The organism is Rhodoluna sp., from assembly GCF_024639375.1.
GTDB lineage: Bacteria > Actinomycetota > Actinomycetes > Actinomycetales > Microbacteriaceae > Rhodoluna.
The window spans coordinates 1-98,285 of record NZ_JAHEIM010000003.1; the positions used below are offsets into that span (position 1 = coordinate 1).

General features: G+C 52.5%; 98 protein-coding genes and 4 tRNA genes. 77 read left to right on the forward strand and 25 right to left on the reverse strand.

Features of this window, described 5'->3' with window-relative positions; all coding sequences use genetic code 11:
* From Q0L28_RS01525 to ilvC, 4 genes are all read left to right on the forward strand, one after another.
* Positions 1–163 (forward strand): dihydroxy-acid dehydratase (locus Q0L28_RS01525; protein WP_296630887.1); only part of this gene is annotated, 163 nt, incomplete at its 5' end.
* A 58-nt stretch (positions 164–221) separates the two neighbouring features.
* Positions 222–1,976 (forward strand): acetolactate synthase large subunit, encoded by a 1,755-nt coding sequence (locus Q0L28_RS01530; protein ID WP_296630600.1) that lies wholly within the window; start codon positions 222–224, stop codon positions 1,974–1,976.
* A gap of 2 nt (positions 1,977–1,978) precedes the next feature.
* Positions 1,979–2,485: an acetolactate synthase small subunit gene (gene ilvN, locus Q0L28_RS01535; RefSeq protein ID WP_296630603.1), complete on the forward strand. Its 507-nt coding sequence runs from the start codon at positions 1,979–1,981 to the stop codon at positions 2,483–2,485.
* Positions 2,486–2,548: 63 nt separating this feature from the next.
* The gene (ilvC, locus tag Q0L28_RS01540) at positions 2,549–3,574 is read left to right on the forward strand and encodes a ketol-acid reductoisomerase (protein WP_296630606.1); all 1,026 of its coding nucleotides are present in this window, start codon (positions 2,549–2,551) and stop codon (positions 3,572–3,574) included.
* A gap of 83 nt (positions 3,575–3,657) precedes the next feature.
* Here the strand turns inward: ilvC and Q0L28_RS01545 are convergent, their stop codons facing one another.
* Positions 3,658–4,239, reverse strand: coding sequence for a hypothetical protein (locus tag Q0L28_RS01545; protein WP_296630610.1), 582 nt, complete (start codon positions 4,237–4,239; stop codon positions 3,658–3,660).
* A gap of 115 nt (positions 4,240–4,354) precedes the next feature.
* Here Q0L28_RS01545 and serA point away from each other — a divergent pair, with 115 nt between their 5' ends.
* Positions 4,355–5,944: a phosphoglycerate dehydrogenase gene (gene serA, locus Q0L28_RS01550; protein WP_296630653.1), complete on the forward strand. Its 1,590-nt coding sequence runs from the start codon at positions 4,355–4,357 to the stop codon at positions 5,942–5,944.
* Positions 5,945–6,002: 58 nt separating this feature from the next.
* Here serA and Q0L28_RS01555 read toward each other — a convergent pair whose 3' ends face one another.
* A complete protein-coding gene (locus Q0L28_RS01555; protein WP_296630658.1) occupies positions 6,003–6,320 on the reverse strand; it encodes a rhodanese-like domain-containing protein in 318 nt (105 codons plus the stop codon).
* A 32-nt stretch (positions 6,321–6,352) separates the two neighbouring features.
* On the opposite strand from Q0L28_RS01555, the gene Q0L28_RS01560 reads away from it, so the two are divergent.
* The 8 genes from Q0L28_RS01560 (at position 6,353) to Q0L28_RS01595 (ending at position 12,434) form a co-directional block, all read left to right on the forward strand.
* On the forward strand, positions 6,353–6,976 hold the full coding sequence (locus Q0L28_RS01560; RefSeq protein WP_296630660.1) for a bifunctional 2-polyprenyl-6-hydroxyphenol methylase/3-demethylubiquinol 3-O-methyltransferase UbiG: 624 nt from the start codon (positions 6,353–6,355) through the stop codon (positions 6,974–6,976).
* A 61-nt stretch (positions 6,977–7,037) separates the two neighbouring features.
* Positions 7,038–8,075, forward strand: coding sequence for a 3-isopropylmalate dehydrogenase (locus Q0L28_RS01565; protein WP_296630889.1), 1,038 nt, complete (start codon positions 7,038–7,040; stop codon positions 8,073–8,075).
* 23 nt (positions 8,076–8,098) lie between these two features.
* Complete coding sequence (locus Q0L28_RS01570) at positions 8,099–9,193, forward strand: branched-chain amino acid aminotransferase (protein WP_296630663.1); 1,095 nt, start codon at positions 8,099–8,101, stop codon at positions 9,191–9,193.
* A gap of 14 nt (positions 9,194–9,207) precedes the next feature.
* Positions 9,208–9,978, forward strand: coding sequence for a fumarylacetoacetate hydrolase family protein (locus tag Q0L28_RS01575; protein WP_296630666.1), 771 nt, complete (start codon positions 9,208–9,210; stop codon positions 9,976–9,978).
* Positions 9,979–10,004: 26 nt separating this feature from the next.
* Entirely contained in the window at positions 10,005–11,519 is a 1,515-nt protein-coding gene (gene gltX, locus Q0L28_RS01580) for a glutamate--tRNA ligase (RefSeq protein WP_296630668.1), read from the forward strand.
* 45 nt (positions 11,520–11,564) lie between these two features.
* Positions 11,565–11,636 (forward strand) — tRNA-Gln (locus tag Q0L28_RS01585).
* Between the two features lie 52 nt (positions 11,637–11,688).
* Positions 11,689–12,057 carry an iron chaperone gene (locus tag Q0L28_RS01590; protein WP_296630671.1) on the forward strand — a complete coding sequence of 123 codons (369 nt, stop codon included), beginning with the start codon at positions 11,689–11,691 and terminating at the stop codon, positions 12,055–12,057.
* A 35-nt stretch (positions 12,058–12,092) separates the two neighbouring features.
* Complete coding sequence (locus Q0L28_RS01595) at positions 12,093–12,434, forward strand: hypothetical protein (protein ID WP_296630674.1); 342 nt, start codon at positions 12,093–12,095, stop codon at positions 12,432–12,434.
* A 12-nt stretch (positions 12,435–12,446) separates the two neighbouring features.
* Here Q0L28_RS01595 and Q0L28_RS01600 read toward each other — a convergent pair whose 3' ends face one another.
* Positions 12,447–13,082, reverse strand: coding sequence for an MBL fold metallo-hydrolase (locus tag Q0L28_RS01600; protein WP_296630676.1), 636 nt, complete (start codon positions 13,080–13,082; stop codon positions 12,447–12,449).
* A gap of 69 nt (positions 13,083–13,151) precedes the next feature.
* On the opposite strand from Q0L28_RS01600, the gene Q0L28_RS01605 reads away from it, so the two are divergent.
* From Q0L28_RS01605 to Q0L28_RS01615, 3 genes are all read left to right on the forward strand, one after another.
* Positions 13,152–15,293 (forward strand): heavy metal translocating P-type ATPase, encoded by a 2,142-nt coding sequence (locus tag Q0L28_RS01605; RefSeq protein WP_296630679.1) that lies wholly within the window; start codon positions 13,152–13,154, stop codon positions 15,291–15,293.
* A gap of 2 nt (positions 15,294–15,295) precedes the next feature.
* Positions 15,296–16,207, forward strand: coding sequence for a YegS/Rv2252/BmrU family lipid kinase (locus Q0L28_RS01610; protein WP_296630684.1), 912 nt, complete (start codon positions 15,296–15,298; stop codon positions 16,205–16,207).
* A gap of 18 nt (positions 16,208–16,225) precedes the next feature.
* Positions 16,226–16,298: transfer RNA gene (locus Q0L28_RS01615), tRNA-Glu, on the forward strand.
* A gap of 40 nt (positions 16,299–16,338) precedes the next feature.
* Here the strand turns inward: Q0L28_RS01615 and Q0L28_RS01620 are convergent.
* The gene (locus tag Q0L28_RS01620) at positions 16,339–17,583 is read right to left on the reverse strand and encodes an MFS transporter (RefSeq protein WP_296630687.1); all 1,245 of its coding nucleotides are present in this window, start codon (positions 17,581–17,583) and stop codon (positions 16,339–16,341) included.
* A 64-nt stretch (positions 17,584–17,647) separates the two neighbouring features.
* On the opposite strand from Q0L28_RS01620, the gene leuC reads away from it, so the two are divergent.
* Genes leuC through Q0L28_RS01650 form a run of 6 tightly spaced genes read left to right on the forward strand, consistent with a single transcriptional unit; the run spans position 17,648 to position 23,864 of the window.
* Positions 17,648–19,069 carry a 3-isopropylmalate dehydratase large subunit gene (gene leuC, locus Q0L28_RS01625; RefSeq protein ID WP_296630690.1) on the forward strand — a complete coding sequence of 474 codons (1,422 nt, stop codon included), beginning with the start codon at positions 17,648–17,650 and terminating at the stop codon, positions 19,067–19,069.
* Positions 19,069–19,677 carry a 3-isopropylmalate dehydratase small subunit gene (leuD, locus tag Q0L28_RS01630; protein ID WP_296630693.1) on the forward strand — a complete coding sequence of 203 codons (609 nt, stop codon included), beginning with the start codon at positions 19,069–19,071 and terminating at the stop codon, positions 19,675–19,677. The genes leuC and leuD overlap by 1 nt, the downstream gene beginning before the upstream one ends.
* Positions 19,677–20,990 (forward strand): UDP-N-acetylglucosamine 1-carboxyvinyltransferase, encoded by a 1,314-nt coding sequence (murA, locus tag Q0L28_RS01635; protein ID WP_296630695.1) that lies wholly within the window; start codon positions 19,677–19,679, stop codon positions 20,988–20,990. The genes leuD and murA overlap by 1 nt, the downstream gene beginning before the upstream one ends.
* A 2-nt stretch (positions 20,991–20,992) precedes the next feature.
* The gene (locus Q0L28_RS01640) at positions 20,993–21,775 is read left to right on the forward strand and encodes a lysophospholipid acyltransferase family protein (RefSeq protein WP_296630698.1); all 783 of its coding nucleotides are present in this window, start codon (positions 20,993–20,995) and stop codon (positions 21,773–21,775) included.
* Positions 21,776–21,795: 20 nt separating this feature from the next.
* Positions 21,796–22,782, forward strand: a complete 987-nt coding sequence (locus Q0L28_RS01645) for an NAD(P)H-dependent glycerol-3-phosphate dehydrogenase (RefSeq protein ID WP_296630892.1) — start codon at positions 21,796–21,798, stop codon at positions 22,780–22,782.
* Positions 22,782–23,864 (forward strand): D-alanine--D-alanine ligase family protein, encoded by a 1,083-nt coding sequence (locus Q0L28_RS01650; RefSeq protein WP_296630702.1) that lies wholly within the window; start codon positions 22,782–22,784, stop codon positions 23,862–23,864. The genes Q0L28_RS01645 and Q0L28_RS01650 overlap by 1 nt, the downstream gene beginning before the upstream one ends.
* Here the strand turns inward: Q0L28_RS01650 and Q0L28_RS01655 are convergent.
* Positions 23,861–24,307, reverse strand: a complete 447-nt coding sequence (locus Q0L28_RS01655) for a DUF3515 family protein (RefSeq protein WP_296630705.1) — start codon at positions 24,305–24,307, stop codon at positions 23,861–23,863. The genes Q0L28_RS01650 and Q0L28_RS01655 overlap by 4 nt on opposite strands.
* A 23-nt stretch (positions 24,308–24,330) precedes the next feature.
* On the opposite strand from Q0L28_RS01655, the gene Q0L28_RS01660 reads away from it, so the two are divergent.
* Complete coding sequence (locus Q0L28_RS01660; RefSeq protein ID WP_296630707.1) at positions 24,331–25,308, forward strand: thiamine-phosphate kinase; 978 nt, start codon at positions 24,331–24,333, stop codon at positions 25,306–25,308.
* Between the two features lie 15 nt (positions 25,309–25,323).
* Here Q0L28_RS01660 and dapD read toward each other — a convergent pair whose 3' ends face one another.
* Positions 25,324–26,268: a 2,3,4,5-tetrahydropyridine-2,6-dicarboxylate N-succinyltransferase gene (gene dapD, locus Q0L28_RS01665; RefSeq protein ID WP_296630709.1), complete on the reverse strand. Its 945-nt coding sequence runs from the start codon at positions 26,266–26,268 to the stop codon at positions 25,324–25,326.
* A gap of 30 nt (positions 26,269–26,298) precedes the next feature.
* Between dapD and dapE the strand changes: the two genes are divergently transcribed.
* The gene (gene dapE / locus Q0L28_RS01670) at positions 26,299–27,378 is read left to right on the forward strand and encodes a succinyl-diaminopimelate desuccinylase (protein ID WP_296630713.1); all 1,080 of its coding nucleotides are present in this window, start codon (positions 26,299–26,301) and stop codon (positions 27,376–27,378) included.
* A gap of 98 nt (positions 27,379–27,476) precedes the next feature.
* Positions 27,477–27,650, forward strand: coding sequence for a DUF3117 domain-containing protein (locus Q0L28_RS01675; RefSeq protein WP_084321429.1), 174 nt, complete (start codon positions 27,477–27,479; stop codon positions 27,648–27,650).
* A gap of 25 nt (positions 27,651–27,675) precedes the next feature.
* Here Q0L28_RS01675 and Q0L28_RS01680 read toward each other — a convergent pair whose 3' ends face one another.
* Positions 27,676–28,311 carry an O-methyltransferase gene (locus Q0L28_RS01680; protein ID WP_296630724.1) on the reverse strand — a complete coding sequence of 212 codons (636 nt, stop codon included), beginning with the start codon at positions 28,309–28,311 and terminating at the stop codon, positions 27,676–27,678.
* Between the two features lie 70 nt (positions 28,312–28,381).
* Here Q0L28_RS01680 and Q0L28_RS01685 point away from each other — a divergent pair, with 70 nt between their 5' ends.
* Entirely contained in the window at positions 28,382–28,729 is a 348-nt protein-coding gene (locus Q0L28_RS01685) for a sec-independent translocase (protein WP_296630898.1), read from the forward strand.
* On the opposite strand, the gene Q0L28_RS01690 is transcribed toward Q0L28_RS01685, so the two are convergent.
* From Q0L28_RS01690 to Q0L28_RS01705, 4 genes are read right to left on the reverse strand one after another with little or no spacing between them, the layout of a single operon-like run.
* Positions 28,726–30,246, reverse strand: a complete 1,521-nt coding sequence (locus Q0L28_RS01690; RefSeq protein WP_296630728.1) for a succinic semialdehyde dehydrogenase — start codon at positions 30,244–30,246, stop codon at positions 28,726–28,728. The two genes, Q0L28_RS01685 and Q0L28_RS01690, sit on opposite strands and share 4 nt — an antisense overlap.
* Positions 30,243–31,325, reverse strand: a complete 1,083-nt coding sequence (locus Q0L28_RS01695; protein WP_296630731.1) for a P-loop NTPase — start codon at positions 31,323–31,325, stop codon at positions 30,243–30,245. The genes Q0L28_RS01690 and Q0L28_RS01695 overlap by 4 nt, the downstream gene beginning before the upstream one ends.
* Entirely contained in the window at positions 31,306–31,800 is a 495-nt protein-coding gene (locus tag Q0L28_RS01700; protein ID WP_296630733.1) for a DUF1003 domain-containing protein, read from the reverse strand. Before Q0L28_RS01700 ends, Q0L28_RS01695 begins: the two co-directional genes overlap by 20 nt.
* The gene (locus Q0L28_RS01705; RefSeq protein WP_296630735.1) at positions 31,800–33,041 is read right to left on the reverse strand and encodes a CBS domain-containing protein; all 1,242 of its coding nucleotides are present in this window, start codon (positions 33,039–33,041) and stop codon (positions 31,800–31,802) included. The genes Q0L28_RS01700 and Q0L28_RS01705 overlap by 1 nt, the downstream gene beginning before the upstream one ends.
* Before the next feature lie 45 nt (positions 33,042–33,086).
* Here Q0L28_RS01705 and Q0L28_RS01710 point away from each other — a divergent pair, with 45 nt between their 5' ends.
* On the forward strand, positions 33,087–33,587 hold the full coding sequence (locus Q0L28_RS01710) for a general stress protein (RefSeq protein ID WP_296630737.1): 501 nt from the start codon (positions 33,087–33,089) through the stop codon (positions 33,585–33,587).
* Positions 33,588–33,603: 16 nt separating this feature from the next.
* On the opposite strand, the gene Q0L28_RS01715 is transcribed toward Q0L28_RS01710, so the two are convergent.
* A complete protein-coding gene (locus Q0L28_RS01715; RefSeq protein WP_296630739.1) occupies positions 33,604–34,962 on the reverse strand; it encodes an aminopeptidase P family protein in 1,359 nt (452 codons plus the stop codon).
* Positions 34,963–34,979: 17 nt separating this feature from the next.
* On the opposite strand from Q0L28_RS01715, the gene Q0L28_RS01720 reads away from it, so the two are divergent.
* Positions 34,980–35,864, forward strand: a complete 885-nt coding sequence (locus Q0L28_RS01720) for a PHP domain-containing protein (protein ID WP_296630742.1) — start codon at positions 34,980–34,982, stop codon at positions 35,862–35,864.
* Here Q0L28_RS01720 and Q0L28_RS01725 read toward each other — a convergent pair.
* Entirely contained in the window at positions 35,861–37,333 is a 1,473-nt protein-coding gene (locus Q0L28_RS01725; RefSeq protein ID WP_296630744.1) for a DEAD/DEAH box helicase, read from the reverse strand. The two genes, Q0L28_RS01720 and Q0L28_RS01725, sit on opposite strands and share 4 nt — an antisense overlap.
* Positions 37,334–37,371: 38 nt before the next feature.
* Here Q0L28_RS01725 and Q0L28_RS01730 point away from each other — a divergent pair, with 38 nt between their 5' ends.
* The gene (locus Q0L28_RS01730; RefSeq protein ID WP_296630746.1) at positions 37,372–38,181 is read left to right on the forward strand and encodes a ferritin-like fold-containing protein; all 810 of its coding nucleotides are present in this window, start codon (positions 37,372–37,374) and stop codon (positions 38,179–38,181) included.
* 10 nt (positions 38,182–38,191) lie between these two features.
* Here the strand turns inward: Q0L28_RS01730 and Q0L28_RS01735 are convergent, their stop codons facing one another.
* The 3 genes from Q0L28_RS01735 to Q0L28_RS01745 are packed head-to-tail and all read right to left on the reverse strand — an operon-like array spanning position 38,192 to position 39,845.
* Positions 38,192–38,461 (reverse strand): hypothetical protein, encoded by a 270-nt coding sequence (locus tag Q0L28_RS01735; protein WP_296630748.1) that lies wholly within the window; start codon positions 38,459–38,461, stop codon positions 38,192–38,194.
* Positions 38,461–38,685, reverse strand: coding sequence for a DUF3107 domain-containing protein (locus tag Q0L28_RS01740; RefSeq protein WP_296630751.1), 225 nt, complete (start codon positions 38,683–38,685; stop codon positions 38,461–38,463). The genes Q0L28_RS01735 and Q0L28_RS01740 overlap by 1 nt, the downstream gene beginning before the upstream one ends.
* A gap of 44 nt (positions 38,686–38,729) precedes the next feature.
* The gene (locus Q0L28_RS01745; RefSeq protein ID WP_296630755.1) at positions 38,730–39,845 is read right to left on the reverse strand and encodes a phosphotransferase; all 1,116 of its coding nucleotides are present in this window, start codon (positions 39,843–39,845) and stop codon (positions 38,730–38,732) included.
* Between the two features lie 69 nt (positions 39,846–39,914).
* On the opposite strand from Q0L28_RS01745, the gene nudC reads away from it, so the two are divergent.
* Both nudC and Q0L28_RS01755 read left to right on the forward strand, forming a co-directional pair.
* The gene (gene nudC, locus Q0L28_RS01750) at positions 39,915–40,877 is read left to right on the forward strand and encodes an NAD(+) diphosphatase (RefSeq protein WP_296630757.1); all 963 of its coding nucleotides are present in this window, start codon (positions 39,915–39,917) and stop codon (positions 40,875–40,877) included.
* Positions 40,878–42,557, forward strand: a complete 1,680-nt coding sequence (locus Q0L28_RS01755; protein WP_296630759.1) for an ATP-dependent helicase — start codon at positions 40,878–40,880, stop codon at positions 42,555–42,557.
* A gap of 13 nt (positions 42,558–42,570) precedes the next feature.
* On the opposite strand, the gene Q0L28_RS01760 is transcribed toward Q0L28_RS01755, so the two are convergent.
* Positions 42,571–43,605, reverse strand: a complete 1,035-nt coding sequence (locus tag Q0L28_RS01760) for a hypothetical protein (RefSeq protein WP_296630761.1) — start codon at positions 43,603–43,605, stop codon at positions 42,571–42,573.
* Positions 43,606–43,657: 52 nt separating this feature from the next.
* Complete coding sequence (locus Q0L28_RS01765) at positions 43,658–44,899, reverse strand: zinc-dependent metalloprotease (protein WP_296630764.1); 1,242 nt, start codon at positions 44,897–44,899, stop codon at positions 43,658–43,660.
* A 72-nt stretch (positions 44,900–44,971) separates the two neighbouring features.
* On the opposite strand from Q0L28_RS01765, the gene Q0L28_RS01770 reads away from it, so the two are divergent.
* The 9 genes from Q0L28_RS01770 (at position 44,972) to rdgB (ending at position 53,973) form a co-directional block, all read left to right on the forward strand.
* Positions 44,972–46,069 (forward strand): S16 family serine protease, encoded by a 1,098-nt coding sequence (locus Q0L28_RS01770; protein ID WP_296630766.1) that lies wholly within the window; start codon positions 44,972–44,974, stop codon positions 46,067–46,069.
* A gap of 14 nt (positions 46,070–46,083) precedes the next feature.
* Positions 46,084–48,951: a UPF0182 family protein gene (locus tag Q0L28_RS01775; protein WP_296630769.1), complete on the forward strand. Its 2,868-nt coding sequence runs from the start codon at positions 46,084–46,086 to the stop codon at positions 48,949–48,951.
* Between the two features lie 44 nt (positions 48,952–48,995).
* Positions 48,996–49,072: transfer RNA gene (locus tag Q0L28_RS01780), tRNA-Met, on the forward strand.
* Positions 49,073–49,192: 120 nt separating this feature from the next.
* Entirely contained in the window at positions 49,193–50,209 is a 1,017-nt protein-coding gene (locus Q0L28_RS01785) for a PKD domain-containing protein (protein WP_296630772.1), read from the forward strand.
* Between the two features lie 88 nt (positions 50,210–50,297).
* Entirely contained in the window at positions 50,298–51,515 is a 1,218-nt protein-coding gene (locus tag Q0L28_RS01790; protein ID WP_296630775.1) for a trypsin-like peptidase domain-containing protein, read from the forward strand.
* 13 nt (positions 51,516–51,528) lie between these two features.
* Positions 51,529–51,804 carry a DUF3039 domain-containing protein gene (locus Q0L28_RS01795; protein WP_296630777.1) on the forward strand — a complete coding sequence of 92 codons (276 nt, stop codon included), beginning with the start codon at positions 51,529–51,531 and terminating at the stop codon, positions 51,802–51,804.
* A gap of 59 nt (positions 51,805–51,863) precedes the next feature.
* Entirely contained in the window at positions 51,864–52,667 is an 804-nt protein-coding gene (gene murI, locus Q0L28_RS01800; RefSeq protein ID WP_296630779.1) for a glutamate racemase, read from the forward strand.
* Positions 52,664–53,398: a ribonuclease PH gene (rph, locus tag Q0L28_RS01805; protein WP_296630780.1), complete on the forward strand. Its 735-nt coding sequence runs from the start codon at positions 52,664–52,666 to the stop codon at positions 53,396–53,398. The genes murI and rph overlap by 4 nt, the downstream gene beginning before the upstream one ends.
* A complete protein-coding gene (gene rdgB / locus Q0L28_RS01810) occupies positions 53,395–53,973 on the forward strand; it encodes an RdgB/HAM1 family non-canonical purine NTP pyrophosphatase (protein WP_296630900.1) in 579 nt (192 codons plus the stop codon). The genes rph and rdgB overlap by 4 nt, the downstream gene beginning before the upstream one ends.
* Here the strand turns inward: rdgB and Q0L28_RS01815 are convergent.
* Positions 53,970–54,608, reverse strand: coding sequence for a VTT domain-containing protein (locus Q0L28_RS01815; protein ID WP_296630784.1), 639 nt, complete (start codon positions 54,606–54,608; stop codon positions 53,970–53,972). The genes rdgB and Q0L28_RS01815 overlap by 4 nt on opposite strands.
* Position 54,609: 1 nt before the next feature.
* Positions 54,610–54,681 (reverse strand) — tRNA-Arg (locus Q0L28_RS01820).
* A gap of 77 nt (positions 54,682–54,758) precedes the next feature.
* Here Q0L28_RS01820 and Q0L28_RS01825 point away from each other — a divergent pair.
* The 23 genes from Q0L28_RS01825 to Q0L28_RS01935 all read left to right on the forward strand — a co-directional run bounded on the left by Q0L28_RS01825 (position 54,759) and on the right by Q0L28_RS01935 (position 78,733).
* On the forward strand, positions 54,759–55,715 hold the full coding sequence (locus tag Q0L28_RS01825; protein WP_296630787.1) for a glycosyl hydrolase family 32: 957 nt from the start codon (positions 54,759–54,761) through the stop codon (positions 55,713–55,715).
* Positions 55,716–55,855: 140 nt separating this feature from the next.
* On the forward strand, positions 55,856–57,139 hold the full coding sequence (locus Q0L28_RS01830) for an ABC transporter substrate-binding protein (protein ID WP_296630790.1): 1,284 nt from the start codon (positions 55,856–55,858) through the stop codon (positions 57,137–57,139).
* Between the two features lie 128 nt (positions 57,140–57,267).
* Complete coding sequence (locus tag Q0L28_RS01835; RefSeq protein ID WP_296630793.1) at positions 57,268–58,248, forward strand: sugar ABC transporter permease; 981 nt, start codon at positions 57,268–57,270, stop codon at positions 58,246–58,248.
* Entirely contained in the window at positions 58,245–59,111 is an 867-nt protein-coding gene (locus tag Q0L28_RS01840; protein ID WP_296630795.1) for a carbohydrate ABC transporter permease, read from the forward strand. Before Q0L28_RS01835 ends, Q0L28_RS01840 begins: the two co-directional genes overlap by 4 nt.
* A gap of 132 nt (positions 59,112–59,243) precedes the next feature.
* Positions 59,244–60,902 (forward strand): arginine--tRNA ligase, encoded by a 1,659-nt coding sequence (gene argS / locus Q0L28_RS01845; protein WP_296630797.1) that lies wholly within the window; start codon positions 59,244–59,246, stop codon positions 60,900–60,902.
* The gene (lysA, locus tag Q0L28_RS01850) at positions 60,902–62,320 is read left to right on the forward strand and encodes a diaminopimelate decarboxylase (protein WP_296630903.1); all 1,419 of its coding nucleotides are present in this window, start codon (positions 60,902–60,904) and stop codon (positions 62,318–62,320) included. The genes argS and lysA overlap by 1 nt, the downstream gene beginning before the upstream one ends.
* Before the next feature lie 3 nt (positions 62,321–62,323).
* On the forward strand, positions 62,324–63,643 hold the full coding sequence (locus tag Q0L28_RS01855; protein ID WP_296630800.1) for a homoserine dehydrogenase: 1,320 nt from the start codon (positions 62,324–62,326) through the stop codon (positions 63,641–63,643).
* Positions 63,643–64,725 carry a threonine synthase gene (gene thrC, locus Q0L28_RS01860; protein WP_296630803.1) on the forward strand — a complete coding sequence of 361 codons (1,083 nt, stop codon included), beginning with the start codon at positions 63,643–63,645 and terminating at the stop codon, positions 64,723–64,725. Before Q0L28_RS01855 ends, thrC begins: the two co-directional genes overlap by 1 nt.
* On the forward strand, positions 64,725–65,645 hold the full coding sequence (gene thrB, locus Q0L28_RS01865; protein ID WP_296630806.1) for a homoserine kinase: 921 nt from the start codon (positions 64,725–64,727) through the stop codon (positions 65,643–65,645). Before thrC ends, thrB begins: the two co-directional genes overlap by 1 nt.
* A gap of 147 nt (positions 65,646–65,792) precedes the next feature.
* A complete protein-coding gene (gene rho / locus Q0L28_RS01870; RefSeq protein WP_296630809.1) occupies positions 65,793–67,496 on the forward strand; it encodes a transcription termination factor Rho in 1,704 nt (567 codons plus the stop codon).
* Positions 67,497–67,499: 3 nt separating this feature from the next.
* Positions 67,500–68,582, forward strand: coding sequence for a peptide chain release factor 1 (prfA, locus tag Q0L28_RS01875; protein WP_296630812.1), 1,083 nt, complete (start codon positions 67,500–67,502; stop codon positions 68,580–68,582).
* 3 nt (positions 68,583–68,585) lie between these two features.
* Positions 68,586–69,440, forward strand: a complete 855-nt coding sequence (gene prmC / locus Q0L28_RS01880) for a peptide chain release factor N(5)-glutamine methyltransferase (protein ID WP_296630814.1) — start codon at positions 68,586–68,588, stop codon at positions 69,438–69,440.
* Between the two features lie 25 nt (positions 69,441–69,465).
* Positions 69,466–70,158 carry an L-threonylcarbamoyladenylate synthase gene (locus Q0L28_RS01885; protein WP_296630816.1) on the forward strand — a complete coding sequence of 231 codons (693 nt, stop codon included), beginning with the start codon at positions 69,466–69,468 and terminating at the stop codon, positions 70,156–70,158.
* Between the two features lies 1 nt (position 70,159).
* Positions 70,160–71,266, forward strand: a complete 1,107-nt coding sequence (locus Q0L28_RS01890) for an MraY family glycosyltransferase (protein ID WP_296630820.1) — start codon at positions 70,160–70,162, stop codon at positions 71,264–71,266.
* Entirely contained in the window at positions 71,250–71,654 is a 405-nt protein-coding gene (locus tag Q0L28_RS01895; protein WP_296630823.1) for a hypothetical protein, read from the forward strand. Before Q0L28_RS01890 ends, Q0L28_RS01895 begins: the two co-directional genes overlap by 17 nt.
* 243 nt (positions 71,655–71,897) lie before the next feature.
* Positions 71,898–72,659 (forward strand): F0F1 ATP synthase subunit A, encoded by a 762-nt coding sequence (gene atpB / locus Q0L28_RS01900; protein ID WP_366843392.1) that lies wholly within the window; start codon positions 71,898–71,900, stop codon positions 72,657–72,659.
* A 45-nt stretch (positions 72,660–72,704) separates the two neighbouring features.
* The gene (gene atpE / locus Q0L28_RS01905) at positions 72,705–72,935 is read left to right on the forward strand and encodes an ATP synthase F0 subunit C (RefSeq protein ID WP_296630825.1); all 231 of its coding nucleotides are present in this window, start codon (positions 72,705–72,707) and stop codon (positions 72,933–72,935) included.
* An 18-nt stretch (positions 72,936–72,953) separates the two neighbouring features.
* Positions 72,954–73,514 (forward strand): F0F1 ATP synthase subunit B, encoded by a 561-nt coding sequence (locus Q0L28_RS01910; RefSeq protein ID WP_296630827.1) that lies wholly within the window; start codon positions 72,954–72,956, stop codon positions 73,512–73,514.
* Positions 73,514–74,317: a F0F1 ATP synthase subunit delta gene (locus Q0L28_RS01915; protein WP_296630829.1), complete on the forward strand. Its 804-nt coding sequence runs from the start codon at positions 73,514–73,516 to the stop codon at positions 74,315–74,317. The genes Q0L28_RS01910 and Q0L28_RS01915 overlap by 1 nt, the downstream gene beginning before the upstream one ends.
* Positions 74,318–74,363: 46 nt before the next feature.
* Entirely contained in the window at positions 74,364–76,031 is a 1,668-nt protein-coding gene (gene atpA / locus Q0L28_RS01920) for a F0F1 ATP synthase subunit alpha (protein ID WP_296630832.1), read from the forward strand.
* A 54-nt stretch (positions 76,032–76,085) separates the two neighbouring features.
* A complete protein-coding gene (locus tag Q0L28_RS01925) occupies positions 76,086–76,994 on the forward strand; it encodes a F0F1 ATP synthase subunit gamma (protein ID WP_296630834.1) in 909 nt (302 codons plus the stop codon).
* 15 nt (positions 76,995–77,009) lie between these two features.
* Positions 77,010–78,464 carry a F0F1 ATP synthase subunit beta gene (gene atpD / locus Q0L28_RS01930; protein WP_296630836.1) on the forward strand — a complete coding sequence of 485 codons (1,455 nt, stop codon included), beginning with the start codon at positions 77,010–77,012 and terminating at the stop codon, positions 78,462–78,464.
* Positions 78,465–78,466: 2 nt separating this feature from the next.
* Positions 78,467–78,733, forward strand: a complete 267-nt coding sequence (locus Q0L28_RS01935) for a F0F1 ATP synthase subunit epsilon (protein ID WP_296630839.1) — start codon at positions 78,467–78,469, stop codon at positions 78,731–78,733.
* Positions 78,734–78,795: 62 nt separating this feature from the next.
* Here the strand turns inward: Q0L28_RS01935 and Q0L28_RS01940 are convergent, their stop codons facing one another.
* Positions 78,796–79,440, reverse strand: coding sequence for a cob(I)yrinic acid a,c-diamide adenosyltransferase (locus tag Q0L28_RS01940; RefSeq protein ID WP_296630842.1), 645 nt, complete (start codon positions 79,438–79,440; stop codon positions 78,796–78,798).
* 37 nt (positions 79,441–79,477) lie between these two features.
* On the opposite strand from Q0L28_RS01940, the gene yaaA reads away from it, so the two are divergent.
* Positions 79,478–80,188 carry a peroxide stress protein YaaA gene (gene yaaA, locus Q0L28_RS01945; RefSeq protein ID WP_296630844.1) on the forward strand — a complete coding sequence of 237 codons (711 nt, stop codon included), beginning with the start codon at positions 79,478–79,480 and terminating at the stop codon, positions 80,186–80,188.
* A 4-nt stretch (positions 80,189–80,192) separates the two neighbouring features.
* Here the strand turns inward: yaaA and Q0L28_RS01950 are convergent, their stop codons facing one another.
* The 3 genes from Q0L28_RS01950 to Q0L28_RS01960 are packed head-to-tail and all read right to left on the reverse strand — an operon-like array spanning position 80,193 to position 82,617.
* Complete coding sequence (locus Q0L28_RS01950; protein ID WP_296630847.1) at positions 80,193–80,774, reverse strand: DNA-3-methyladenine glycosylase I; 582 nt, start codon at positions 80,772–80,774, stop codon at positions 80,193–80,195.
* Entirely contained in the window at positions 80,749–81,252 is a 504-nt protein-coding gene (locus Q0L28_RS01955) for a methylated-DNA--[protein]-cysteine S-methyltransferase (protein ID WP_296630850.1), read from the reverse strand. The genes Q0L28_RS01950 and Q0L28_RS01955 overlap by 26 nt, the downstream gene beginning before the upstream one ends.
* 33 nt (positions 81,253–81,285) lie before the next feature.
* Entirely contained in the window at positions 81,286–82,617 is a 1,332-nt protein-coding gene (locus tag Q0L28_RS01960; RefSeq protein ID WP_296630909.1) for an aspartate aminotransferase family protein, read from the reverse strand.
* A gap of 205 nt (positions 82,618–82,822) precedes the next feature.
* Here Q0L28_RS01960 and Q0L28_RS01965 point away from each other — a divergent pair, with 205 nt between their 5' ends.
* The 6 genes from Q0L28_RS01965 to Q0L28_RS01990 all read left to right on the forward strand — a co-directional run bounded on the left by Q0L28_RS01965 (position 82,823) and on the right by Q0L28_RS01990 (position 89,622).
* Positions 82,823–84,259, forward strand: a complete 1,437-nt coding sequence (locus tag Q0L28_RS01965) for a gamma-aminobutyraldehyde dehydrogenase (RefSeq protein WP_296630854.1) — start codon at positions 82,823–82,825, stop codon at positions 84,257–84,259.
* Between the two features lie 133 nt (positions 84,260–84,392).
* Positions 84,393–85,442 carry an FtsK/SpoIIIE domain-containing protein gene (locus tag Q0L28_RS01970; RefSeq protein WP_296630857.1) on the forward strand — a complete coding sequence of 350 codons (1,050 nt, stop codon included), beginning with the start codon at positions 84,393–84,395 and terminating at the stop codon, positions 85,440–85,442.
* 100 nt (positions 85,443–85,542) lie between these two features.
* Positions 85,543–86,757, forward strand: a complete 1,215-nt coding sequence (locus Q0L28_RS01975) for an extracellular solute-binding protein (protein ID WP_296630860.1) — start codon at positions 85,543–85,545, stop codon at positions 86,755–86,757.
* Between the two features lie 11 nt (positions 86,758–86,768).
* Positions 86,769–87,893 (forward strand): ABC transporter ATP-binding protein, encoded by a 1,125-nt coding sequence (locus tag Q0L28_RS01980; protein ID WP_296630863.1) that lies wholly within the window; start codon positions 86,769–86,771, stop codon positions 87,891–87,893.
* Between the two features lie 2 nt (positions 87,894–87,895).
* Complete coding sequence (locus tag Q0L28_RS01985; RefSeq protein WP_296630866.1) at positions 87,896–88,819, forward strand: ABC transporter permease; 924 nt, start codon at positions 87,896–87,898, stop codon at positions 88,817–88,819.
* On the forward strand, positions 88,816–89,622 hold the full coding sequence (locus Q0L28_RS01990; protein ID WP_296630869.1) for an ABC transporter permease: 807 nt from the start codon (positions 88,816–88,818) through the stop codon (positions 89,620–89,622). Before Q0L28_RS01985 ends, Q0L28_RS01990 begins: the two co-directional genes overlap by 4 nt.
* Positions 89,623–89,668: 46 nt before the next feature.
* Here Q0L28_RS01990 and gabT read toward each other — a convergent pair whose 3' ends face one another.
* Entirely contained in the window at positions 89,669–91,003 is a 1,335-nt protein-coding gene (gene gabT, locus Q0L28_RS01995; protein ID WP_296630871.1) for a 4-aminobutyrate--2-oxoglutarate transaminase, read from the reverse strand.
* A 76-nt stretch (positions 91,004–91,079) separates the two neighbouring features.
* On the opposite strand from gabT, the gene dxr reads away from it, so the two are divergent.
* The 7 genes from dxr to Q0L28_RS02025 all read left to right on the forward strand — a co-directional run.
* Complete coding sequence (gene dxr / locus Q0L28_RS02000) at positions 91,080–92,165, forward strand: 1-deoxy-D-xylulose-5-phosphate reductoisomerase (RefSeq protein WP_296630874.1); 1,086 nt, start codon at positions 91,080–91,082, stop codon at positions 92,163–92,165.
* Positions 92,166–92,220: 55 nt separating this feature from the next.
* Positions 92,221–93,534: a site-2 protease family protein gene (locus tag Q0L28_RS02005; RefSeq protein ID WP_296630878.1), complete on the forward strand. Its 1,314-nt coding sequence runs from the start codon at positions 92,221–92,223 to the stop codon at positions 93,532–93,534.
* 36 nt (positions 93,535–93,570) lie between these two features.
* Positions 93,571–94,731 carry a flavodoxin-dependent (E)-4-hydroxy-3-methylbut-2-enyl-diphosphate synthase gene (ispG, locus tag Q0L28_RS02010; RefSeq protein WP_296630912.1) on the forward strand — a complete coding sequence of 387 codons (1,161 nt, stop codon included), beginning with the start codon at positions 93,571–93,573 and terminating at the stop codon, positions 94,729–94,731.
* Between the two features lie 26 nt (positions 94,732–94,757).
* A complete protein-coding gene (locus Q0L28_RS02015) occupies positions 94,758–96,521 on the forward strand; it encodes a proline--tRNA ligase (RefSeq protein ID WP_296630880.1) in 1,764 nt (587 codons plus the stop codon).
* A gap of 17 nt (positions 96,522–96,538) precedes the next feature.
* Positions 96,539–97,513 carry a transcription termination factor NusA gene (gene nusA, locus Q0L28_RS02020; RefSeq protein WP_296630882.1) on the forward strand — a complete coding sequence of 325 codons (975 nt, stop codon included), beginning with the start codon at positions 96,539–96,541 and terminating at the stop codon, positions 97,511–97,513.
* Positions 97,514–97,537: 24 nt separating this feature from the next.
* Positions 97,538–97,801 carry a YlxR family protein gene (locus Q0L28_RS06610; RefSeq protein WP_366843397.1) on the forward strand — a complete coding sequence of 88 codons (264 nt, stop codon included), beginning with the start codon at positions 97,538–97,540 and terminating at the stop codon, positions 97,799–97,801.
* Positions 97,802–97,876: 75 nt separating this feature from the next.
* A partial coding sequence (locus tag Q0L28_RS02025) for a translation initiation factor IF-2 N-terminal domain-containing protein (RefSeq protein WP_296630884.1) occupies positions 97,877–98,285 on the forward strand: 409 nt, incomplete at its 3' end.

Genomic DNA, 98,285 nt, shown 5'->3' on the forward strand with positions numbered 1-98,285 from the left:
AGTCAACATCGCTGCTCGTTCGCTCGAACTACTCGTTGAGCCAGAAGAGCTGGCTGCCCGCAAGCAAACTTGGCAGCCTCTTCCGCCGCGCTACACCCGCGGTGTTCTCGCGAAATATTCAAAGCTCGTGCACTCTGCTGCAGAAGGCGCGTATTGCGGTTAATTTCGCTCAACAACAACTAATCAGTTGTTTTGCAACAGCTAACGAGGATTGATTTCAAATGGCTAATGAAGTTCTAACCGGTGCCGAGGCGATTGTTCGCAGCCTCGAGCTACTTGGTATTGAGCACATCTTTGGTCTGCCGGGCGGCGCAATTTTGCCAACCTACGACCCATTGATGGACTCCAAAAAAATTCGTCACATCTTGGTGCGCCACGAACAGGGTGCCGGCCACGCTGCCGAAGGTTATGCATCGGCGTCGGGCAAGCTTGGTGTTTGCATCGCAACCTCAGGCCCGGGTGCTACCAATCTAGTAACTGCAATTGCCGACGCCTACATGGATTCGGTTCCACTTTTGGCGATCACTGGTCAGGTTGGCTCGAAGCTAATCGGTACCGATGCATTCCAAGAAGCCGACATCGTTGGCATCACAATGCCAATCACTAAGCACTCATTCTTGGTAACCAAGGCTGCAGATGTTCCAGCAACTATTGCTGCCGCTGTGATGATTGCAACCACTGGTCGACCTGGCCCAGTTTTGGTTGACATCACTAAGGATGCGCAGCAGGGCAAAGCCGAGTTTGTTTGGCCTCCAGTTATCGATCTTCCTGGCTACAAGCCAGTCACCAAGCCGCACGGCAAGCAGATTCAAGCAGCAGCATCGCTGATCGCAGAATCAAAGCGCCCAGTACTTTATGTTGGTGGCGGTGTGGTTCGCGCCGGTGCACACAAAGAGCTTTTGAAGTTGGCCGAACTAATCGGTGCGCCGGTAGTTACCACTTTGATGGCGCGAGGTGCATTCCCAGATTCACACAAGCAGAACCTAGGTATGCCTGGCATGCACGGCACTGTGCCTGCGGTTACCGCATTGCAAAAGAGCGACTTGCTAATTACTTTGGGTGCGCGTTTTGACGACCGAGTTACCGGTGACGTTAAGGGCTTTGCAACTGGCGCCAAAGTTATTCACGTTGACATTGACCCAGCAGAAATTGGCAAGATTCGTTTTGCCGATGTGCCAATTGTTGGCGATGCCAAAGAAGTAATCACCGAACTTAACCAAGAGCTATCAGCACTACTCAAGAAGGGTCAACCAGACCTAGGCGAGTGGTGGACATTCTTGGACGGGTTGGTTGAGCGCTACCCACTTGGCTATACCCACGTTGAAGACGGCAAGCTTTCACCACAGCACGTAATCACTCGCATCGGCGAGCTAAGTGGCCCTGAGGCTATTTATGCAGCTGGCGTTGGTCAGCACCAAATGTGGTCTGCACAGTTCATCAAGTACGAGCGTCCAAATTCTTGGTTGAACTCGGGAGGTGCTGGAACCATGGGTTACTCGGTGCCTGCAGCTATGGGTGCCAAGGTTGGCCAGCCAGATCGTTTGGTTTGGGCAATCGATGGCGACGGATGTTTCCAGATGACCAACCAAGAGTTGGCTACCTGTGCAATCAACAACATTCCCATCAAGGTTGCGATCATCAACAACTCTTCGTTGGGCATGGTTCGTCAGTGGCAAACACTCTTCTACAACGAGCGTTACTCAAACACCGATTTGAACACCGGCACCGACACCATCATGATTCCTGACTTCGTGAAGTTGGCAGAAGCCTACGGATGTCTTGCTATCCGAGTTGAAAAAGAAGAAGACATCGACAAGGCAATTAAGTTGGCAATTGAAACCAACGACCGCCCTGTAGTTATTGACTTCATCGTTAGCCGCGACGCCATGGTTTGGCCAATGGTTGCTGCCGGTCTTACCAACGACGAAGTTCAATATGCACGCGATGCCGCACCGGTATGGGATGGGATTGAGTAAAGATGTCTAAACACGTTCTATCTCTTCTAGTTGAAGACAAACCTGGTCTTCTAACCCGTGTAGCCGGCCTGTTCTCGCGCCGCGGCTTCAACATTGAATCTTTGGCAGTGGGCACCAGCGAAATCGAGGGTCTTTCTCGCATCACCGTTGTGGTGGGTGTTGAAGGGGCTCCGCTAGAGCAGGTTACCAAGCAGCTAAACAAGCTGATCAACGTGATCAAGATTGTTGAATTGGATGCCGAAACCGCTGTTCAGCGTGACCACATGCTGATCAAGGTCAAGACCGATGCATCAACTCGTTCGGCGGTGCTCGAGGCAGTAACCTTGTTCCGTGCCCGCGTTATCGACGTTGTTAGCGACGCACTGATCATCGAAGTAACTGGCGATACTGCAAAGTGCGCGGCCTTCATCAAAGTTCTCGAACCTTTCGGCATCAAAGAATTGGTGCAGTCAGGTGTGTTGGCAATGGGCCGTGGCTCTAAGTCGATCACTGAGAAAGTGCTGAAGTAAAAAGCTTTTAACCGTTTATAAATCGTTCAACTTTAAAAAAGAAAACAAACAAGGAGATACACAGTGGCTGAAATCTTTTATGACAAGGACGCAGACCTATCGATCATCCAGGGTCGCAAGGTTGCAGTTCTTGGCTATGGTTCACAGGGGCACGCGCACTCACTAAACCTGAAGGACTCAGGCGTAGATGTAGTCGTTGGTCTTCCTGCAACATCAAAGTCAAAGGCAAAGGCTGAAGAAGCCGGTCTTAAGGTGCTTACCCCAGCTGAAGCTTCAGCATGGGCAGACGTTATCGTCGTTCTTGCACCAGACCCACGCCAGCGCGACCTTTACAACCAGGACATTGCCCCGAACCTAACTGCAGGCAAGGCACTTGTTTTCGGTCACGGTTTTGCAATTCGTTTTGGCTACATCACTGCTCCTGAGGGCGTAGACGTATTCCTTGTTGCACCAAAGGGCCCAGGCCACTTGGTTCGTCGCGAGTACGAAGGTGGCCGCGGTGTTCCAAACCTTATTGCTGTTCACCAGAACGCAACCGGCAACGCTTTCGAGCTTGGCCTTTCATACTCAAAGGCAATCGGTGGAACCCGTGCGGGCACCATCAAGACCACATTCGCAGAAGAGACTGAGACCGACTTGTTCGGTGAGCAGGCTGTTCTTTGTGGTGGCGCTTCTCAGCTAATTCAGTATGGTTTCGAGACCCTAACCGAAGCTGGTTACCAGCCTGAGGTTGCTTACTTTGAAGTTCTACACGAGCTAAAGCTAATCGTTGACCTTATGTACGAGGGTGGCATTGCAAAGCAGCGTTGGTCAGTTTCTGACACTGCAGAATACGGTGACTACATCTCTGGCCCACGCGTAATTGGCCCAGACGTGAAAGACCGCATGCGCGAAGTTCTAACCGACATCCAAGACGGAACCTTCGCTCGTCGCTTTGTTGCAGACCAGGATGCTGGCGCACCAGAGTTCCTAGCGCTACGCGCTAAGGGCGAGGCTCACCCAATCGAGGCAGTTGGCCGCAACCTGCGCAAGCTGTTCTCATGGATCAAGAACTCAGACGACTACCAGGAAGGTAACGCAGCTCGTTAATTCGAGATCGTTGCTAACTGCATCGTTGAAACCCCGCATCGAAAGGTGCGGGGTTTTTCTTTTCCGGTTCCTCTGAAGGCAGACTATGGAATCAATTGAAGTTCAACCAGGGGATTGGCTTTAACCTCACGCACGAAATCTGATTCGGCTCGTTGCCATTCGAGTGAGGTTGCAAATTGCACATTCACCTCGCGACCCAAAATTTCTTCGGCCTTTGCTGCGGCACGCGAAGCTTCGATTCGACTCACGTTGCCAATCAACAGCAGGTCTACTTCTTTAGGGGTTGCTGCGGTTTGACGCGACAGGCGAGCAGCCCAAACACCAAATAGGTACGCCTGATCAATGCCATCTAGCCCAAGTAGCAACGGTGGCAAAACAGCGGCAGGGCCATAACTAAACGCCACAATCTGGCTCACTGCATCAAACAGCAAGTGCAATTTATTGGCTTGGATAAAGCGGGCGCGACCCACAGTCTTTTGAATCACCAATTGACCATCAAGCAAGCGGTCAACTTCGCGCATAGCAGTGGGCAGGCTGGTGCCCGCGAAGTCGGCAAGGTGGCTAATTGAGAACAGCTCATCCGGGGTCATGAATAGCTCGGCCAAAATCAGCCCCTGCACATCGCTGCGCAACAGCGGAGATAGCTTGGCGGAACTAACTTTCATAGAAATTACTCTAACTTACAGTTATTGAAACTAAGCCTGCAGATTTTGGGGTTTTCAACATTTACACTAGAACCACATTGCCGGTTTACGGCACACATTCAAGAGGATGCCCACATTGACTAAGCCAGTTGTACTAATCGCAGAAGAGCTATCACCAGCAACCGTTGAGGCGCTTGGCCCAGATTTTGACGTTGTCAATGTTGACGGCACCGACCGCCCGGCATTGCTAGCTGCACTGGCAAAGGCAGACGCCATCCTGGTGCGATCTGCAACTCAGGTTGACGCCGAGGCAATCGCGGCAGCGCCAAAGCTTAAGGTTGTTGCGCGTGCTGGTGTTGGCCTCGACAACGTAGACATCAAGTCGGCAACTGCCGCTGGTGTGATGGTGGTTAACGCCCCAACTTCAAACGTAGTTTCAGCCGCCGAGTTGGCAATTGCACAGATGCTTGGTTTGGCACGTCACATTCCAGATGCCAACCACTCACTTAAGTCGGGAGAGTGGAAGCGTTCGCAGTTCACTGGCGCCGAGCTTTATGAAAAGACCGTGGGCATCGTTGGCCTTGGTCGCATTGGTGGTTTGGTTGCTGCTCGTCTTGCCGGCTTCGGTGTTGAGCTGATTGGTTATGACCCTTACATCACACCAACCCGTGCAGAGCAAATGGGTGTGAAGCTAGCAACTTTGGATGAAGTTATGAAGCAATCAGACTTCATCACCATTCACATTCCAAAGACTCCAGAAACAACTGGAATGATCAGCACAGCTCAGTTTGCAATTGCAAAACCAAACCTGCGCATTGTCAACTGCTCACGCGGTGGCATCATCGATGAAGCTGCGCTATTTGACGCACTAAGCACCAACAAAATTGCCGGCGCAGGTCTTGACGTTTTCGTGCAAGAGCCGCCAAAAGACAGCCCATTGCTTGGCTTGAAGAACATTCTTGTGACACCTCACCTTGGTGCCTCTACCGATGAAGCTCAAGAGAAAGCCGGCATCTCAGTTGCCAAGTCAGTTCGCCTTGCACTTGCCGGCGACTTGGTGCCAGATGCAGTGAACGTTGCCGGCGGCAACATCGATGCTTCGGTTAAGCCGGGCATCTCACTGATGGAAAAACTTGGTCAGGTTTTGTTTGGTCTTGCCGAGGGTTCAGTTACCGCAATCGAAGTTGAGGTGCGCGGTGAAATTGCAGCGCACGATGTTTCAGTGCTCAAGCTTGCGGGTCTAAAGGGTTTCTTCCAGAACGCAGTTACCGAGCAGGTCTCATATGTGAACGCGCCTCTAATGGCCGAAGCTCGCGGCATCGATGTGAAGCTGACCGTTGACACTAACTCAGAGGAATACCGCAACGTCACCACCATCAAGGCGACCCTTGCCGATGGCAACATCGTTTCAGTTTCTGGAACCGTGACCGGCCCGAAGCTGCACCAGAAGATCGTGAACATCAACGGATACGACGTGGAACTTGGCTTGGCTGAGCACCTAGTGCTGATGGTTTACGCCGACCGCCCAGGCATAGTTGCCGTCTATGGCAAGGCATTCGCCGATGCAAACATCAACATCGCGGCGATGCAAATTGCTCGTCAGCAAAAGGGTGGCAAGGCGCTTTCGGTTATCACCGTTGACTCGCCAGTTGCTGCGGATGTGCTCGAGGGCGTTCGTGTCGCAATCGCTGCAGACGTAATGCGCGCAATCGACATCCAGAGTTAATCGTTTAATAAAAAACCCCGGTCAACGCGACCGGGGTTTTTTGTTGCAAAAATTCGATTTACAAACTTTCGGCGAATGACACTTCGTGCCCGCCAGCAATCCAGCCCATGGTGCCACCAGCAACCGAAACTGCGTCGTAGCCCTTGCTTAGCAAGAAGTCAGCCGCGCTCATTGAGCGACCGCCAGCTGCACAGATTACAAAAATCTTTTCATCCTGAGGAATCTTGTGGATGTTGTCTGGCACCTGTGCCAGCGGAATGTGGTGAGCGGTAGGCACGTGGCCGTCGATCCACTCATCTGGCTCGCGAACGTCTAGCACCCAAGCGCCGGTCTGAATTTCTAGGTTTAGGTCTGATACAGAAATCTCGTGTGCCATTTTGTGCCTTTCGATGGTGGTTCAATTGAACCATGGATGCCGAGTACTGGAATCAAAAATATGCCGTCGACGAACTGATTTACACCGACGAGGTGAATCGATTTGTTAAGGCCCTGAGTGAGCCACTCATTGCAGCGGCCAAGAAGCCAGGAAAGATGATTGACCTTGCCGGCGGCGAAGGTCGCAACTCGGTTTGGTTTGCCCAGCAGGGTTGGCAGGCCGAGAACATCGACTTCTCAAAGGTCGCGCTGAGCAAGGCTTTGAAACTTGCAGAAGAGCGCAAAGTTGCCGACCTCTATTTTGCTCACGTGGCCGACGCCACCGGTTTTGAATCGGTGCTTACCCCGGTTGATATTGGCGTAATCGGTTATTTGCAGATTGAACAACCAGGACTCAATGAAGCCATCGACTGCCTGGTAGACAACATCAAGCGCGGTGGGCACCTAATTGGCGTTTGGCACGCTCGTGAAAATCTGGACGGTGGCTTCGGTGGCCCGCAAAACCCAGCCGTGCTGCCTACCGCTAGTGAAATGCGTGAATTTCTAAGTGAATTGCCGCTTGAAATTGAAATTCTCGAAAACCGTGAGGGCCAGGTCAAAACCAAGGATGGCTTGAAGCCTTCGACCACTTTGGTGCTGTTGGCCAAGAAGCTCTAGCGACTGAGAGGTAGCCCCAAGCGGGTAAACTCTTGGGTAACAACGTCTTGGGAGCTTGAAATTGTCGCGTGAATACAAAATTGCCGTAATCGGTGGAGATGGCATCGGCCCAGAGGTCACCAATGTGGCACTCGAAGCACTTCAGCGCGCAACCATTGGTTCGGGCATCACCTTCAAGACCACAGAATTTGATTTGGGAGCCCGTCGCTATCTAGCCACCGGTGAAACCCTCACCGATGCCGATCTAGAAGAGCTAAAAAAGAACGACGCAATTCTGTTGGGTGCCATCGGTGACCCAAAGGTTCCGTCAGGTGTTCTTGAGCGTCAACTTTTGTTGAAGTTGCGTTTCTCATTTGACCACTACGTGAACCTTCGCCCAACCAAAATCTATCCCGGGGTTGTTTCACCACTTGCCGACCCAGGCAAAGTTGATTTTGTCGTAGTTCGTGAAGGCACCGAAGGCCCTTATGTTGGCAACGGTGGCGCGATTCGCGTTGGTACTCCAAACGAAGTGGCAAACGAGGTTTCAGTTAATACAGCTTTCGGTGTTGAGCGTTTGGTTCGTTATGCATTTGAACTTGCTTCAAGTCGCGACCGCAAAAAAGTTACCTTGGTTCATAAGCACAACGTTTTGGTTCACGCCGGTTGGTTGTGGCAGCGCACCGTAAACAAGGTTGCTCAAGAATTTCCTGCGGTCACCCACGATTACTTGCACATCGATGCGGCAACAATTTTCATGGTTACCGACCCTGAGCGTTTTGACGTAATTGTCACCGACAACCTGTTTGGCGACATCATCACAGATTTGGCAGCTGCAATCGGCGGCGGCATCGGGCTAGGCGCATCGGGCAACATCAATCCCGACGGCGACTTCCCAAGCATGTTCGAACCAGTACACGGTTCGGCACCAGACATCGCAGGAAAGAACTTGGCAGATCCAACAGCCGCGATTTTGTCTGCCGCAATGTTGCTAAACCACCTAGGTAATCCGGTTGCTGCCGCGCGCATCGAAAACGCAGTTTCAGCCGACCTGGCTACCCGTGGTTCAGCGAAGCGTTCAACAACCGAGGTTGCAGCAAGCATTTTTGCTCAGCTGTAAAAAAATCCGAAGGAAGCAGATCAATGGCCGATCTAAAGTTTGAAGTAACTCGTTCAGCTAACCCAACGCCCGATGCCGAGCGCGAGGCGATTCTCGAAGCACCGGTTTTTGGTGCGAACCTAACCGACCACCAGGTTGTTGTCGTGTGGGAAAAAGACAAGGGCTGGCACTCGGCTGAGGTCATTCCTTATGGCCCAATATTGATGGACCCATCCGCAGCGGTTTTGCACTACGGACAAGAAATCTTTGAAGGCATCAAGGCTTACCGTCACGCCGATGGTTCAATCTGGACTTTCCGCCCAGAGGCAAATGCAAAGCGATTGCAAAAGTCGGCGCACCGCCTGGCATTGCCAGAGCTACCGGTTGAAATTTTTGTTGAGTCACTGCGTCAATTAATTGCTGTGGATGGCGCTTGGGTTCCGCAGCCAGTCAACGAGAAAACGCTTTACATTCGTCCGTTTGAAATTGCTGCCGAAAACTTCTTGGGTGTTCGTGCCGCTCACCGTGCCGAATACCGAGTGATTGCATCGCCGGTAGGCCCATACTTCACCGGCGGCTTGAAGCCAGTTTCAATTTGGATTGCTTTGGATTCGGCTCGTGCGGGTAAGCACGGAACCGGTGAAGCAAAGACCGGTGGAAACTACGCGGCTTCGCTGTTGGCTCAAAACGAGGGCTACGAGAACGGTTGTTCTCAGGTGCTGTTCCTCGACGCTGAATCTTCGACCTACATTGAAGAGCTAGGCGGCATGAACCTTTTCTTCGTTTACAAAGATGGTCACATTGTGACACCTGGCCTTGACGGAACAATTTTGCACGGCATTACTCGCGACTCAGTAATCACATTGCTGAAAGACCGAGGTCACAAGGTTGAAGAGCGTCAGGTGACTTTGACTGAAGTTCGTGACGGCATCAACGGCGGAGACATTGTTGAAGTGTTTGCCTGTGGCACCGCCGCAGTAATCACACCGATTGGTCAATTTAAGTCACGTGAAGAAACCATTGGTTCTGCAACTGCAGAGCCGGGCGAACTTACCGCGAGCCTGCGCGCCGAGCTAACCGGCATTCAGTATGGAACAGTTGCCGACCGTCACGGTTGGATGCTGAAGCTCGCCGACTAAAGAAAGTTGTCGCAATGCGCGTTGCGCGTTTTAGTTTGAATGGCAACCCTGCCTTTGGCATTGTTGACGGGCCAGAACTCGTAGTTCTCAAAGGCCACCCTTTGGTGCACGGTTATGAAACCACCGGTGATCGAGTGCCTCTCAAAGAAGTAAAGCTTCTGGCGCCGACTATCCCATCCAAAGTTGTTTGCATTGGCATTAACTATCAAGATCACATCACCGAGATGGGTCACGAAAATACGCCGGCGGAGCCAACCCTGTTTTTAAAACCGTCTAGCTCAATAATTGGGCCTGGCGATGCAATTGTTCTGCCCAAGCAAAGTCAACAGGTCGAGCTCGAGGCAGAGCTAACCGTTGTGATTGGTCAAATCGCAAAGAATGTTTCTGAAGCCAAGGCAATGGAATATGTTTGGGGATTCACCGTTGCCAATGACGTGACTGCTCGTGACTTGCAGCGCAGCGATGTGCAGTGGGCTCGTGCCAAAAGTTTTGACAGCTTTTGTCCACTTGGCCCTTGGATTGAAACCGAGTTTGTGCCAGACGGTCAAATTATTGAGAGTCGAATCGACGGAGAGACGGCACAGCAAGCCTCAATCGATTTGATGCTTCACGATGTGCCCAAAATAATTTCTTACGTGAGCCAGCAAATGACCCTGCTGCCTGGCGACGTGATTCTGACCGGCACACCAGCCGGCATTGCCAAGATTGAAGCCGGAAACGTGGTGGAGTGCGAAGTTGAAGGACTAGGCACTTTGATCAACCCGGTTGTCAACGCGGCTAACTAGCCCTGTCGTTTAGACTGGCATCCATTATGTCTTCAGAAATCACAGCCCCCTTTTCAACCGCAGTCGGCCCCGACGTAAAGGTTCGATTCTGCCCATCTCCAACCGGCACGCCTCACGTTGGCCTTATTCGCACTGCGCTTTTTAACTGGGCCTACGCGCGTCACACCGGCGGCTCATTCTTGTTTCGCATTGAAGACACCGATGCCGAACGCGACAGTGAAGAATCATTCGAGATGATTTTGGATGCCCTCGGCTGGTTGGGTCTCAACTGGGATGAAGGCGTAAACATTGGTGGCCCTGCCGAGCCTTACCGCCAGAGCGAACGTGGTCACATTTATCTAGAAGTGATTGAGAAGCTAAAGGCTTCTGGCCACATTTATGAAAGCTATTTGACCGGTGAAGAAATTGATGAGCGCAACAAGGCCGCTGGCCGTGCAGTTCAGCTTGGCTATGACAACTCAGAGCGAGACTCAACCGAAGAACAGCGCGCGGCATATCGCGCCGAGGGTCGCAGCCCCGCACTTCGCTTGAGAGTGCCTGACGTTGACATTGCCTTCACCGATTTGGTACGCGGCGAAATCAAGTTTCCGGCAGGCTCGTTTCCTGATTTCGTAGTTGTGCGACCAAATGGTCAGCCGCTTTACACACTTGTGAATCCAGTTGACGACGCATTGATGGGCGTAACCCACGTGCTTCGCGGTGAAGACTTGCTTTCTTCAACGCCTCGCCAAATTGCGCTTTACAACGCAATGTTTGAAGCCGGCATCACGCAGTTCATTCCGCAGTTCGGCCACTTGCCTTATGTGATGGGTGACGGCAACAAGAAACTTTCAAAGCGCGACCCAGAATCAAACTTGTTTCATCACCGCGACCGCGGCTTTATTCCTGAAGGCTTGCTAAATTACTTGGCTTTGCTTGGCTGGGGTCTAAGCGCAGATCAAGACATTTTCACTTTGGATGAACTCGCCGCAGCGTTCGACGTTGCAAACGTGAACCCTAACCCGGCGCGATTTGATTTGAAAAAAGCTGAGGCTATCAATGCGGCACACATCCGCTTGCTGTCGGCCGAAGATTTCAAACAGCGTCTGTTGCCTTATTTGCGAAGTGCCGGCGTTCTTGGCGCAGAGATTACCGAAGCCGAGAACGCAATTCTCGATGCCGCGGCCCCATTGATTCAAGAGCGCGTAACCGTGCTGAGTGAATCTCCAGACCTGTTGTCATTCCTCTTCAAATCAGCCGACCAAATCGTCATCGAAGAAGACGCCAAGAACGGTCTGCCTGAAAACACCGTTGAGGTTTTGAACGCCGCAATCGCAGCGCTTGAGCCAATTGCCGATGCAGATTTCAAGACCGAGAAACTCCAGGCCGAACTAAACCTCGCATTGATTGAAACCATGGGTCTCAAGCCTCGTTTCGCTTTTGGCCCATTGCGCACTGGCATTTCGGGCCGTCGAATTTCTCCACCACTTTTTGAGTCGATGGAAATTCTGGGCAAGGCCGAAACCGTCGCCAGACTGCAGGCGTTTGCCCGCTCTGCCTAGTCGGGCTAAGATTGAAACTCGAGCCTCGGCTCGGGGTTTATCCCTTGGGATATGGTGTAATTGGCAACACGAAGGTTTCTGGTACCTTTGTTCTTGGTTCGAGTCCAGGTATCCCAGCTTTAGAAACAGTCGATAATTTATCGGCTGTTTTTGTGCTTAACTGGCAGCTATGAGCGCCATGAACGACGACGTGAAGCACTATCTCGAGCTTCAGCCCCAGCCCCAACGTCAGATTCTCGAGCACATGCATCAGGTGGTGTTGAAGGCCATTCCAAAATCCGAAAGCAAGATTTCTTACGGCATTATCGGTTTTACCTACGGTGGCAAGGTTCCGTTTTTTATCTCCGGATGGAAGAACCATGTGAGCATTCACGGTGGCCGCATTCTGGGCAAGAAATCCCAAGAAAAGATGCCAAAACTCAAAGTAGTGGGCACCACAATTCAAATTGCTTTGGATAAACCGCTGAGTGATGCCGATCTAAAAGCGCTGGTTAAATTGCGTCTGCAAATTTTTGATGAATCGAATGGAAAGCAATGATCAGCGCCTGGATTTTAGTAATCACTTTAAGTTTCGTGGCCCTTTTTCAGGTTGCCCTGGTGTTCGGTGCTCCGATGGGTGAGTACGCCTTTGGTGGGCAACACAAAGGCAAGTTGCCGGCGCGATTCAGATTCGCCAGCGCAGTTGCGATTTTGATTTATGCAGCAATTGCCGGCCACTACCTCGCCCAAATTGGCGTGCTACCCAAGCTGTTGCCAGCTGAGTTGAACGACATTGGCAACTGGGCACTGGTTGGCTTCAATGTTGTTGGTCTAATTATGAATTCAATTTCACGCAGCAAGCTTGAGCGTCAACTCTGGGTGCCGGTGCTGCTATTGCTGACCATCTGCTCAGCATTGGTCGCGTTGCACATTTAAATAATTTGGGCGCTAAACGCTTGCCACGTCACCTGGTTGCAAAAACTGAAATGTACCGCCGGCGGCTTCTGTGGTCATTTGAATTCTTGAGTTGTTGAGCTCATGCCCTTCGGCACTCAGGTGAATGTTGTGAGTTGCAAAGCTACGCTTGGGTTTCACTTCGGCAACAAAATCAATCACCTCGCTGATTTTTAACCATGGAGCCGAAGATGGGCAGGCCAAGATTTCAACAGCACGATCTGGACGGGTGAAACTGTCACCGGGGTAATAAAGCACTCCGTTCACCATCACGCCACAATTTTGCAAAAGCGGAATCGAGCGGTGAATCTCGGCGTGCATGTCGCCAAAAAATTCAAGTGTGAACGGCCCCACGTTATAAAAGTCTCCGTGATGCACGGCAGTGGTTTTGAAGTTCGCAAGACGTTGGCAAACTTCGTCGGTGCCAAATATTTGAACATCTGGGTTGCTTGCCAAAATGCGATGGAGCTGCTCTTCATTGCAGTGATCATCGTGTTTGTGGGTAATCACGACGGCGAGCACATCGGTTTCATCGGCAATTGGGCGGGTGTAAACCCCAGGGTCAATGATTACTTTTTTACCCTGCTCTTCGAGAACCAGGCAGGCGTGCTCAAGCTTTGTGATCTGCATAGTTGTATTGTGCCAAGTTAAAAGGCTCAAAAGCGTAGGATTTGAGAGCAACAGCGGGAGGGCCGAAGCATGGAGCACGAAAGACCAGTAATCAACGATTGCATTCATCACCCCTACGAAGCCTGCAATTGCCCACCTGAGCACCGCACCGGAACCGTCGCGGGTCACGACCATGCGGGAATGGGGCACGATCACTCAGCTATGGGTCACGATCACTCACACCATGACCCAAAGGGTTTTCGCAATCAATTCTTTCTAGCGCTTGCGCTAACGATTCCAACCATGCTCTATTCGCACACCGTGCAAATGCTGCTTGGTTTCACCATGCCAACCTTCCCAGGCAGCAATTTATTGCCAGCGATTTTGGGCACCATTTTGTTCTTCACTGGCGGTCGAGTATTTCTAAAGAGCGGCCTGCAAGAACTAAAAGGCAAGCAACCGGGCATGATGGCCCTAATCTCGCTGGCGATTGTTGTGGCTTTTGGCTACAGCTTGTTCATCACCATTGCCGAAGTTGCCAACCTCGGTTTCGCTGGCATGGATTTCTGGTGGGAGCTAGCCACCCTGATCGCCATCATGTTGCTCGGGCACTGGATTGAAATGACTTCAATCATGAATGCGCAAAATGCGGTGGGAGAGTTGGCAAAACTGTTGCCGGCCACTGCTGATCGCATCGATGGTGAAACCACAACCAAAGTTGCAGTGAGTGCGCTGCAGGCTGGCGACAAAGTATTGGTACGCCCAGGCGCCGCGATTCCTGCCGATGGCGTGATCTTGATGGGCGAGGCAAAACTCAACGAGTCAATGATTACCGGTGAAGCAGCCGAAGTGTTTAAGCGCGTTGGCGATGAAGTTATTGCCGGCACAATTACCTCGGATGCCGCGCAGCTGGGGCAAGGTGCTTTGACCGTGAAAGTAACCCGAGTTGGCGAAGCCACAATGCTGTCGGGAATTATGCGATTGGTGCGCGAGGCACAAGCTTCGAAATCAAAGACTCAGGTGTTGGCTGATAAGGCCGCGGGTTGGCTTTTTTATCTTGCCCTCGGTTCGGCAATAGTCACTGCCATTGTTTGGATTTCACTCGGCACCCAATCAACCGACTTTGTGCTTGAGAGAATAGTCACAGTTTTGGTAATTGCTTGCCCGCACGCGCTCGGCTTAGCCATTCCATTGGTTACTTCAATCAGCGCATCCAAAGCAGCTCGCACCGGATTGCTGATTCGAAACCGTTTGGCATTCGAAGAAGCCGCAAAGGTTGATGTGGTGCTCTTTGACAAGACTGGCACTCTCACCACAGCCGAGCGCGGATTTGTTGCAGCACGTCTGGCTTATGCCTCACCACTCAACAACACCGATGAGTTGCTTGCGTTGGCAGCTGGTGTCGAGCTGAATTCAGAACACTCAATTGGCAAAGCAATCGTTAGCCAAGCAAGAAAACTAAATCTGCAACTTGCCGAGGTGCTGGACTTTAGAACTATTCCAGGCCAAGGCGCAACCGGCGTGCTTGCTGGAGACACCATCATTGTGGGCGGAGCCGCGCTGCTAACATCGCGCAACATCGCAATCTATGTTGATGATCTAGTTCGTGCTGATGCTGCCCACCAAGCCGGCAACACTGTGGTGTTCGTGGTGCGCAACAGCGAATTGCTCGGCTCTATTGAGGTGGGTGATGTGATTCGACCGGAATCTAAGCAGGCCGTTTATGACCTGCTGTCACGCCGAATTCGAGTTGCCATGATCACCGGCGACGCCAATGGTGTTGCCGAAGCGGTAGCCAAAGAACTTGGAATCACGGAAGTCTTTGCAGAGGTGTTGCCGCACCAAAAGGCTGATATCGTTCGCAAACTACAAGCTGACCGCTCAAAGGTTGCCATGGTTGGCGATGGTGTGAATGATGCACCGGCACTCGCACAAGCAAACGTTGGCATCGCAATTGGCGCAGGAACCGATGTGGCAATCGAGTCTGCGGGATTGGTCTTGCTATCGAATGATCCAACCGCAGTTGCTAAAGCGATTGACCTTTCAAAGCGAAGCGTTGCCAAGATGACCCAAAATCTTTGGTGGGCAGCGGGGTACAACCTTGTTGCGATTCCACTTGCTGCCGGTGCTTTGCTGCCAATTGGTTTTGTGTTGTCTCCTGCGCTGGGCGCGGTGTTGATGTCGTTGTCTACAATCATTGTTGCGGCGAATGCCCAACTTCTCAGAAAGTAGCAATGAAACGACTTGGTGTAATCGTCAACCCAACGGCGGGTGGCGGAACCAGTCGCACATCCGGTGATATTGCGATCGAAGAATTGCAGCGCGGTTGTGAAGTAATTGACTTGAGTGGCGAGACTCCGCTGCAGGCAGAAACGAATGCTAAACAAGCAATTGAAGACTGCATTGTCGATGGCATTGTTGTGGTTGGCGGTGACGGCACTGTGAATCTCGGTGTCAACGTTTGCGCCGAAACAGGTGTGCCACTTGGCATCATCGCAGCGGGCACGGGTAATGATTCAGCGAGAACCCTTGGTTTGCCAATTGGCGACATCACGTCGGCGGCAAGAAGTGTGCTGATAAATCTTGAAGAACCGCGCACGGTTGACGCCATCAAAGGCACATCATCAACCGGCGAGTTTTGGTTCTTTGGTTCGCTTTCTGCTGGTTTCGACGCATTGGTGAACCAGCGCGCTAACAGCTGGACTTGGCCAACCGGCCCAAGCCGCTATCAACTTGCGATGTTGGCCGAGTTAGCAAAATTCAAACCGATTCACTACGAGGCCGAAATCGATGGCAAGAAGCGCAGCTTCGAGGCAATGCTTTGTGCAGTGGCAAATGCTCCGGGCTTTGGTGGCGGCATGATGATTACTCCGGATGCGCAAATCGATGATGGCTTTCTCGACCTATTTATCGTTCACAAGATGAGCCGCCCAGAGCTCATCCGAGTTTTTCCAAAGGTCTACACCGGGGCGCACGTGTTTCACCCTGCGGTCGAAATCATCCGAGCTAAGCAGGTAAAAATATCTGCCGGACAAATGCCAACCTTTGCCGACGGCGAATCAAAGGGGCATTCACCAATTTCTGCAACCGTGGTTCCTGGCTCGCTTAAGGTCTTCGCTAGCGCCAACACTCGGTTTGTGGCATAATCGACAGGTTGCTCTAACGGTCCCATCGTTTAGCGGCCTAGGACACCGCCCTCTCACGGCGGCAGCAGGGGTTCAAATCCCCTTGGGATCACAATCTCCCTCTCGATGACTTGCTCTCGGGAGGGAGTTTTTTATGCTCGTTTGGCGCGAATGCGGGTGACCGAGGCGAAAACCAAAATCAGCACCACCGGGATAAATGCCGAAGCATTGAGCCCACCAAAGGTTGCCAGAGTCACGATGGTGCCTGCAACGCCACCACCAATTGCGCCAGCTAAGTTCATGCCCGAGTCGCTAAGACCTTGAACGTTGGTTTTCTCTTCAACCGGCAAAGTTTTGGTGAGCAGGGCTGATGCTGCAACTGTGGCTGCCGACCATCCCAAGCCCAACAAAAATAACCCGATGGTTACTAGGGTGGGATCGTGTTGACCAAAGCCAGCAAAGCAAAGCGCCGCAAGATAAATTACTTGACCCAGCAGCACGGTGCGCACATTACCGATGCGGTCGCTGAGCCATCCGAAGATTGGGCTAAAGGCATACATGCCGGCAATGTGCAGGCTGATGGTGAAGCCAACCACAACAAGGTCGTACCCCATCTCATGCATGTGCATTGGGGTCATTGACATAACCGCAACCATCACCATGTGGCTGAGTGCGATTGCGCCAACTGCAAATGCCGCGGTTGGATACTTGCGCAGCGTGGCAAATGCACTTGATAGTGAAACTTTTGGCTTCAAGCCGCCCGCGGATGCGTTGATCTGTTTGGCAACAATCAGCGGATCAGGTCGAAGCCCGAACCAAAACACTGAGGTGGCCGAAAGTTGGGCGGCGATGGTGATTAGAAAAGGGCCAGTCATATCTGGCAGCCCGAGCAGGTGCCCAATTGCTTGACCCGGCCCAAACAAGTTCGGCCCGATTACTGCGCCAACCGTGGTGGCCCAAACCACCGTTGATAGGTCGCGACCGGTTGAGCGCGAACTCGAAGACGAAAGATCGACTGCAGCGAATCGAGCCTGCAGGCCAACTGCCGAACCTGCGCCGAGGCTAAACAACGCGATCAGCAGAAGAGGAAAAAAGTGCACGGCGGCAGCGGTGATTACCAGGCCTGCGCCCAAAATTGCAAAACCCGCACCGGTTGCCAGTGATACTCGACGACCTCGAGCATTGGCCAGTCGAGCTAGGGGAATAGCTGAGGTTGCCGCACCCAAGGTGCTGAAGGTGGCTGCAGCTCCGGCCCAAGCTGGGCTGCCTGAAAGCGAGGCTGCCAGCAAGGAGCCAATCGAAAGGGTTGAGCCAAGTGCGAATCCGCTAAACACTTGGCCTGTGGTGAGCACGCGAACGGTGCGTCGTTGCAGAAAATCCATGCCAGTTGAGCTCATCTGGCCAGCCTAAACCCTGATTTGGCTTGGTAAACTTTGAGTTCATTCGTTTTGAGGTGTTTGCATGACAACTAAGCCGCTTACCTTGGCTGAAAAAGTTTGGAACGACCACTTGGTCGCAAAGGGCGAAAACGGTTCACCAGACCTGCTCTACATTGACCTGCACCTAATTCACGAGGTCACCAGCCCGCAGGCCTTCGATGGCTTGCGCCTAGCTGGCCGCCCGGTTCGTCGCCCAGACCTGACGATTGCAACCGAAGACCACAACACTCCAACCTGGGATATCGACAAGCCAATTGCCGACCCAACCAGTCGCACCCAAATCGAAGCGCTGCGCCACAATGCCAAAGAATTCGGCATCCGCATCCACTCGCTCGGTGACATTGAGCAGGGCATCGTTCACGTGGTTGGCCCGCAGCTTGGTTTGACTATGCCTGGCATCACAGTTGTCTGTGGTGACTCACACACTTCAACCCACGGCGCTTTTGGTGCGTTGGCAATGGGCATTGGCACATCCGAAGTTGAACACGTTTTGGCAACTCAAACTTTGCCGTTGAAGCCGTTCAAGACCATGGCAATCAACGTTGAAGGCAAACTGCGCCCGGGCGTGACTGCAAAAGACATCATTCTTGCTGTGATTGCAAAAATTGGCACCGGTGGTGGCCAGGGATACGTTCTGGAATATCGTGGTTCTGCAATTCGCGACCTGTCAATGGAAGCTCGCATGACAATTTGCAACATGTCGATTGAAGCTGGTGCGCGTGCCGGAATGGTTGCCCCAGACCAAACCACATTTGACTACCTAAAGGGTCGCCCTCACGCACCTGAAGGCACCGATTGGGATGCAGCGGTTGAGTACTGGAAGACCTTGCCAAGCGACGAGGGCGCAAAGTTTGACGCCGAGGTTAACTTGGATGCCAACACACTTGACCCGTTTGTGACTTGGGGAACCAACCCGGGTCAAGGCGTGAGCTTGCTTGATGTTGTTCCAAGCCCAGATGATTTCACCGACCCTAACGACAAGGCAGCTGCAGAGCGCGCTTTGGAATACATGGATCTAAAGCCTGGAACCAAGATGAAGGACATTGCGGTAAACACTGTGTTCTTGGGTTCTTGCACAAACTCTCGCATCGAAGACCTTCGCGCGGCCGCCGAAATTATCAAGGGCAAGAAAAAAGCCGATGGCGTTCGCTTTATGGTTGTGCCTGGTTCTGCTCGAGTGCGTTTGCAAGCCGAAGCTGAAGGTCTAGACAAAGTGTTCAAAGACTTTGGTGCCGAATGGCGTTTTGCTGGTTGCTCAATGTGTTTGGGAATGAACCCCGATCAACTTGCACCGGGTGAGCGCGCAGCGTCAACCTCTAACCGCAACTTTGAAGGTCGCCAAGGCAAGGGTGCTCGCACTCACTTGGTTTCACCTTTGGTTGCAGCCGCAACTGCAATTCGCGGAACACTTTCTTCACCTGCTGATCTAGAGGGAGCCAACTAATGGAAAAGTTTGAAGTCTTTACCGGCGTTGGCGTTCCACTTCGTCGCAGCAACGTCGACACTGATCAGATCATTCCTGCGGTTTATCTAAAGCGCATCACCAAGACTGGTTTTGAAGACGCACTGTTTTCTGCTTGGCGCAACGACCCAGAATTCGTTCTGAACCAAGAGCCATACAAGCACGGGCAGGTGTTGATTGCCGGCCCTGATTTTGGCACCGGCTCATCGCGCGAGCACGCGGTGTGGGCTTTGCGTGACTACGGATTCAAGGCAGTGTTTGCCAGCAAGTTTGCCGACATCTTTAGAGGAAACTCTGGCAAGCAGGGTCTAGTCACCGGTGTAATCACCGAAGCCGACACCGAAAAACTTTGGCAGGCGCTTGAGGCAAACCCAGGCGCATCAATCACAGTGAATTTGATTGACCAAACCGCCACGATTGGTGACCTTTCGGTTCAGTTTGAAATCGACGAATACACTAAGTGGCGTCTGCTAGAAGGCTTGGATGACATTGGGCTAACTCTGCGTGACGAGCAAGCAATTACCGATTTTGAAGCCAAGCGACCTGCTTGGTTGCCAAAGACCCTGCCAGCCAAGCACCAAGGAGCCTAATGAGCCAGATCACCGTTCACGGTGGCAAGCCGCTAATTGGTCGCGTTGACCTGAAGGGCGCTAAGAACCTGGTCACCAAGGCCATGGTTGCTGCATTGCTTGGCGAAACCCCAAGCATTCTTAAAGATGTTCCTTTCATTAGCGATGTTGAAATTGTTTCGCGTTTGCTGCAGTTGCACGGTGTAAAAATCGAGCACGCCGAAGACGGCACAATGCACCTTGACCCAAGCAACGTGGCATCGGCTCGAATGATCGACATTGATGCGCACGCTGGTTCTTCACGAATTCCAATTTTGTTTTGTGGTCCATTGCTACACCGATTGGGTGAGGCTTTCATCCCGGGCCTAGGTGGCTGCCACATTGGCGATCGACCAATCGACTTTCACTTCGAGGTGCTGCGCAACTTTGGCGCAGTAATTGAGGAACTTGAAAACGGAACCCGACTTTCTGCACCAAAGGGTTTGCACGGCGCAAAAATTAAGTTGCCGTACCCTTCAGTGGGTGCAACTGAGCAAGTGCTTTTGACTGCAACTCGTGCGCAGGGAGTTACCGAACTTTCAGGTGCAGCCATCGAACCAGAAATCATGGACCTAATCGCCATCTTGCAAAAGATGGGCGCAATCATTTCGGTGGACACCGACCGTGTGATTCGCATCGAAGGCGTTAAAGAGCTTCGCGGTTACACACACCGTGCATTATTCGACCGCAACGAAGCTGCTTCTTGGGCTTGTGCGGCACTCGCCACCAAGGGTGACATTTTTGTTGGTGGCGCTCGTCAGGGCGAAATGACAACATTCTTGAATGTGTTCCGCAAAGTTGGCGGTGCGTTTGAAATTGAAGATGATGGCATTCGTTTTTATCACCCGGGTGGCGAGCTAAAGCCGGTTGTTCTAGAGACAGATGTGCACCCAGGTTTCATGACCGACTGGCAGCAGCCACTTGTGGTTGCTTTGACTCAGGCCACTGGTCTTTCAATCATTCACGAAACCGTTTATGAAAACCGATTTGGTTTCACCGATGCGCTGGTTCAAATGGGTGCGCAAATTCAGATTTACCGCGAGTGCCTTGGTGGCACAGCATGCCGCTTTGGTCAGCGCAACTTTAACCACTCAGCTGTAATCTCGGGTCCAACCGAACTGCATGCGGCCGACATTAGAGTGCCTGACTTGCGTGGTGGTTTTAGCCACATGGTTGCAGCACTGGCCGCAAAGGGAACCTCAAACGTGACCAACGTTCAGTTGATCTCTCGCGGCTATGAGCACTTCTTGCAGAAGCTCACCGACCTCGGCGCCGACTTCACCTACACCGAATAAAAATGGCCAGCTCAAAGCGCGAACTGCCAATGCCGGTGATCGGTCCTAAAGAACGACACTTCAAACTAAGTGCTGTGGCCGCGTTGTTGATTCCAATGGTTCGACTTATGTTTCACGTAAAGGCGCGCAACGTTGACCGATTGCCTAAAAAGGGCGCTTATGTTTTGGTTTCAAACCACGTAACCAATGTCGACGCACTAGCAATTGCATATTTCGTTTACGTGATTCTTAAGCGGGCACCACACTTCTTGACCAAAGAGGGCCTGTTTCACGTTCCGGTACTAGGCAAGATTTTGCTCACCGCCGGCCAGATACCGGTTTACCGCACCGGCAAACGAAACGATGAACCGCTAAAGGCTGCGCACGCCTACCTAAATGCAGGGCACACCATCGCGATTTTCCCTGAGGGCACTTTAACTCGCAATCCAGACCTTTGGCCAATGCGAGGCAAGACCGGAGCAATCCGACTTGCTCTAGAAAGCAATGTTCCGGTTTATCCGGTGGCGCACTGGGGCAGCGAAAAGATTCTGCCTCAATATGGCAACAAGTTTCGCCCAGGTTTTTGGAAGCCAGTGCAGGTTGTGGTTGGAAATGAAATCGACTTGTCAAAATTTCGCAAGCCACAGTTGAGCCCAGCCGAGGTATACGAGGCAACCGAGTTGGTCATGCATAAAATTACAGAGTTAGTCGAAGAGCTTCGCGGTGAGAAATCATCAGGAGAACTTTGGGACCCTGTAAAAGCGGGTCAAGCAGTCACCGGCAACTTTAAGAAGGCGAGCAAGTAACCGTGGCAAAAATTGCAGTGATGGGCGCCGGTAGCTGGGGCACAACTTTTGCCAAGGTGTTGGCAGACAATCCAGAAAATCAAGTAATGCTTTGGGCCCGCCGCGAAGATGTAGCCGACGAAATTAATCAGGAACACCGAAACGGTGATTACCTGCCAGGCATCAACCTGCCAAAGGCTTTGGTTGCCTCGACAAATGTTTCTGAAGTTCTAGCCGACGCCAAAATTGTTTTTCTTTCGGTTCCGTCACAAACGCTTCGTGAAAACCTTGCTGCTTGGGGAGACGATTTGCCTGCAGATGCCATCATCGTGAGTTTGATGAAGGGTGTTGAAAAGGAAACCGGTCTTCGCATGAGTGAAGTGATTGCCGAAGCCACAAACTTTTCAGCCGATCAAATTGCAGTGCTTTCGGGCCCAAACCTTTCGCTCGAAATTGCCAGCGAAAACCCAACCGCATCGGTTGCCGCTTCAACCAACAAAGACACCGCGGTTACAGTGGCAGAGGCTGCAAAGAACTCTTACTTCACAACTTTCACCAACCGTGATGTGATTGGCACCGAGTTCGGTGGCATTCTGAAAAACCTGATTGCAGTAGCAATTGGAATTGTTGACGGTGTTGGCTACGGCGAGAACACCAAGGCTTCCATCATGACTCGCGGTCTTGCCGAGATTTCACGCTTTGCCGTTGCCTATGGCGCCAAGGCAAACACAATGGTTGGCCTTGCCGGTCTTGGTGACTTGATTGCCACCGCCGAATCGCCACTATCTCGAAACCATAAAGCCGGCGAGATGCTTGGCAAGGGCTATTCTCTGCGCGAGGTTAAGAAGCGCATGTCGCAAACTGCCGAAGGCTTGTCTTCGGTGGCGCCAGTGCTTGCGCTTGCCGCAGCCAAGGGAGTTTCAATGCCAATTGTTGAGCAGGTTCAGGCCGTGCTCGAAGGCACCATGAACCCGCGAGATATTGCACCGCACCTAACCACCGAAACCGACGGACCCCTGGGCGAATAATGCCAAAGCTCAAAGTCGTTTTGCTATTTGGTGGCAAAAGCAGCGAACACTCAATTTCTTGCGCTACCGCAGCCGGTGTTATGGGTGCAATTGATCGCAGCAAATATGAATTGATCACAGTTGGCATCACTAAGGCTGGCGTGTTTGTGCCAGCCGAAGATAACGCCCAACGCTGGGCGCTGCGCAAAAATGAATTGGCCACCGTCGAAGACGCCGGCGCTCGAATTGATTTTGCTATGGATGGCTCGCGCGAAATCTTTGAAGCTTCCGCCGATGGCAATCGTCGAAGCCTTGGCGCAGTCGATGTGGTGTTTCCGGTATTACACGGCCCATTTGGCGAAGATGGCACCATGCAGGGTTTTCTTGAGCTAGCCGGCATCCCTTATGTTGGCAACGGCGTGCTTGCTTCTGCAGCCGGCATGGATAAAGAATTCACGAAGGCAATTTTTCAAGATGCCAAAATTCCCGTCACAGCTCACGTAGTGATTCGCGAAGGCCAGTGGCAGCAAGACCCTGAAAGTTCTATCGAAGCAGTGCACCGCTTGGGCGGGTTGCCAGTGTTTGTGAAACCAGCACGTGCCGGCTCATCGGTTGGCGTTTCAAAAGTAAAAACTTGGGATGAATTCGGCCCGGCAGTTGCCGTTGCTTTTGAGCACGACAACAAAATTGTTGTTGAGCACGAAGTTGTTGGCCGCGAGGTTGAATGTGCCGTTCTCGAAGGTCGCAAAAGTGCAAAGCCAAGAGTTAGCGTGGCTGGCGAGATTGTAGTTAAGGGTCGCGAATTTTATGACTTCGATGCCAAATACCAAGACGAGGCATCGGTCGATCTAATCATCCCCGCAAAAATGTCTGAAGACGAGCTGCTCGAAATGCAAAGTATTGCGCGTCGAGCTTTTATTGCACTTGGCTGCGAAGGTTTGGCTCGAGTTGATTTCTTCTTGACTAAAAAAGGCTTCGTGGTGAACGAAATCAACACCATGCCTGGCTTCACTCCGTTGTCGATGTTTCCATCACTTTGGCAAGCAACGGGAATTGGTTATGCCGCACTCATCGACGAACTAATTGAATTGGCTCTGGTTTAGCCCAAACATTTTTTAGTGGGCGAAATATATTTCACCGAGCCACCAAGAGTTTCTAAAGCAGTGACTCCCGCAATTTTGGTTGAATCCACAATTACTTCGGTGGCTGGGTTCTGCCCAAAACTTATAAAGCGATATGACGGCGACTTGCTATCGTCAACCAACCAGTCAACTCCGCCAGCGGTAACACACTGCAGTGAGCTAACTTCAACGGGAGGTAATCCGCAGCGCAAAATTACCGCAGTTGGATTGCCCCAGGCCCCAGTGGCCTGAGCGTTGGTGCTACGGCGCTCAAGGTTGTCGATTGTGTCTGGCAATCGCACCGAAATATCGGCGCACTTTGGGTTGTTGGCATCGGGTGCTGCATCAATTACAACCACTGCGCTGCAGCCGGTGAGCATCGGCAAAACCAAGGCGCTGGCGGCTAGAACGCGAAATATTTTCATCAACTACAGGCTACCTTTGTTATGTGTCTTCTGCAGAAACCATCAGCTCGCTCGGCGAAAACGAGAGCCTAAAGCGCACCATTTCGCGCCTAAATTCTTCAAGCAGCGCCCTGGTTGGCCCGGGTGATGATTCGGCGGTTATTTCAGCCCCGGATGGCAAATTCGTGGTGACCACCGACACCTTGGTTGAGGGGCACGACTTTAAAACCGAGTGGTCAAGCGGCTATGACTTGGGCTACAAAGCGGTGGCCAGCAATATTGCCGATGTGGCCGCCATGGGCGCTGTGCCAACCTCGTTGGTGGTTGCCGTGGCTGCTCCCGGGCACACTGAAATTTCTTGGCTCGAAGCATTTGCCGATGGGCTGCGTGATGCCTGCGAAAAATTGGCCCCCGGATGCGGCGTGGTTGGTGGTGACCTGGCAGCCAGCGAACAGATCGTGATTTCAGTTGCCGCGCACGGCAGCCTTGAGGGCCGTGAGCCGGTTTTGCGCAGCGGAGCACAGGTTGGTGATGTGCTGGCGGTTGCCGGCACTTTGGGCCGTGCAGCAGCCGGTTTGGCTTTGTTGCAAAGCGGCAATCAAGATGCCATTCACGCCTATGACGATTGGGTGAATGTTCAACGTCGCCCACAGCCACCTATTGCAGCTGGTGTTGATGCAGCCAAAACTGGCGCAACCTCGATGCTAGATGTTTCAGATGGACTTGCAAAAGATGCAACTCGAATTGCAAAAGCTTCTAACGTGACACTGCAAATTGATCCACTGCAGTTGCAAGGTTTCGAAGCGGTTATCGAAGAGGCAGCTCGCGCAATTGATGCAGAAGCAATGGAATGGGTGCTTACCGGTGGCGAAGACCACGCACTGTTGGCAACCTTTCCGGCCGATGCAAAACTTCCGCGCGCGTTTAAACCAATTGGTATAGTTTTGCCGCAAGGTGCTGCGCCTTTGATGCTTGGCGCGCAACCATTGCCAGAACTCGGCTGGGATTCAATCCGTGGTTAAGCGATTGGCAAAAAACTAAGCGTGCAGTTGGCTGTTTAGTTCGATGCCAACACCGCTGCGAGGCAAGACCTCAACGCGGCCGCTTACCGAATTGCGACGGAACAATAGATTCGCAACTCCTGAAAGTTCGGCGGCCTTTGCGGTGCGTTCAGCCCCGCCATCAATAATGGTCACCTTGGTTCCGGCGGTTACATAGAGGCCAGCTTCAACAACTGAGTCGTCGCCAATCGAAATTCCAACGCCGGCGTTCGCGCCAAGCAACGCACGTGCACCAATCGCTACACGCTCGCGGCCGCCACCAGAAAGTGTGCCCATGATTGATGCGCCACCGCCGATGTCTGCACCATCGCCAACTACAACACCTTGAGAGATGCGACCTTCAACCATTGAGGTGCCTAGGGTGCCAGCATTAAAGTTCACGAAGCCTTCGTGCATGATGGTGGTTCCCGGTGAAAGGTGTGCGCCCAAACGAACGCGCGAGGCATCGGCGATGCGCACCTTGCGAGGGGTCACGTAGTCAACCATGCGCGGGAACTTGTCGATTGCATAAACGCTGATGCCGGCACGGGTAAGCGCCGGGCGTAAAACGTCAAGGTCATCAAGAGCTACTGGGCCAACGTTTGTGAAAGCCACAATCGGCAGGTTGGGAATCAAGCCTTCAAGGTTGATGGTGTTTGGTTTGACCAGCAGGTGCGAAAGCAAGTGCAAGCGCAAATACGCATCCGCGGTTGAAGTGACCGGCACTGTTAGGTCAACCTCGGTGTTGATCACCTGGGTGGTCACGCGGCGGCGGTCGTCTTTGCCAACTAGGGCATCGAGTTCTTTAGGCACAACCCACAGCGCGTCTGATTTTGGGGCATCGCCAAGTGCAGGCGTTGGATACCAAACATCGAGAACGGTGCCATCTGCGGCAAGGGTAGCGAGGCCGTGGCCCCAAGCTTTGCTGTCTAAGAACGTCATGGATACAAGGTTACAAGTTAGGCTCGTTTTGTGACTGTTGCCTTGAATCTTGCCGCCGATGTTGTTGAACTCACTCGCGCTATTTGCGACATTGAATCCGTTTCTGGCAACGAAACTGCTCTGGCCGATGCCATTCACGAGGCGCTGGCAAAATGCTCACACCTTGAAATCACTCGGGATGGCGATGCCATTGTGGCTCGCACCAATTTGGGGCGCCCAAGCCGAGTTGTGATTGCCGGTCACATTGACACCGTGCCGGTGGCCGACAACCTGCCAACCAAATTGCTATCAATGGAACGCGAACAAGTGCTTTGGGGTCGAGGCGTGGTTGACATGAAGGCTGGCGTTGCCGTGCAGCTCAAGCTTGCTGCCGAGCTAACCGAGCCAAATCAAGACGTCACCTGGATCTTCTATGACCACGAAGAAGTGGAAGCAACTAAGAACGGTTTGGGTCGTTTGGCTCGCAACCACCCAAATTTGATCGCCGCCGATTTTGCTGTTTTGTGCGAGCCGACCTCAGGTGAAGTTGAAGGTGGCTGCAATGGCACCCTTCGCGCCGAATTGAAGTTTGCCGGCGTAAAGGCTCACTCAGCCCGACCTTGGATGGGCAAGAACGCAATCCACGGTGCCGCTCAGGCACTCACCACTTTGGCTGGCTATGCGCCATCCGAGGTAAGTGTTGATGGATTGGTCTATCGCGAAAGCCTGAATGCTGTTCTAATCAAGGGCGGCATCGCCACCAACGTGATTCCCGACGATTGCGTGATCACGGTGAATTACCGTTTTGCGCCAAGCAAGTCAGCGGCTGATGCCGAGGCTCACCTGCGCCAGGTATTTGCCGGGGTCGACCTTGAAATTACTGATGCGGCCGAAGGCGCACGCCCCGGATTAGACCGCCCCGAGGCCATTGCGTTCCTAGCCGCCACAGGCTCACAGGCGCGACCAAAATATGGCTGGACCGACGTTGCACGATTCAGCGCGCTGGGCATTCCTGCGGTGAATTATGGCCCTGGCGACCCAAGCAAGGCACACGCCGACGACGAGGCACTGCCGGTTAGTCAGATCTATGCGGTCGAGACCGGCTTGCGCGCCTGGCTCAGCGCTAAGTGAATTTTTCTGTAATTAAGAAACGATTCGGTATTTACCCTCTGTAACCGCGTGGGATAATGGTAGTTCGGCATAAATGCCGGCAATGCAAGGAGTAATAAATGGCAGCAATGAAGCCACGCACAGGCGATGGGCCGATGGAAGCAGAACGCGAGCCGCGAGGTCTAATCATTCTTCGAGTGCCACTCGAGGGCGGGGGACGCCTAGTAGTTTCAGTAAACGACGAAGAAGCTAAGAACCTTCACCAGGTTCTTGCAGGAGTAGTCAAGAAATAAGTTTTTCAAATAAAAAAGCCGGTCATTATTGACCGGCTTTTTTGCTTGCGATGAGCAAACCATCGCCTGCTGGTGACAGCACCGAAATGAAATCATCGTTGTTGCTGAAGAATCGCAACACGTCTCGATAAACCGCTGTGGCATCATCGCGCATTGCTGGGTCTGGCACTCGATCGCGCCAAAGTGCGTGTGCTATTGCCACCACGCCACCCGGGCGAAGCAATCTTGAAGCTTCGCGAAGTTGCTCTTCAAGGGTTTCGCGATCGGCGTCTAGAAAAACCAAGTCGTAGGCGGCATCAGCCATGTTTGACATCACATCGATTGCACGGCCGCTGATCACGCGCGTGCGATTGGCAGCAATCTTGGCTTCGCCGAAAGCCTTTTTTGCTGCCGTCTGAAATTCTGACTCGGTGTCAATTGTTGCTAGCACGGCAGTTGCTGAGCCACTTAGTAGCCAAAGGCCACTTAAGCCGGTGCCAGTGCCAGCCTCAACAATTGCCTTGGCGCCAAGGGCAGAAACCAAAATTGCAAGGTGTGCGCCAACCGATGGCGTGATGCACTCGACGCCTAGTTCTTCAGCGCGGCCACGAGCATTACGAAAAGACTCGGGTTCGTTTGAGAAGTCTTCGGTGAACTTCCAACTGCTGATTTTGTCTGCCATTGCCACTCCTTGGTCAAAGCATAAAGTGCAATTTGCCGATTACCGGTTATTCAAGGGGTAACCTGAAATGGTGTTTGGGCTAAGCGGCGAGAAACTCCTGATTCTGGGGTTAATTGCCGTTTTTGTTTTGGGGCCAGATCGACTTCCGCACTACGCCCAGCAGCTTGCTAAGTTTGCAAAATCGGTGCGACGCATGGCCGATGGTGCAAAAGGTCAGTTATCCGCAGAAATTGGCGAAGAACTGGACTGGAAGAAATTGGACCCGCGCCAATATGACCCGCGTCGAATTATTCGTGAGGCCTTAGCTGAAGATGTTGCTGCGCCGGCAAATGCCACAGTTCTGAACCAAACAAAGCAGCAGGCTCAGCCACGATTGCAGTCGGGCGAGCAAGCACCGTTCGATAGCGAAGCGACCTAAAAGTTACGCATCCAGCGCAACATGGTTTTCATAAGTGGAGCCATGCGCTCGTAATCTTTGCCGCGAGTTGGCAACTTTAGGAAACCAGCAGCAATGCCAATTGATTTGGCTTCGGTGAATCGCAATAAACCACCTTCGCCATTTCTGCGACCCTGACCCGAAGTCTTCATGCCGCCCATTGGTGATTCCATCGATGCAAAGCTGGCTCGAAAACCTTCATTGATATTCACGCTGCCGGCCATAAGTTTCTCGGCAACGCGCAGGGCATCTTTTTTGGGGCCCACTACGGATGCGTTCAATCCGTAGTCAGTATCGTTGGCCCACTCGATTGCGGTATCGATTTCGTCGTAGCCTTCAACATCAACCACTGGGCCGAATACTTCTTGACGACTCATGCGAGCAGCTGCTTTAACATCTGTCACCACAGTAGGTGCATAGAAATATGGACCCACTTCGGGCAGCGACTTGCCGCCGGCAACAATCGTGGCACCTTTATCAACGGCGTCGTTCACGAAACCCTGCACACGCTGAAGTTGGTTGTAGCCAGTGAGGCTGCCAACGTCGATGCTGTAGTCACTCGAGCGACCAACCAGCAGGCTCTCGGTTTTTTGCTTGAGCTGCTGCAAGAATTCGGACTTCATGCTGTTTGGCACATAGATGCGTTCGATTGCAACGCATAGTTGACCAGCAGAACCAAACGAACCGGCCAGTGCAATTTCAGCGGCCTTCTTTGGGTCAGCCCCAGGCAAAACAATCATCGGGTTCTTGCCGCCCAGCTCAAGCGCGCAACCAATCAGTCGGCTGGCCGCACGTTCGGCAACCTTGCGACCAGTCGCGGTCGAACCAGTGAAAGCAATGTAATCAACCTGATCGGTGATTGAATTTCCAACCACCTCGCCGTCGCCTGCTACAACCTGCCATAGTTTTTCGGGTAGACCGGCTTCAATGGCCAGGTGGCGTGCAAACAACACTGTGAGTGCGGCCTGGTTATCGGCTTTTTGAACCACGGCGTTGCCGGCAGCAAGTGCGGGCAGAACATCGAGCATCGTCAAAGCCAGGGGATAGTTCCAGGGTGTGATGACTCCCACTAAGCCAACCGGCACGTGGTCAACAAAAGTCTTAGTTAGAAATGGAACACCGGCACGAACGCGTTTGCGGGCAAGTGTTTTGCGCGCAATCTTTGCGTAGTAGCGAGCCGCGCCAATTGCACCAGCGGTCTCTTCGAATGCGTGCGCACGAGACTTGCCGGTTTCAAGTTGCAATAGGTCGAGCAGTTTGGCCTCGTTAGCCAACAGTTCATCATGAAGTCGATAAAGAATTTGTGAACGAAGCACCACAGGCACGGCTTGCCAATCAAGTTGCGCAGCTTTTGCGCTTTGCACAGCGCGTTCAACATCAACGGTGGTTAGTTGCGGCAGGTCATAAATCTTTTTTGAATTCGACGGGTTAATCACCGGCACCGTTGCGCCGCCACTAGGCAGGTGTGCAACTAGGGATGCAATGCTGGTTTCGCTCATAGGCTAACCCTAAGCTTTTTGCCCGCCAGGCCAATCTTGTCGCTTGAAATTTTTTCGGCAACCTGAATAATCGCTGCGGCAGCTGGGTCATTCGGATTCGTGATGACAACAGGTGCCCCAGCATCTGAGCCTTCACGAAGCGCGATGCTGATTGGCACTTGGCCAAGCACCGGCACTGCAGTGTTGCTTAGCGCGCTGAGCCGAGCTGCAACAGCTGAGCCGCCGCCGGCACCAAAAAGTTCAAACTTGCTGCCATCTGGTTGCACCAACCAGGCCATGTTTTCGATCACGCCAAAAACCGACTGGCCAGTTTGTAATCCAACCGAGCCACTTCGCTCGGCAACTTCGGCGGCAGCAACCTGCGGTGTGGTCACCACGATTGATTTTGCCGTTGGCAGCAACTGACCCAGGCTGATGGCTACGTCACCGGTGCCCGGTGGTAGGTCAACCAAAAGAAAATCTAGGTCGCCCCAATAAACATCGGTAAGAAATTGCTGAACGGCACGGTGCAACATTGGCCCACGCCAAGCAACCGGTTTGTTGTCGTCTAAGAACATGCCGATCGAAATCACTTTTACGCCGAATGCCACCGGCGGCAAAATCATCTCATCAACCTGGGTTGGCTTAGCCGTTATGCCCAACTGACCAGGGATTGAGAAACCAAAGATGTCGGCATCAACCAGGCCAACCCGAAAACCTTTTTCGGCTAGTGCAACGGCAAGGTTGGCCGTCACCGAAGACTTGCCCACGCCGCCTTTGCCAGAGCCCACCAAATAGATTCGAGTAAGAGTGTCTTTGTCGAACGGGTTTTGGCGAGGTGGGCGACCGTCACGAAGTTTTTCTTTAAGGGCATCACGTTCGGCTTGAGTCATTACCGACATCGTCACCGTGGCATCGAAATCTTCGAGTGCCTTGCGAACGTCTGCCTCAATGCGATCGGCGGCCGGGCAACCAACCACCGTGAGTTTGATTGTCACTTGGTTATCGACCACATCAACCATGTCTAGGTCGGTAATCGGCAATCGAAGTTCTGGGTCAATAACTTTTGCGAGTGCTTGCTTAATCTCGCTTGCGGTCATCCAAAATTTCTTTCAGCAAATCGCGCAATTCATCGCGCACAAAATCCTTTGTTGCCATCTCTTCAAGAGCCAATCGCAGTGCAACAACTTCGCGGGCCAAATATTCGGTGTCGGCAAGGTTGCGTTCGGCACGTTGACGATCTTGTTCAAACTTCACGCGGTCGCGGTCATCTTGGCGGTTTTGAGCCAACAAAATAAGTGGCGCTGCATAAGAAGCCTGCATCGAAAGAATCAAAGTCAACAAAGTGAAGTTGGTGGCACGCGGGTCAAACTGAATTGATTCAGGTGCGAACACGTTCCAGGCAAGCCAAATTGCCACGATGATGGTCATGCCAATTAGGAATGCACCGGTGCCCATTGCACGAGCAAAAGTTTCTGAGGCCCGGCCAAAGCGCTCTTGGTCGATGGTGAACTTTGGCACGAAGCGTGAGCCAGGTGTCATAGGTGAGTCAAGGCGATTACGTTTGCTAGCCATTAGCGCACCTCTTCGCCGGCGCGCCAGTCATCTGGCAACAAGTGGTCGAGCACGTCATCCACCGTGACCACGCCAATGAGACGGTTTTCGTCATCAACTACAGGCAAGGCAACCAAGTTGTAGTTAGCAAAGGTTCGGTGAATCTCAGCAATGTGAGTGTCAGCCTTGACCGGCTCAAGTTCGGTGTCTAGAAGTGAAGCTAGGCGCTCGTGCGGTGGGTAGCGCAACATCTTCTGAAAGTGCACGGTTCCCAAGTAGCGACCGGTTGCAGTTTCATATGGCGGCAAGGTAACAAATACCGAGGCGGCAAGCACCGGTGAAATTTCCTTGCGGCGAATCAAAGCCATGGCTTCGGCCACGGTGGCATCCGCAGCACAAATGATTGGTTCGGTGGTCATCAAACCACCGGCGGTGAACTCGTCGAACTGCATCAACATACGAATGTCGTCAGCTTCTTCTTCGTCCATCAGGTCAAGAATTTTTTCGGTGCGCTCTTCAGGCAGGTTTGCCATCAAGTCGGCAGCGTCATCTGGTTCCATAAGGTCAAGAACTTCTGCGGCACGTTCGTCATCAAGCTCGGCGATGATGTCGATCTGCTCATCTTCTGGCAACTCTTCAAGCACGTCGGCAAGACGCTCGTCATCGAGTTCTTCGGCTACCTCGAGCATGCGCTCGTCTGGCAAATCTAGAAGTGCGCTTGCAAGGTCGGCTGGGCGAAGTTCAGAGTAGGTTGCCAAAAGCTGTGAGGCGCTTTGCCCATCTTCACCTTTGGCTTCTTCGGTAGCTTGCTCCCAAGAGGCAAACAGGGTTGCGCCGCGAGCAAATGGAGACGCCGATGTCTTTGGTCGGCGCAAGAACAATTCAGAAACTGACCACTCAAGGTTCTTGCTCAGTTCAATAGCCACGTCTTCGATTGAGGCCTCGCCGGTGCCATCCAAGAGGCGCACTTTTCGGCCTAGCATTTCTGCAATCACGCGCACTTCTTGGCCACGCTGGGTGAAACGACGAAGATCAATCAGGCCGGTTGTAATTACCTGACCGGCAGAAACTGCGGTAACGCGCGCAATTGGCACAAACACGCGACGGCGCCCGCTGATTTCAACCAGCATGCCGGTTACGCGGGGAGCACCGGTTTTGCGGTACAGCACAAGAACGTCGATGACTTTTCCTACGCGGTCTCCCGCTGGGTCAAAGACGCCACAGCCAGCCAATCTGGCTACGAATACTCGGTTTGCGCTCACCCTACAACCTTAGACGAGCCCTTGAGGGTATGCCAGAATGGGCTAATGCCTACCAGTCGTCGCAATCTATCGCGCAGCACACCAGTTATGCCTCAGGGTGAGGTTGTTGCCGAATTCGCGCAGTACCTCGAAGCCACTCAATTCGTTGAGAAACTTATCCGTCAGAATTTTCCGGCGGGGGCAATCGCAATCGTGGGCTCAGACCTTCGCACCGTCGAACGCATCCGAGGAAAGCTTTCGTATGCGCGCCTTGCCCTTGGTGGAGCCATCACCGGTTCATGGCTTGGTTTGATTTATGGAATTCTGTTTGCCGGAACCGCTTCGGGGGCCGACGTTATGGACCCAGCGCAATACACCGGACTGATGCAGGCAATCGTGGTTGGCGCCGGCATTGGAATGCTGTTCAACGTGATTCGTTTCAGCATGAGCAAAAACAAACGCGGATTCGTAAGCCAGTCATCGGTTGTTGCTTCGAAATATCAGGTGCAGGTGCCGGCTGGGCTAAGCGCTCAGGCCAAAGAAGCGGCCGCAGTTAACGAAGCCTAGTTTTGGCAAGCCTCCGCTAGTTTTGGTGGCTAATTACCCAAGCTTCAAGCTCTTCAACCTTGCGCGGCAATGCTGCGGATAGGTTCTCGACGCCGTCTGCGGTAACCAGAACATCATCTTCAATGCGCACGCCGATTCCGCGATATTCTTCGGGAACCATCAAGTCATCCGCGTGAAAATACAAACCTGGTTCGATTGTGAAAACCATACCTGGCTGCAATTCGGCTTCGAGATACATTTCTTTGCGTGCTTGCTGACAGTCGTGAACATCTAGACCAAGGTGATGGCTGGTGCCGTGAACCATCCAGCGACGGTGCAGTTGATTTTCTTCTTGCAAAGACTCTTCGGCGCTCATGTCAATCAGGCCCCACTCGCTAACTTTGCGGGCAATTACCGCCATGGCAGCAGCGTGAACATCTTTGAACTTCACACCGGATTTAGCCACTGCAAAAGCGGCATCGGCGGCTTCAAGCACTGCCTCGTAAATCTTCTTTTGAATCGGTGAGAACTTGCCGTTGATTGGCAAGGTGCGAGTGATGTCTGCGGTGTAAAGACTGTCTAGCTCAACACCGGCATCAACCAAGATCAGATCACCTTCGTGCACAGCGCCGTCATTGTTGGTCCAGTGCAAAATGCAAGCGTGTGCGCCCGAGGCTGCAATTGTGTCGTAGCCCAGATTGTTGCCGTGAATTCGGGCCTGCGAATAAAAGGCAGTTTCAACAACGCGCTCGCCGCGTTCGTGCAAAGTGGCATCAACCAGATTGCGAGCAACCGCTTCAAAACCCTTGATCGATGCAGCCACGGCGCTGCGCATCTCGCTAATTTCGTACTCATCTTTAACCAAGCGCAATTCAGATACAAACTGAGCGACTTCTTCGTCTTCGAGAGATTTTGCTTTGGCATCGCCGATGAAAGCTTCAAGTTCGCTAAGCGGCTTGGTCTCAATATCTAGCAGCGCAGCAACCTGACTCAGAGTTGGTCGCGCACCCACCCAGAATTCACCAATTGCAGCGTTGGCAAAGAATTCTTCGCTGTCGCGACCCGCGGTTGGGCTAAAAAACAAGATCGAGTTGGTTGCAGTTGTTCTTGCATCGATCACCAAAACCGAATCGGCCACAGTTTGCGAACCCCAACCAGTTAGATGGGCAAAGGCTGAGTGAGCGCGATACATGTAGTCGGTGTCGTTTGATCGCACCTTGGTAGCGCCGGCTTCAATCAGAATCAGCTCGCCCGCGAATTGCTTGGCAACTGCCTGGCGACGTGAACTGGCAAACGGGGCAACGGCAGAAACTTCAGGCAAGTTATTGGCGCGATCTGCCCAGTTTGAGCCGATGTACTTCAAAAATTTCTCGCTGTGCGGGGTTCGGCTCCTCATCCCTTTATTCTGGCACTATGTCTTCAATTGATTTGCACAGCCACTCCACAAGGTCAGACGGCAAAGAGTCGCCTACCGAAGTGTTTGAGCACGCTGCTGCTGCGGGGGTTGACATTCTTGCGCTCACCGATCACGACACCACAAGCGGTTGGTCTGAGGCTGCTGAAGCAGCTGCCCGATTGGGCATCGGTTTTGTTCCGGGCATCGAAGTCACCACGCGTGCCAAAGTGCAGAGAGAATCACGAACTCACTTCATTAGTGTGCACATGCTGGCCTACTTGCCAGACCCGCACAACCAGGCGCTGTTGACCGAGCTAAATGAAACGTTGGGGTCACGCGAAATTCGCGCGCAAAAAATCGTAGACAAGCTCTCGGTTGATTTTGATATCACTTGGGCGATGGTTTTAGAAACTCTGCAAGAGGGTGCAACCATTGGTCGCCCGGCAATTGCCGATGCTCTTGTGAAACTTGGTGTGGTTGCCGATCGAACCGAAGCGTTTCATGGCCCGCTACATAAATCCGAAAAATATTATGTGGCCACGGATACCACCGACACCATCGATGCCATCAAACTCATTTTGAATGCCGGGGGAGTGCCAATAATTGCGCACCCACTTGGCGGCGCCAAAGATAATTTGTCACGCGGGGATCTGCCCGAAGAACACTTTGAGCAATTGATTGATGCAGGGCTTGCCGGGTTCGAGGTTTATCACCGTGAAGTTCCCGAAGTGGCTCGGGAATGGTTGCGCATCTTGGCGCACAAGCACGATTTGATCATCACTGGTTCAAGCGATTACCACGGCATTCATGGCAAGCCGAATCGTCTTGGCGAGAACACCACACCGCCCGAGATGCTCGACCGCATTCTTACGGCCGGCACTGGGGCTAAGGCAATTCTTTAGCTAGCGGTTCCGCCAGAGTTCTTGCGGGTGCGATTGCGAGTGCGTGGAGTTGCCGGACGTTTGTGTTCGCCATCGCCATGCGCAGGAGCTTCGTGACCAGCAGCCTTTTGACCCGAAGACTTGTGCGGCTGAGCGCCCTTGCCATTGCGATCGCGGGCACCGCGATTGCCTCCACCTGAGTGGTTGCGGCCCGACTGACCACCAGCACGTCCCGAGTTAGCGCGATCATTACCTGCATGACCGCTGTCGCGATCATTCCCAGGTTTCCAACCCTCAGGACGCTTGCTCTTTGCAATGCGTCCCTTGGTGCCAGCAGCGATGTTCAAATCAGAGAACAAGTGAGCTGAACTCGAGTAAGTCTCGGTTGGGTCTGGTTGGCCAAACTCTAGAGCGGTATTGATGTGAGTCCAACGAGTTAGATCTTCCCAGTCAACAAAAGTTACGGCGATGCCCAAACGACCAGCGCGACCGGTGCGACCAACGCGGTGCAAGTAAGCCTTTTCGTCTTCTGGAATTGTGTAGTTGATTACGTGAGTCACATCGTCAACGTCAATTCCTCGAGCAGCAACCTCGGTGGCCACCAAAATATCTTTTTTACCCGAACGGAATGCGGTCATTGAGCGCTCGCGAGCTTCTTGAGTCATGTCGCCGTGCAATGCAGTTGCATTGAATCCGCGGTCAACTAGTTCTTCAGAAACCTTTGAAGCTTGACGCTTTGTCTTAGTGAAAATCACGGTCTTGCCGCGACCTTCGGCCTGCAAGATGCGGCCAACCACTTCGTCTTTGTCGAGTGCGTGTGCACGATAAACAAACTGCTTGATGTCAGCTTTGGTGTGACCCTCGTCTGGGTCATTGGTGCGAATGTGCACCGGGCGGTTTTGGTACTTGCGTGCCATTGTCACGATGCTGCCTGGCATGGTTGCCGAGAACAACATGGTCTGGCGACCATCCGGGGTGTATGCAAAAAGTTTTTCAACGTCTGGCAAGAAACCAAGGTCAAGCATTTCGTCGGCCTCATCAAGAACCATGAAACGAATGTTGCCTAGGTCTAGAAGTTTTTGCTTTGAAAGGTCAATCAAGCGACCAGGGGTGCCAACAATAACTTGGGCACCGGCGTTGATTTCGGCAACCTGCTCTTCGTATGCCTTGCCACCATAAATCGCGGCAACCATGGTTGGTCGGTTTGAGGCGGCAAGCTTCAAGTCTTCGGCTACCTGAATTGCAAGTTCACGAGTTGGCACAACAACCAACGCTTTCGCGCCTTTTTCTGGGTTAAGACCCAGGCTCTGCAGCAATGGCAAACCAAAGCCAAAAGTTTTACCGGTTCCGGTTTTTGCCTGACCAATGATGTCTTGGCCGGTTAGAGCAAGAGGAATCGCTTGTTCCTGAATTGGAAACGGGCTGGTGATGCCTTTGGTCTCGAGCGCATCAACGATGTCTTGATCGATGCCTAGTTCCTTGAAATTCAATAGTGCTCCTATGTCTTGACCAGTCTAGTCATCGCAAAATGGCACTTCTCAGGATGGCGGGTATCCTTATCTCTGTGTTTGATTGGTTTAAACGACTTCGCCACCAGGCGCGCAACCTCAGCCTTCCGGCTCGAGTTGAGCGCACTGCTCGCAATACCGAGGCAGTTGACCTAAAGCCCTACACCCCAGAGCCAAAAGTTTTTCTTGGCCAGTTGGCCTATTTGCAGTTGAGCCAATTCGAAATTCTTACCAGCGAGCTAAAGTACTCGCCAAACACTCAGTACAAAGCCGAGCTCAGTGAGGCCGCGGCCAAAAGCTTTGAAAAATATCGCGCAATCAGCAAGAAGATTGCTGCATTGGGCATCGATCCAACCGATGCAATGGACCCATACGTGGAGCGCATCGAAACTTTTCACTCTCGCACCAATGGCATCGACTGGTTCGAAAGTTTGATCAAGGTTTATTTGGTGGCTGGTCTGCTCGATGACTTCTATCGCCGACTTGCGATTGGCCTGGACCCAATCACGCGTGCCGATGTTGAAAAAGCTCTCGGTGACAAAAAGTTTGAAGTCTTTGCCAAGCGTGTGCTCATTGAGTCGATGGCAGAAGACCCAACGCTGTCACACCGACTTGCTCTTTGGGGTCGTCGCCTAATGGGAGATGTGCTGCTTGAGTTGCGTGCTGCATTTGATAACCGCAAACTCGCGGGCATTGCTAAGAGCAAGAAGCTAACCGTTGAGCAGGAGCGCGAAGTTAACTTGGCTTCTTATTCAAAGCTCGAGCCACTGGTGACTGAGCTCATCGGCGCCCACACAATGCGCATGGATGCAGTTGGGTTAACTGCCTAAGCAGATTTAACTAAGCGCGAATCTTGTCGATGCGCTTTGCACCAAACCAGAGTGCCGCTGGCATTGCCAACATCACGATGATCCAGATCCAGGCTTCGTCGTAGTGAAAACCAGCCCAGGTCAAAATAATCCAAATGATGCTGCCGGCAACTGCGGCCAAAGCGGTTGGCACAAATGAGCCATACTTTTCACTCTTTACGCCAACATAAGGCGCAACCAATCCGAGGATTAGTGCGTAGATGACAATAAATGCCAAATTAAGTAGTGAGATGAAGTCCATTAGGCAATAAATCCAACTCGGCGAGTTTCTTCTGCGCCAATTTCAACATAGGCAAGGGCATCGGTAGGCACTACAAATTTGCGACCCTTGTTGTCAACCAATTTAAGAACCTTGCTGCCGGCTTCTAGGCATGAAGCCACAAGAGCCTCTACCTCAGATGCAGACTGAGCTGATTCAAAACTGATTTCACGTGGGCTGTTGCGAATGCCGATTCTGACGTCCATGCCGACCTTTCTTTATACCTTTAGATTACGGCAACCAAAGAGCCCTAAAAGAGCTCGTTCTCTGATTTCTGTGGCAGTTCGATTGGGCGAGTGGCATCGCTTTCATAGCCAGCGCCAGTTCCAACGCCAGCATCGTCGGCGTTTAGATCGATGATTTCAAACTCAGTTTCTTCAACTTCAAATTCGATTACTTCTGGTTCGAAAGTGTTGATTACTGAAATCGGAGCCGCAGTTAGGCGACCAACGGCGCCAGTCGCGACATCCTCGGCAAGCACCTCGAGCATGGCGACGGCATCGTCAATAATTTCGTGGTCTTTTTTATTGATGCCGTGCATCAACCAGCGAGCCAATTCAAGTTCGCTGTAAAGCGTGGCGCGCTGTCTGAATCCAGGGTCTACCGCGATGTGGTGCTGGCGATAAACGTCGATGACGCTGTCGCTCAGTTCGTGGATGCCGGTTGCCAGAATCCAAGCAAAATCCTCGGCCGGGTCAGAAATCTTGAGTGTGCTCCAACCAAGAACACCGGTTACCTCGTTGTCGAGAGCCAACATCGAGTCGCCGTTTAGCGAACCGTGAATCACGGTTGGTTGAAAACGGAACAGGCTGCTGTCTTCGAGAGCTGCCTCCCAGCGTGAAAGCAAAATCGAAGGAACCTTGCCAGCGGCAGCGATGCGATCTAGCTCTGCGATTCGGTTGCGCACCACATCGGCCGGTTCGTAGGCCGCAAGGTGAGCATCTTCAACCACAAGTTTGCTCAGGTTGTGAATGGCCGCAATCGACTTGGCGATGCTGTTAGAGAAGTGGCTGTCGGCACCCACTGAATTGATGTCAATTGGGTTGCCATAGATAAATTCGAAAACTAGGGCGCGATTGCCTCGGTCATCCTTGGTCTCACCAATCAGGTTGGTGATTTTGAATGGCAATCTCATGCGGTCTGTGATGCCAAAAGCCTTGAGTGCCCGCAGTTCTACTTCTTGCTCGGCGCCAGCCGCCTGGGTGTTGGCGATGCGAATGATGTAGTGCTCGCCAGTGGTTGAAGTGAGCAGGGCGGTGTCAAATGCCGCCGAGCCTTCGGCCGAGAGGCCCTTTACCTGGGTGAAGTCATATTGCGGAACTGCAGCTTTTGCCAGCGCCGCTAAAATCAAGGGAGATTTAGCCATGACATTCAGGTTAGATAGAAACCCAACTTTCACCCTGCATCGCCACGCGAATCTAGACAGAGAGCCATCATGAATCAACCTCTTGTGCTGCCTTTGGCGCGTGCCGCTATTGACCGGGACTACCTCACCAGAACACGTGACGAGGTTTTCGCCGAACTTTTCGCAAACCCAAATGCACGCGTGATGCCTATTTATGACAGTCAGGTTTTGCTGGTGGGCGCTGTTGATCAACCGCAGCCACAGTTGAGACTTTTTGAACCTGCCGATGTGCCCGAATGGCAACAACTGGTTTACCTTGGCAAAACCTCGGATGACTCCGCCGACTTGCCATTGGGAAGCCCCGTGATTCTGGCAATTTTGGATGAAGCGCAGGCGTTTGAACTTGCTCATAAAGAGGAGTGGCATCAACTGCGCCGCACTGGCGCCGGGCTAAGCGATAGAGACTCAGGTTTATTTGCTCAGTCTTTGGCCTTGGCCAACTGGCACGCAACGCACAAATTCTGCCCGCGCTGTGGTTCAACCACAACTGTTAAGCAAGCTGGTTGGGTTCGCGAGTGTTCGGTCGATGGCCACGAATTATTTCCGCGCACAGATCCGGCAATCATCGTTTCGGTGATTGATGACCAAGATCGCATTCTTCTGGGTTCGCAGGGAACTTGGAAGTCAAACCACTGGTCAATTTTGGCGGGCTTCGTTGAGCCGGGCGAGTCACTCACTGCAGCTGTGATTCGCGAAATGCACGAAGAAGCTGGCGTGCACGTAATTGATCCGGTTTACTTGGGCAGCCAGGCTTGGCCTTTCCCTTATTCGCTGATGGTTGGCTTCACCGCCCGCATTGATCCGAAGCATGCACAGCAGGATTTGCTGCCCGATGGCTTCGAGATTGAAAAGTTGCGTTGGTTTAGCCGCGAAGAAATCGCCGCCGAATGTGCCGATCTGCTTTTGCCTGGACGCATGACAATTTCTCGCTCGCTAATTGAACACTGGTATGGCGCAGAAATCGTTTCTGCCACCGAACTCGAATTGCAATAAGTGGAACCAGAAGATCTGCTCGAAAATTTAGATCCTGAGCAGCGCCTTGCCGCTGAGTCTTTAGTTGGGCCAACCTGCATTCTTGCTGGTGCGGGCACCGGAAAAACTCGCACCGTTACTCACCGCATTGCCTATGGAATTGCCAAGGGTTATTTTGCTGCCAATCGCGTGCTTGCACTTACTTATACGAACCGTGCAGCAGGGGAGTTGCGTGCGCGACTTCGTCAACTTGGTGTGGGTGCGGTGTCGGTAAAAACCTTTCACGCTGCTGCACTGTCACAGCTTGAATTCTTTTGGCCGCAATTTGCCGGAGTGCCGGCCCCCGCAGTGTTGGAATCAAAGGCGCGACTAATCTCGCTGGTTGCCGATGGGTTGAAGATTCGACTCGACTCGGGCGCATTGCGGGACATCGCGGCCGAAATTGAATGGCGCAAGTACTCGATGTTGAGCATGGAGTCTTATGCAGGTGTAGCTGCAGACCGTCCAAAGATTGCCGGCTTGAGTGTTGCAAAAAATCTTGAGATTCAAGAAGGCTACGAGGCTGCAAAGGCAAAGGCTCAAAAGATTGACTGGGAAGACGTCTTGATTTTGACCCTCGGATTACTTCGTGCCGAGCCACGCGCGCTGGCACACGTGCAACAGCAATATCGATTTTTCACAGTAGACGAGTACCAGGATATTTCGCCACTGCAGCACGCGTTGCTCGATGCCTGGTTGGGCAGCCACTCAGATTTGTGTGTGGTTGGCGACCCAAACCAAACGATTTATTCGTTCACCGGTGCAACCAGTGAATATCTGCAAAATTTTGCAACTCGATTCGCAGATGCAACAGTGGTGCAGTTAACCACCAACTATCGCTCCACTGGGCAAATCGTTAGCTTTGCTAATCGCCTAACTGCGCAGAGTTCGGTGGTTGACCCGCTGCAGTCTGCCAACGCCGTTGGTTTAGCGCCGCGCACACTTTCGTTTGCCACTACTGCCGATGAAGTCAATTCGGTGGCCTCTGCCATCCGAGCAAAAATCGATCAAAGAGTAAAGCCAAGCGACATCGCCGTGCTTTACCGAATCAACGGGCAATCTGAACTGGTTGAGAATGCATTGGCTGCACAGGGCATCGACTATCAGGTGCGCGGAGGTGAGCGGTTCTTTAATCGACCAGAAATTCAAAATGCGATTCGCGCCATTCGTGCCGCCGCCGTTGTGCCGAGTGAAAAAAGTTTGTTTGAGTTGGTTGCCGAAATTTGCCGCAGCTTGGGATGGCAGATGCAGCAGCCAACCGAACCGGGTAGCAATCGTGAAAAGTGGGAGTCTTTGAATTCACTGCTTGCTATCACTGAAGAAATGCAAACCGAGGCAACTCTGGCAGACATGGCCAAGGAACTGGAAGAGCGCCAGCGTTCACAACATGAACCTGTGAAGGCCGCCGTCACCCTTTCGACCATTCACGCGGCCAAGGGCTTGGAGTGGGATTACGTTTTCATCATCGGGTTGACTGAGGGGTACCTGCCTATCAGCTACGCCAAAACCGAAGCCGAACTTCGTGAAGAGCAAAGACTGCTTTATGTTGCAATCACACGAGCACGCAAAGAGTTGACTCTTTCGTGGTCGCGCGCCGATGCCAACTCAACTCGCGAGCGCGAACCGTCTCGCTTCTTTGCAATGTTGCAACCGCGAATTTAATTCGCAACGCAAACTAAAAACAATCGCAGGCCTTATTTGCAGGCCACTGAAATTCGCTCACCTCACCCGTTGAATTTGCCAGCCGGTATCCGGTGGTTTCTTCTTGGGTTAGTTCAAACCCACCAACTCGATCAAGCTGAGTCAAGGTTTTTTGCAATGCCAGACCAGCCGCAAAAAGTTGGCTTGCCGTGTCGTCGAAACGTTTAGTGCTGGTTGCAAGTTGACTGGCAAGCGCCGGCCATTTTTCATCGGCTTCTGTTTTTGATAGATCTAGGCACTTTAGGCAAGCGGTTTTGCCAGGCACGATAGTGGGTGACACCCATGCGCCCTGTGAATCAAACGTGATTGCTAGATGGGGAACGCTGTGTTTCATCAGCTGCTCATAGCGTTTAGTTGGCAAGGCTTGATTTGCGATAAGTACGGCAAAATCCAATTTTGCTACTTGCTTTTCAGTGGTTTCGTGGCTGATCTTGGTTTGATTTGGCGAGGCATCAAGAATTGCGTGCAGCGCATCACCCCGAGTGCGACCTGCCAACTGGCTCGGATAACCGCTTGGCCCAAGATCTGCGCTTTGCACTTTTTGATTGTCGATTGTGCAGAGTTGCCCAACACCCGCGGCGGCAAGCCCAAGACTAAGTGAAAGGCCAGTCTTCTCAAGATTTTCAATTTGCACCCGACGATGTTGCCGCTCTAGCAGCACGGCCTCGCCATCAACCGAGTGCAGCAAACTGCTTTTGATTATTTCGGAATAGGCGGAACTAATAAAGTCAGCACTGAGTTGCAACTTGCTGTTGGGTTTAGGCGACTCTTGTAGCAGCAACTCTTCTAGGTCAGCAATCAGCGATTTCGATTCTGATTCCGCAAGACCCAGTTGGTTGCTAACCAAGCCCAACTGTTGATCGGCTATGCCTTGATAAAGTGCCGCTACTAGCCGTTCTTGAGCGGCAGATAATTTGCGCAATAAAACTTTGTTACTGCCTAGACCCAGCTGCAGAGTGTGCGGGTCGCGCCAAAGAGCTTGATGACTTGGATTGATTCGATAAACCATGCCCCAATGTTTGGGCAGTGAGCAACGCAGTGCTCAAGTTATGCACATATGGTTACTCACCGAGAAGATCGCGCAGTGCTTGGTCGAACTCATCGGGTTGGTTATTTTCGCCACGCAATTTTGCAATCAACCTTGAAGGGTCGGCAATGTCTGCAGCGCCAGGCATCACGTCAGGGTGATCCCAAAGTGAATCACGCATTTCGATGCCAACCTCTGCGCCAATTGCCCGCCACATTGCACTGGCTTCACGCAAGCGACGAGGTCGAAGTTCTAGTCCAACCAAAGTGCCAAAGGTTTGTTCTGCTGGCCCACCGGTTGCACGGCGGCGACGAACCGCCTCGGCAATTGCGGCGGCACGCGGCAACAGTTTCGTGGCGTCTTCAGTCACCACATCAACCCAACCTTCAATCAGGGCCAGTGTGGTTTCGATATTCGCCAGCGCCGCTTTCTGATCTTCAGAGCGCTCAGCGATGAATGAACCTGATTCCAAAGCCTGCTGAATTTGTTCGGTGTTGTTTGGGTCAAAGTCTTCGGCAAATTCACTAATGCGTGTGTTGTCGATCGAAATATCCGCAGCATATTTTGTGATTTGTGTAATCACTGCCTCGCGCAACCACTTGCTGTGTTTAAACAAACGCACGTGGGCCATTTCGCGAATCACCAGATAAATAAATGCCTGATCTTTTTCAACATCTAGCCCAGCGATAAATTCTTCAAGATTCTGAGGCACAAAGGCTGCACGTTGATCTTTAAACAGCGGCAAGCCAATGTCTCCGCCTGAAAGCACCTCGGCAGAAAGTTTTCCGAGCGCCTGCCCGAGTTGCATGGCAAATAATGTTCCGCCGGCACTTCGCATCAGTGCGCTGGCGTTGCCCAGCATTGCGCTTAGCTCTTCGGGCACGTTTTGTTCGAGGTGCTCAGATAGGGCAGCGCTCATGCGATTGGCTACCGGCTCAGCCAAAGCTTGAATTAGTGGCATGGCATCGGCCACCCAAAGTTCGCGGGTAAGCAACTTGGCTTCGGTGGTCAACTCAGAAAAAGCAGTCGCGTTATTTAGCCACAGCGAGCCGATGTTTTCGGCACTTTGAATGGCCTGTCTAGAACCTTCACTCACGGCAGCGGCGCCTTGGGCAGCAAGATTGCGAGCTTGACCGGTGGCCAGCTGCCAATTGACGCCGGTGGTTAGGTTTGCGGGCATGGCTGCCATTGCGGCTCGAGCCTGCTCAAAAAGGGCGGCAAAACGCTCAAAATCCTCGGGATTCATGCCCTCGGGCACTTTATTGTCGTCGCTCATGCCTAGTCCTTACCTGATAAAGATAATCGCGTTTAGGCTTGAAGCATTCCATCGAATTTAGAGAGGGCGTCATTGAGTTTCTTTGACTACCCCCGTGGCCACGAGCAGTCGGCAACAAAGGGCAAATCGCGTCGTTTCGCAGGGCTGGGTTTTCTAGTCGTTGCAGCTTTCGGTCTATTGGCGGCTTTCTATTTGCCAACCGGTTACGTGATTGAACAACCGGGCCCAACCTTTAACGTTTTAGGCGCTTCGGATGGCACTGCCGTAATCGAGATTCCCGATGCACCTACTTATGCAACCACCGGGCACCTAGATTTGCTCACCGTTTCGGTAGTTGGTAATCGCGAACAAACTCCAAATTGGGCTGAGGTTTTCAACGCTTGGCTAGATCCAGCCAAGAGTGTGATTCCACTCGAGGAGATTTTCCCGGCGAACCAAACCACAAAGCAGGCTGAACTCGAGAGCAGCGCGATGATGGAGATCTCGCAGCAAGAAGCAATCGCCGCTGCACTCACTCAGCTTGGTTATAAGGTTCCTTGGTTTATTTATGTAAGCGAAGTTGCCAAAAAGTCTCCGGCCAGTGGAAAGTTTGTTGGTGCCGATTACGTCAATGCCGTAAACGGTGTAAAAGTAAAAAACATCGATGAGCTGCGCGCCGAAGTAAATAAATATGACGGTAAAAATGCGCTAGAGATTTCAATTATTCGAGCTGGTCTACCACTAAAACTTTTGATTGACCCGGTTAAAGATGATTCGGGCGCTTGGCGAATGGGTGTGACCGTTGGCTACAAATACGAATTCCCAATCAATGTGAATTTGCATCTTGCCGATGTTGGTGGCCCTTCGGGCGGCATGATGTTTGCCCTTGGCATTTATGACAAACTCACACCCGGCGCACTAACCGGCGCTCGTTTTATTGCGGGCACCGGAACCATCACTTCAACTGGCAACGTTGGCCCTATTGGTGGCATTCGCCAAAAAATGTATGGTGCCCAAAATGCTGGAGCCAGCTATTTTCTTGCGCCGTCTGAAAATTGCAACGAGGTAGTTGGCAATATTCCGAGTGGTCTAAAGGTTTTTAAGGTTTCAACCTTTTCTGAAGCAATCAACATCGTAAAAACAATTGGTGAGGCTAAAGATTTGTCTAGCCTGCCAACCTGCACCAAATAAAAACCAGGAGAAACATGCAAAAGCCAACGCCATTTTCTATTGCCATTGGAATCATCGTTGTTCTAGGTATTGCCCTGCTTGCAGCTAGCGGCGTGTACACCGACGTGCTCTGGTTTAACCAGCTTGGCTTTGGTCAAGTGTTCACCACTCAGGTGATCGCGCAGGTGGCGCTATTTTTGATTGCCGGTTCGGCCATGGCTTTGATCACCAGCGTGAGCTACAACTTGGCATATCGCAGTCGCCCAATCTATTTGAAATTCCCAGATGAAGGGGATGCTTTCGCCAGCTACCGTGAACTGCTAGAGCGTTTGCGCAAAGTCATCAAAATTGGTTTGCCAATCTTGCTCGGCATTTTTGGCGGTGTGGCTGCACTTAGCCGTTGGCCAATTGTTCTGATGTGGCTTAACCGCACACCGGCAGGAACCAAGGACCCGCAATTTGGTCTCGACGTTTCGTTTTATCTTTTTGAGTTGCCATTTTTGAGTGCGGCAGTCACCTATTTGTCGGCAATCGTTCTGCTAGCAGGTTTGGTATCAACCTCTGTGCACCTGATCTATGGCAACATCAAGTTCGCTGGTCGCAACAGCAAAATCACCAAGCCGGCACGAATTCAAATTGCAACAATCGCAGCAATTTACTTGGCTGTTCAGGCTGCGAGCCTTTGGCTTGACCAGTTCTCAACTATGACCAGCGCCTCGGGTCTTTACACCGGCGCAACCTATAGCGATGTCAACGCAACTATCCCGGGTTTTCAAATCATGGCTCTGATTGCTCTTGTGGTGGCCGTGCTCTTCTTGGTTACCGCAGTGGTTGGTCGTTGGCGTTTGTCGGTGATGGGAACCGCACTGATGGTGGTGAGCTCAATCGTTTTGGGTGGAATTTATCCGTGGATTATTCAGACTTTTCAGGTGGTTCCAAATGAGCGCACGCTTGAAGCGGAATTCATCACTCGCAACATTGAGGCAACTCGTGTGGCCTACGGTCTCGACAAAGTTGAAACCACCGACTACCAAGCCACAACCGATGCAAACGCAGGTGCCTTGCGCAAAGACGCCGAAACCACCGCAAGCATTCGCATTATTGACCCTGCCTTGGTGAGCGCATCTTTTAAACAACTTGAGCAATACAAGCAGTACTACAACTTCGCCGCGCACCTTGATGTCGACCGCTACACAATTGATGGCAAGACCCAAGACACCGTGGTTGCGGTGCGCGAACTTGATCAATCAGGTTTGGGCAGCTCACAATCTTGGTACAACAACGTCATTGTTTATACCCACGGATACGGTGTGGTTGCGGCCTATGGAAACCAGCGTTCGGTTGAAGGTCAACCGGTGTTCTTGCAAAAGGGAATTCCGTCAAACGGTTTGCTCGGCAAGTATGAACCTCGCATTTACTTTGGTGAAAACTCACCAACCTATTCAATTGTTGGTTCAGCCGATGGCGCTGCGTCACGTGAGTTGGATTACCCAGCCGGCGACGGTGAAGCAGATCAGACCTACACAACTTTCAACGGCAACGGTGGGCCAAAGCTTGACAACATCTTCTCGCGCCTTGCCTATGCGTTGAAGTTCCAGAGCGAACAGATTTTGCTTTCTGACGCAGTGAATAACAACTCTCAGATCTTGTATCAGCGCAGCCCACTTGAACGCGTGCAAGCAGTGGCACCATACTTAACCCTTGACCGAGACAGCTACCCAGCGGTGGTTGATGGTCGTGTGGTTTGGATTGTTGACGGTTACACAACCTCGGCAAACTACCCGTACTCACGTGCCGAGAATCTTGGCGACGCTATTTCGGACACCAGCACAACCACCGGTTCTACTCGCGGCTCAATCAACTACATTCGCAACTCGGTCAAGGCCACTGTCGATGCCTATGACGGCAGCGTCAAGTTGTATGCCTGGGATGACAAGGACCCAATTCTAAAAACCTGGTCGAAGATTTTCCCAAACACTTTGTTGCCAGTTTCAGAGATGTCTGGTGAGTTGTTGAGTCACGTTCGCTACCCAGCAGACATGTTCAAGTTGCAGCGCGCAATCTTGGGCACGTATCACGTGAGTGACCCTGGTTCGTTCTACTCTCAAGAAGATGCCTGGATGACACCAAACGATCCGGTTTCGGCAACCACCTCAGGCGCTGGCTCATTGCAGCCGCCGTATTACTTGAGCATGCAGGTTCCAGGAACCAGCCGACCAGCGTTCTCGCTTTACTCAACTTTTATTCCTCGCTCAACTGGCGCCTCGAGTCGAAGCGTCTTGAAGGGTTATCTGGTTGCTGATTCCGATGCCGGTTCGGTCGCTGGCAAGGTATCCGCGGAGTATGGAAAGTTGCGTTTGCTGGCACTGCCTTCAAGCACCATCGTGCCTGGCCCGGGTCAGGTGCAAAACTCGTTTAGCGCCGACGCAGAGGTTTCGCGATTGCTAAACATTTTGCGTCAGGGTTCAACCAAGGTGCTCAACGGCAACCTCCTGACTTTGCCAATTGGTGGCGGGTTGCTTTATGTGCAGCCGGTCTACATTCAGTCGCTTGGCGAAACCAGTTTTCCATTGTTGAAGAAAGTTCTCGTGGCCTTTGGTGACAAGATCGCATTCGAAGACACTTTGGATGAAGCTCTCGACGCATTGTTTGGCGGTAACTCTGGTGCCAACGCTGGTGATTCAACTGGTGGTTCAACTACGCCGGTCACGCCGACCACCCCGGGCACGCCATCCACACCAAGCACCGGCTCTAATGCGGCACTCGCCAATGCACTCGAAGTTGCACGTCTTGCCCTGGTTGCAAAACAAGCAGCAATGGCAGCTGGAGACTGGAGTGCTTATGGAAAGGCGGAGGCTGCTTTAAAGAAGGCAATCGACGCAGCTATTGCTGCCAGCAAATAAGGCTGGCAGCACCACACTTTGGCGTGCTACACTTGGAACTTCGCCGCGGGGTGGAGCAGTTCGGTAGCTCGCCGGGCTCATAACCCGGAGGTCGTAGGTTCAAATCCTGCCCCCGCAACCAAGTGAAAATCCCAGTCTCGATTGAGACTGGGATTTCGCTTTAACAAGGTTGTTTCGCCTGCCCAATTTGGGCTGTGGAAAACTTGGGTAAAAATGTCGGCGCCTGCCTAGCCTGCAAACTATGTATAGAGACCGATTTCGCAACACCGCGATTCTTGCTTCATCGCTGCTGGTCACAATGTTTATTTTTGCGCCTGAACCAAGCTGGGCAGGCTGTCGAAATTCTGGAGGCGGCAACACTGGCTTTGCTTATGGCTCGCAGGTCGACGGCGACAGTGTGACGATATGTGCATCCACCCAAAGCGTCGCACCGGCGCGCAAGTCAGAGGTTAAAACTCCCGTCAAAAACACTTCAAAAAACACAACTTCGGTGGTTAGCCATACGCCAGCAAAAACCAAGTCTGTTGTCACAGTTTCAGCAACAAAAGCTGCAGCTAAACCCGTGGTCCTGCCCAAGTTTTTGCGGCCGGCAACCAGCGCACCAAAACGAGTGCTGCCGTTTCAAATTGCTAAGCCTGCTGTGAAAGTAAAAACCAAAACTGTTGTGACGCCTGCCGTTGCGAGAGTAGTGACCAAAACCAAGACCGTATCCTCGACCGCCACAAAAGTTACATCCACGGTCATTCCTTCGGCCGCAGCTAGCCAAAACGAATCAGCGGGGTTCACCCCAACCGCCGTAAGTGCTTCGGTGTGGCCAACTAACCAAACCGAACCGCAGGTGCCGTTGGTTTTCAACGCCGATGCTTTGGCGCACTTTAGGGTCGGCAAAATTCTGGGCAAATCTGCCGAGGTGATGTTCACCCCTGTTTCACTCACCTGGAATTTTGATGACGGCACCACTAGTTCAGGCCTGCAGGTGCAGCATGCCTTCGCCAGCGAGGGCAATTATCGAGTCAACGCCCGAGTGGTTTATGCGGTTTCTTACCGATTCGTTGGGCAGACATCCTGGGTAAATGAATCGGGAACCATCTCGATGTTGGCCAACTTAAACATCAAGGTAGCAACGGCTCTAGGCGACGGCGAGGTTGGCACCATTGTGCAGGCGGGGGAGGAACCCGCACTCGTTGGTGGTGGCCGAGTGGCATTGGTGGGCAGTGATTGCATCCAACGCCCAAACAGTTTTGGCTGTGGTTTTTAGTTTCAGTTAGTTTTCAGCCGGGTTACATAAACTATTCAGGCTTGCTTGACATTCTGATCGCACAAGTTGAGCTTGAAAGGCCATTGAATTGAACGATTACAACCACCAATTTGTATTTGAAGTTGCCCCAATTCCAGTTCTTGAAAAGAAGCGCCCGAGCCTTAAAGAGCGCCTTGCCAAGAAGACCACTTTTCTAACCGGCACTGCCGCCGTGACCCTTGGTGCAGTTATCGGCGCTGGTGTAGGTGCGGGTGTCGGCGTGACGGTTTACAACCTTTGGACCCAGCCTGCAGCGGTGGTAGTCAACAATGCTGACTCAGTCACCTGGGTGACGGGCGCAGCCGCAACAGCAGCCCCATCAACCGCAACGGTAAATGTTGCCAGCTCATCGGGTGCAGGTAACGGCTCTGGTGTTTTTCTAACTGCCGACGGTTACTTGCTAACCAACAACCACGTGGTCACTCTCGAGGGCCAGTCATCGCAGGTAACCGTGCAGGTGAAGACCTATGACGGCCGCGTTTACCCGGCCACAGTAGTTGGCACCGATGCGATTAACGACCTTGCGGTTCTAAAGGTTGAGGCGCCAGTTAAATTCACTCCAATCAAGTTTGCCGATTCAGACAAATTGAACGTGGGCGACAAGGTTGTTGCGATTGGTGCACCACTTGGTTTGGCCAACACCGTGACCGAAGGAATCGTCTCGGCTCTGAACCGCACCATTCAAGTTGCCTCATCGGCGGTGCCAGAGAATTCATCTTCAGGCGGCGGACTTCAGTTATTTAGCGGTTCGGGCACCGCAGTTAATTTGCGAGTGATTCAAACCGACGCAGCCATCAACCCGGGCAACTCTGGCGGTGCGCTGGTAAATGACAAGGGCGAGCTAGTTGGCATCAACGTGGCAATTGCTTCAGCCGGCTCAGGCAGCAGCTCTGGCAGCATCGGCGTTGGTTTTGCAATTCCCTCGGATGTTGCGCAGCGTATTGCAAACGAAATTATGAAGACTGGAAAAGCGAGCCACGCACTCTTGGGTGCTGGCGTTACCGACTGGTCTGACAACGCGAGCGCTTCAAGCTTCAGCGTTGGTGCCGAAGTTAAAGAATTGACTGCCGGTGGCGCTGCCGAAAAAGCTGGCATCAAGGTTGGCGACATCATCGTGAAGTTCAACGGGCAGGCAATTAACTCGGCTAGCGAGTTGACCTCTGCGGTGCGAGTTGAACCGGCTGGCGCCAAGGCCACTGTAGAACTTCTTCGCGATGGCAAGAGTGTGACCATCGAAGTAGTCTTGGGTGACGCAGCAAATATTTAGTAGGTGGTTTTGAATGAGTGATCGAGACGAACTTGGCGGTCAAACCAGCGGTTCCACCCTGCTCGAAGAGCAAATTCAAAATGTTGAACCGGGCGATCACGAGCGGTATTCGCACTATGTTCGCAAAGAAAAAATTGTTGAGTCTGCGGTTCTTGGCACTCCAGTAATTGCCCTCTGCGGCAAGACCTGGGTGCCGGGCCGAGACCCACAAAAGTTTCCGGTGTGCCCAACCTGCAAAGAAATTTATGAGGGCCTTCGTCCGGAAGACCCAAAGAGCACAAATCAATAGCGGCGCCAGCATCCGGGGCAATGCCACTGGTTTAAATCGCCAAAGGTAGACTTTCAAACGTGAATGACGCGCCAATTGGCATTTTTGACTCGGGAGTTGGCGGGCTAACCGTAGCTCGCGCGATCATCGACCAGCTGCCTAACGAATCCATCATTTACGTTGGCGATACCGCCAACAGCCCATACGGCCCAAAGACCATTCCTGAAGTTCGCGAACTTGCGCTTGCCGTGATGGATCGACTTGTTGATGAAGGCGTCAAGATTTTGGTCATTGCCTGCAACTCAGCATCGGCAGCAGTTTTGCGCGATGCTCGAGAGCGCTACACGGTGGGCCGTGGCATTCCCGTGGTTGAAGTAATTCAGCCCGCCGTTCGCCGAGCGGTGGCAGCAACTCGCAATCAAAAAGTTGGTGTCATCGGCACCAACGCAACAATTACTTCGCGTGCCTATGACGACGCATTCGCTGCGGCAGTCGATCTGCAAATTGTTAGCGCAGCGTGCCCATCGTTCGTCGATTTTGTTGAGCAGGGCATCACCTCGGGGCCGCAGCTTTTGGCAGATGCCGAAAAATATCTCGGCCCAATTCGCGATTCTGGTGTGGACACATTGGTTTTGGGTTGCACGCACTATCCGTTGCTCACCGGCGCCATTTCTTATGTGATGGGTGAAGACGTAACTCTGGTGTCATCCGCAGAGGAAACCGCTAAAGATGTTTATCGCACATTGGTAGCGCACAATTTGTTGCGCACCGCAACCACGCCACCAACTCTAAAATTCAAAGCCACCGGTGACGTCGAGTCATTCGAGAAATTAGCCCGCAGATTCTTGGGGCCTGAAGTTACGAAAGTAGAAGCACTCTCATGACCCTTCGTCAAGATGGCCGCACGGCCGACCAATTGCGTGAAATCACAATCGAACGAGGCTGGAGCGCTCACGCCGAAGGCTCGGCGCTAATTTCTTTTGGCGGCACCAAAGTTTTGTGCACCGCGTCTTTCACCTCTGGTGTGCCACGTTGGAAGGTTGGCAAAGGCGAAGGTTGGGTCACTGCAGAATATGCAATGCTTCCTCGCGCTACCCACGATCGCAACGACCGGGAAGCAGTCAAAGGCAAAATCGGGGGACGCACTCACGAAATTTCTCGATTGATTGGTCGCAGTTTGCGCGCAATCGTTGACGTTCGCGAACTTGGCGAAAACACCATCGTGATTGACTGTGATGTTTTGCAGGCTGATGGTGGCACTCGCACAGCGGCAATCACTGGCGCATACATTGCACTTGTCGATGCAATTACTTGGGCTCGCGAAAAGAAACTAATTCCTGCTAAAGCAAAACCACTGAGCGACAGCGTTGCTGCAGTTTCAGTTGGCATCATCGATGGAGTGCCATTTCTTGACCTTGCTTACACAGAAGATGTTCGCGCTCACACAGACATGAATGTTGTGGTCACCGGAAGCGGAAAGTTCGTCGAAGTTCAGGGCACCGCAGAAGGTGTGCCATTCGATCGTGATGAGCTAAACCTGTTGCTTGATCTGGCTCTCAAGGGCACCACCGAATTGACCAACATCCAGAGTGCATCGCTCGAGGCTGCAAAATAATGCAACTGGTGCTTGCCTCGCACAACCAACACAAAATTCAAGAACTCGGCGCAATCATTAGCGCTGCAGTGCCCTATGTTGAACTGATTGGCTACGACGGCCCAGAGCCAATCGAAGATGGCACCAGCTTTTTAGAAAATGCCTTGATCAAAGCGCGTGCTGCATTTGCGCACACCGGATTGCCTTCAATTGCTGACGATTCAGGCATAGCAGTAGAAGTGCTTGGCGGTTCACCTGGAATTTTTAGTGCCCGTTGGGCTGGCGGCCGAGATGCCGCGGCAAACCGTCAATTATTGCTGGCTCAAATTGCTGACATGGCCGAAGAAAATAGGGGTGCTTCGTTTGTGTGCACCATCGCCTATGTAGATTCTGAAAACGAAATTTCATTCACAGGAATTTGGCCTGGGCGAGTAGCCACTGAAGAGGATGGCCTCAAAGGCTTCGGATACGACCCAATTTTCATTCCAGAAGGTTTTGAAGTTACAGCCGCCGAGCTAGACCCTGAGGTAAAAAACTCAATTAGCCACCGATCGTTGGCGCTTGAGCAACTGTGCAGCTACCTAAGCACTCTTTAGTCGATTAGCGATTCGGTCTTCTGCTGGCGACGAGTACGAATGATTTCAATCGCAATCGGAATGCTTGAGACCACAACAAATCCGAGGGTGAAATATTCAACGTGTTCGGCAACGAACGGAACCTTGCCCAAAAAGTAGCCCAGCAGGGTAACGCCTGAGCCCCAACCAAGCACGCCAATCACGTTGTACTTCAAAAACTTGCGATAAGACATCTGGCCAATGCCAGCAGCCACCGGCACGAAGGTGCGCATTACCGGCACAAAGTGGGCCAGGATAATCGCGCGTGAACCGTAGCGCTCAAAAAATGAGTTGGTGCGCGAAACGTTCTCTTGGCTGAAGAAACGCGAGTCAGATTTATTAAAGATCGCCGGGCCAACGCGACGGCCGATCCAGTATCCGGTTTGGTCGCCAGCCCAGGCGGCGAGAGAAATCAGCACGCAAGCTAACCAAATTGGAATTTGAATTGCGCCGGCGGAAACCATGAGGCCTGCAACAAATAGCAGCGAGTCGCCGGGCAGGAAGAAGCCCACCAGCAGACCGGTCTCAATAAATACGATGGCGCAAACGCCAATCATTGCGAAAGCGCCGAATGATGCGATTAGTGTTTCAGGCCGCAGCCAATCTATTCCAAACATGCGCCCCTAGCAGGAATCGAACCTGCGCACCCGCCTCCGGAGAGCGGCGCTCTATCCCCTGAGCTATAGGGGCAAAGGGTGCAGACCAAGACTAACAGTGGGCATGCTCTAGGCTTGGGGAGTTTTCAAAGAGTAGATCAAGGAGCAGCAGTGGCGCTTAAGTTGCCGAGCCAGTGGGTTTGGGATTCATGGTTCGTATTTGACGGTGAAAAACATCACGCCTTTTATCTGCAAGCGTCGCGAGCTCTTGGTGATCAAAATCGCCGCCACCGAAACGTGACTGTGGGCCATGCAATTTCTGATGATCTTAAAAATTGGACAGTGGTTGCAGATGCAATTGCTCCATCTGAATCTCCAGCGCCAGATAGTTGGACCACATGGACTGGGTCAGTGGTTCAAAACGATGACGGCGTTTGGTGGATGTTCTACACCGGCACTAGTCGTGAAGACGCGGGGGAGCGTCAGACTGTTTGCGCTGCAACTTCGACCGATCTAATGACCTGGACCAAGCTCGAGCAGCAGCCGATTGTTGCTGCCGATTCGCGTTGGTATAAAACTTTGGCAGCCGGTTTTGATAATGAACCCTTTAGAGATCCATGGGTATTCAAATTGCCAGGTGAAGATACCTGGACCATGCTGACTACTGCGGGATCGATTGAAGCCAAGAGCCGTCGCGAAGAAGCCATCATGGGAGTGGCCAAATCTAGCGATTTAAAAACTTGGCAAATTCAACCACCGTTGGGTGGCCCCGGTCAGGGTTTTGGCGAGACCGAAGTTTTTCAGTTTGAAATAGTCGACGGCATTCCAATTTTGTTGTTCTGTTGCGGGCCACTTTGGCTCTCGGATGAGCGCAAAGCGAACGGCGAAATTGGCGGCGTTTACAGTCTTCCGGTAGCCGCAGACCTATCCGATGTTGATTTCAACCGTGCGGTTTTGTTTCCAGACCTGCGTCTTTACGCTTCTCGATTGGTGCAAGACCGCCAGGGTGGCTGGAAGCTAATCGCATTCTTGAACAATGTAGATGGTGAATTCTTGGGGGAGCTTTGTGACCCGATTCCGGTGACCTCAGACTCCATCCTTGGGCTGGTACCTAAATCCCAGGCTTAATGTAAGCGTTTACAAATCGTTATCTTAAATCGACCTTTTCTTTACCATTTCGTGTTTTTCTCTGGCTAGTCTGGCTCTGCACATTGAAAGTAACCGCTTTCAGTGTTTCTTTGAAAGGACTATTGAGTATGAAGCTAGGAATGAAGTTCCTATCAGTTGCAGCTATCTCAGCTCTAGCAGCGGTCTCACTTACCGGTTGTGCCGCAGGCGCACCAGAGGGTGACGGCAAAGTTACAATCTTCGGCGGATACGGTGAAGCGGATGCCAAGGCATTCCAGGCTTCTCTAGACGAGTTCGGTGCAGCAAACGGCATCGAGATCACCTTCACCTCTCTTGCATCATTCGACAAAGACATCAAGGTAAAGATCGAAGCTGGCCAGGAGCCAGACATCGCTCTTTGGCCACAGCCAGGTGGTCTTAAGGACCTTGCTGCAGACAACCTAGTTCCTCTAAAGGACGTAGTTGACGTAGCAGCAATCTCAAAGACTCTTGTTCCTGGTTGGGACACTCTTGCAGTTGTTGACGGTGACGTTTACGGTTTGCCAGTTTCAGCAAACATGAAGTCAATGGTTTTCTACAACCCAGCAGAATTCACCAAGCACGGCTACGCAGTTCCTACTACTGAGGCAGAGCTTGTAGCACTTGAGGCAAAGATCCAGGCTGACAAGGCTGGCTACCCATGGTGTGCAGGTATCGAATCTGGTGGCGCAACTGGTTGGGCATTCACCGACTGGATGGAACAGTACGTTCTTGACACCCTTGGTGGCGAAAAGTACGCACAGTGGGTTGCTGGAGACATCGACTTCGCTTCACCTGAGATCACCGCAGCTGCTGACCTAGTTGCAAAGCGCTTGCTTGCTCCTGGTCAGGTTAACGGTGGCGGCGCTTCAATGGCTACCGATGGTTTCGGTAACACCGCACCTCTATTCGAGACCGGTGGCCAGGCCAAGGGTCAGTGTTTCATGCTTCGCCAGGGTTCATTCATCACTGGTTTCTTCCCTGACAACATCAAGGCAGAGCTAGATGCACAGGACTACACCCACGCTGACGCATTCCCACTTCCTGCACCTGAGGGCGCAACTCAGGCTGTTCTTGGTGGCGGTGACCTAGCTGCTGTATTCGCTGGTCACGTTGACGCAGATGTCAAGAAGGTTGCTGAGTTCATCTACAGCACCAAGGTTGGCGAGAAGATGGTTTCTACTGGTGTTATCTCTCCACACAACGACTTCGACGTTGCTCTGTACCCGAACGCTCTAAACAAGAAGATCGGTGAGGCTATGGCCGGCGCTGCTCTATTCGGTTTCGATGGTTCAGACCAGATGCCTTCAGAAGTTAACGCTGAGTTCTGGGCTGCAGGCACAGACTTTGTTGCTGGTAAGGCAACATGGGCTGAAGCTGCTGCTCGCATCGACTCAAAGTACTAAAACTGAACAAAGCTTTCTAGCAATAGAAAGTTATTGAGAAGTAACGCTGGCGGGGGCATTTGCCTCCGCCAGTGTTTTCTCTCAGAACTACACTTTGAACCATCGCAATAACGAAAACGGAGTATGGCATGAGCGACATTATTGTTGGCATCGTTGCAATCATCTTGGGTGTTGCCGGTAGCTGGGCAATTTATTGGCTACTAGATTTCTTGGTTCGACTGCTCCCGGTTAAAACGCAAGAGAAGTTGAGAGCAATCTCCTTCTTGCTGCCAGCAGCGGTGCTGCTGATCGTAGTTTCGGTTCTTCCGTTTTTTCAAACCATCGCTTGGTCGTTCTTCGACAAGCGCGCAAAGAACTTCGTTGGCTTTGAGAACTACGCCACGCTGTTCACCGATTCAAACTTTCTCGGCATTTTGCTTAACAACTTTTTGTGGGTTGCGTTTGTGCCTGCAATCACAGTGGGCTTCGGATTGGTCTTCGCGAACCTAGCCAACAACGTTGGCCCTAAGCGCGAAAAGATCATGAAGTCATTGATCTTCATGCCGATGTCAATTAGCTTTGTGGCCGCCGGAACAATCTGGGGCTACCTATACGACTATCCGCCTCCGGGCCGCCCTCAGGTTGGTTTGCTCAACGCAGTTGTTGAAGCAGCCGGCGGCACCGCGCAGCCTTGGCTTTCAATCGACTCTGGTCGACTAAACAGCTTCTTGCTGATGATCGTCGTTATCTGGCTAAACGCTGGATTCTCTATGGTTATGTTGTCTGCAGCCATCAAGGCGGTTCCAGAGGAGACCATCGAGGCGGCGCGCATCGACGGCGCAGGCCCTCTGAAAATTTTTATCAGCGTGATTGTTCCGCAAATTCGCGGCACCATCATGTCGGTGTTTATCACCACCGTTATCGGTGTGATGAAGGTCTTCGACGTAGTGCTTGCGATGACTGGCGGTAACTTCAACACCAGCGTGCTTGGCTACGAGTACTACCGACTTTTCTTCGTCGAGTCCAACATCGGTGGCTCTGCTGCCGTTGTCACAATCTTGTGTGTTTTGATTGCTCCGCTTATGTGGTTGCAAATTAAAACCGCTCGTCACCAGGAGGAAATCCGATGAACAAGTTCTTTGCAGTTATTCGCAACTGGCGCTTGGGTTCAACGATCACTCTTGCGGTGCTAGTTGTTATTTGGTCGATGCCAACCGTAGGTTTGCTAGTCACTTCATTGCGTGACCGCGATGAAGCGGCGGCAACCGGCTGGTGGGAAGCGGTATTCAATCCGTTTGGTCAGATTTGGTCGCTCGACTCCTTCAATAAGGCAGTCGAAGGCGGAATGCTTGACTCGCTGCTCTACACGTTAGTGATCAGTATCCCGGCGACAATCTTGCCTTTGGTAATTGCAGCTAACGCAGCATATGCATTCACCTTTATTGAGTTCAAGGGCCGCGAAATCATGTTCGCAAGCTTGGTTGCTCTCATGGTCTTGCCTTTGCAGTCAGCGCTGATTCCTGTTCTAAAGGGAATGGTTTGGCTAAAGAAGACCTTCGGCATCGAGTTGGTGGGCAACTTTGCCTCCGCCTGGATCGTGCACGCGGCGTTCGCGTTGCCATTGGCGATTTACATCCTGAGAAACTTCATGATGACCTTGCCAGTTTCGCTCATTGAAGCAGCACGCATCGATGGCGCTAGCTACTACCAAATCTTCTGGAAGCTAATCATCCCGATGTCGGTTCCAGCGATTGCATCGTTTGCGATCTTCCAGTTCCTTTGGGTTTGGAACGACTATTTGATTGCCTTCATCTTCGTTGGCGAACAAAAGTCGGTAATGACCTATAAGTTGCTTCGGCTTTTGGGTCAATACGGAGATGGTTGGCAAACCGTTGCAGCCGGCTCATTCATCTCGCTGGTTATTCCAGTAATTGTTTTCTTTGCTTTGCAGCGCTTCTTCGTTCGCGGACTAACCGCAGGTGCGGTGAAGTAAAGCAGCCAAGCTTCAAACGAACAAGGCGGTTGCCGGGGTCAAAAGGCTCTAGCAACCGCCTTTCTCGTATGATTAGAGGTAAATCCTCGCAAGTGCAGGCCAGTTAGGCCTCGTTCTAATAAGGCCCCTTTTATGACTCCTGCAGACTTATCTGCCGCAATCGTGCGCATCCTTGCTGCCTTGCAAGCTGATGGCAAGCTTGGCCCTGCAGATTTGCCTGCCGAAGTGGTCATCGAGCGCCCCAAAAACCGTGAACACGGCGACTGGGCTACAAACTGCGCAATGCAGCTTTCTGGCAAATTTGGCACCAACCCTCGCGCGTTTGCCGAGCTGTTGGCTGCGCCGCTGGCTCAGGTAGCCGGCGTTAAAAAGGTAGACATTGCGGGCCCTGGTTTTATTAACATCACTTTGGATGCCGCCGCGGCTGGCGAACTGGCAAAGAGCATCGTTGAAGCAGGCGAAAGCTTTGGCCGTGGCACCGACCTTGCCGGCGTCAAACTAAATCTTGAATTCGTTTCTGCAAACCCAACCGGCCCAATTCACATGGGTGGCACTCGCTGGGCTGCAGTGGGCGACTCGCTGGCTCGCGTTTTTGCGGCACAGGGCGCAGAAGTCACTCGTGAGTACTACTTCAACGATCACGGTGCTCAGATTGATCGCTTTGCTCGTTCATTGTTGGCCAGGGCGCGCGGCGAAGCTGCACCTGAAGACGGCTACGGCGGCGCCTACATTCAAGAAATTGCCGACCGTGTTTTGGCCGAAACCGCCGCCGACCTATTGGCTCTTCCAGAAGCCGAGGCTCAAGAGGCATTCCGCGCAGCCGGCGTTGAATTGATGTTCCAGGAAATTCGCGAATCGCTGCACGACTTTGGCGTGGACTTCGACGTTTATTTTCACGAGAACTCGCTTTATGAATCTGGCGCGGTTGAAAAAGCAATCAATCGATTGCGCGAACTGGGTCACATCTTTGAAGAAGATGGCGCTATTTGGTTGCGCTCAACCACCTTTGGTGACGACCGCGACCGCGTAATCATCAAGAGCGATGGCGAAGCTGCCTACATCGCGGGTGACATCGCCTATTACCTAGACAAGCGTGAGCGCGGTTTTGACCAGTGCATCTACATGCTTGGTGCCGACCACCACGGATACGTGCCGCGCATGATGGCTTTGTGTGCAGCGTTTGGCGATCAACCTGGTTTGAATCTTGAAATTCTTATTGGTCAGATGGTGAATCTAGTTCAAAACGGTGAGCCGGTTCGCATGTCAAAACGTGCGGGCACAGTGGTGACCATGGAAGACCTAGTTTCAGTAGTTGGTGTCGATGCAGCTCGATATGCACTTGCGCGCTCTTCAATCAACTCGCAACTAGACATCGATCTTGAGCAATTGCAAAAGAAGACCAACGACAATCCAGTGTTCTACGTGCAATATGCACACGCGCGCACTGCACAGGTTGCTAAGAACGCGGCGAGCCTCGGCGTTGACCGCAGCGAGTTTGATCCGAGCTTGCTAACTCACGCAACCGAGTCTGAGCTGCTGGCCAAGCTAATTGAATTGCCTCGAGTAATGGCTCATGCAGCAGAGTTCCGTGAGCCGCACCGTGTTGCTCGCTATGTAGAAGAAGTTGCTGGCGCCTACCACCGTTGGTATGACGCCTGCCGCGTCACTCCGTTGGCCGAAACTCCGGTTGAAACCGTGCACCGCACCCGCCTGTGGCTAAACGACGCCGCCGGGGTAGTGCTTCGCAATGGTTTGGCCGTGCTTGGTGTTAGCGCACCGGAGAGGATGTAATCGTGTCAAATCCGCTTGCACCTAATTGGTTGAACCAACCGGCAGACGTGAACGCCGTTGATGAAAAAGTTTGGCCGCGTCACACCAAGCGTCGCGCTACCGGCGAACTTGAGATTGCTGGCGTTGCGGTTAGCGAACTAACCACTCAGTTCGGCACACCTCTTTATGTAATCGACGAGGATGATTTTCGCGCGCGTGCTACCGCTGCCCGAAACGCGCTAACCGATGCTGCAAAGAAAATTGGCACTGAAGCCAAGGTCTACTACGCGAGCAAGGCATTCCTTTCAACCGAGATTGTTGGCTGGATCGACGAACTTGGTTTGAACATTGACGTTGCATCTGGTGGCGAACTTGCTGCTGCCCTTGCTGGCGGCATCGATGCCAACCGCATCGGCTTGCACGGCAACAACAAATCGCTTTTTGAAATCGGTCGTGCTGTGACCGCAGGCGTTGGCGCTATCGTCATCGATTCAGAAATCGAGATCGAGCGCATTGCATCGGCGGCCGGCGCACAAGACAAAGTGCAGGGAGTTCGCCTGCGTGTTAACACAGGCGTGCACGCCAACACTCACGACTTTTTGGCTACTGCACGTGAAGACCAAAAGTTTGGCATCGCACTTGCCGATGCAGCTGCTTTGGTTGCAAAAATCCGTTCGCACTCTCACTTGAAGTTTTTGGGATTACACCAGCACGTTGGCTCGCAAATTTATGCCGTTGAAGGTTTTGTTGAATCAACCAAGCGACTAATTGAATTGCACGCCCAACTATTGGCCGGCGGAGAAATTCCTGAGATCAACCTTGGTGGCGGCTTTGGCATCAACTACAAGCCAGGCGACAAGGCTCCAAACATCGGATACTTTGCCGACGCCATCACTGCGATCGTCGCCGAGGAATGTGCCAAGCACAAAATCTCAGTGCCGAAGCTGGCCTTCGAGCCTGGTCGATTCATCGCCGGCAACCCTGGCATCACGCTTTATAACGTGGGCACGATTAAAGAAGTAAAGGTCACCGACGGAGCCAGCCCAGCGGTTCGCAAATATGTTTCGGTTGATGGCGGCATGAGCGACAACGCCCGCCCGGCCTTATACGAAGCGGAATATCACACTCTTTTGGCCTCTCGCAGCAGTGATGCGGCCCCAGCTTTGTCGCGTGTAGTTGGCAAGCACTGTGAAAGTGGCGATATTGTTGTACGCAATGACTATCTGCCTGCAGATGTTCAGCCAAATGATCTTCTAGCGGTAGCTGCCACCGGCGCCTATTGCTACTCGCTGTCGAGCAATTACAACTTCTTGACACGACCGCCAGTGGTTGCAGTGCGCAACGGCCAGGCGCGATTGATTATCCGCGGTGAAACAGAAGCAGATTTGTTCAGCAGAGATTTGAAGTACCAGGCAACACAAAAGAATGAGAAGAGTTAACTGATGGAAGAATATCGTCCGCTGCGCGTTGCGTTGCTGGGTGCCGGTTCAGTAGGTTCTCAAGTTGCGCGCTTGCTAATCGAAAATAAGGCCGAACTTGCTGCCCGTGTTGGCGCCGAGCTTGAACTAGTTGGCATTGCCGTGCGTGACATCAACTCACCTCGCAATGCAGGCGTGCCTCGTGAATTGCTAACCACCGACGCCGAGCCACTCATTTTGGGTGCTGACATCGTGGTTGAAGTTATGGGTGGCATTGAGCCAGCCCGCACTTACATTCTTCAGGCTTTGAACTCTGGCTCAGATGTGGTCACTGCCAACAAGGCGCTGTTGGCAAGTCACGGCACCGAGTTGTTTGATGCAGCCGAGCAGGTTGGCGCGCAGCTTTATTTCGAAGCAGCAGTTGCCGGTGCAATTCCGATCATCCGCCCGCTTCGCGAATCTCTAGCCGGTGACAAGGTCAACCGCATCATGGGAATTGTGAACGGAACCACAAACTACATTCTTGACCGCATGGACACCACCGGTGCTTCATTCGAGTCTGCATTGGCTGAGGCAACTGCACTTGGTTATGCAGAGGCAGACCCAACCGCAGACATCGAAGCTTTTGACGCTGCACAGAAGGCTGCAATTCTTGCTTACCTTGCTTTCCACACCGAGGTGCCACTAGACAAGGTTTACCGCGAAGGCATCACCAAGATCACCGCTCAGCAGATGGCTGCTGCTCAGCGCGATGGTTATGTAATTAAGTTGCTTGCAATTTGTGAGCGCGTTCCTGCGGATGAAAACGGTGAGTCAGGCGTTTCAGTTCGCGTGCACCCTGCGCTGATTGAGCGCGAGCACCCACTTGCTGCTGTGCACGGTGCGTTTAACGCTGTGTTCGTTGAGGCAGAATCTGCCGGCCAACTTATGTTCTACGGTGCTGGCGCCGGTGGAGTGCAGACCGCATCCGCAGTTTTGGGTGACCTAGTATCTGCTGCCAAGCGTCACGTTGCCGGTGGCCCTGGTCTTGCTGACTCAGTGCACGCCAACTTGCCAATCTTGCCGATTGACCGTGCCTACACTCGCTACCAAATCACACTTGAGGTCACCGACCAGCCGGGTGTGCTTGCCAAGGTTGCAAACATTTTTGCCGACCACCAGGTCTCAATCGAAACCGTTGAGCAAGCGGTTCGTGAAAAAGACGGCAGCATGCGCCCAACCGCTTACCTTGAGGTTGGCACACACGAGGCCACCGAAGCATCGCTTCGTGCAGTGGTCGAATCTCTTGCAGAAAGCGACAGCGTTGCATCTATTACTTCAGTCATTCGAGTAGAAGGAATCTAATGGCCCACCAATGGCGCGGAGTTATCCGCGAATATTTCGACCGTCTAGACATCACCGCGGATAACCCGGTGATCACCCTTGGTGAAGGTGGCACGCCTTTGGTTGAGGCTCCTGCACTTGCCAAGTTGGTTGGCGCCGAGCGCGTGCTGCTAAAGGTTGAGGGCATGAACCCAACCGGTTCATTCAAAGACCGCGGCATGACCATGGCGGTTTCAAAAGCTGTAGGTCACGGTGCGCAGGCAGTTATTGCTGCATCTACCGGAAACACTTCAGCTTCAGCTGCAGCCTATGCCGCAGCGGCCGGAATTCAGTCAGTGGTTTTGGTGCCAAAGGGCAAAATTTCACTTGGAAAGCTAAGTCAGGCCGTTGCTCACAAGGCCCAGATTCTGCAGGTTAAAGGCAACTTCGATGACTGCCTCGACTTGGCTCGCGATCTAGCGGCAAACTACCCAGTGCACCTAGTGAACTCGGTTAACCCAGACCGCATCGAAGGTCAGAAGACCGGCGCATTCGAAGTTGTTGACGCACTTGGTTTCGCACCTGACTTTCACGTGCTGCCAGTTGGCAACGCCGGAAACTACACCGCTTATTCAAAGGGCTACGCCGAAGATCTAACCGCTGGTCGCATCAAGGCATTGCCAAAGATGTGGGGTTTCCAGGCTGAGGGTTCAGCTCCGTTTACATTCGGCAACCCGGTTAAGAAGCCTGACACCATTGCAACTGCAATTCGCATTGGCAACCCAGCTTCATATGACCTTGCTCTTGCCGCTCGTGAATCAACCGGTGGTCAATTTGGTTATGCGTCTGACAAAGAAATTCTTTGGATGCACCGCTTCTTGTCACAAGAAGTTGGCGTGTTTGTTGAACCGTCATCGGCAACCGGTGCAGCTGGTTTGTTCAAGCACTCAAAACTTGGTGAAGTTCCTGCCGGTTCAACCATCGTTGTCACTGTGACTGGTCACGGTTTGAAAGACCCGATGTGGGCCCTTAAGACCGAGAGCGGCAAAGACATCAAACCTCAAGCCGTTGCCAACAAGGTTGAAGCCGTAGCCGAGCGCTTGGGTCTGGTTAAAAACAGCTAATGACTTCACTCATCGGTCGCAAAGTTACGGTGCGGGTTCCGGCAACGTCGGCAAACCTTGGCCCAGGCTTTGACACTCTAGGAATGGCTCTGTCTTACTACGACGAGCTAGAAGTAGAGGCCGTGGCCAGTGAAGGCGCATTCGTTGAAGTGCACGGTGAAGGCGCGGGGGATGTGCCAACCGACGCTAGCAACTTGGTAGTGCAGTCAATCGCATTCACTTTTAAGAAGTTTGGTCAGACCTTGCCGGGGTTGAAGCTGACTGCTCACAACATCATTCCTCACGGCCGTGGCATGGGTTCATCTGGTGCCGCAGTAGTTTCTGGAATCGTTGCAGCCAAGGGTTTGCTCGACGGCATCGTTGAAATTCACGATCAAGATTTGCTCAACATAGCCACCGAACTTGAAGGTCACCCAGACAACGTTGCTCCCGCACTATTCGGTGGCTTGACCATCGCCTGGGAAGACGAGTCTGGCCCACACCACAAGAAGCTCTTTGTGCACCGTGGTGTTTCACCGCTTGAGCTGGTTCCAAGCCACAAGATGTCAACCGCCTTGGCTCGCTCACTTCAGCCAGATTCAGTGCCTCACGATGACGCCGTTTTTAACGTTTCTCGTTCGGCTCTTTTGATTGCCGCACTGACACAAAGCCCAGAACTGTTGCTTGCTGCAACCGAAGACCGTTTGCACCAGGATTACCGCGCCGCGGCCATGCCGGAGACCGATGCCATTGTGAAGCTGATGCGCGAGCACGGCCACGCAGCGGTGGTTTCAGGTGCTGGCCCATCGGTGTTGGTTCTGGCCAGCGACCCTGCAGAACGCCTAGAAGCCGCCAAACTAGCCGAGACACACTATCCGCAGTGGAAGGCATTGCTGTTGGCGGTCGACTTCAAAGGTGCTACTGTAGTACTGCATCGATAGGCCGCTTCGCGGTCGGGCTTCACAAAAAGCCTTTTGATGAAATCCTCGCAACACACTTGCGATTCACTCGCGGCAAGGCCGCGTTTAGCTGCGAAATCTAAGAATCACTTAGGCGCAGAATTACTCAAGAAAGAGCAATCAAAAAACATGGATGAAATCCAGGAAACCACAACTCCAGTGCGCAAGAGCCGCCGAGTTGTAGCAGAAGCAGCAGCTCCAGCGCCAATCTCAGATGACGCAACTGCTGCCAAAAAGACTCCTCGCACTCGTGCACCAAAGGCAGAAGCAGCGTCAAGCGAAACTGCAGCGCCAGCAAGCGAAAGCAAATCAAACGACTCAGGTTCAAGCGACTCAGGTTCTAGCGAGTCGGGCGAACGCTCAGAGCGTTCAGGCAACAACCGCAACCGCAACCGCAATCGCAACCGCAACCGCGATAACTCGCAATCAAACAACTCAGACCGCGATGGCGACCAGGGTGACAGCGCTCCTCGTGAAAACGCAGCGCGCGACAACTCAACCCGCGACAACGACTCACGCAACGAGCGCGACTTCAACGACGAGCGCCGCAACGGCAACAGCCGCAACCGCAACCGTGGCCGCGGCGACCGCAACGACCGCTACCGTGACCGCGACCGCCGAGGCGGCCGTGGCGGCAACGGCAACTCGATGGACGAAATCGAACCAGAAATTTCTCCGGATGATGTTCTAGTTCCAGTAGCTGGAATCTTGGACGTTCTCGACAACTATGCATTCGTTCGCACCAGCGGTTACCTGCCTGGTCCAAACGATGTTTACGTTTCACTTGGTCAGGTAAAGAAGTACAACCTGCGCAAGGGTGACGCTGTAGTTGGTGCAATTCGCCAGCCTCGCGATGGCGAAGGCCAGGGTCGTCAAAAGTTCAACGCAATCGTTCGCATTGACTCAATCAACGGCTTGACCGTTGAGCAGGCTGCAACTCGCGTTGAGTTTGGCAAGCTAACTCCGCTTTACCCACAGACTCGTTTGCGTCTTGAGACTGAGCCAAACAAACTAAGCACTCGAATCATCGACTTGGTTTCACCAATCGGTAAGGGTCAGCGTGGATTGATCGTTTCACCACCAAAGGCCGGTAAGACCTTGGTGCTTCAGGCAATTGCAAACTCAATTGCTCAGAACAACCCAGAGGTTCACCTAATGGTTGTTCTGGTAGACGAGCGCCCTGAAGAAGTTACCGACATGCAGCGCACAGTTAAGGGTGAAGTTATCGCTTCAACCTTCGACCGCCCTGCTGAAGACCACACCACCGTAGCCGAGTTGGCAATTGAGCGCGCAAAGCGTTTGGTTGAGCTTGGTCACGACGTTGTTGTGTTGCTTGACTCAATTACTCGTCTTGGCCGCGCTTACAACTTGAGCGCTCCAGCATCTGGCCGAATTCTTTCTGGTGGTGTTGACTCATCAGCGCTTTACCCACCAAAGCGATTCTTCGGTGCTGCCCGCAACATCGAAGACGGTGGCTCGCTAACCATCTTGGCAACCGCTCTTGTAGAGACCGGTTCAAAGATGGACGAAGTTATCTTCGAAGAGTTCAAGGGAACCGGAAACATGGAGCTTCGCTTGTCACGTCAGCTGGCTGACAAGCGCATCTTCCCTGCGGTTGACGTAAACGCTTCTGGTACTCGTCGTGAAGAAATTCTGATGAACCCAGACGAGACCAAAATTGTTTGGAAGCTTCGCCGCGCACTTGCCGGACTTGAGCAGCAGCAGGCTCTCGAGCTTGTGCTTAGCCGCTTGAAAGAAACTTCAAGCAACGTTGAGTTCTTGATGCAGGTTCAGAAGTCAATGCCAGTTCCAACTGGTTCAGACTCGGAGTAATAATTGCTCGAATCGGTTCAACCGCTACTTGCTGAATACACCGAACTTCAGGGCAAGCTCTCTGATTCGGAGTTGCACAGCAACCCAGCGCTAGCTAAGAAACTCAACCGCCGCTATGCGGAGTTGGGTGCAATTGTTGCTGCTTATAACCAAGTGGTTTCGCTTAACGAAGATCTGAAGGCCGCTAAAGAGTTGGCCAAAGAAGATGAGATGTTTGCCGAAGAGGCAACCCTCACCGAAGAGCGTTTGGTTGCAGCCAACGAAAAGCTTCGCCGCCTATTGATTCCTCGCGACCCGGATGACGGCCGCGATGTAATTATGGAAATCAAGGCCGGTGAAGGTGGCGCTGAATCTGCGCTGTTCGCAGCCGACCTGTTGCGCATGTACATTCAGTACGCCAACTCAAAGGGTTGGAAGACCGAAATTCTTGACAAGAACGAGTCTGACCTTGGCGGCATTAAAGACATTCAGTTGGCCATCAAAGGTAACTCAACTGACCCAGCACAGGGTGTTCACGCTCACTTGAAATATGAAGGTGGTGTGCACCGCGTTCAGCGCGTGCCGGCAACCGAAACTCAAGGTCGCATTCACACATCCGCAGCTGGTGTTTTGGTTTTTCCAGAAGTTGATGAGCCAGAAGAAGTTGAAATTAGCCAGAACGATTTGCGCATCGACGTTTACCGTTCATCGGGCCCAGGTGGTCAGTCGGTTAACACCACCGACTCAGCGGTTCGAATCACTCACTTGCCAACCGGCATCACGGTTGCAATGCAGAATGAAAAGTCACAGCTGCAGAACCGTGAAGCCGCCATGCGTGTGCTTCGTGCGCGCATCTTGGCTGCCCAGCAAGAGGCAATAGAGGCAGAGCAGTCTGCTGCTCGCAAGTCTCAGGTGAAGTCGGTTGACCGTTCAGAGCGCATTCGCACTTACAACTTTCCAGAAAACCGAATTGCAGATCACCGCACCGGATACAAGTCATACAACCTTGATGCCGTGATGGATGGCGCGCTTGAGCCTGTGATTCAGTCGGCAATTGCCATGGATGAAGAAGCTCGTCTAGCCGCAATCGGAAACGAACCAAAGTAAGAAATGCTGCTTCGTGATCTGATTGAGCACGCGGCAGCGCGCTTTGAAGCCGCGGGAATTGATTCGGCAGAAGTAGACGCGCAATTGCTTGCGGGTCATGTTCTGGGTCTTAGTCGCGGAGCAATTCAAGCCGAGGTGATTAGGGGAGCAGAGCTCACCGAAACCCAAACTGACGAACTCAATAATCTTTATGGTCGTCGCCTCGCGCGCGAACCGCTGCAACACATCACCGGCAAAGCACATTTTCGCAATCTTGAACTCGAGGTTGGCCGTGGTGTTTTCATTCCGCGACCTGAAACCGAGTTCGTCGCTCAATTGGCGATTGACGCTATTCGCCAGGTGGCACAACCCGAACCAATCGCGGTTGACCTAGGCGCTGGCTCAGGTGCCATTGCACTTTCGATTGCAACCGAAGTTGTCAACTCAAAAGTATTTGCGGTTGAAAAATCAGAGCAAGCTTTTGAGTTCACCAGCCGCAACTTTGCAGCCTACAAAGACTGCGGCGCAGCGCTTATCCTGGGTGACCTTGCTGATGCCTTTAATGAACTCAACGGCACAGTTGCAGTTGTAGTTTCAAACCCGCCATACATTCCAATCGATGCCATTCCACGCGATATCGAGGTGCGTGACTTTGACCCAGCTCTGGCGCTTTATGGCGGCGAGGAAGGCATGGACGTTATTCATCACGTCTCGGCAACGGCTAAGCGACTGCTTTACAGCGGTGGTTCGCTGATTATTGAGCATGCCGACTCCCAAGCCGATCAAGTGGTTCAACTACTATTGGCAGATGGATGGCGTCAAGTTCGTTCGCACCGAGATTTAACGGGCCGCGATCGTGCAGTCACCGCAATTAAGTAATTAGTTCAGAAAGCGAGGGGCAAAAATGGAGCGCATCTACGATTGCTCAGTCGACACTGATCTGCTTACCGGCATGCGCCTAGCCAAAGTGGCCGCGGGTCGCGACGAACTTGTGGTGTTGCCAACCGACACCGTTTATGGCATCGGATGCAATGCCTTCAGCCCAAAAGCAGTAGAGGCGTTGCTCGCCGCGAAGGGTCGCGGTCCTCAGTCGCCACCTCCCGTGCTGATCCCAAACATTGCCACCATGCACGCACTTGCTGAATCGGTGCCTGTAATCGCTCAAAAACTTGCCGAAACTTTTTGGCCCGGCGCGCTCACCATGATTTTGCGAGCCCAACCTTCGCTGCAGTGGAACCTAGGGGAGTCCAAGGGAACCGTTGCCCTGCGAATTCCAGACCACAAAATCGCACTGGCCCTGCTTGAAGAAGTAGGCCCAATGGCAGTTTCGAGTGCCAACCTAACCGGCCTACCGGCAGCAGCAACTTGCCAGCAAGCCGAGGCTTATTTGGGTGCTTCAGTAAAGGTTTACCTTGATGCCGGCACCAGCCCGAAAGGCGAAGCCTCAACAATTCTTGACCTAACCAACATCACCGAAACCTTCGACGAAGAAGGCAACGCAATTTCAACCGGCAGCATCAAGATGGTTCGTCGCGGTGCACTTAGCGCCGACCGAATTCGCACCGTAGTTGGCGACCTGTTAGAAGAGGCTGCATAAAGTGCGCGCATATTTGTTGATCATGCTGATTTCCGCAGTGGTTTCATTCATCGGCACATTTGCAACTCTCAAAATTTCGCACCGCTACAAGCTTTATCCGCAGATTCGCGCCCGCGATGTGCACACCCGCCCAACCCCGCGCCTTGGCGGCATCGCCATGTTTGTGGGCTTTGCCGTTGCACTTATTTTCGCCGGTTCCCTCGGATGGTTCCGCAGTGTGTTTAGCGACCCAATTCACATCCTGGCAATTTTGGCTGCCGCTGCACTCATCACGGTGATTGGCTTTCTCGACGATCTTTATGACTTGGACTGGAGCCTCAAACTTGCCGGCCAGTTCGTTGTCGCAGGAATTCTGGCCTGGCAAGGCGTGCAAATTGTTTCGCTGCCAATTGGTGGGCTAACCATTGGAAGCTTCGGCATCTCGTTTATCGTCACCGTTTTTCTAACCGTGCTGGTAATGAACGCCGTGAACTTCATTGATGGCTTGGATGGCCTTGTGGCCGGCGTGGTGTTAATTGGCACCCTGGTGTTCTTCACCTACAGCTACCTACTGGCCCAGCAGACCTCGCCAAGCAACTACTTCAACCTGGCTTCGCTTATTTCGGCCATCGTGATTGGCATGTGCCTCGGGTTCTTGCCGTTCAACTGGCATCGCGCCAAAATCTTCATGGGCGACTCAGGGGCAATGTTGCTTGGGCTGCTAATGGCAACCTCGGCGCTCACCGTCACCGGGCAAATTGATCCGCAGCAGGTAAACCGCGGTGAATTGGTGCCTGCATTCATTCCACTGATTTTGCCGCTCGCAATTTTGGTTTTGCCACTGCTTGATTTTGGCCTAGCGGTGTTCCGTCGCTTGCGTGCCGGCAAATCTCCGTTTGCCGCCGACCGCCAGCACATTCACCACCGCCTTCAAGACTTTGGCCACTCTCACCTAGGTTCGGTGCTGGTCTTTTATATCTGGACCGCCGTGATTTCACTTTCTTGCCTGTTGGTTTTCTTCTTAGAAGCCTGGGCTGTGGCGTTGTTCTTCATTGTTGGCATTGCTGGCGCACTGCTTTACACCGTTTGGCCAGTTCTCAAGAGGAGAGTAAATGTCGAAAGCAATTAACGGCTTGTTTCGTCGCGTGCTGATTCAAGGTTCGCTACTAACCGCGACCATCGCAATCATCGGCGGCGGCATTGGTTTTGCCGTGGCCGGCCAACCGGGTCTAATCAGCGCACTTATCGGTGCAGCATTGGCCCTAGGTTTCGTCTCTCTCACCGCGCTCAGCGTGTGGCTCGGTGGCAAATTGCCACTGGGTGGTTTCTTCGGATTAGTGCTCGGCGGCTGGATTGTTAAGTTGGTGGCCTTCATCCTGGTGATTGGTGCTCTAAAAGGCGCAGACTTCATCAACGGACCAGTTTTGTTTTTCACTTTGGTGGCTTCAATTTTGGGAACCTTGGCCGTGGATTCTTTGGCTTTTCTGAAAGCTCGAATTCCTGTGGTTGGCGACTGATAAAAAATCGCAAAAAAATTAGCCGATGGCGCTAAAACCGTGATTTGGCGGGGTTCGTGCTGTTAGGATAATCGCAAGCGTCAGGGAACTTTAGATGCTTAAATCGCACTGTAAATCGCCGCAAGGCTTTAACACCTTGCCCCGAAACAGGAGTACACGACGCTGTTTACTACCGCACTGAACCTGCTAAACGTAGCAGCCAGCACCGAGGAGTCGGGCGGTGGCTTCCACGCCCCTTCAATCATGGAGTTCTATCCAGAGATTTTGGCTTTTGAAGGCACTCCTTTTGCGCTGAACCGAATCATGCTGATTCGTTTGCTAGTGCTCTCACTTCTAGTAGTCGTTTTCTGGCTTTGGACTCGCAAGTTCCAGCAGGCCAACAAGACCAAGACTTTCGTTCCTGGCAAATTCCAGCTGATGGGTGAAATTTCACTCAACTTTGTGCGCAAGAGCATTGCCCACGATCAGCTTGGCGAAAAAGACGGCGACCGCTTCTTGCCGTTGCTAACCACAATCTTCTTTGTAACTTTGGGCATGAACATCACGGGCATTATCCCGGGATTGAACATCGCTGGTACTTCAGTAATCGGTTTGCCAATCGTGATGGCGCTCGCCGCTTATGTCACCTTCATCTACGCGGGAATCAAGAAGCACGGCGTTGGCTTCTTCAAGGCGTCACTGTTCCCAGCCGGCGTTCCGCCAGCCTTCTACATCTTGGTGACTCCAATTGAGTTGCTTTCAACTTTCATTCTTCGCCCGGTTACCCTGGCTCTTCGTTTGACCATGAACATGATTGCTGGCCACTTGTTGCTAGTGCTTTGTTTCTCGGCAACTCAGTTCTTCTTGTTCAACGCCGAAGGTGCTTTCAAGCTTTTCGGTGCCGGCACATTCGTCTTTGGGTTCGCATTCACACTCTTTGAGTTGTTGGTTGCGTTCTTGCAGGCATACGTTTTTACTCTGCTGACCACGGTCTACATTCAGTTGGCCCTATCAGACGAGCACTAAAGATCTGACAACCGTCAGCTCTAAACCACGGAAGGGAAATACAAAGTGGACGTTACTAACATTGCCGAACTAAGCGGCAACCTAGCAGTTATCGGTTATGGCCTAGCAGCAGTTGGTCCTGGCATCGGTGTGGGTCTAGTTGTTTCAAAGACCATCGAGTCAATCGCACGCCAGCCTGAGTTGGCTGCAAAGCTTCAGGTCACCATGTGGCTTGGTATCGCATTTACCGAGGCGCTAGCGCTTATCGGTCTTGCAACCCCATTCATCTTCGGTTAATCAGTCAGGATCTAAACCATGATTTCAAAGATTCTTATCGCAGCGGCGGAGGGTGAGGCAGCGCCTAACCCACTTTTGCCAGCTTCGTATGATCTTTTGTGGTCGTCGGTTGTCTTCGTAATTCTGCTGGCTTTCTTCTGGTTCAAGGTTCTTCCGAACTTCAAGAAAACTTTGGATGCACGCACCGAAGCGATCGAAGGTCGCCTCGAAGCTGCTGAAAAAGCACAAGCTGAAGCTGCAGCAAAAACTGCAAACATCGAAGCCGAGCAAGCAGAGGCACGCGCCGAAGCTTCAAAGATCCGCGAAGAAGCTCGCGCTGAAGGCGCAGTCATTTTGGCTGAGCTTAAAGAGCAGGCAGCTTCAGAGGCAGCTCGTCTAACCGCTACCGCGAAGGCTCAAATTGAAGCCGAACGTCAGGCAGCACTTATCTCGCTTCGTGCAGAGGTTGGTTCACTCGCAATCGATCTAGCATCAAGCGTTGTAGGCGCCAGCCTAAAGAACGACAAAGTCGCAAGCGGCGTAGTTGACCAATTCTTGGCCGACCTCGAAGCAAGCGACAAGGCAGGCAAGAAGAACTAATGGCCAGTTCAACCAGGCAGTCAATCGTCGCAGCCAAGGCAACGCTAACCCCGTTGCTGGCTACGGCAGATCTTAAGTTCGCAGAAGAGTTGTTTGCAGTCGGCGCAGCCGTAGCATCTTCAACTCAGTTGCGCAGCATCCTCTCGGACCCTTCCGCCGAGGCTGCCGCAAAGTCAGGTGCTCTTGTTGCCGTATTCGGCAAGAACCTGTCAAAGACTGCGCTTGAGTTTGTGACTTCACTGGTTGGGCTGCGCTGGTCAACTGGCCAAGACTTGGTTTCAGCATTTGAGCAGCTGGCTGTATTTGCAGTCTCAGCTATCGCAGCCGAAAACAAGAACCTGGCCAAGGTTGAAAGCGAGCTTTTCGCTTTTCAATCTGCAGTTGATTCAGACCAAGAACTTCAGTTTGCGCTGGGCGACCAACTAGCTAGCGAAGAGGCAAAGCTCAAGTTGGTTGAAGCACTAACCAAGGGCAAGGTCACAGCAGAAGCGGCAACACTTATTCGTCGCGCCATCACCGGTGCACGTCGTCGTCGCGTTTCAGTAGTTCTTGAACAGTTTGGCAAGCAGGTTTCAGAGTTCGCTCTTCGCCTAGTTGCCACTGTCACAGTCGCAGCACCAATTAGCGCAAGCCAGTTGCAGCGACTAGAAGCGGTTTTGGCAAAGTCATACGGACAGAGCCTCAAGCTAAACGTTGAGGTTGATGAAAACATCCTTGGCGGAATCAAAGTGCAGGTTGCCGGCGAGATTCTTGATGGCAGCCTCAGCTCACGTTTAACAGCAGCAAAACTTCAGCTCGCTTAATTGCAAGCAAAGACAACCGGGTTTACCCAGAAGCAAAGGATAAGAGATGGCAGATCTGAAAATCAGCCCGAACGAGATTCGCGACGCTCTAAAGGACTTCGTAAAGTCTTATGAGCCAGCCAAGGCGTCACGCGCCGAGGTAGGTCACGTAATCGATGCCGGTGACGGTATTGCTCACGTTGAAGGTCTGCCTAGTGCAATGGCTAACGAATTGCTTAAGTTCGAAGACGGCACTCTGGGTCTTGCCCTGAACCTCGACGAGCGCGAGATCGGTACCGTTGTTCTTGGAAACTTCGAAGGCATCGTAGAGGGCATGGAAGTGCACCGCACCGGTGAAGTTCTTTCTGTTCCAGTTGGCGACAACTTCTTGGGTCGCGTTGTTGACCCGCTGGGTAACGCAATCGATGGTCTAGGCGACATCAAGGCCGAGGGTCGTCGTGCTCTTGAGCTTCAGGCTCCTGGCGTTATGGCTCGTAAGTCAGTTCACGAGCCACTTCAGACCGGCATCAAGGCAATCGACGCCATGATTCCAGTTGGTCGTGGCCAGCGTCAGCTAATCATTGGTGACCGTCAGACCGGTAAGACTGCGATTGCTATCGACGCAATCATCAACCAAAAAGACAACTGGAAATCAGGCGACGTCAAGAAGCAGGTTCGCTGCATCTACGTTGCAATCGGTCAAAAGGGTTCAACTATTGCTGCTGTAAAGGGTGCTCTAGAAGAAGCCGGTGCAATGGAGTACACCACCATCGTGGCTTCTCCTGCATCTGACCCAGCAGGTTTCAAGTACCTAGCTCCTTACACCGGTTCTGCAATTGGTCAGCACTGGATGTATGGCGGCAAGCACGTTCTGATCATCTTCGATGACCTTTCAAAGCAGGCCGAGGCCTACCGTGCGGTTTCACTTCTTCTACGTCGTCCACCAGGCCGCGAGGCTTACCCAGGTGACGTGTTCTACCTTCACTCACGTTTGCTAGAGCGTTGTGCAAAGTTGAACGACGAACTTGGCGGCGGCTCAATGACTGGTCTTCCAATCATCGAGACCAAGGCAAACGACGTTTCTGCATACATTCCAACCAACGTGATTTCGATCACCGACGGTCAGATCTTCTTGCAGTCAGACTTGTTCAACGCAAACCAGCGCCCTGCGATTGACGTAGGTATCTCGGTTTCTCGTGTTGGTGGTGCGGCTCAGGTTAAGGGCATCAAGAAGGTCTCAGGAACCCTGAAGCTTGAACTTGCTCAGTACCGCGCACTTGAGGCATTCGCAATGTTCGCTTCGGACCTAGATGCAGCTTCACGCCAGCAGCTAGCCCGCGGTGCACGTTTGATGGAGCTTCTAAAGCAGCCTCAGTACTCACCATATTCAGTTGAAGACCAGACCGTTTCAGTTTGGGCTGGTACCACCGGCAAGCTAGACGAGGTTCCGGTTGAAGATGTATTGCGTTTCGAGTCAGAGCTTCTTGACTACTTGCGCCGCAACACCAAGATTCTGACCACCATTCGCGAAACCAACAACCTTGAAGGCGACACAATTGCCGAGCTAGACAAGGCTGTTGCCAAGTTCAAGAAGAGCTTTGCTACCAAGGGCGGCGCACCACTAGCTTCAGCTGGCGATGCAACCGTTCTTGACGAAGACGAAGTTGGCCAAGAAAAGATCGTTAAGCAGAAGAAGGCTCCTGCAAAGAAGCCAGCCGCTGCAAAGAAGAAGTAATTCTTCTAAAAACATCTATTCAAACAACCAGATTTAGAAAGCGAGGAGGGAACCATGGGAGCACAACTGCGTGTCTACAGACAGAAAATTAAGTCTGCACAGACCACCAAGAAGATCACTCGCGCCATGGAGCTGATCTCCGCATCGCGCATCTATAAGGCTCAGCAGCGCGTTGCTGCTTCGGCGCCTTACTCACGTGCTGTAACTCGTGCGGTTTCTGCTGTGGCAACTTTTTCTAACGTTGACCACCCGCTAACCACCGAGCCGGCTCGCATTGATCGCGCTGCAGTAGTTATCTTCACCTCAGACCGTGGTCTTGCTGGTGCGTTTTCATCAAACGTGCTGAAAGAAGCAGACCAGCTGGCCAACTTGCTTGAAAGCCAAGGCAAAGAGGTTGTTTACTACCTAGTTGGCCGCAAGGCAGTAGCTAGCTTCAACTTCCGTCGTCGCGAGTCTGTAAAGCAGTGGATCGGTGGCTCTGATTTGCCACAGTTCGACACCGCTAAAGAGATTGCCGATGCAGTAGTTGCAGCTTTCAACACCGATTACGCAGATGGCGGTGTTGACGAGATTCACCTAGTGTCAAACCGCTTCATCTCGATGATCGCTCAGGTGCCTGAAGTTGTTCGCCTTTTGCCTCTTGAGGTTGTTGAGGGTGTCGAAACCCCTGACGCGTCAGAGGTTTTCCCGCTTTATGAGTTTGAACCAGATGCACTCAAGGTTCTAGACGCACTGCTTCCGGTTTACATCGAGAGCCGAATCTTCAATGCAATGTTGCAATCTGCAGCTTCTGAGCACGCAGCTCGCCAGAAGGCAATGAAGTCAGCTACCGACAACGCCGACAAGCTCATCAAAAACTACACCCGCCTGTCAAACGCAGCGCGTCAGTCAGAAATTACGCAACAGATTTCCGAAATCGTTGGTGGAGCAGACGCACTGTCTGTTGTCGACGACCAGGACTAAGAGAAGGAAAGAGACATGGCCGAGACCAAGAAGAAGGCAGCAGCTACTGCAGCCGGCACCGGGCGCATCGCGCGCGTTACCGGTCCAGTTGTTGACATCGAGTTCCCGCACGATGCCATCCCTGCTATCTACAACGCGCTCACAACCGAGCTCGATGTAGCTGGCGAGAAGACCACTCTTACTCTTGAGGTTGCTCAGCACCTCGGAGACGACCTAGTGCGTGCGATTGCTCTGAAGCCAACCGATGGTTTGGTTCGCGGCGCAACCGTTTCTGACACTGGCGCTCCAATCTCAGTTCCTGTGGGCGATGTCACCAAGGGCCACGTATTCAACGTGACCGGTGAAGTTCTAAACGCTAAGCCAGGCGAAAAGATCGAAGTTAAAGAGACTTGGTCAATTCACCGTCAGCCTCCTGCGTTCGACCAGCTTGAGTCGAAGACCACCATGTTCGAAACCGGCATCAAGGTTATCGACTTGCTTACCCCTTATGTTCAGGGTGGAAAGATTGGTCTTTTCGGTGGTGCCGGTGTTGGTAAGACCGTTTTGATTCAAGAGATGATCTACCGTGTGGCAGAAAACCACGACGGTGTGTCTGTGTTCGCCGGTGTTGGTGAGCGCACTCGTGAGGGTAACGACCTAATCGACGAAATGACCGAGTCTGGCGTTATCGACAAGACCGCACTGGTCTTCGGCCAGATGGATGAGCCACCTGGCACGCGTCTTCGCGTTGCACTTTCAGCACTGACCATGGCGGAGTACTTCCGCGATGTTCAGAAGCAGGACGTGCTGTTGTTCATCGACAACATCTTCCGCTTTACTCAGGCAGGTTCAGAGGTTTCAACACTTCTAGGCCGCATGCCTTCTGCTGTGGGTTACCAGCCAAACTTGGCAGATGAGATGGGTCTTCTTCAGGAGCGCATCACATCTACCCGCGGTCACTCGATTACCTCACTTCAGGCAATTTACGTGCCTGCGGATGACTACACCGACCCAGCCCCGGCAACCACATTTGCCCACTTGGATGCAACAACCGAGCTTTCTCGTGACATTGCTTCTCAGGGTCTATACCCTGCGGTGGACCCACTGACTTCAACCTCTCGCATCTTGGACCCTCGCTACATTTCGAAGGACCACTACGAGACTGCAACTCGCGTGAAGTCAATTCTTCAGAAGAACAAGGAACTTCAGGAAATCATCGCGATTCTTGGTGTTGAAGAACTTTCAGAAGAAGACAAGATCACAGTTTCACGCGCCCGTCGCATCCAGCGCTTCTTGTCACAGAACACTTACATGGCTACCAAGTTCACCGGTGTTGCTGGTTCAACAGTTCCGCTTAAAGACACAATTGAAGGCTTCTCGGCTATTGCCCGCGGTGACTTCGACCACGTTGGTGAGCAGGCGTTCTTCAACCTTGGTGACATCAACGATGTTCTCAAGGAATGGGACAAGATTCAGAAGCAGAGCAAGTAATTATGTCTGTAAAGACTCTTCACGTTGAACTTGTAGCTGCCGACCAGGCCGTTTGGTCTGGCGAAGCCAAGATGGTTGTTGCAAAGACTGTCGAAGGTGAAATCGGTTTGCTACCTGGTCACGAGCCAATGCTTGCAATTCTTGGCAACGGTGAAGTGCGCATCACTCTAGCCGATGGCGAATCAATCAAGGCCAGTGCCGAAGATGGTTTTCTGTCAGTTGAGCACGACGTAGTAACCGTGGTTGCTCGTCACGCTGCACTGATCTAAAGATTCTTAAATAAAAAACCCGCTCGGTTGAGCGGGTTTTTTATTTAATTCGAAGTCAAAACCTATTCGGTGCGAGTTGGGTGTTCTGGGCGCTCGCGACGGTTTGCCGCAGGAACCCACTTAACATCGCCACCGTGCTTGATGTTGGCATAGCGAGCCAACACAAACAGCAGGTCGCTTAGCCGGTTGAGGTATTTTGCCGCAATCACATTCACGCCACCATTTGGGTGGCCCTTCTTGGCAGGCTCAGTGCCATAAGCCTCAATGGCGTGCCAGGTTGCACGCTCGGCGCGACGAACCACTGTGCGGGCCAAGTGCAAGCCTGCAGCTAGTCCAGAGCCACCAGGCAAGATGAATGAATCAAGTTTGCCCAGGTCTGAGTTGTATCTATCGATGGCAACCTCTAGTGCGTCAATCCAAATGGCATCCACTCGAAGTGGCTCATACTCATACGCTTCGTTCAGTGGGTTCGATAGGTCGGCACCCAAGTCAAAAAGGTCATTCTGAATCTGTGAAAGCAACAGCAATGTGTCGGCATCGAATTCATTTTTAGCCAGGGCAACCGCAACGCCAATCGCCGAGTTGGCCTCGTCAACATCGGCATATGCTTCGATGCGCGGGTCGGTTTTGCGGGTGCGTGAAAAGTCGCTTAAACCAGTCATGCCTTCATCGCCGGTTCGGGTATAAATTTTTGTGAGTTTGACCATGGCACCAGTCTAGGGCGATGGCAAATAGGCTAAAGCCATGTTGTTTTTGTTGCCGCCTTCTGAAACCAAGGCTCCGGGCGGCAAGGCAATCACAATTCATCAAGCGGCCCAAACCTTTGGCGCACTGAACCCAGCCCGGCTCGAAGTGCTGCAAAAACTGGGGGATAAGTCACTAGATACAGCGCCCACAATGCCAGCCATTCAGCGCTACACCGGCACTCTTTATTCAGCCATCCATGGCCGCGGTCTCAAGGGCACTCCGACCGAACACAATCAACTAACCGCGGATGAGTTGAAGCTTGCCAAGCAACACGTATTGATTCAGTCGGCATTGTTCGGGCTGATCGCGGCAACCGATCTGATTCCGGTTTATAAATTAGCTCCAAACAAACTACTTAATGGGCTAAACCTAAAAACCCATTGGAACGCCGCTCACGCGCCAGTGTGGCCGCGGCTTGCCAAGGGGCCAGTCATCGACCTGCGCTCTAAGGCCTATGCCGAACTAGCTCCGCTGCCAACAACGCTCGAAGCATTCGAGGTCACTGTTTATGTTCAGCGCGAAGACGGGAGTCGCGAGCAGCTGAATCACTTCAACAAGAAGGCCAAGGGGCAGTTAGTGCGTGCAGCGCTCACCGCAAATAAGTTTCCAGAAACCATCGCTCAACTCAAAGCCGCAGCTAAAAAAGCAGGCCTTGTGCTCGAGCAAGAGGGCAGATCACTGATTCTGATTACAACCTCAGCAACCTAATCCGCTAGCTAAGTTGCTTGCGCCTAAAGCAGCCCGGTGCGTGATCATTGACCATACCAATCGATTGCATCATGGCATACATGGTGGTCGAGCCAACAAACTTGAAACCGAGTGACCGCAGTTCTTTGCTGAGTGCTTCAGATTCGGCTGTCGTGGCCAACCATTCAAAGTTTTTTGCCGGTTGCGTGCGGCGCGATTTTGCTGGGGCGTGTGCCCAAACGATGTCACTGATTGAGCGACCTTCTTTTTGCAAATCGATGACCAATTGGGCACTTGCGATGGTGTTCAAAATTTTGGCTCGATTGCGGATGATTGATGCATCGCCCATAAGCCGTTCAACATCGGCTTCCGTGAACTTCGCCACCTTGCGGTAATCAAAGTTTTTGAACACTCTTTGAAAATCTGAACGACGGCGCAGAATGGTGATCCACGAAAGACCCGCCTGAAAACCCTCGAGACATATCTGCTCGTAGATTTCTTGATCGCCAACGAGCGGCACACCCCATTCGGTGTCGTGATACCGAATGTAGGTCTCATCGTTGCCGGGCCAGGGGCAGCGGTCAACCATTAGCAACCAATCCTTCATGCGCCAATAGCCAACGCTTGGTCGGCAAGCCTTCACCACCCGAGTATCCGGTGATTTTGCCGTCGGCGCCCAGCACCCGGTGGCAGCCAATAATCAAAGGCACTGGGTTTGAGCCAACAGCACCACCAACTGCGCGCACCGCCTTTGGGTTGCCAATGCGCTGGGCAATTTGCGCATAGGTGATTGATTCACCAAAACCAACCTTGGCGATTTCGCCCCAAACAGCTCGTTGAAAATCGGTGCCGCCAAGAGAAACCTCGAAATCAAGTTCAGTGCGCTTGCCAGCAAAGTAGCGCTCTAGTTGCTTGCGCGCTTCACCAAGCACCTTGGCCTTGCCGCTGTCTGCAATAGGGTCACCGCACATCTCTATAAAGACAATGCGGTTGTCTCGGGCAAAGAGAGCAATTGGCCCGATAGGAGAGTTAAAAGAAAGGTTCGCGTCAAATTCCTTATTTCTCAAAATAGTTTTGGGATCCATAGGAATTTGACGCGAACCTTAATTTGTGGAGAACTACATCTTCTTCCAGGCGTGATCTAGCGCGCCTCGCAGAATCTGCTCGATCTCGTTGAATTCATCGCGGCCAATGGTTAGCGGTGGAGCAAGCTGAACCACAGGGTCGCCGCGGTCATCCGAGCGGCAGTACAAGCCCTCTTCAAACATGCGCTGAGACAAAATGCCACGAAGCAACTTCTCTGACTCTTTGTCGTTGAAGGTTTCGCGAGTCTTCTTGTCTTTTACAAGTTCGATGGCAAAGAAGTAGCCTTCGCCGCGAACGTCACCAACAATTGGCAAGTCCTTCAGTTTTTCAAGGGTCTTGCGGAACTGCTTGGTGTTGCGCTGCACATTGCCAACCAAATCTTCTTCATCGAAGATGTCTAGGTTTTCAAGAGCAACCGCACATGAAACCGGGTGGCCACCATAGGTGTACCCGTGTGGGAACAGAGTGGTGCCGTGCTTGAACGGTTCGAAGAACTTTTCACTCATCAACAACGCACCAATTGGGGCATAGGCCGAAGTCATACCCTTGGCGCATACCAACATGTCTGGCTCGAAGTCATAAAGGTTCGAAGCAAACATGCTGCCAACGCGACCAAAACCATCGATAGTTTCATCCGCAACCAAAATCACGTCGTACTTGTCGCAAATTTCGCGAACCCGCTTGAAGTATGACTTTGGTGAAGTGAAACAACCGCCAGAGTTTTGAACTGGTTCCAAGAAGAACGCAGCAACTGTGTCTGGGTCTTCAAACAGAATCATTTCTTCAACGCGGTCGGCCGCCCAAGTGGCAAATTCCTCTTCGGTCTTGAAGTCATCCTGAGCGCGGTACCAGTTAGTGTTTGGCACTCGGAAGGTTGACGGTACCAAAGGCTCAAATGCCTTCTTCATTGATGGAATGCCAGTGAGCGAAAGCGCACCGTGCGATGTGCCGTGGTAGGCAACCGCGCGAGTGAGCACCTTGTGCTTCATAGGCTTGCCCTGGAGTTTGAAATATTGCTTCGCCAACTTCCAGGCGGTTTCATTGGCCTCGCCACCACCGGTGGTGAAGAACACACGGCTCATATTCTTTGGAGCATATGAAAGCAGACGCTCAGAAAGTTCGATGCCTGGCTTGTGTGCGTGAGACCAGAGCGGAAAGTAATCCAACTCTTTCATTTGTTTGGCGGCAGCCTCGGCCAGTCGTTCGCGACCGTGACCAGCGTTCACCGAAAACAGACTAGAAATACCGTCAAAGTATTTCTTTCCGTTTTGATCCCAGAAGTGGTGACCCTGAGCGTGAGTAATTATTGGAATTTCACCCTTAGCCGTATAGAACGGACTGTGGCGGGTGAAGTGAAGGAACATGTTGTCTTTTGCAGCTTGCTCCAACTGTTTTACTGTTGCCTCTTTGCCAGCTTTGCGAGCGTTAAGAAGCGGTGTGGCACGTTCTGCCTTTTTGCGGGCCCCGATTGCCATGAAATATCACTCTTTACTTTTCTTTGAAACGAAGAAAGTTCCCCGTTTATCGCCATATTACGCCTCTATATGTATTGGTGATTAGAATCGCGGTATGTCGAAACGTGAACTTAATAACTTCGTTAATGGCGAATATGTTGCGTCAAAATCGGGCGAAACCAATGATGTAATCAATCCCGCGAACGGCCAGGCCTATGCCACTGCAGCGGTTTCTTCTGCCTCGGATGTCGCCGACGCATACCAAGCAGCCCAGTCAGCTTTTGAGGAGTGGAGCAACTTCACCCCGGGCGAAAGACAGCTGGCACTTTTTAGAATTGCCGATGCCCTAGAGGCTCGTGCCGAAGAGGCGGCCGATGTTGAATCTGAAAACACCGGCAAGCCGCGCAGCACACTCGTTGAATATGAAATGGCACCATCGGTTGACCAGATTCGTTTCTTTGCCGGAGCCGCTCGAAACCTTGAGGGCAAATCTGCAGGTGAATACGCGCGTGATCACACATCTTGGATTCGTCGTGAACCAATTGGCGTCATTGGTCAAGTAACTCCATGGAACTATCCGCTGAACATGGCGGTTTGGAAATTTGCCCCCGCAATCGCGGCCGGCAACACAGTTGTAATTAAGCCGAGCGACACCACTCCGGCATCTACTTTGCTATTGGCAGAGATTGCAGCAGAGTTTTTGCCGAAGGGTGTTTTCAACGTTGTCACTGGCAACCGTGACACCGGCCGTGCAATGATCGAGAATCCGATTCCACAAATGGTTTCAATCACCGGTTCGGTTCGCGCTGGTATGGAAGTAGCAAAATCAGCGGCTTCGGATTTGAAGCGCGTGCACCTTGAGCTCGGAGGCAAGGCGCCGGTAATTGTTTTTGCCGACGCCGATTTGCAAAAGGCGGCAGCGCAGATTGCCATCGCCGGATACTTCAATGCTGGCCAAGACTGCACTGCAGCTACTCGAATTTTGGTGCACGAATCAGTGCATGATGAATTCTTGGCTCTGTTGGTGGCCGAGGTGAAAGCCAACTCAATCACCGGTGACCCAAACCGTGATGACATTCTTTATGGTCCACTAAACAACGCGAGCCAGCTTGAGCGAGTGCAGGGTTTCATCGATCGCCTGCCTGATCACGCAACTCTTGAAACCGGTGGCGTGCGTGTTGGCACTCAGGGTTACTTCTTAGAGGCCGCTGTGCTTTCGGGTTTGAAGCAAACCGACGAGCAGATTCAGAACGAAATCTTTGGTCCAGTTGTCACATTGCAAAAATTCAAAGACGACGAAGAGGCACTGCGCTGGGCAAACGATGTGCAATACGGCCTGGCTTCTTCGGTGTGGACTCAGAACCACACCCGCGCTTTGCGATTCTCAAAGTCTTTGAACTTCGGATGTGTCTGGATTAACACCCACATTCCGTTGGCTGCAGAGATGCCGCACGGTGGTTTCCGTCACAGTGGTTACGGAAAAGACTTGTCGCAGTATGGCTTCGAGGATTACACCCGCATCAAGCACGTCATGTCCTATATCGGTGAGTAAAGGAGCAAAAGAAAGCTAGCTTTCTATTGCGACTGTCGACCCGATTCGTGAGCGAAGCTCACGTTATAGGCGACTAATCCACAACTTCGCTGGTTTGGGCCGAGGCCTCAGGGTTTCGGCCCAAACTTTTTAAATGCAGATGGCTTGGCTGATTCCGTCGCTGCTCTTTGGTGTTTACCTGGGTGCAACCACGGGTCAATGGCAAATGATTGTGATGTCGGCAGCTACTGCCGCCATCTGGTTGTTGGCCCGCCGGTTTGGCTGGGGTGGGCAGGTTGATTTCTCCCAACCGATCTCGGTAACCGAATCCGCTGTTTTTGTAGGGCAGGCCAAATTACCTAGGTTGTCTATTTTCTGGAAGCGTGAATGGCACGACAAAATCTTTGAGCATCTAAATAGCCAGGATGACCAACTTGGCTTGGTTGATCGTTGGCAATTTGAGTTGACGCGTGCAACTACCGCAACCGGCCAAGCGCAATTCTTTTTAGGTTTGACAAGCGGCAAACCGTTAACGCTCGATTTAGTTGCTGACTCGCCCCACGCTTTGGTGGTCGGTTCCACTGGTTCGGGCAAGAGTCTTCTGCTAAAGCAAATGTTGAATTCCGTGCTGAAAAATCCTCGGGATCAATGTGATTATCTGCTTGTCGACTTCAAAGGGGGAGCAGGCCTTGCTCAATTTATGGAACATCCCAGGGTTAAAGCCTTGCTCACCGACATCGATGGTCATGACACCGAAAAAGCTTGGCTGGCAGTTTCTCAAGAACTAGACGCCCGAGAACGCATGTTAGCCGCGCATGGTTGCAGTCGAATCGAAGAGTTGCAGCAACAGTTTGTTGCGCTGCCGAGATTAGTAATAGTGGTTGACGAACTCGCAAGCCTGTTTGCTTCTAGCCAAGCGGCCAATGCCGCAATTGCGGCTGTGCTCGCCAGAGGTCGTTCGCTTGGCATCCATTTTTTGGCAGCCAGCCAGTCGGTTCAGGGTCTCACCCGGGCGATGCTCACAAATTTGCGCGCTCGCATTATTTTGGGCGAGGCCGATCCCATCGATCAAGCGCAATTGGGCATCAAAAAATTGGTTAGCGCGGCAGATCTGCCACCAGGATGGCTTTTCGGGCAAATCACATCCGCGGCCCACGTTAACAGTGCATTTCAATTTGCCCCTTCGGGCCCCGATTTCAAATAGCAACGGGGTTTTTATGGCAGTATTTCTCTAGGCGCGCGGTCTGCGCGTTTGTTGTGTTGGTCGGGCCAATGATGGCCCCCTTTACAAAGGAGTTACTGCTATGAACCAGCAGCGTCCCGAAGACTCAATTGCTCGCGACCTGGCAAAAATGGCGCGACGTCACCAAATCACTCGTCGTGCGGCACTTGCCGGCGCCGGTGCAACCGCTGCAACTGTGGCTCTTGCTGCATGTGCCCCAGGCGGTTCGTCTTCAACCGGTCTTACTCCAGCCAAAGACTTGTCTGAATCAGAGAAGGTCATCACCTGGGATAACTGGGCGGCTTACCTTGACGGCGAAGAAGACGCCAGCTACCCAACCTTGAAGGCTTTCGAGAAGAACACCGGCATCAAGGTGTACTACGACCCAGAAGCAATCGTTGGCAACAACGAGTACTACGGCGCTGCCGAGAAGCAGTTGCTTGCCGGCGATGACATCGGTGCCGACACCATGTGTCTCACCGATTGGCAAGACGCATTTTTGATTGAGTCAGGGCTAGTGCAGAAGCTAGACCTAACCAACATTCCAAACCACGCAAACATGAAATCAGAGTTGGCTTCACCAACTTTTGACAAGGGCCGCGAATACAGCATGCCTTGGATGTCTTTCATGACCGGAATTGCTTACAACAAGAAGCTTTATAAAGAGCTCACCGGCAAGACTGCGCCAACCGGTGTAGCTGACCTTTGGGATCCAGCCCTTAAGGGCCGCGTAGTTTTGCTTAGCGAATATCGCGAAGCCGTTGGCCTGATTTTGATTTCACAGGGCATCAACATTGCCGAAGTTACCGAAGACCAATACATGAGTGCGGTTGACCTAGTGGCCAAGCAGGTTAAAGATGGTCAGATCAACACCAAGGGTCAGGGCTACATCGAGTCTTTCGAGCAGAAGAACGCCGTTGCCGGTTTGGTTTGGTCTGGCGACCTTGAGTGGGGCGACGAATATGGTTTCGTCTTTGACTCGCAGGGTGCAACGCTAAACACTGACTCTTTCACCGTTCCAATGGGTGCACAGCACAAGGCAAATGTCGAGAAACTGATCAACTACTACTACGACCCAGAAGTATCAGCCAAGGTAATTCTTGGTGGAGTGGTTTTCGCACCTCCAGTAGAAGGTGTTCAAGAAATCGTTGCCAAGAGCAATCAAGAATTGGCCGACAACGAATTGATCTTCCCTAAGGCAGGCGGCGTTCGCGACAAGCTGCAGCAGTTCCGCACCCTTAGCTATGCAGAGCACTCTGCATGGAACGAAGCGTATAACGCTGCGACTGGCGTATAGGCGACTGGTACGTGAATCAGAACTCAACATTCTCGGGCGCTGACCTAGAGCTAATCGACGTAAGAAAAGAATTTCCTGGTTTTACCGCGCTCGAGGACATGGATCTGAAGATTCCGGCAGGCCAATTCTTCGCATTGCTTGGACCTTCAGGTTGCGGCAAGACCACGACCCTGCGTCTAATTGCCGGCCTCGATGAACCAACCAAGGGCAAGATTTTGCTCGGTGGTAAAGACATCACAAACACCAAGCCGCACGAACGCCCAATCAACACCGTGTTTCAGAGCTACGCACTGTTCCCACACATGTCAGTTCTCGAAAACGTTGCCTTCGGATTGCGCCAGCGAAAGGTAGCCGACCCGCTTGCCAAGGCTGCCGATGCGCTCAAGTTGGTGCAGCTAGAGCACTTATCAGCACGTCGACCACAGCAGTTATCCGGTGGTCAACAACAGCGCGTTGCTCTTGCTCGCGCGCTCGTCAACCGACCATCTTTGTTGTTGCTTGACGAACCGCTTGGCGCACTTGACCTAAAGCTTCGTCGCGAAATGCAAATTGAGTTGAAGGCCATTCAGGTTGAGGTTGGCCTTACTTTCTTGCACGTAACCCACGACCAAGAAGAAGCCATGGACATGGCCGACACTGTTGCAGTAATGAACAAGGGTCGCATCGAACAGATGGGTGCACCCGAGGCGCTTTACGATCGACCAAAAACTGCGTTCGTTGCTAAATTCTTGGGTCAGTCAAACCTTTTCATCGGCAACGTTGAAGATGAAAATGCAAACACCATCAGCATCAATGTGGCAGGCAACAAAATTTCTGTGCCTAAGGCTCGTGCCGAAAAACACAAGGGCAAGATTGCCATCGGTGTTCGCCCAGAAAAAGCTTTCTTTCACGAAGAAGAGCCAAAACTTGGTGCGGGTTACAACCTCATTGGCCCAGGCGAGATCATCGATATTCGCTTCACCGGCGTGAGCAACCAGTACCTCATTGATATTCCAAAAATTGGTGAGATTACTGTGTTCGCGCAGAACATCGGCAAGTCTCCGGTTACTCAGGTGGGTCAAAAAGTTTGGGTTAGCTGGAAGGTTGAACACAGCTTCGGCCTGAGCGACCTTCCTGAAAAAACTACTGGGGCATAGCCGTGGCATTCGGGGCATTCGCGCACTCAACCAGCGACATCAAACACAAGAACGCATCGCAAAAGACCGGCAAAATTGCTTGGATTCTGCTTGCTCCTGGTTTGGCCTACCTCGCACTTTTTTTCTTGGCGCCGCTCTTCTCACTAATTGCAGTGTCTCTGGGCAGCATCGAGGCAGTTAGCCTTGCCAATCAAGGTTTTCGCTACGGCTTTAACATTCAAAACTTTGCCCAACTCGGCACTGACTATTTGCCCCACGTAATTCGTTCGTTCTCATACGCACTTATCGCTACCGCGGCTGCACTACTGATCAGTTATCCGTTGGCATATTTCATCGGAGTAAAACTTCGTGGCCGCCCATTGCTTCAGCGCATGTTGGTTACTTTGGTGATCGCACCTTTCTTTATCAGCTTCTTGTTGCGCACCCTGGCGTGGTCACAAATTTTCTCTAATGAGTCTTGGATCGTGCATGAATTGCAAACCTTGGGATTGCTTGCTCCCGACCAATACATCATCGGCACACCGTTCGCCGTGGTCTTCGGTCTTACCTACAACTTCATTCCGTTCATGACCTTGCCGCTTTACACAACGCTTGAAAAACTAGACATTCGCTACCTCGAGGCCGGCGCCGATCTTTACGCCAGCCCACGCAAGGTGTTCACCAAGGTGACCCTGCCGCTTTCAATGCCAGGTGTCATCTCCGGAACTCTGCTTACTTTTATTCCAATGGCCGGTGACTATGTGAACGCCAGCAAGAATTTCTTGGGATCAGCGCACACTCAGATGCTCGGAAACGTAATTGAGTCGAAATACATCAGTGAGCACAACATGCCAATTGCCTCGGCGCTTTCGGTTGCATTGATGGCCGTGATTTTGATCATCGTTGGTGTCTATGTGAAGCGCACCGGCAGTGAGGATCTGCTGTGAAGGCTTTTGATTTTAAGAAACTTATTCTGCCGTTTTACGCGGTCATCGCTTTCGTCTTTTTGCTTTTGCCAATCGCCTACACGGTGGCGTTTTCGTTCAACGATTCAACCAAGTCGAACGCTCAGTGGCAGGGCTTCACGCTCAATAACTGGCTACAGGTTTGTGTCCGCCAGGGTGTTTGTGAGGCAGTTGGCAGTTCGATTCTGATTGGCGTTATTTCAACGCTTATTGCAACGGTGCTGGGCACCATGATTGCGATTGCCTTGGTTCGCTATAAGTTCAAGGCTCGCGAGGCAGTTAGCTTGGGGCTCTTCTTGCCAATGGCTACTCCAGAAGTGGTGATGGGCTCTGGCCTAGCCGCCGAATTCTTCAACCTTGGCATCGGCCAGGGCTACCTCACCATCATCATTGCCCACGTGATGTTCTGCCTGTCTTTTGTAGTGGTCACTGTAAAGGCTCGTGTGCAAACCCTCGACCCAGCGCTTGAAGAGGCCGGCCGCGATCTTTATGCAAACCCACGCAGGGTGTTCATGAAGATCACTTTGCCTCTGCTAATGCCGGGCATTGCCGCCGCTGCACTGCTTTCATTCGCGCTTAGCTTTGATGATTTCATCATTACCTATTTCAACGGCGGTCAAACCGTCACCACGTTCCCAATCTTTATCTATGCGGCCGCAACGCGTGGTGTGCCAGCCGAGGCAAACGTGATTGGTTCGGCGGTGTTCTTCTTGGCCATTGCCATAGTGCTGTTCGTTCAAATTCGCAGCTCACTTCGAAACACTAGGCTCGCAAAACTTAAGTAAAAAAATCCTCCTGGCCAATCGCCAGGAGGATTTTCTCTTTGAACTTCTAAAGCGCTGCGATGCCAGCCTCAATTACGTCAAGGGCATCGTGTAGCAATGCATCGGTAATTGCAAGTGGTGGCAAGAATCGAATCACGTTGTAGTAGGTTCCCGCATTCAAAACCAAAACGCCGTTTGAGTGGCTGTGCTTAACAACCTTGTCTACCGCTGCCTGGTTTGGGTTGTGAGTGCCTGGTTCAATAAATTCAATTGCCATCATTGCGCCACGGCCACGAACATCGCCGATTACCGGGTACTTGTCTTTCATGGCGTTTAGACGCTTGCTCAAAATGGTTTCAATCTCGCGTGCGCGTTCAATTACGCCACCGGCTTCGATCTGCTTCAGTACAGCAACCGCTGCTGCTGCGGCAACCGGGTTTCCGCCAAAGGTGCCGCCAAGGCCACCGGGGTGAGAGGCATCCATGATTTCTGCGCGACCGGTCACTGCTGAAATCGGCATACCGCCAGCAATTCCCTTAGCAATTGTGAATAGGTCAGGCTCGAAGCCTTCTTCGTGGTGTGAAGCGAACCACTCGCCGGTGCGAGCGACACCAGATTGAACTTCGTCGGCAATCAGCACAACGCCGTTTGCGCGAGTCCACTCGCTTAGTGTGCGCAGGAATCCGGGGGCAGGAACAATGAAGCCGGCTTCGCCCTGAATAGGTTCGATAACCACACAGGCAAGATCTTCTAGGCCAACGCGTTTTTCAATGTAAGTGATTGCGCGACGAGCAGCCTCTTCGCCGGTCATACCAGCTGGGTCTCGGAACGGGTAAGACATTGGAACGTGCTGAATGCTGCCAGCAGTTGGGCCAAAGCCATTTCCGTAAGGGGCAGCTTTGAAGTTCATTGAGTAGGTGAGGTTGGTGCGGCCGTGATAAGCGTGGTCAAAAACCACGATGCCGTTTTTGCGGGTTGCCTTGCGGGCAATCTTTACTGCGTTTTCAACAGCCTCGGCGCCTGAGTTGAACAGCACTGACTTCTTCTTGAAGTTGCCAGGGGTGTATTTGTTTAGAAATTCGCAAACCTCAACGTAATTTTCATACGGAGTGAGGGTGAAAAGTGTGTGGGTGAGCTTGGCTACCTGCTCTTGAACGGCTGCCACAACGCCAGCGTTGGTGTGGCCAATTGTGGTCACGCCAATGCCTGAGCCTAGGTCAATCAGTTGGTTGCCATCGGCATCTACCAAAATTGCACCGTGGGCTGCCTCAATGTAGACCGGAAGTGCAGCGCCAGCACCGTTTGAAACGGCTTCTAGGCGGCGTTTGTGCAGGGCTTGAGACTTTGGGCCTGGAATAGCAGTGACAACTTTGCGCTCTTGCGCGACAGGGAATTCGCTCATGTTTAAAAGTCTAAGCCTCTAGTTTGTGCAGACGGGCCGTGGGGGCAAAATGACAGCAAAGTGGCAAGATTGACTCATGCGTCGCGTAATCATTCTTGGCTCCACCGGGTCAATTGGCACCCAGGCCCTTGAAGTGATTGCTGCGAACCCAGATCGATTTGAAGTGGTTGGCCTAGCCGCTGGCAACAATGCGCAATTGCTTGCCGAGCAAAAGACCAAGTTCAACGTGGCTCACGCCGTTCAAGGTGCCGAAGCTGCCACCAAATTGGTTGAAGACACCGAAGCCGACGTAGTGATTAACGGCATCACCGGTTCAATCGGTCTCGCCCCAACTCTTGCCACACTGCGCACCGGCAAAACTCTGGCGCTAGCCAACAAAGAATCACTTATCGTCGGTGGCCGCTTGGTTACTCAGGCCGCTTCACCGGGTCAAATTGTTCCGGTTGACAGTGAGCACTCAGCGCTTGCGCAATGTTTGCTCGGGGGAGCAGCTAACGAAGTTCGCAAACTGATTTTGACTGCATCGGGTGGGCCATTCCGCGGATGGTCTCGCGAGCAGTTGCGCGATGTGACTCCGCAGCAGGCGCTGGCGCACCCAACCTGGGTGATGGGTCGCGTCGTCACCACAAACTCAGCCACCCTGGTTAATAAAGGCCTAGAACTAATCGAAGCCCACCTGCTTTTTGACATTCCTTTTGATTGCATCGATGTCACAGTGCACCCTCAGTCAATTGTTCACTCGATGGTTGAATTCGTTGACGGTTCCGTTTTGGCGCAGGCCTCACCGCCAGACATGAAGTTGCCAATTGCTTTGGGAATGTCTTGGCCGGCGCGTGTGCCGAATGTTGCTACTCCTTGCGACTGGACCAAGGCTGCCACCTGGACATTCGAACCCCTCGACGAAACAGTTTTTACCGCGGTCAAACTTGCTCGTCAGGTTGGTTCGGCGGGGCATACCTATCCGGCGGTTTATAACGCTGCCAACGAGCAAGCGGTTGATGCGTTTCACGCCGGCAAAATTGGTTTCACCCAAATTGTTGAACTGGTTGAGCGCGTGGTTGACGCGCACAAGGCCGATGCCGAATTAACTTTGGATGGCGTTCTCGCCGCCGAGAAGTGGGCCAGAGACCGTGCCGATGCTCAGATTGCCACGGCTTGCTAATGACTGTGCATAAAAGCCCAGCCAATTGTCAGGCGAAAATGTTAAGGTCGGCACCGTGACTGAAACTCTCTGGTACATAGGCGGCATCCTTTTTATTGCATTAGGCATTGGCTTTTCAATTGGCCTGCACGAACTCGGGCACTTACTGCCCGCCAAAAAATTCGGCGTCAAAGTGCCCACTTATGCAATTGGTTTTGGTCCAACCCTTTTCAAGTTCAAGCGTGGTGAAACCCAGTACGCGCTCAAGCTAATTCCGCTCGGTGGTTACATCAGCATGATTGGCATGTATCCGCCGGCTAAACCAGGTGCAAAAAAGCGCAGTGGCTTTTTTGGCGAAATTGTTAACGGTGCGCGCAAAGCGCACGAGCAGCACATCACCAAGGCCGACGAAAACCGCATGTTCTATCAGTTGCCGGTTTACAAACGAATCATCGTGATGTTCGGTGGCCCGTTCATGAACCTAGCCTTGGGCACGTTGTTGCTCACGTTGGTGATTAGTGGCATCGGCACCTATCAACGAACGACCACAATCGAGGCAATCGGCGAATGTGTGCCGGCCAACACAATAGTCAGCACTCAGTGCACTCCTTCGGATGCGCCTTCACCGGCAAAAGCCGCTGGCTTAAAACCTGGCGACAAAATCACGGCAGTCAACGGTGAAACCTTCTCAGACTGGAAGACTGTGCAAGCTAAGTTGCAGCCAGACACTCAGGCGCAACTCACCATTGATCGAAATGGTCAAACCCTGAATCTGAGCATTACTCCGGTGGCTGCAATTCGCCCACTATTCGATGCCCAAACCGGTCAGGTGGTTACCGATTCCGCTGGCCAGCCGGTGACTGCAATTCAGCCAACCATTGGTGTGATTTTTGGGTCCGATCGAGTTCCGCAGCCAGTGGGCAATGCTCTTGTGCAATCAGGCAACGCGGTGGCTCAAGTTGGTCAAATGATTTTGACCTTGCCAAAGCAAATCACCGATGTAGCAGTAAGCACCTTCACCGGGCAAGCGCGAAACCCAAACGGTGCTGTTTCGGTGGTTGGCATTGCCCAAATTTCTGGTGAGGTGGCATCCACCGAATCAGCCTCAGTTATCGACAAACTTGCCTCGGGACTTTTGATTTTGGCATCGCTCAACTTTGCGCTTTTTGCCTTCAATATGGTTCCGCTATTGCCCCTTGATGGTGGTCACATTGCTGGCGGCATTTATGAGTCAATCAAGCGTGGCATTTATCGGGTGCGTGGCAAACCAGACCCAGGCCCTGCTGATACCGCGCTTTTGATGCCAATTACTTGGTTTGTGTTCATGTTGCTTATGGCCATGAGCGCAATTCTCATCCTGGCCGACCTGGTAAATCCAATCTCGTTCTAATCGGGGTTAAGATTTAGACAAACCGAAAGCGAGCAAATTGTGCCGGCAGTAAACCTAGGTCTCCCAAAGTCTCCACCGCCAACACTCGCGCCGCGTCGCAAAACCCGTCAAATTATGGTGGGCAAGGTTGCCGTCGGTGGCGATGCTCCGGTTTCAGTGCAGTCAATGTGCACCACCCCAACCACCGATGTGAATGCCACATTGCAGCAAATTGCAGAGCTAACCGCATCAGGTTGCGACATCGTTCGTGTTGCAGTGCCAAGCCAAGATGATGCCGATCGCCTGCAGCTAATTGCCCGCAAGTCACAAATTCCGGTAATTGCCGACATTCACTTTCAACCAAAATACGTTTTTCAGGCAATCGATGCCGGATGTGGTGCCGTTCGTGTTAACCCGGGCAACATCCGCCAGTTCGACGACAAGGTTGGTGAAATTGCCAAGGCTGCAAAAGATGCTGGAGTTTCAATTCGCATTGGTGTCAACGCCGGTTCACTTGACCCACGCCTGCTAGAAAAATATGGCAAGGCAACCCCAGAAGCATTGGTTGAGTCTGCCGTGTGGGAAGCATCACTTTTTGAAGAGCACGACTTCCACGATTTCAAAATTTCTGTAAAGCACAACGACCCGGTGATCATGGTGAAGGCTTATGAGCTTTTGTCAGAGCGCGGCGATTGGCCACTTCACCTGGGCGTCACCGAAGCCGGCCCGGCATTCCAAGGCACCGTCAAATCTTCAGTTGCCTTCGGTGCGCTTTTGGCTAAGGGCATTGGCGACACCATTCGAGTTTCACTTTCGGCCCCACCGGTTGAAGAAATCAAGGTTGGTTCACAGATTCTTGAATCACTGAATTTGCGCCCGCGCAAACTTGAGATTGTTAGTTGCCCAAGTTGTGGCCGTGCCCAAGTTGATGTGTACACCTTGGCCAACGATGTGACCGCAGGTCTTGAAAAACTCACCGTGCCATTGCGCGTTGCCGTTATGGGCTGTGTGGTGAATGGCCCAGGTGAAGCTCGCGAAGCCGATCTGGGTGTTGCCTCAGGCAACGGCAAGGGTCAAATCTTTGTGAAGGGCGAGGTCATCAAGACTGTTCCCGAAAGCGAGATCGTGGCAACCCTCATCGAAGAGGCCAACCGCTTGGCAGCAACCATGGACCCAGCCTTGGTTGGCGCCCCTCAGGTTGTAGTCGCCCAAAAGTAATCCACGCGCCAAGTAACATAGAGCGCATGCCTATGCGACTTTCCACCCTGTTCCTTCGCACGCTTCGCGAAGACCCAAACGAAGCCGAAGTAAACAGCCACAAACTGCTTTTGCGCGCCGGATACATTCGACGTGCCGGAGCCGGTCTTTACACCTGGTTGCCGCTGGGCCTAGCCGTTAAGGCAAAAATCGAGAAGGTCATTCGTGAAGAGATGGCTAACGCTGGCGCCCAGGAAGTTTTCTTTCCGGCGCTATTGCCTCGCGAACCATTCGAAGCCACCAACCGCTGGACCGAATATGGTGACAACCTTTTTCGCCTTCAAGACCGCAAGAAGACTGACTACCTGCTAGCGCCAACCCACGAAGAGATGTTCACCCTTCTGGTGAAGGACCTCTATGGCAGCTACAAAGATTTGCCAGTTGCGCTTTACCAAATTCAAAACAAGTACCGCGATGAAGCGCGCCCACGTGCTGGCTTGCTTCGCGGTCGTGAATTTGTGATGAAAGACGCCTACAGCTTTGACGTTACCGATGAAGGTTTGAAGGCCGCCTACCAAGCACAGCGCGATGCCTACGAGCGCATCTTCACTCGTCTTGGTGTCGACTATGTAATTGTTAAAGCAGACGCCGGCGCCATGGGCGGTTCTGCATCCGAAGAATTTTTGTCACCAAGCCCGATTGGTGAAGACACATTTGTGCGCTCACCTGGTGGCTATGCCGCCAACGTTGAAGCAGTTGCCACGGTTGTGCCGCCAGCAATTGCAATCGAGGGTCAGCCTGCCGCGCAGGTTATTGCCACGCCGGCAGCGTCAAACATTAAGCGCGTGGTGCAATTTGCCACGGATAACGTGCAGCGTGCCGATGGTGAGCCTTGGACTGCCGCGCACACTTTGAAAAACAACGTGATGGCTTTGGTTTCACCAGAAGGCAAGCGCGAACTAGTTGTATTTGGTTTGCCTGGCGACCGCGAGGTCGATGCAAAGCGTGCCGAGGCGGCTTTCTCTCCAAACGAAGTTGAGCAAGCCAACGAAGAAGATTTCGCTAAGCACCCAGAGCTCATCAAGGGATACATTGGTCCGGTTAAAGATGGCAAGGCACTGCTTGGCCTCGAGGGTTCATCAAAGATTCGCTACCTGCTTGACCCACGTGTTGTAGAAGGCAGCGCCTGGATCAGCGGTGCCAATGAATCTGAAAAGCACATTTTTGATTTGGTCAAGGGTCGCGACTTTAACGCCGATGGCATCGTTGACATCGCCGAAGTTCGCGAGGGCGACCAAGCCCCGGATGGCTCCGGCGAATTGCAGCTGGCTCGCGGCATCGAGATTGGCCACGTGTTCCAACTCGGTCGCAAGTATGCCGAGGCGCTTGGCCTTCAGGTGCTTGATGAAAACGGCAAGCTCGTCACCGTAACCATGGGTTCATACGGAATTGGTGTGACTCGCTTGGTTGCAGTTTTGGCTGAAGCAAACCACGACGACAAGGGCCTGATTTGGCCATCCGCAGTTTCACCTGCCGATGTTTATGTTGTGGCTGCCGGCAAAGACGATGTGGTTTATGAAACCGCCGAAAAACTTGCTGCCGAAATTGTAGCAACCGGCCGCACCGTGATTTTGGATGACCGACTAAAGGTGAGCCCGGGCGTTAAGTTTGGCGATGCTGAGCTGGTTGGTGTTCCGCAGATCATCATCGTGGGCAAGGGGCTCGAACAGGGTGAGGTAGATCTATGGGATCGACGCACGGGGGAGCGCAGGGCTGTACCATTACAATCTGCATTACAAGAACTTAACTAACGGCCGGGAGGCAAACCATGGACATTGATCTGAGTGTTCTAAAAACTCTCGAGCGCGAAGCCGAAATTCCATTCAGCGAATTAGTGGCAATTATCGAAGCTGCAATCTTGGCGGCTTATCACAAGCACGTTGGCAACAACGATGAAGTGCGTGCCGAGCTTAATCGCACCACCGGTCGCGTAAATGTTTATGCCCCAATCTTGGATGAAGAGGGCAACAAGACTGGTGAGACCGAAGTCACTCCAGAAAACTTTGGCCGCATTGCCGCCGGCGCCGCAAAGCAAGTTATCGCGCAGCGCATCCGCAGCATTAATGACGAAAACCTTTTGGGTGAGTTCAAGGGCAAAGAAGGCGACATCGTTGCCGGTGTCATTCAGCAGGGGCAAAAGCCATACATGGTTTATGTTGACCTAGGCACAATCGAAGCCATCATGCCTCCCGAAGAGCAGGTTCCGGGCGAGGATTACGCGCATGGCAAGCGAATTCGTGTTTATGTAACCGCAGTGAACAAGGGCACCCGTGGCCCACAGGTCACCGTTTCGCGCACCCACCCATCTTTGGTTCGCAAGCTTTTTGCTCTTGAGGTTCCAGAAATCGCCAGTGGCGTTGTTGAAATTGTGTCGCTAGCTCGCGAGGCCGGCCACCGCACCAAGATTGCCGTTCGTGCACACGAGCCAGGCGTAAACGCCAAGGGTTCTTGCATTGGTGAACTTGGTCAGCGCGTGCGCGCGGTTCAGGCCGAGCTAAATGATGAAAAGATCGACATCGTTGATTACAGCGAAGACCTGCCAGCCTTTGTGGCACAGGCGCTTTCGCCGGCTAAGGTTTCTAGTGCTTTCATGCTCGATGCGGCTACCAAGTCGGTTCGCGTGTTGGTTCCTGACTTCCAGCTATCCCTAGCAATCGGCAAAGAGGGTCAAAATGCCCGCCTTGCTGCAAAGCTAACCGGCGCAAAAATCGATATTCAGCCGGATAGCATCCTCGAGGACTAGTCGCGAGAGCGACCAGGGGTTAGAATGGAACGAACCTGCGTTGGCTGTCGCCAGCGCTCCCAGCGTGCAGAACTCTTGCGAATCGTTGAAAAATCAGCAGTTTTGGTTTTTGATCGCCAGAAATCTTTGCCAGGCAGGGGAGCGTGGTTACACAATTCGCAAGATTGCTTAGATTTAGCGATTTCTCGTAAAGCACTAAACCGAGCACTAAAACTGAAGTCAGCCGTCGATTTGTCGGGGTTGATTATTTCTAAAGAACAGGCAGAAACGATGTTGGCAAACAAATGAGTAGCTCGAAATGAGTACCCAACAGCTTTAACGGCCTGCCCTGTCTAGGGAAGGCCCCAGACAGGAGAAACAAAAGTGGCGCTACCACGCGTGTACGACATTGCTAAAGAACTTGGCATCGATTCCAAAGTTGCTTTGGCCAAACTTGCAGAACTCGGTGAGTTCGTAAAAAGCGGTTCATCAACAATTGCTCCTCCAGTAGCCAAGAAGCTACGCGAGGCTTTCCCAAACGCTAAGCCAGTCGAAGAGGCTCCTAAAAAGGCTGCCCCTAAGAAGGCCGCCGCTGCCGAAGCCGAAACTTCAGCACCTGCAGCTGCTGCGCCAAGTGCGCCGTCAGCAATCTCAGGTGAAACTCCTGGTGGCGCAACTCCGCCACCGGCAACTCCTGGCGCACCAGCGCCGGCAGCCCCGGCCGCGGCCGCTCCAGCAGCGCCTTCGGCCACCCCAGGCATTCCTCGCCCGGGCAACAATCCTTTTGCAGCTT

Bases quoted from the DNA above. Each gene is read 5' to 3' on its own strand.
- Q0L28_RS01835 (WP_296630793.1), top strand. From the start codon at position 57,268: ATGAGCGACATTATTGTTGGCATCGTTGCAATCATCTTGGGTGTTGCC.
- Q0L28_RS01600 (WP_296630676.1), bottom strand. From the start codon at position 13,082: ATGCAGATCACAAAGCTTGAGCACGCCTGCCTGGTTCTCGAAGAGCAG.
- leuD (WP_296630693.1), top strand. From the start codon at position 19,069: ATGGAAAAGTTTGAAGTCTTTACCGGCGTTGGCGTTCCACTTCGTCGC.
- Q0L28_RS01605 (WP_296630679.1), top strand. From the start codon at position 13,152: ATGGAGCACGAAAGACCAGTAATCAACGATTGCATTCATCACCCCTAC.
- Q0L28_RS01730 (WP_296630746.1), top strand. From the start codon at position 37,372: ATGGCACTTCTCAGGATGGCGGGTATCCTTATCTCTGTGTTTGATTGG.
- Q0L28_RS01570 (WP_296630663.1), top strand. From the start codon at position 8,099: ATGGCCGATCTAAAGTTTGAAGTAACTCGTTCAGCTAACCCAACGCCC.
- atpB (WP_366843392.1), top strand. From the start codon at position 71,898: ATGGAGTTCTATCCAGAGATTTTGGCTTTTGAAGGCACTCCTTTTGCG.
- thrC (WP_296630803.1), top strand. From the start codon at position 63,643: ATGGCCCACCAATGGCGCGGAGTTATCCGCGAATATTTCGACCGTCTA.
- gabT (WP_296630871.1), bottom strand. From the start codon at position 91,003: ATGAGCGAATTCCCTGTCGCGCAAGAGCGCAAAGTTGTCACTGCTATT.
- Q0L28_RS01650 (WP_296630702.1), top strand. From the start codon at position 22,782: ATGCCAAAGCTCAAAGTCGTTTTGCTATTTGGTGGCAAAAGCAGCGAA.
- Q0L28_RS01935 (WP_296630839.1), top strand. From the start codon at position 78,467: ATGTCTGTAAAGACTCTTCACGTTGAACTTGTAGCTGCCGACCAGGCC.
- Q0L28_RS01640 (WP_296630698.1), top strand. From the start codon at position 20,993: ATGGCCAGCTCAAAGCGCGAACTGCCAATGCCGGTGATCGGTCCTAAA.
- Q0L28_RS01760 (WP_296630761.1), bottom strand. From the start codon at position 43,605: ATGGTTTATCGAATCAATCCAAGTCATCAAGCTCTTTGGCGCGACCCG.
- nudC (WP_296630757.1), top strand. From the start codon at position 39,915: ATGAATCAACCTCTTGTGCTGCCTTTGGCGCGTGCCGCTATTGACCGG.
- Q0L28_RS01555 (WP_296630658.1), bottom strand. From the start codon at position 6,320: ATGGCACACGAGATTTCTGTATCAGACCTAAACCTAGAAATTCAGACC.
- prmC (WP_296630814.1), top strand. From the start codon at position 68,586: ATGCTGCTTCGTGATCTGATTGAGCACGCGGCAGCGCGCTTTGAAGCC.
- atpD (WP_296630836.1), top strand. From the start codon at position 77,010: ATGGCCGAGACCAAGAAGAAGGCAGCAGCTACTGCAGCCGGCACCGGG.
- Q0L28_RS01950 (WP_296630847.1), bottom strand. From the start codon at position 80,774: ATGAAGGATTGGTTGCTAATGGTTGACCGCTGCCCCTGGCCCGGCAAC.
- Q0L28_RS01855 (WP_296630800.1), top strand. From the start codon at position 62,324: ATGGAAGAATATCGTCCGCTGCGCGTTGCGTTGCTGGGTGCCGGTTCA.
- Q0L28_RS06610 (WP_366843397.1), top strand. From the start codon at position 97,538: ATGGAACGAACCTGCGTTGGCTGTCGCCAGCGCTCCCAGCGTGCAGAA.
- Q0L28_RS01560 (WP_296630660.1), top strand. From the start codon at position 6,353: ATGGATGCCGAGTACTGGAATCAAAAATATGCCGTCGACGAACTGATT.
- Q0L28_RS01735 (WP_296630748.1), bottom strand. From the start codon at position 38,461: ATGGACTTCATCTCACTACTTAATTTGGCATTTATTGTCATCTACGCA.
- Q0L28_RS01695 (WP_296630731.1), bottom strand. From the start codon at position 31,325: ATGACCGCAAGCGAGATTAAGCAAGCACTCGCAAAAGTTATTGACCCA.
- Q0L28_RS01975 (WP_296630860.1), top strand. From the start codon at position 85,543: ATGAACCAGCAGCGTCCCGAAGACTCAATTGCTCGCGACCTGGCAAAA.
- Q0L28_RS01885 (WP_296630816.1), top strand. From the start codon at position 69,466: ATGGAGCGCATCTACGATTGCTCAGTCGACACTGATCTGCTTACCGGC.
- argS (WP_296630797.1), top strand. From the start codon at position 59,244: ATGACTCCTGCAGACTTATCTGCCGCAATCGTGCGCATCCTTGCTGCC.
- Q0L28_RS01785 (WP_296630772.1), top strand. From the start codon at position 49,193: ATGTATAGAGACCGATTTCGCAACACCGCGATTCTTGCTTCATCGCTG.
- atpA (WP_296630832.1), top strand. From the start codon at position 74,364: ATGGCAGATCTGAAAATCAGCCCGAACGAGATTCGCGACGCTCTAAAG.
- dapD (WP_296630709.1), bottom strand. From the start codon at position 26,268: ATGACGTTCTTAGACAGCAAAGCTTGGGGCCACGGCCTCGCTACCCTT.
- Q0L28_RS01620 (WP_296630687.1), bottom strand. From the start codon at position 17,583: ATGAGCTCAACTGGCATGGATTTTCTGCAACGACGCACCGTTCGCGTG.
- Q0L28_RS01940 (WP_296630842.1), bottom strand. From the start codon at position 79,440: ATGGTCAAACTCACAAAAATTTATACCCGAACCGGCGATGAAGGCATG.
- Q0L28_RS01925 (WP_296630834.1), top strand. From the start codon at position 76,086: ATGGGAGCACAACTGCGTGTCTACAGACAGAAAATTAAGTCTGCACAG.
- Q0L28_RS01895 (WP_296630823.1), top strand. From the start codon at position 71,250: ATGTCGAAAGCAATTAACGGCTTGTTTCGTCGCGTGCTGATTCAAGGT.
- Q0L28_RS01740 (WP_296630751.1), bottom strand. From the start codon at position 38,685: ATGGACGTCAGAATCGGCATTCGCAACAGCCCACGTGAAATCAGTTTT.
- Q0L28_RS01815 (WP_296630784.1), bottom strand. From the start codon at position 54,608: ATGTTTGGAATAGATTGGCTGCGGCCTGAAACACTAATCGCATCATTC.
- leuC (WP_296630690.1), top strand. From the start codon at position 17,648: ATGACAACTAAGCCGCTTACCTTGGCTGAAAAAGTTTGGAACGACCAC.
- Q0L28_RS01655 (WP_296630705.1), bottom strand. From the start codon at position 24,307: ATGAAAATATTTCGCGTTCTAGCCGCCAGCGCCTTGGTTTTGCCGATG.
- Q0L28_RS01700 (WP_296630733.1), bottom strand. From the start codon at position 31,800: ATGGCTAGCAAACGTAATCGCCTTGACTCACCTATGACACCTGGCTCA.
- Q0L28_RS01910 (WP_296630827.1), top strand. From the start codon at position 72,954: ATGATTTCAAAGATTCTTATCGCAGCGGCGGAGGGTGAGGCAGCGCCT.
- Q0L28_RS01675 (WP_084321429.1), top strand. From the start codon at position 27,477: ATGGCAGCAATGAAGCCACGCACAGGCGATGGGCCGATGGAAGCAGAA.
- Q0L28_RS01715 (WP_296630739.1), bottom strand. From the start codon at position 34,962: ATGAGGAGCCGAACCCCGCACAGCGAGAAATTTTTGAAGTACATCGGC.
- Q0L28_RS01590 (WP_296630671.1), top strand. From the start codon at position 11,689: ATGAGCGCCATGAACGACGACGTGAAGCACTATCTCGAGCTTCAGCCC.
- thrB (WP_296630806.1), top strand. From the start codon at position 64,725: ATGACTTCACTCATCGGTCGCAAAGTTACGGTGCGGGTTCCGGCAACG.
- nusA (WP_296630882.1), top strand. From the start codon at position 96,539: ATGGACATTGATCTGAGTGTTCTAAAAACTCTCGAGCGCGAAGCCGAA.
- Q0L28_RS01970 (WP_296630857.1), top strand. From the start codon at position 84,393: ATGCAGATGGCTTGGCTGATTCCGTCGCTGCTCTTTGGTGTTTACCTG.
- ilvN (WP_296630603.1), top strand. From the start codon at position 1,979: ATGTCTAAACACGTTCTATCTCTTCTAGTTGAAGACAAACCTGGTCTT.
- rho (WP_296630809.1), top strand. From the start codon at position 65,793: ATGGATGAAATCCAGGAAACCACAACTCCAGTGCGCAAGAGCCGCCGA.
- Q0L28_RS01530 (WP_296630600.1), top strand. From the start codon at position 222: ATGGCTAATGAAGTTCTAACCGGTGCCGAGGCGATTGTTCGCAGCCTC.
- Q0L28_RS01710 (WP_296630737.1), top strand. From the start codon at position 33,087: ATGCCTACCAGTCGTCGCAATCTATCGCGCAGCACACCAGTTATGCCT.
- Q0L28_RS01575 (WP_296630666.1), top strand. From the start codon at position 9,208: ATGCGCGTTGCGCGTTTTAGTTTGAATGGCAACCCTGCCTTTGGCATT.
- Q0L28_RS02015 (WP_296630880.1), top strand. From the start codon at position 94,758: ATGCCTATGCGACTTTCCACCCTGTTCCTTCGCACGCTTCGCGAAGAC.
- Q0L28_RS01645 (WP_296630892.1), top strand. From the start codon at position 21,796: ATGGGCGCCGGTAGCTGGGGCACAACTTTTGCCAAGGTGTTGGCAGAC.
- dxr (WP_296630874.1), top strand. From the start codon at position 91,080: ATGCGTCGCGTAATCATTCTTGGCTCCACCGGGTCAATTGGCACCCAG.
- rph (WP_296630780.1), top strand. From the start codon at position 52,664: ATGACCCTTCGTCAAGATGGCCGCACGGCCGACCAATTGCGTGAAATC.
- Q0L28_RS01690 (WP_296630728.1), bottom strand. From the start codon at position 30,246: ATGAGCGAAACCAGCATTGCATCCCTAGTTGCACACCTGCCTAGTGGC.
- Q0L28_RS01915 (WP_296630829.1), top strand. From the start codon at position 73,514: ATGGCCAGTTCAACCAGGCAGTCAATCGTCGCAGCCAAGGCAACGCTA.
- Q0L28_RS01795 (WP_296630777.1), top strand. From the start codon at position 51,529: ATGAGTGATCGAGACGAACTTGGCGGTCAAACCAGCGGTTCCACCCTG.
- Q0L28_RS01680 (WP_296630724.1), bottom strand. From the start codon at position 28,311: ATGGCAGACAAAATCAGCAGTTGGAAGTTCACCGAAGACTTCTCAAAC.
- Q0L28_RS01840 (WP_296630795.1), top strand. From the start codon at position 58,245: ATGAACAAGTTCTTTGCAGTTATTCGCAACTGGCGCTTGGGTTCAACG.
- Q0L28_RS01965 (WP_296630854.1), top strand. From the start codon at position 82,823: ATGTCGAAACGTGAACTTAATAACTTCGTTAATGGCGAATATGTTGCG.
- Q0L28_RS01955 (WP_296630850.1), bottom strand. From the start codon at position 81,252: ATGGATCCCAAAACTATTTTGAGAAATAAGGAATTTGACGCGAACCTT.
- Q0L28_RS01720 (WP_296630742.1), top strand. From the start codon at position 34,980: ATGTCTTCAATTGATTTGCACAGCCACTCCACAAGGTCAGACGGCAAA.
- Q0L28_RS01960 (WP_296630909.1), bottom strand. From the start codon at position 82,617: ATGTTCCTTCACTTCACCCGCCACAGTCCGTTCTATACGGCTAAGGGT.
- Q0L28_RS01745 (WP_296630755.1), bottom strand. From the start codon at position 39,845: ATGGCTAAATCTCCCTTGATTTTAGCGGCGCTGGCAAAAGCTGCAGTT.
- Q0L28_RS01610 (WP_296630684.1), top strand. From the start codon at position 15,296: ATGAAACGACTTGGTGTAATCGTCAACCCAACGGCGGGTGGCGGAACC.
- gltX (WP_296630668.1), top strand. From the start codon at position 10,005: ATGTCTTCAGAAATCACAGCCCCCTTTTCAACCGCAGTCGGCCCCGAC.
- Q0L28_RS01775 (WP_296630769.1), top strand. From the start codon at position 46,084: ATGCAAAAGCCAACGCCATTTTCTATTGCCATTGGAATCATCGTTGTT.
- yaaA (WP_296630844.1), top strand. From the start codon at position 79,478: ATGTTGTTTTTGTTGCCGCCTTCTGAAACCAAGGCTCCGGGCGGCAAG.
- Q0L28_RS01545 (WP_296630610.1), bottom strand. From the start codon at position 4,239: ATGAAAGTTAGTTCCGCCAAGCTATCTCCGCTGTTGCGCAGCGATGTG.
- Q0L28_RS01765 (WP_296630764.1), bottom strand. From the start codon at position 44,899: ATGAGCGACGACAATAAAGTGCCCGAGGGCATGAATCCCGAGGATTTT.
- murA (WP_296630695.1), top strand. From the start codon at position 19,677: ATGAGCCAGATCACCGTTCACGGTGGCAAGCCGCTAATTGGTCGCGTT.
- Q0L28_RS01830 (WP_296630790.1), top strand. From the start codon at position 55,856: ATGAAGTTCCTATCAGTTGCAGCTATCTCAGCTCTAGCAGCGGTCTCA.